We start from the raw sequence: 114,708 nt of genomic DNA on the forward strand, positions 1-114,708 counted from the left end.
CCCGCTTCCGCACGCCTGCTGACATCGCGGTCTTCCTCACTCCAGACCTCACCCAAACGGAGATCAAAGAGACGAGTTAATGATCTGCGAGCCCTAAGAGGTCATCTCATTTGGCTCGGTAGGCTGTCGGCCATGGCAGGGATCGTTGAACGGCTGGTGCCGGACGAGCTGTGGGAACTGTTCCAGCGGGTGGTGCCGGAGGCGCCTTCGCGGCCCCAGGGCGGCGGCCGGCGCCGGCACGGCGACCGTGAGGTGCTGGCCGCGATCGTGTTCGTGGCGACCTCGGGATGCACCTGGCAGCAGCTGCCCGCCGCGTCGTTCGGGCCGTCCGGGGCCACGGCCCACCGCCGGTTTGCCGAGTGGACCAAGGCCCGGGTGTGGGCCAAGCTGCACCGCCTGGTCCTCGACGAACTCGGAGCCCGCGGCGAGCTGGACTGGTCCCGTTGTGCGATCGACTCGGTGAACATGCGGGCCCTGAAAAGGGGGACCTGACGGGCCCGAATCCTGTCGACCGGGGCAAGTACGGGTCAAAGATCCACCTGATCACCGAGCGGACCGGTCTGCCCATCTCCGTCGGGATCTCCGGCGCCAACCTCCACGACAGCCAAGCCCTGATCCCGCTGGTCAAGGGCATCCCGCCCATCCGCTCCCGCCGCGGTCGACGCCGGCGCAGGCCCGGCAAGCTGCACGCCGACAAGGGCTACGACTACCGCCACCTGCGGCAATGGCTCTCCCGGCGCGGCATCCGACACCGCATCGCCCGCAGGGGCGTCGAGACCTCGCAGCGGCTCGGTCGGCACCGGTGGACCATCGAACGCACCATGGCCTGGCTCGCCGGCTGCCGCCGTCTCCACCGCCGCTACGAGCGCAAGGCCGACCACTTCCTGGCCTTCACCAGCATCGCCTGCACCTTGATCTGCTACCGCAGACTCACCAAATGAGATGGCTTCTAAGCGGTGACGGGCACCGTGTCGTCGGCTGCGGCGGAGTACGCGTCGTCGAGGATGCGGTTGAACGTTCGGTCGATGCCGTCCATGGCCTCTTCCTCGCGGAAGGCCCCGAAGCGTGCCCAGTACGCGCGGGTCTCGCCTCGCGCCATGATTGATCGGGCTTGCACACGCAGTGCGGCTCTGTCCAACAGGCCCACGCGGAACTTCACCGAGAGGAAACTGATCAGCCGGTTGCAGTGCACCGACTTGCCGTACGCCTCGAGGGAGAGGCCGTCAGTCGCCCAGGCCGCTCGTTGTTCCGGGTCGGTCGCGATGTCGGCCAACAGCCTTTGATGGATCTCCGCCGCGTCCAGGGCGAGCTGCTGCCGGTGTCGGCGTTCGGCGAGCCAGATTCCTGCGGCGCCCACTGCGGTAGCGACGAGGATGGCTTGGGGGGTTCTCATCGGTGACCCTTCGTCGTGGCGTGCTGTTCGCACGCTCATCAGGCGGGAAGTGCTGAGTAGCGGGTGGTGCGGTGGCCGCGTCATGCCGCACCGGCCAGGGAGGCGAGGGGGACGGTGTCATCGGGCCTCGCCGGGTGGGCTGGGGATGGCGGCCAAGCGCTCACGCACTCCTGGCGCAGGAGAGGGTTCTTGGGCCCGGTGGAGGTCATCAGCCGCCTCCTGCCGATACTGCGGCCGAGTTCGGACCGAGCAGGTCCCAGCTGTGTCCGAGCACCATCATGTGGGCCTCGTCGGTGGCGCCAGTGGTCGCGATGAGGGCATCGACGCTGGCGCGGACATCGGCCGACGCGATGCCCGCTGCCCGAGCGATGTTGGGGATGCCGGTGTTCGCAGCCACTGCGCGGAGGAGCAGCACTTGCTGTTCGTTCAGGAACGGTGCCGTCCGTTCAGGCGTCGACACGGTGATCTGCTCAGTGGTGATCAGGGCGTGCAGCAGGACAGGCATGGCGCAGCGCGGGGGAAGGTGCAGCTTGATGCGCAACCCTCCGGCATAACTCTTGACCGTGTGCAGCGACAGTTCCAGATCGTCTGCGATCTGCGCCAGAGACATGCCGCGACCGAGGCGCTCGGCAACGCGCCGCTCGGTCGGCGTGAGCGGGGTGATCGGGTCGTAGCCGTCATTGTGAGCTTCCTTGATTGCTGCCCAGGAGCGGACACCGCGGCTGCGGAGTTGTGTTGATCAGAGCCATGTACGGATTGCCGGCCGGCTCAGGAGTCGGCCGGTGAGCCCAGCCGAACGGGAATGGACTGGTGGCCGTTGCTGATCAGCGACTCCAGAGGGCGCAAGTGGGCGCTGGGGATGGCGAGTTGCATGTGCGGGAAGCGCGTGAAGAGCTGCCGGAGGACCTCGGCGACTTCGAGGCGGGCCAGGGGTGCTCCGAGGCAGAAGTGGGCGCCGTGGCCGAAGGCGAGGTGGTCCTTGGAGGGGCGGGTGACGTCGAAGTCGTCCGCGGTGTGGCCATGCCAGTCGGGATGGCGGTTGGCGGCGGCGTAGGAGGCGAGGATGGCGTCGCCCTTGGGTATGGTCCGCCCGTCGGGGAGAGGGATGTCCTGCACGGCGTATCGCAGGGGCAGGTGGGCGACGGCGGGTTCGAGCCGGAGGGTTTCCTCGACCACGTCCTCCCAGTTGTAGTCGCCGGCGAGGATCCGGTCGAGCTGGCGGGGGTGGGCGAGCAGGTGCACGGCGGCCTGGTCGATGACGTTGACGGTGGTCTCATATCCGGCGCTGACCATCAGCAGGAGGGTGTCGCGCAGTTCCTGGTGGGCCAGGCCCGTTCCGTCTTCCTCGTCCCGGGCTTTGATCAGCAGTGACGTCATGTCGTCGCCCGGGGCCCCGCGCTTGGTGGCGATGAGCTGGTCGAGCTGCTCGTACAGCCGCTCCGTGTTGGCCTGGGCCTCTGCCGGGGTCAGAGTGGTGTTGAAGACGCCGTCCACGACCGAGCGGAATGCGTCGCGCTGATCCTCGGGGACGCCCATGAGATGGCTGATCACGCCGATGGGCAGCGGGTAGGCCAGGTGTTCGCGCAGGTCCACATCCTGGCCCTGGGGCAGACCGGCCAGATTGTCGATCAGGCTGGTCACCATCGCGGCGATGTTGTTCTTCATGGCGGCGACACGGCGGGCGCTGAAGGCCGGCGCGACCAGGCGGCGCAGCCTGCGGTGATCGGCACCGTACGCGGTGAACATGTTCTCTACCGCGATCCACAGGGCGAGCGGCCAGGTGGCCACGGTCTCTTCGAAGGCCGGCCAGTGGGCGCGGCCGTCCTTCGATACGGCCGGGCTGGTCAGTAATTCCTCGAGGAGGGCGGGGTCGGTGATGGCCCACGTGTGAATGCCAAGGATGTCCACGTGGGCGGCCGGGCCCTGGGCGCGCAGGGCCGTGTGCTCGGCGTGGCGGTTGAAGCCGGTGGGGTCGAGGACGATGGGCTGTTGCTCGGGCACGGTGGTCTCCTTCAACGAGCGGGTGGGAAGAATGCGGGCAGGGTTTCCAGTGCGCGATGGAACGGGCCGGGCCGCCAGCGCAGTTCGGTGGCGGGGACGGCGAGGTCTATTTCGGGCAGGGCGTCGAGGAGGTAGCTGATCGCGGTCTCTGCGATGAGGTAGGCGTGGGGGCGGGCCGGGCAGGCGTGCGGTCCGTTGCTCCAGGACAGGTGGGCGCGGTTGCCGGAGAAGTCGCCCAAGGTGCCCCGCAGGGCGGGGTCGTTGTTGCAGGCGGCCATGCTGATGAGCACGGGCTGGTGGGCCGGGAGGAGCACACCGTCGATGTCTGTCGGGTAGGGCGGGTAGGTGATGCAGTAGTTCGCCAGTGGCGGGTCGGTGTAGAGGACGATGTCGAGGGCGTCGCGCACCGTGGACTGGCCCGCGTGTACAGCGGCGGCGAAGTCGGCGTCCGAGAGAATCTTCAGCAGGGTATTGGCGATGAGGTTGGTCAGGGGTTCGATGCCGGCGCCGTAGAGAGTGACGAGCTGGTGGGCCATCTCCTCGTCGCTCAGGTGGGCGGGGTGGGCGAGGAGGCGGGAGGTGATGTCGTCCGCAGGATGGCCCTGGCGCAGGGTGACGAGTTCCGCGACGGCTTGGGCGAGGATCTGGTTGCCGCGATCGGCATCGGTTGCGTTGAAGATGCGGGCCATGCCGTCGGCGATACGGGACCCGGTTTCGTCGGGGCAGCCGAGCAGGGCGCTGAGCACTCGGAAGGCGATCGGCCAGGCGTACTGGGTGAGCAGGTCGGCACGGCCTGCCGTGCGGAAGTCTGCGGTGGCATCGGAGGCGATCTTCTCCACGACGGTGAGCAGCTGGTGCTGGTCGACGGCGTTGATCGCGCTGGTGTTGGCGGCCCGGTAGCGGGCGTGTTCAGCGCCGCTGCTGCGAAGAGCGTTGGGTCGCCACTCCATCATCGGTCGCACGGGGCAGGAGGCGGGCACTTGCTGCTGCCAGGTCCGCGGGTCGGCGGGGAACCGCATGGGGTCGGCCAGGATGCGTCGGGCCTGGTAGTAGCCGATCACCAAGGTGGCCGGGATGCCGGGGGACAGCTTGACGGGGACCAGGGGGCCGTGGGTGGTCCGCATCCGCTCGTAGGCGGCGTGCGGATCGGAGGCAAAGCCCGGCTCGTACAGCGGAACGGGGCTGTTGGGGGTCATCGCGTGGGCTCCAGGGGGATGGCCGCGCGGCGCGCGACTAGGTATTCGGTGAGCGCGATCAGGGAGTACAGGCTGGAGGTGCGCTCGCGTGCGTCGCATGTGGTCAGTGGTGTTTGGGGATCCAAGGCGAGGGCCTGGCGCAGTTCGTCGGACGCGTAGCCGGGGGCGTCGGGGAAGGCGTTGATCGTGACGGCGTACGGGATGGCCTGGGTCTCCAGCAGGCTGAGCGCGTCGTGGCTGGCGTCGAGGTTGCGGGTGTCGGCCAGGACGAGGCAGCCCAGCGCCCCGTCGGCGAGTTCCTCCCACAGCGACTGGAAACGGGTCTGGCCGGGGAGGCCGAACAGGTACAGGGCGAGCGTGCCGTTGGCCAGGTGAATGCGGCCGAAGTCCATGCCGACGGTGGTTGTGGTCTTGTCCGGGGTGCCGCGCAGGTCGTCGATGCCGACGCTGCCTTCGGTGATCGGCTCCTCCATCCGCAGCGGCCTTACCTCCGACACGCTGCCGATGAACGTCGTCTTGCCCACCCCGAACCCGCCGGCGACCACGATCTTCGCGACCTCGGCCACCGTGTGGGGCAGATAGGTGACGGCCGGGTCAGAGGGCCAGTTGGCGGAGTTCATGGAGCACCTTCATCAGAACGTCGGATTCGGGCTGGTCGGCGACAGCGGTCACCGGGCTGGCCAGGTGGCCGCTGTCGATGAGCGTGGAGACGAGGATCCGGACAGTGGACGGCGGCAGTTGGAGGGCTGCGGCGATGTCCGCCACAGCCAGCCTGTCCCGGCCGTCCGGAGCGAACAAGCTCATCACCCGCCGAGCTTCGGGCCCCAGTTCGAGCAGAGGGCCGGTCGCGGCGATGACCACGCTCTCCAGGCGCACGGGTCGTTCTGGTCGGACCTGTCCACCGGTGCGGACGTAGGGCCTGACCATGTCCGGGTCATGCCGCGGCCCGGTCATGCCGCGGAGTCCCCGTCCGGCTGAGGCAGGCGCGCGCGTTCCTCGGTGCCGAGGTGCTCGCGCAGACGCATCACCAGCCGTTCCATCTGCTGGCTGACCAGGCCAGGGTCGGCCTCGGCACCCGTGGCCACCGAGAGAACCGTGTTCTTCCCGGCCGCGGTCGTCAGACCGAAACCGTTCGCGCTCTCGATCAGCAGCGCACGCACGCCGCCGCTGCCGGTCTCCTCGTCCCAGACCTTGGCCGTGGCCCGGAAGGTGGAACTGATCGCGGCGAGCTTCTCGGCGTCGTCCTGACCGATGGTCTCCGTCCGGGCCATCAGCAGACCGTCACCGCTCAGCAGTACGGCGTACCGGACGCCCGGCACACTGCCAAGGTGCTCGTCCAGCAGCCACCCGAGGTTCGCGCGTGTGTCGGTCGTCATGGTCAACGTCCTTCTTCGGTCGTGGTGGGGGTTTCGTCGCGTCGGCCGCGTCGGCTGCCCGCAGCCCAGGCGGCAGCTGCTGCGGGGCTGCCCGGCTGCACCGGCTCGGCTGCTGAGCGCGCGGGAGCAGCGGGGCGGGGCATTCGCCGGCGGACCGTGAGCCCGCCGACAGTGGTGGCTGGAGCCGTCGGGGCCTGACCTGCGGGTGGGACGGGAGCCAGCCAGGTCGTAGGCTGGGAGGGCGGTTCGGGCCGCGTCGGTGTGGTCAGCAGGGTCTGCGGCAACACGATGACCGCACGGTTGCCGCCGTACACGTTGGGTGTCGTGAGGTCGATTCGGAAGCCGTATTCGCCTGCGAGGAGGGCGGCGATGCGCAGTCCGGTCTGCGGGTGGGCGCCCAGCTGGGTGATGTCGTCGCGCTGCTTGCCGGCGAGCACTTCGCGTGCCCACCGCAGCTTCTCGTCCTCCATGGGCAGCCCGGAGTCGTCCACGATCAGCAGCACGCCAGTGGCGCTCTGCTCCACGGAGACGTACACCTTGGCACTCGGCGGGGAGTATTGCAGCGCGTTGTTCAGCAGGTCCGCCAGACAGTGCACGACCGCTGCCACGGCGCGGCTCTGAACCGCGTAGGAGTCCAACTCGGTGTGCTGAACGCGCTGATAGTGCTCGACCTGGCCCATGGCACTGCGTACGACGTCCGTCACCGTGGCCGCCGGCCAGTGGCGCGACAGCTTGCCGCCGGCCAGCACGGTGTACCCGGACGCGACCCGAAGCATCTGCTGGCCCAGGTGGTCGATCTCCAGCAGCGTCGCGTACGCCTCGTCGGTGACATGGCGGCGTACGCCGTCGCTGATCCTGCTGCTCAGCTTCGCGGCGTGCTGTACGACGCCGGCTGAGAAGGCCCGCACCGCGGCCCGAGTGACGTTCACCGACTCCTCGCGCGCCTCGGCGATTTGCCGTCCGGCTTCCACCTTGCTCTGTGTGATTCGCGCCTGGGCCGCATCCTGGATCGACCGCACGGTCTCGAAGAGGGCGGAGTCGATCTGGCCGGTAAGCACACGGAGGGCCCCAGCGATCGGTGTGTTGACCAGTTGCTGCGGCAGCGCCATATCCGGCTGATGGGGCCGTCCGGCCTGCGCCGCCGCCGAGGCAGCCGGGACGACGGAGGCCGCGACGTGCCGGACAAGCTGCTCGGCTGCCACCAGTTGCTCCTGGAGCTGCGTGACGCGCTGGTTCAATCGGTCAGCGCGACGCTTCTGGGAACGGGCTGCCCGGCGGTAGTACACGGCCGAGCCGGTGGCACCGGCGGCCAGCAGCGTGGCTGCGATGATCAGTATCGGTTCCATGGTCAGGCCCTCGCGAGCATCTCGGAGACGCTTCCGGCCGCGATGGCGCCGGCGCCGAGTCCGCCAGCGAGGGGGATGCGTCCGGTCGTGGTCTGAGGGAGTGACGAGCGGGCGATCCGCTGCAGCAGCAGGGCAGTCTCGATCAGGCCCATATGGCTGAATGCCTGCGGGAAATTGCCGAGTTGACGTCTGGTCACCGGGTCGTATTCCTCGGCGAGCAGGCCGAGGTCGCTGCGCAGAGCCAGCAGCCGTTCGAACAGGGACTGCGCCTCGCCGTATCGGCCAGTGAGGGCCAGGGCGTCGACGAGCCAGAACGAGCAGAGGAGGAAAACGCCTTCGTGTCCGGACAGACCGTCCACCGTGGTGTCGTAGCCAGTGGTCGGATATCGATGCACGAGGCCGTCAGGCGTAGCCAGTTCGCGCTTGACGGCGTCTACGGTCCCGATGACCCGGGGATCGTCCGGTGGCAGGAAGCCGACCCGGGGAATCAGTAGCAGGGCGGCGTCCAGTTCTTGGGAGCCGTAGGACTGGGTGAAGGCGCCGCGCTCCCGGTCGAAGCCCTTGGTGCACACATCACGGTGGATGGTCTCGCGCAGGTTCGAGAGGGCGAGCACGTCGGCGTCCAGGGCACCGGCCTCGGCCAGCCGGATCGTCCGGTCCACTGCCACCCAGGCCATCACCTTGGAGTGCACGAAGTGCCGGCGCGGTCCGCGGATCTCCCAGATGCCCTCGTCCGGCTCTCGCCAGCGCTCGGCCAGCTGCCGCACGAGCTGCTGGTGCAGGGCCGTCGTGTCGCCGCATGGGGCGACTCCATTCTGGTGCGCGAGGTAAAGGGTCTCGATCACCTCGCCGTACACGTCGAGCTGCAGCTGATCTGCCGCCCCGTTCCCGATTCTTACCGGGGCCGAGTCCTCGTACCCGGGCAGCCACGGCAGCTCGCGCTCGGCCAGGTCGCGCTCTCCGGCAATCCCGTACATGATCTGCAGGTTCTCCGGGTCGCCGGCCACCGCCCGCAACAGCCATCGACGCCATGCTTCGGCCTCCCACCGGTATCCGGTCCCCAGCAGGGCACCCAGAGTCGTGGAGGCATCGCGTAACCAGGTGTAGCGGTAGTCCCAGTTCCGGCCACCGCCGATCTCCTCAGGCAGCGACGTCGTCGGTGCCGCGACGATCCCGCCGCTGGGGGCGTAGGTCATCGCTTTCAGTGTGATCAGGGACCGGACGACGGCCTCCCGGTACGGCCCGGCGTAGGTGCACTGGCGAGACCAGTCCTGCCAGAACTCGAGCGTGGTGGCGAGCGCGGCGCGTGGGTCGGGAATCTCCGGCGGGGCGCCATGGGAGGGGCACCAACTCAACACGAACGTCACGTTCTCTCCGGCGCTGACGGTGAAGGAGCTGACGACCGCACCGTCCTTCTCCACCTGCTGGGTGGAGGTGTCGAGCCAGAGGGCGTCCGCACCGGCCTCGGAGACCATGCGTCCGCCCACCTCGTGGATCCAGGGACTGACGCGGCCGTATCCGGGCCGTGGACGGAGGATGGAGAACATCGGCACCTCGCCGGCCACGCCTTCGACGATGCGGATCACCTGGGGCGCCCCGTCACGGGGCGGCATGAAGTCGGTGACCCGGACGGTGCCCCTGGGCGTGCGCCACATCGATTCCAGGACGAGCGAGTCATCCCGGTAACGCCGCTCGGCTCTCATAGCTGGGCCGGGTGCGGCGGCGTCCGGGGCCGGAGCGATGCGCCAAGCGCCGTGCTTCTGCGTGCCGAGTAGGGCCGCGAAGACAGCGGCCGAGTCAAAACGGGGCAGGCACAGCCAGTCCAGCGAGCCGTCATCGCAGACATGCGCACTGGTCTGCATGTCGCCGATCAGGCCGTACTGCTCGATGTGATTCATCGTGTCTGTACTCCGTAGGGCCCGGGGCTTCCGGGGTCGGATGGCCGCCTCGGCGGCCTGCGGGTGGGAAAAAGGGGCGTTCACTGGTTGGGGTTTATGAGTCCGTCGGGTAGACGGCTGAGGATTCGTCGTCTTCGACGGCCGGTGCGGGTGGCTCAGGGGACTGGGGCGTTCCGAGGAGCACGAGCCCGGCCATCGCTCCGACGATCCCTGTGATCAGCGCGGCTCCTGTGGCAGTCACGTCTGCGGCTCCACGTCCTTTGCGGGCGAAAGCTTCAGAGGGCACTCGGGCATCACGTTCGGGGCAAGGAAGCGGCGAGGACCACGGTGATCAGCGCGACGGTCAAGACCAGCACCCGCCACGTGTTCCGACTGAGCCTCCTCGACCGTCTCCCGGACGGCGGGGTTGCGGGCAGCCCTGCGCGGTCGATTCGCTGGGCGGCACTGACGAGGCCGAGCGTGGCCTTGGCCAGCTGGACGAGGTGAACCCTGCTGGGCAGATAGCCGTCGGGCGGGTCGGCCGAGCTGAGCCGCTGTGCTCTGATCAAGGCGAGGTCGTCGGCCGGCACCACGACACCGAGCTGGCTGATGTGGCCACGCAAGCGTGCGACGAGACACTCCACGTCCTCAGGCGTCTCGGGGAGCGGCGAGTTGTCGTCGAGGACCAGGGCAACAGTCTCCCTCGCCGCTGTGGTGAGATGACGCGCTGTCCCGCCCGCCGAGCTCGCGAGGCGGGGCCGAGCTACACCGAAGGAAGCCCTCGGGAGGCGCGGAGCCGGCGAGGAAGGCATGACGGAACTCCTAGACGGAAGCAGCCAAGTTGTACGCGTAGCCGCGTGCTCAACGGGTGGTCGGAGTGCGAAGTGCGTGATGGAACAGCTACGTTGAGCGAACCGTGAATCTTCGTCGGGGGAAATCCCCGCACGGCCGGCAAGGCCGTCAAAGGCGTCAAAGATCATCCCGGAACCGAGGGGCAGATCATGGCCCGTGAACGCAACGCTGCCCTCGCCGCGCTCTTGAAGGAAGCAGGCTGGTCGCAACCTCAGGCAGCCGCCGCAGTTGCCCGCGTTGCCGCAGAGAGCGGGGTACGCGAGCTGCAGGCGATCTCCCGCTCGCACATCGCCATGTGGATCCAGGGCACACGCCCGAGCGGGCAGGCGCCCCATATCCTCTGCGAGACGCTGCCCCGCAGGCTCGGCCGACGCCTCACCATGGCCAAGATCGGGCTGGAAGGGGAACCAACGGGGCGAGACGACTCCGCTTCCCACTGGAGCGTCGCCCCTCTGACCGCGCTGGCCGAGCTGGGAAGCGACGATCTCGACATGCACCGACGTAAAATGCTGGTCACCGCCGCTTACTCCGCGGCCGGTCTCGCGCTGCCCGCCGCCTCGTGGTGGGTAGCCGCACCCGCCGAAGCGGCGAAACGGCCCGCGGTCTCCTTCCGACAGGTCACATCGACCGACATCGACGATGTCCGGGAGCTGACCAGGTTCTTCTCGGCCCGCGACCAGCAGCGCGGTGGAGCCTCGGGACGCTCGGCACTTGCCGGCCACCTTCGCGACGAAGCGGTGTCGCTGCTGGGCAGCAGGTTCGCCACCGAACGGATACGCCGGGACCTCTACTCCGCTGTAGCGGAAATGACCTACCTGGCCGGATGAATGGCCTTCGACGCCTCGCAACACCGCACCGCGCAGCGCTACCTCACCCTCGCGGCCAGGATCGCCGCCGAGGCAGGCGACGGACCACTCGGCGGCCACATTCTCCGGGCCCTGGCGCACCAGGCCGTAGACCTCGGACACCCTCGCAACGCACTCGACCTGGCGGGCGCCTCCATGTCCCGCGACCGCTACGGCCAGGCCGGCTACAGGGAAAAGGCCCTTCTCGCGATCGTCCACGCGCGAGCCCTGGCGGCAGGCGGTGACCGCGCCGGCACCCTGGCCGCCATCAGCCGCGCCGAACGGGACCTCGCCCACGGCGACAACGACGACGCCCCCAGCCGCGTGGGCTTCTTTCAGGAAGCCTCGCTCGCTCACGAGACAGCCTGCGCCTTGCGCGACCTCGGCCGGCCGCGCGACGCGGAGATCCACTTTCAACGCAGCGTCGCCACCCGCCGGCGCCAGCTCTACGCCCGCACCCACAGCGTGACCCTCGGATACCTCGGCGCTGTCAAAGTGCAGCAAGGTCGCCTCGACGAGGCATGCGCCACCTGGAACGAAGCCCTCGATGCGATGTCCGGCATCCAATCCGGCCGAGCCTGAGACGTCATCGTCCGTATGCAGACCGACCTCTCGTCCGTTCGCCACCGCGGCGGCCGACACGTCGTGGAGTTGGACCGCCGCGCACGCGACATGCTCCGCGCCATAGGCTGAACACCGAACAGGGCAGTGGTGCCCACACCCCCGGGGCGCCGCCCTACGCACCCTGCCGAGCGAGAGGAACGAACGGTGGTCTCCACGTACGAGGTCAGGCCGATCGCCACGGTTGTCGGGGGACACACCCGCGTCCTGGACGACTACCAGGGCGGAGTCCGGTCGATCATCCGTCTCCACGAGGAGTACCCACTCGAAACCCTGAAAGGGATCGAGGAGTTCTCGCACCTGACGGTGACGTGGCGTTTCCACCTGGCCCGCCCGGGGGATGTGCAGCTTCACGCCCGCAGCCCTCGAGGGAACACGCGCTGGCCGGCCACAGGAACCTTCGTGCACCGCAACCATCGCAGGCCGAACCAGCTCGCGATCAGCTATCCGCGCCTGCTCAATGTGGACGGCCACGACCTGCACGTCACCGACCTCGACGGAACCCCTGTGATCGACCTGGCGCCCTACTTCCAGCAGATGGGCCCCCGAGGAGGGGTGCGTCAGCCGGCCTGGCCCGGTGAGATGCTGGACGCCGAGCACTGGAGGGATGCAGCCGAACGCCCGTAATGCCGGAATCTGAAGGCGCCCGTGGCACTTGGCTTTGAGATTGCTTGTCATCAGCTGACCGCCAATGCCAGTTCGCACCACGTGCTGGCGCCGTCGTTGCTGATACCCCAGGCGCCCCGTCGGTCGTCTGCGACCGTTTGAACCAACAGCAAACCGCGGCCGTGCTCGTCTTCGTCGCAGGGGTTCTCTGGAGTGGGCCAACGGCTGGGGACTCCGTCATGGACGTTGATCCGTAAGTAGCCGTTGTGGAGAGTGAGCGTCAGGGTGACCTCGCGACCGTGGCTGTGCTGGACCGCGTTCGTCACCAGCTCGGAAACGACGAGCACGGCGTCGTCTGCGTAACAAGACAGTCCCTCTTCGACCAGGTGAGTCCGGGTCAGCCTGCGCATCTCTGCGACCTGCAATGCGTCAGTGCGTGCGAGGGGTTGACCTGGACTGCGCTCAGCGATCTGAAAGGAATGACTCAACAGGCCAGCATCGGCCTTGGGGGAGCGCAGCGGTCGTGCGCCATTCGTTGTCATCACGTCCTCTTGGGGGTGCGGAGAACCGACCGGGCGGTGGGGGTCGCCCTACGCAGGCAGGTCTGCTCCCTGCAGGGACGAAGACGGGGCAGACAGGGGCAGTGCAGAGTCGTTGTGATGCCGCGCACGTCCTTCCCCTCTCCGTAGCGGCAACGTGATCACCGCATCCGACCGAGTGGTCACTGCAGTGGGCATGAGTGTGGGACCAGGACGCCCTCGTGCTGATCTCTGCGGCGATATCTCTGTAGAGATATGGATCCCCGCATATCGTGTGGACGGTTGGGGAGTTCGACTCAGGGGGCTGCGCCATGAGACCGCCGAGCCGCGTATGCGAGCGGTGTGCCACCGAGCTGAGCCAGTACAACCCTGGCGCCTTGTGCGCCCTGTGTTCCAAGGCAGGAACGGCGCCGGGAGTTCCCGATCGAGCCTGGCGCGACGAAGCCGTTTACCGGGCCTTGACCGCATGGGACTTCGGTGAGTTGCTGCGCCTCGTGCGTAGGCGGGCCGGCTTGTCCCAGATGGCCGTACGCGAGTTGACGGCGTTACCTCAGTCCTTCATTTCCGGGCTCGAACGCGGTCAGAAACAGATCGGCAGCCCCGCCACCCTTCTCGACCTTCTCAACGGCCTCGGTCTGCCCTCCGACCTGCAGCCTTTGCTCCTGACACCCCTGCGCGGCGATGCGCCGAAGCCTGGCTGCAGCCGATCGACGGAGGTCGTACTGCCCTGGACGGCGGATCGTATGGTGACGTCACTTGAAGTGGCTATCGGAGGTACCGCCATGAAGCGCCGCCGCGTGCTGACCGCCCTGAGCGGAGCCGCACTTACTCAGTACGTCTTGCAGTCCGCCATCGCCCCCACAGAGGCCGTGGCCGCTTCTTCCGGTACCACGACCGTCACCGACGCCCTGATCGGCTCCCTCCAAAGCACCACCGACGCACTCCGCCAGGTTGACGCGACCAGCGGGAGCGGAAGCCTTGCCCACACGGCGAAGACTCATCTGCAGATGCTCCTGCACCTGCTCAAGCATGGTTCCTACAGCGAGCGTCATGGGCGTCGTCTGGCTGCCGTCGCCGCCGACACGGCAGCCCAGACCGGCTGGTACACCTTCGACGGCGGCGATCACGACGCCGCCCAACACCTCTTCCTCGGCGCTCTGCGCGCAGCCCACGCCTCAGGCGACTCCCGTCTGCGCGCCGGTGCTCTCGGTTTCCTCGCCATCCACGGCTACTCCGTGGGCGACCCGCGTGACGCCATCACCGCCGCCCGCACAGCGCGCCAGACGATCACGGAGCATGACGCCCCCGCCCTGAACGCCATGCTGCTCACCCGTCAGGCTCGCGGCCACGCCCGACTCCGTGAAGAGCATTACGCCCTGGCCGCGCTTGCTGAAGCCGAAGAACTCTGCGCCCGCGGCCGAGGCGAGGACGATCCTCACTGGCTGTACTGGGTCAATACGGGGGAGATCCTCGGACAGACCGGGAGTTGCTACCTCGACCTAGGTCAGCCGGACCGGGCAGCGCAATCATTCGCCGCAGCCCGCGATGTGCTCAGTCGAGATGAGGTCCGGACCACTGCCCAATTCCTCTCCCGAGCCGCCACCGCACAGATGCGCGCCGGCGACGCCGACGCCGGGTGCGCCACCGCTCATGACGTCCTGACCCTCGCCGAAGGCATTGCCTCCGCCCGCCTCGACGATCACCTGCGCAACATGCTCAACGAGGCGCGTTCCTACAGTGCTTCCTCGCCCACCAGGGACCTGTTGGAGCGCGGGGAAAGCATCATGCGTCAGCGAGCTACCGCATGATCCTCGTTCTCTGGGACGTCGACCGCACTCTTCTCTACGTCGGCGACATCGACAGGCGGGTCTATCGGGAGCTTTTCGAGGAGATAGTGGGCCAGCCTGCTCAGAGTTTGCCCGCTCGGGGGACCGGAGTGACGATGCCCCTCGCTGTACGGGAGCTGCTGAGGGTGAACGGAGTGGAGCCTGAACGAACCGAGGAGCTTGCGCAGCGCATCGTGCAGCGCATGCCCTCGCAGCTAGAGCGTCACCATGAGGAAATCCGTCGCACGGGGCAGGTCATGCCTGGTGCACCCGCCGCTCTTGCCGCCGTGCAGCAAGAGCCCGGGCTGGTTCCCACAGTGGTCACCGGCAATCTGCGAGGCAGCGCGGAGAGCAAACTCAAGGCTCTGGGCCTGGACGAGTATCTCGACCTCGGCATCGGCGGGTACGCCTCCGACGACTCCTACCGCCCTGCCCTCGTGCGTGTGGCGCAGCAGCGAGCCGGCGCATGCCACGGGCGTACCTTCACACGGGATACGACCGTCATCATCGGCGACTCGCTCGAAGACGTCCGCACTGGCCGAGAAGGCGGCGCCCAGGTGATCGGCGTCGCTTCCGGTACTACCTCAGCCGAGGCACTTGCTGCAGCCGGCGCTTGCCACGTTGTGCCGGATCTAACCGACGCACAACGCGTAATTCGACTGATCAACCAATGTGCAGTGTCGGACGTCGACCAGGCTGACCTGAATCACCGTCGTTGGTGAGTAGGTTCGGCGGACTGGGTGGAAGCCTGAGTCCCAAGTCGATCGTGCGTTGGGCAGGCCAGGTAGGAATTCTCCGGCCGGAGCGGTTTGATGTGCCCTGGGTTACTGGATTCTAGGTGATTGAGGTTGCTCTCAGTTCGAACTCGATGGGTGTGAGTATGCCGAGCGCGGAGTGCCGGCGCTGTCGGTTGTGGAAGATCTCGAGGACCTTGCGTCGGGACTCGGCCGGGTAACTGCGGGGCACTGAAGTCTCCTTGAAGGCTGTGGAGCATCATCTGTCCGGCAAGGTGACTCCATCAGGCCTAGAGCACATCAGAGCCTCCACCGATCCCAGAGCGGTTCAGTTCGCCGACGGCAGACTAATTCGGGGCGGATGGGGCTGGAACTGTCCGTTCGAGGCATGTCAACCTTGATCATGTTGTTCCGGTGGGCTGTTGGCCGCATGTAGGAGGGACTCGATATCTTCCGCGGTCATCCTGTGATGGGTCGTCATACCGCTTACCTGTGCTTCCTGAAGCCAGGCGGCTACTGCGTACCTGGCTTTTTTCGAGGGGGTGATTAGGGCTCGTCGTCGGCTTATAGCATGCAATCGCCGGTTGGCCAAACCGGCCATTCTCTCAATCATTGAATGCGTTCGTCGGTAGATCTGTCGCGAACGTCTTGTCGTACGGCAAGTGCCTTTCTAGTGAGAGGAGTTCCGGCCTGTGGCTGCTGCCATTGTCGATGAAACCTTGGTGAGTGGCGAGAGCCCGGCTCTCCATACACCTGGCCCCCGCAACTCACAGAGACCCTTTCGTGCCGTGCCTACACAACCACTACTTGCCGCATCCGTTGCTGTCTCATCTGAGCACGTCGCCCGCACAGCTTTCCTGACCGTCAAGGACGCCGCTGAGTACCTCGGCCTCTCGCCTCACACGCTCTACGTCTGGCGGCACCGACGGCAGGGGCCGCCCAGCTTCCGTATGGGATCTCGCGGTCGCGTCATGTACCGACGGGAAGCGCTTGATGCCTGGGTCCGTGAACAGGAGCAGGCCGACTCCCGCTCCAACCCGGCTTTGAGTCCCCTGGCCGTAGCCCCGCAGCACCGTTCCGAACGCATCTCCGACGCCTGATATGCCGCGCGTTGTAGGACGCCGTTCCCTCTCCCGCCGATAAGGAGAATCACCTGCCCGGCTACATAGAAGACCGCTGGATCAAGAAGAAAAAGGACCCGGTCACCGGGAAGAGAGAAAGAACCGCTCGCTACGGGAAGGGGAAGCGATACAAGGTCGCCGGCATCCCCGGGATCCGGGACCGCTCCTTCGAGACCCTGGAGGACGCCAAAGCGTGGCTTCGGCGGTCGGCCACGGACGAGGAGCGCGGGGAGTTCGTGGACCCGCGTGACGGATCCATCACGCTGGCCGACTACATCACGATGCATTGGGCCCCGGGCAGAGGAGGCGCTCCGAAGACTCAGCAGAACCAGGAGCGGAAAGCCCGGCTTCACATCGTTCCGCATCTGGGTCACCTCCCGCTCAGGAGCATCACGGCGGCAGAGCTGCGTGCGTACACCGCGAAGTTGGAGACCACCGTCTCCTCGGTCGACTACCGGCGCGGCATTCTGTCCGAGCTGTCCAGCATTCTGGAGGCGGCCGTCGACGACAAGCGTCTCGCCAGGAACCCGATGCGCGCGAAGTCCGTGCGCTGGCCCAAGGCATCGCGGGAACGTCGAGAGGCATGGTCGCTGAAGACGGCGCTGCGGATCCGTGACGTGATCAGCCCCCGGAACCGCATAGCCGTCGTGCTCGGTCTGGGGTGCGGGCTTCGGCAGGGCGAAGTGTTCGGGCTGAGTCCGGAGGACATCGACTACGCGAGGGGTGTGCTGCATGTCCGCCGCCAGGTCCAGGCGATCAGCGGGAAGCTGTACTTCACCCTGCCGAAGGGCGCGAAGACGCGTACCGTCGACATGCCCTCATCGGTGGCAGATGAACTGAAGCGTCATGCTGAGATGTTCCCACCGGTGGAGGTGGAGCTTCCATGGGAGAAGCCGGGGCCGGACAGACCGACAAGGAAGTTCTCCCTCGTGCTCACCACGCGCTTCAGCAACGCCATCGCCGTGAACACGTGGAACACCTACACCTGGAAGCCCGCGCTCGCCGAGGCCGGGATTATTCCACTGCGCGCCAAGGATGCGAAGCAGTGGCAGTGGGAGGCGGCGCCGAAGGACGGCTTCCACGTACTGCGGCACACCTATGCCTCGATCATGTTGGAGGCGGGGGAGTCCGTGGTGACGTTGGCGCGATGGCTAGGGCACTCCTCGCCGGCCATCACGCTCGGTTACTACGCTCACTTCATGCCGGAGGCCGGGAGCAAGGGGCGCACGATGATCGACGGACTGCTCGGGGAGCCGGGCGATTAGGGTCCGTCTTCAAAGAAGATCAGGTGTTGGATCATGGTGGGGTGATACGCCGTCATGAACTGACCGACCACGAGTGGGAGTTGCTTGCTCCGTCGATACCGCGGGCTGCCACGGGACGTCCGCGTGTGCCGGACCGGCAGGTCGTCAACGGGATGGTCTACAAGATCCGGACCGGGATCTCCTGGCGTGACCTGCCTGAACGCTACGGGCCGTGGCAGACGGTCTACACCCGCTTCCGCCGCTACGCGATCGACGGCGTGTTCGCTCGGGCTCTGCAGCAGATCCAGGCCCGCGCGGACGCTGCCGGGGACATCGACTGGCTGGTCCAGATCGACTCCACCATCGTCCGTGCCCACCAACACGCCGCCGCCACCGGCCGAAAAGGGGGACCCGCCGGCCGGACGAACCGGATGATCACGCCCTCGGCCGATCCCGAGGAGGGCTGACCACCAAAATCCACCTCGCCAGCGACGGCCGCGGCCGCCCCCTCGCCATCCTGCTGACACCCGGCCAACGCCACGACAGCATCTGCGCACGTCCCCTCCTCGAACGCATCCGCGTCCCACGCACCGGCCCTGGCCGGCCGCGCCGCAGGCCCGACCGGGTCATCGCCGACAAGGCCTACAGCTCCCGCGGGTTCCGCGCCTACCTGCGCAAACGCGGCATCGCCCACACCATCCCGGAGAAGGCCGACCAGCAGCGCCACCGGCTGAACCGGGGCCGCCGAGGCGGCCGACCACCCGGGTTCGACCGGGAGGCCTACCGCCGGCGCAACGTCGTCGAGCGCTGCTTCAACCGGCTCAAGGGCTTCCGCGGGATCGCCACCAGATACGAAAAGACCGCCACCTCATACGAGTCAGCGGTCAGTCTCGCGTCATTCCTGCTCTGGGCAAGATCCGTTTGAAGACGGACCCTAGTGCGCCGGCCGAAACTCCCCAGATTCTCCCCAGGGCTGATCGTGGCCGATTCTCCGGAACACGGGGGTCTTGGGAAGGTTATGGATTGCAAGGCCAAGGGATCGCGTAGCCTGGGGAAATGCTGACCGAGGTCACCGCTACCCGCTACCTCACACCCCTGCGGTCCGGCGGGTCCGTGCCCGGTGTGTTCGAGGCCGACGACCTGGGCACCTACGTCGTCAAGTTCACGGGGTCCGCGCAGGGGTGCAAGGCGCTGGTCGCCGAGGTGATCGTCGGGGAGCTGGCCCGTGCCCTGGGGCTGCGGTTCCCGGAGCTGGTCCTGGTGGACTTCGATCCCGCGATCGCCGGCAGCGAGCCGCATCAGGAGGTGCGCGAGCTGCACGCCGCCAGTGCCGGGATCAACCTCGGCATGGACTTCCTCCCGGGGGCGCGGGACTTCACGCCCGAGGTCGCCGAGGTCTTTCCCGTCGACCCGGTGGAGGCCGGGCGGATCGTCTGGCTCGACGCGCTCACGGTGAACGTGGACCGGACCGTCCACAGCTCCAATCTGATGGTCTGGCCGACGCTCGGCGTCGCGCCGCCCCGGCTGTGGCTCATCGACCACGGGGCCGCGCTCGTCTTCCACCACCGCTGGGACACGTCCGACCCGGCCAAGGCGTACGACTTCCGCCATCACGCCCTCGGCGGCCACGGCCCCGACGTCCGCGCCGCCGACGCCGAACTCGCGCCGAAGGTGACCGAGGAGCTGCTGCGGAGCATCACGGCCGAGGTGCCCGACGCATGGCTCGCCGGGGAGCCGGACTTCGCGACGCCCGACGCGGCCCGCGAGGCGTACGTGACGTATCTGTACGCGCGGGTGCGGGCCTCGGCCCAGTGGCTGCCGACCGACTTCCCCGACGCTGCGGAACTGGCCGCGGAGAACGCCCGCCGGGCGGCGCGGACCCGGCAGGGGCGCCCGGCCTGGCTCAAGAACGTTCCCGATCTGCACGGCAGGCCCGCGGCGGAGCAGGACTGGTCGGTGCACCTGGGGTGACCCGGGGCCGCAGGCCCGCCCCGCCGTGGCGGGCCTGCGGAGGCGGGCGTCAGCCCTCGAGCTGCTCGTAGGCCGGCAGGGTGAGGAAGTCGGCGTAGTCCTCGTCGAGGGCGACCGTCAGCAGCAGATCGTGGGCCTGCTGCCAGTGGCCCGCCGCGAAGGCCTCCTCGCCCAGCTCGCCGCGGATGTTCGACAGCTCCTCCGCGGCGACCCGCCGGGCCAGCTCCGCGGTGACCGGCTCGCCGTTGTCGAGGACGACGCCCGCGTTGATCCACTGCCAGATCTGGGAGCGGGAGATCTCGGCGGTGGCCGCATCCTCCATCAGGTTGAAGATGGCCACCGCGCCGAGGCCGCGCAGCCACGCCTCGATGTAGCGGATGCCCACCTGGACCGCGTTGACCAGGCCCGCGTACGTCGGAGTGGCCTCCAGGGAGTCGATCGCGAGCAGGTCGGCGGCACTGACGTCGACGTCCTCGCGCAGCCGGTCCTTCTGGTGCGGCCTGCCGCCGAGCACCCGGTCGAAGGATTCCATGGCGATCGGGACCAGGTCCGGGTGGGCGACCCAGGAACCGTCGAAACCGTCGTTCGCCTCACGGTCCTTGTCGGCGCGCACCTTCTCGAACGCGACCTTGTTGACCTCCGGGTCCCGGCGGGACGGGATGAAGGCCGCCATGCCGCCGATCGCGTGCGCGCCCCGCTTGTGGCAGGTGCGCACCAGGAGTTCGGTGTACGCGCGCATGAACGGAGCCGTCATCGTGACCGCGTTGCGGTCCGGCAGGACGAACTTCTCCCCGCCGTCACGGAAGTTCTTGACGATGGAGAACAGGTAGTCCCAGCGCCCGGCGTTCAGCCCCGAGGCGTGCTCGCGCAGTTCGTAGAGGATCTCCTCCATCTCGTACGCGGCGGTGATCGTCTCGATGAGGACGGTGGCGCGCACGGTGCCCCGGGGGATGCCCACATAGTCCTGGGCGAAGACGAACACGTCGTTCCACAGGCGGGCTTCGAGGTGGGACTCCGTCTTCGGGAGGTAGAAGTACGGACCCTTGCCGAGGTCCAGGAGACGCTGGGCGTTGTGGAAGAAGTACAGCCCGAAGTCGACCAGGGCGCCGGGCACCTGGGTGCCGTCGGCGTCGGTGAGGTGGCGCTCGTTCAGGTGCCAGCCGCGCGGGCGCGTGACGACCGTCGCCAGCTCCCCGTCCGGGCGCAGGGCGTACGACTTGCCGGACACCGGGTCGGTGAAGTCGATGGTCCGGGTGTAGGCGTTGATCAGGTTGAGCTGGCCGAGGACCACGTTCTCCCAGGTGGGCGCGGAGGCGTCCTCGAAGTCCGCGAGCCACACCTTCGCACCCGAGTTGAGGGCGTTGATGGTCATCTTGCGGTCGGTGGGGCCGGTGATCTCGACCCGGCGGTCGTTCAGGGCCTCGGGGGCCGGGGCCACCCGCCAGGAGTCGTCCGCGCGGACGGCGGCCGTCTCGGGAAGGAAGTCGAGCGTGGAGGTGCGGGCGATCTCGGCACGGCGCTCCGCGCGGCGGGCGAGGAGTTCGTCGCGGCGGGGCGTGAACCGCCGGTGCAGCTCGGCCACGAAGGCGAGGGCCGCCTCGGTGAGGACCTCCTCCTGCCGGGGCAGGGGCTCGGCGTCGACGATGGCCAGCGGGTGCGGCGCTGGTGCGGACATCAGCTGTCACTTCCTTCGGCGGGCACGGCACCGGGGGGCCGGTCGGCCCGGGGACGGCGGAGAGCGCCCGGGGCGGGCCGGAGGGGCGCTCCGGGCTGTGGATAGTAGTTTCCTTATCGTGGAAGTTCAATGGTCTGTTGATGTCGGGGCGCCTCGGGTCGGGCGGGGGGCGCCCGCTCACCCGAGGCGGCTCAGGTCCTCCTCGGTGTCGATGTCGTAGGCCTCGGCCACGTCCCCGCACTCGACGAGGGCGATGTCGTCCGCGTGCTCCTTCAGGTAGGCGCGTGCTCCCTGGTCGCCGGTCGCGGCCGCGGCGACACCGGCCCAGTGCGTGGCCCCGAACAGGACGGGGTGACCGCGTACGCCGGCGTAGGTGGCCGAGACGAGGAGGTCCTGCGCCTCCCCTCCCTCTCGCGCGTCCTGCGGGTACCCCGTCTCACGTGCCGCGTACGCGGCGAGTACCCGCGCGACCGCCCGCGGGCCGATTCCGGGCTGGTCGACCAGCAGGACCAGGGCGGCCCGCGCTTCCGTACCGGCCAGCGAGGCGAGCCCGGCCCGCAGGGACGAGCCCATGCCCCGCTCCCAGTCCGGGTTGTCGACGAGCACGCAGTCCGGCAGCTCGGCGCGCGCGCGGACGTCGTCCGCCCGCGCGCCGAGCACCACGTGCACGCGCGCGCAGCCGCCCGCGCGCAACGCCCCTACCGCGTGCTCCACCAGCGGTCGCCCCCGGTGGGTCAGCAGCGCCTTGGGCCGGCCGCCCAGCCGCCGTCCACCGCCCGCCGCGAGCAGCAGCCCCGCCACCTCTCCAGTGGCCCGTCCCGAGTCCGGGCCCGTCCGACGTGTCGTCATGCGTTCTGCATACCTCAATACCCCGCGGGCCGCCGGGCGCCGGAGGAACCCGGCGGGTGGCGCCGGGGTGGCGCGACGGATGACGGGACGGACGGCGCGGAAGGCGCGGAAGGGGCGGAAGGGGCGGGAACGGGCGGAGACAGGGAGCGCGAAGGGGCGCATCCGGCCTGCGATGTCACGCTGTGGAGCAAGCCGATAACGCAGCGGGCTGGCGCGGAGGGGGTGGGGTGGCGTTTACTGGCGCGCACCGGCCGACGGGGCGGCGGGGCCGGTGGGGAGGCGCACCACCGCGTGCGAGGGGGAGGACTGTGTTGCGGAGCGTAGAGCAGCGGCATGCGACCGGCAGTCGAGAGGGCGATCCACGGGTGACGGAGCTGCGCTCCGCCGTGGCCCGGCTGCGCCGTCAACTGGCGGCCCATCCCGCGGAGTTCCCCGATCGGGGCATCGCGGAGGACGAACTCGCCGCACTGGACGCCCACGCGGCCTGCGGCAATCCCGAGATTCCCCGGTTACGCCGTTCCCTGCTGCTGATCGCCGGCGCGATCGGCTCGGTGAGCGCACTGGGCCGGGGGCTGGGCGAAGTGCGGGACGCGGTGGATCTGTTCGGACCGTCACCGAGGGTTTGACGCACATCTGTTCGCACGCCTCTCGAAAGGGGGGCGTGCGCGGGCGCTGTGGCCGCGATGGGTGACCGGGATGAACCGGGCGGGCCGCGTCAGACCGTCGGGCCGCCGCCCGGGGTGGTGAGCACTTCGGAGAGTTCCGCCGCCACCTGCTGGAGCACCGGCACGATCCGCTCCGTCGCCGCCTCGGTGACCCGCCCCGCGGGGCCGGAGATGGAGAGGGCGGCCGGGGTGGGGGCGTCGGGCACGGGGACGGCGAGGCACCGCACGCCGATCTCCTGCTCGTTGTCGTCGATGGCGTAGCCCTGGCGGCGCACCTCGTCGAGCGCGGCCAGGAAACCCTCCGGCGTGGTGATGGTCCTGTCCGTCGCCGCGGGCATTCCGGTGCGGGCGAGCAGGGCCCGTACGTCCTGCGGGGGGAAGCCGGCCAGCAGGGCCTTGCCCACACCGGTGGAGTGCGGCAGGACCCGGCGGCCGACCTCGGTGAACATCCGCATGGAGTGCTTGGACGGCACCTGTGCGACGTACACGATCTCGTCCCCGTCGAGCAGTGCCATGTTGGCCGTCTCGCCGGTCTCCTCCACCAGGCGGGCCAGATACGGGCGCGCCCAGGTGCCCAGCAGCCGGGAGGAGGACTCGCCGAGCCGGATCAGGCGCGGGCCGAGCGCGTACCGGCGGTTGGGCTGCTGGCGTACGTAACCGCACGCGACCAGGGTGCGCATCAGGCGGTGGATCGTCGGCAGGGGCAGCCCGCTGCTCGCCGACAGTTCGCTGAGGCCGACCTCGCCGCCCGCGTCCGCCATTCGCTCGAGCAGGTCGAAGGCGCGCTCGAGGGACTGCACTCCGCCGCCCGGGGTGGATCGGACGGAGCCGTTGGTGCTGGCGCTGGACGTCGGCACGGCACGTTCCTTTCGGACTGGCGGGAAGGAGGAAGCCTACCCGGCGGCCGGGTCGACTGACTGTCTGCGCATTCACGCATTCTGCTTCCCGGAAGTTTAATTCCGCTTCATGGAATCGTCCAGGGATCGGCCGCCGGTGCCCGTGCGGGCAGGGTGCCTCTTGACGGCATCGGGGCGGGAGTGAAGACTCCTTCAACAGAACGTTGAAATCGGGTGAGGGGGGTGCGGGTGTCCGACGCCGAACTGGTGCTGCGCTCGACGCGCGTCATCACTCCCGAGGGGACACGCGCCGCGTCGGTCGCCGTCACCGACGGCACGATCACGGCCGTCCTGCCGCACGAGGCGCCGGTCCCCCGGACGGCCCGCCTGACGGACCTCGGCGACGACGTCCTGCTGCCCGGCCTGGTCGACACCCACGTGCACGTCAACGACCCGGGCCGCAGCGAGTGGGAGGGCTTCTGGACCGCCACCCGCGCGGCGGCGGCCGGCGGCATCACCACGCTCGTCGACATGCCGCTCAACTCCCTCCCGCCGACCACGACGACCGCCCACCTGCGCACCAAGCAGCGGGCCGCCGCCGGCCGGACCCATGTCGACGTCGGCTTCTGGGGCGGCGCACTGCCCGGAAACGCCGAGGACCTGCGACCGCTGCACGAGGCCGGAGTCTTCGGCTTCAAGGCATTCCTGTCGCCGTCCGGCGTCGACGAGTTCCCGCACCTCGGACAGGACCGGCTCGCCCGGACCCTGGAGGAGATCGCCGCCTTCGACGGGCTGCTGATCGTGCACGCCGAGGACCCGGACCGCCTCGCCGCCGCCCCGCAGCACGGCGGCCCCAGATACGCCGACTTCCTCGCCTCCCGCCCGCGCGACGCCGAGGACACCGCCGTCGCCCGGCTCCTCGCACAGGCGAAACGCCTCGACGCGCGCGTGCACATCCTGCACCTGTCCTCCAGCGACGCGCTGCCGCTGATCGCCGGGGCCAGGTCCGACGGGGTACGCGTCACCGTCGAGACCTGCCCCCACTACCTGACCCTCACCGCCGAGGAAGTCCCGGACGGCGCCAGCGAGTTCAAGTGCTGCCCGCCCATCCGTGAAGCCGCCAACCAGGGCCCGCTCTGGCAGGCGCTGGCGGACGGCGTCATCGACTGCGTGGTCACCGACCACTCCCCGTCCACCGCCGACCTCAAGACGGCCGACTTCGCCACCGCCTGGGGCGGCATCTCCGGCCTCCAGCTCAGCCTGCCCGCCGTCTGGACCGAGGCCCGCGAACGGGGACACGGCCTGGAGGACGTCGTGCGCTGGATGTCGGCGCGGACGGCGGAAATCGTCGGCCTCGACGACCGCAAGGGCGCCATCGCGCCCGGCCGGGACGCCGACTTCGCCGTCCTGGCCCCCGACGACACCTTCACCGTCGACCCGGCGGGGCTCCAGCACCGCAACCGTGTGACGGCGTACGCCGGCAGGACCCTGTACGGCGTCGTGAAGTCCACCTGGCTGCGCGGCCGGCGCATCATGGCCGACGGCGAGTTCACCGCACCACAGGGCCGGCTGCTGACCCGCGTCTCCTGACGGGGCGAGGAAGGAACAGCGGCAGACGTCCGGCGCCCGCCGGCCAGGAACGCGCCCGCCCACTGCCCCGACCACCGAAAGGCAGGACCGGATTCCCGTGACCGCGCAGCACGCCCACCCGGCGTCCCGCTTCACCGGCGCCGCGCGTCCCTACGGCGGCGGTGACCCGTACGCGGACTACCGCACCGCAGACTTCCCCTTCACCCGGCTCATCGACCTCGCCGACCGCCGGCTCGGCGCCGGTGTCGTCGCCGCCAACGACGAGTTCTTCGCCGAGCGCGAGAACCTGCTGCTGCCCGGTCGTGCCGTGTTCGACCCCGAGCGCTTCGGCCACAAGGGCAAGATCATGGACGGCTGGGAGACCCGGAGGCGCCGCGGCCCCTCCGCCGGGCACCCCTGGCCGACGGCGGAGGACCACGACTGGGCACTCATCCGCCTCGGCGTGCCCGGAGTCGTCCACGGCATCGTCGTCGACACCGCCCACTTCCGCGGCAACCACCCCCGGGCCGTGTCGGTCGAGGGCGCCTCGGTGCCCGGCTCCCCGGGGCCGGAGGAACTGCTGTCGGGCGAGGTGACGTGGACGACGCTGCTCCCGCGCACCCCGGTGGGCGGCCACGCGGCCAACGGCTTCGCCGTACCGGCCGACCGGCGCTTCACCCACCTGCGCCTGTCCCAGCACCCCGACGGAGGCATCGCGCGCCTGCGGGTGCACGGCGAGGTCGTCCCGGACCCGGTGTGGCTGGAGGCCCTGGGCACCTTCGACGTCGTCGCCCTGGAGAACGGCGGCCGGGTCGAGGACGCGTCCGACCGCTTCTACTCACCGCCCGCGAACACCATCCGGCCCGGCCGCTCCCGACAGATGGACGACGGCTGGGAGACCCGGCGCCGCCGTGACCAGGGGCACGACTGGATCCGCTACCGGCTCGCGGCCCAGGCGGAGATCCGCGCCCTCGAGATCGACACCGCGTACCTGAAGGGCAACAGCGCCGGCTGGGCCTCGGTGTCGGTGCGCGACGGCGAGGACGCGGGGACGGATGAGGGCGGGGGAGCCGGTGACTGGCGGGAGATCCTGCCGCGCACCCGTCTCCAGCCCGACACCAACCACCGTTTCGTCCTCCCCGCCCCGGCGGTCGGCACCCACGCGCGCGTGGACGTCTTCCCCGACGGCGGCATCTCCCGCCTGCGCCTGTTCGGCTCGCTCACCGAGCAGGGCTCGGCCGCCCTGGCCGCACGCCACCGGGAGCTGGGCGGCTGACCCGCCGACGACCCGTGCGGCGCACCGGTGCTGTGCGGCTGGTGCGCCGCGCGGGTCCCGGTGTCCTACGGCACGGTCACGCCGCGTGCCCCCCGTCCACCGCGAACTCCGCACCGGTGACATAGGAGGCGCCGGCCAGGTGGGCGATCGTGGCGGCCACCTCGTCGGCCGTGCCGAAGCGCCCCAGGGCGGTCATCGCCGCCTGACCGGGGCCGTGGGGGCCGTCCGCCGGATTCATGCCGGTGTCGATCGGGCCCGGGTGCACGACGTTCGCCGTGATGCCCCGCCCGCCCAGCTCCCTCGCCAGCGCCTTGGTCAGCCCGACCAGGGCCGCCTTGCTCATCGCGTAGAGCGTGCCGCCGGGCCCCGGGACGCGCTGGGTCATGCAGGTGCCGAGCGTGATGATCCGCCCTCCCGCCGTCATGTGCGCGGCGGCCGCGCGGGAGGCCAGGAAGACGCCGCGTACGTTCACGGCGAGGACCCGGTCGACGTCGGAGACGGTCAGGGTGTCCAGCGGGCCGAGTACACCGATGCCCGCGTTGTTCACCAGGACATCGAGGCGGCCCAGTGACCGCACCGCGGCGGCCACGGCCCCGGCGGCCTCGTCCGCGTCGGCGGCGTCGGCGCGCAGTGCCACCGCCCGGCGCCCCAGCGCCCGGACGGTCCGTACGACGTCCTCGGCGGCCTCCTTGCCGTTGACGTAGGTGACGGCCACGTCCGCGCCCTCGCGGGCCAGACGCAGGGCCGTCGCGGCACCGATGCCCCGGCTGCCGCCGGTGACCAGCGCCACCTTGCCGAGAAGGGCGCCTTCCGGGTGGGGAAGCGTGTTGTCGGAGGTGTGAGCCGTGCTGTCGGCGAGAGGAGAAGTCATGCGTCCATCCCAGCGGCCGGCGCGGGAAGGCGCTGGCGGCGAACGGACGTCGAGGTCGTCGGCCCAGTGCGGTCCGGCCGGCCTCGCCCCGCGGTGGAGTGGGGGTCCCGCGGGGCGAGGGGCTCCCTGGGGAGAGGCCCCGGACGCGCATTGCCGGTCAGGCTCCGGCAGGCGTACCGGACAGGCTCCGGCTGCCGTACGGACAGGCTCTAGCAGTCGTGGTCGACGAGGTCGAACGACGTGTAGTGGTCGGCCGTGTAGTAGTCCTCCTCGTACTCCTCACCGGTCACGACGCGGCGGGCACCGCGGGTGTCGGAGCCGGGAGTGATCACGGTGTACTCGTGGTAATAGCCGGTGGACTGGCCGGGCAGGAGGCCCTCGCGGTTCTGGAAGACGGTGCCGTCCTGCTCGAACGGGAAGGGGCCGCCCTGCTCGATCAGGTCCAGCGTGTCGTGGGCCTGGGAGGGCAGATCTCCGTAGCAGATGCTGCCGACCGCCGTGGGGGCGGCGCCCGCCGGGGCGGCGGAGACGGCGCCGCCGACGAGGAGGGCGGACAGCAGGGCGGCCGAGGTACCGACGCGTGTGATCCGTGGGGGGAATCTCATTCCCTCATGATGACGCGCGTAGAAGGTGGCATGTCAATGACAAGCTGGAGATTTTCCCGGCCGCGTGCGATCCGTTCCCGGAACCTTCACGGGTCGTCCTCAGCCGGACTTCGGGTTCTCCGCCGCGGCCAGCAGGGCGATGCCCAGGACGAGCAGACTGATACCGGCGTAGATCTCGAAGCCGTCCAGGAATCCCAGTCGCTGCACCACGCCCACCTTCCAGTCGGTGAACTCGTGCACCAGGCTCGCGACGCCCTGCAACAAGGCGATGAATCCGAGAATCTCCAGCAGCTTCTTCATGCGGAAGACGATGGCCGCGCGCCCCCGGGGCGTACATCGGCCGCCGGGCGGTTCTCCCGTGAGGAAAGTCTCCGTCCTCTCGGGGCGGGCACGCCGAAAGTCTGCGCTCCCACGACTTTGGTGGGCGATGCCGTCCGCCCCGCGGTGGGACGGGCGGGCCCTGCGTAGATTCGTCGACTGTGATGAGTAGTGACAAGGTGGCGCGGGCCGCCCCGGTGTTCCTGGGGCGCAGATGGTTCTTCCCGTCCGCCCTCGTCCAGGAACTCGACCCCGATGCCGCCCGGTTCGGGCGCCGGCCCCGGCGCACCGCGCGCGACTGGGTCGTCGACTTCACCTGTTTCATGCTGGCCGTCGGCGTGGGTCTGCTGGGCGCCGACACGGTCACCGCCAACCCCGCCGTCCCGCATTCGCTGGCCGTCGTCGACCAGGTGATCGGGGCGCTGTCCTGCGCCGCGATCTGGCTGCGCCGCCGCTGGCCGCTCGGACTGGCCGCGGTGATGACCCCCGTCAGTTTCGTCTCGGAGACCTCCGGCGGCGTGGCCGTGATCGCCCTGTTCTCCCTCGCCGTGCACCGTCCCTTCCGGTACGTGGCCTGGGTGGGAGGCGTGCACGCGCTGCTCGTCCCGCTGTACTTCTGGTGGCGGCCGGACCCCGAACTGCCCTATCTCGCCTCGCTCGTCCTGTTCACGGTGCTGATGGTCGCGGTCGTCGGCTGGGGCATGTTCGTCCGGTCCAAGCGGCAGCTGATGGCGCACGCGGCGGGCACCACCGCCGACGCGCGGCGCGCGAGCGCACGCGCGCGCCTGGCCGCCCTCAACGACCGTGAACGCGAGGTCGCCGTGGCGGTCGGCCGGGGGCACTCCAACGCCGGGATCGCCGCCGAGCTCTACCTGAGCGTGGCCACCGTCAAAACCCACGTCTCCCGCATCCTGGCCAAGCTGGACCTCAACAACCGCGTGCAGATCGCCCTGCTCGCCCACGACGCCGGGTTCCTGGACGGCACCGAGGAGCGTTAGCGTCGCCGGTGCCCGTCCGATCCGCCGCCCGAAGGAGCCCCGTCCCCATGACCGCGTCCCCCGGACTCGACCTGACCACGGCCCAGCAGGCGCTGGACAGCCAGCCCTTCAGCCGGCTGCTCGGCGCGCGCGTGACCGCCTTCGGGGAGGGCGCGGCCACCCTCGAGATCGACGTCCGCGCGGAACTCCACCAGCAGAACGGCTTCCTGCACGGCGGCGTCCTCTCCTACGCCGCCGACAACGCCCTCACCTTCGCGGGCGGCACCGCGCTCGGCCCGTACGTCCTCACCGGCGGCTTCTCCATCCAGTACCTCCGTCCGGCCACCGGGCGCACCCTGCGCGCCCGTGCCGAGGTCGTGCACGCCGGCCGCCGCCAGGCCGTCGTCCGCTGCGACCTGCACACCCTCGACGACGACGGCACCGCGACCCTGTGCGCGGTCGCCCAGGGCACGGTCCTGCCGGTCTCCGTGCCCTGAGCACCTGACGCCCGTCGCCCGAGCGCCCCGCGCCCGGGGGCGGCGCTCACCCGTAGGCCGCCACCGCCCCGCCCGCGATCTCCATCAGCCGTACCGGCCTGCGCTCCCGCCGGGACAGCTCGCACGCCTCCGCGACGCGCAGCGCCTGGAGGGCCTCGCGCCCGTCGCAGGGATTGGCCCGCTCGCCCCGCACCACCTCGACGAACCCGGTCAGTTCCGCCTCGTACGCGGGCCCGAAGCGCTCCAGGAAGCCCGTCCACGGCTTGTCCGCGGCCGGGGGCCCGGTCGGCTCGGTGGACGCGATCGGCGTACGGTCGTCCAGGCCGACCACGATCTGGTCCCGCTCCCCGGCGAGCTCCATCCGCACGTCGTAGCCCGCGCCGTTCATCCGCGTCGCGGTGAGGACGGCGAGCGTGCCGTCCTCGAGGGTGAGGAGCGCCGCGCCGGTGTCCACGTCGTCCGCCTCGCGGAACATCGCGGGCCCCGCGTCGGACCCGGCGGCGTAGACGTCCACGATCTCCCGGCCGGTCACCCAGCGCACGATGTCGAAGTCATGGATCAGCGTGTCCCGGTACAGCCCGCCGGACTGGGGCAGATATCCGGCCGGCGGCGGCTCGGGATCACTGCTCATGGCCCGTACGGTGTGCAGCCGGCCGAGCCGGCCCGAACGCACCGCCTCCCGCGCGCCGGTGTAGCCGGGGTCGAACCGGCGCTGGAAGCCCATCTGCAGGACGGTTCCGGCCGCCTCGACCTCCGAGACCGCCTGTAACGTGCCCGCGAGGTCGAGGGCGATGGGCTTCTCGCAGAACACCGGCAGCCCCGCACGGGCCGCCCGGCCGATGAGTTCGGCGTGGGCGGACGTGGCCGTGGTGATCACCAGGGCGTCCACCCCCCAGGTGTAGATCTCGTCCACCCCGGGCGCCGCCGTCTCACCGAGCCGGTGAGCGAGGGCCTGTGCCCTGGCAGGGTCGGCATCCGTGAGGATCAAGGATCCGACGTCGCGATGCCTGCTGAGTGTGTGGGCGTGAATGGTGCCGATACGGCCCGTACCGATGACCCCGATGCGCATGGGAACAAACTGCGGCCCGCGCCCCTCCCTGTCAATCCGTATGTCCGGACAATCGAACTACGCCACTTCCCGTCCACCGCGCACGGGACTACGCTCGGGCCGTGCCCAAACCAGGAGTGGACCCGACCGTGCAGCTGGAGCTGAGCGTGGACCGCGGCTCTCCCGTGCCGCTGTACTTCCAGCTGTCCCAGCAGTTGGAGGCGGCCATCGAGCACGGCAGGCTGACCCCCGGGAGCCTGCTGGGCAACGAGATCGAGCTGGCCGGGCGCCTCGGCCTGTCCCGGCCGACCGTCCGCCAGGCCATCCAGTCCCTCGTCGACAAAGGCCTGCTCGTGCGGCGGCGCGGAGTCGGCACCCAGGTGGTGCACAGCCAGGTCAAGCGGCCCCTGGAGCTCAGCAGCCTCTATGACGACCTGGAGTCCGCCGGTCATCGCCCCGCCACGAAAGTCCTGGTCAACACGGTCGTCCCGGTCTCTCCCGAGATCGCCGCCGCCCTCGGGGTGGCCGAGGGGAGCGACGTGCACCGCATCGAGCGGCTGCGGCTCGCGCACGGGGAGCCGATGGCGTACATGATCAACTACCTGCCCCTCGGGCTGCTCGACCTGGACACCCGGCAACTGGAGGCCACCGGCCTGTACCGGCTGATGCGGGCGGCCGGGATCACCCTGCACAGCGCCCGCCAGACCATCGGAGCCCGCGCCGCCGGGGCCGCCGAGGCCGAGCGGCTCGGCGAGGAGCGGGGCGCCCCGCTGCTCACCATGCAGCGCGTGACCTTCGACGACACCGGCCGCACCGTGGAGTTCGGCACCCACACCTACCGGCCCGACCGCTACTCGTTCGAGTTCCAGCTGCTCGTACGGTCGTGACGCCCCCGCACCCCGGCCTCCTTTCCCGGCCCTGAAGTCCCGGTGAACCCCAGGTGACCCGAGGCACTTGAGGCGGTCTCCGTCGCTTTGTCCGGACAATGTGACCAGATCGCGGGACGGAGTGCCGAAATGTCAGGGATGCCCCCTCGGGAGGAGTCGCACCGGAACGTACGGGGAAAACTGCCAGGAAGCCGTTCGAGAGCAACCGGGAAGCCGCCGGGAAGCGGCCGGAAGTGCCCCGGAGGCGTCACGCGTCACGTGCTCCCCTCGCTCCCGAGTACGCCACCCAGGGTCACCGTGAGGCAGAATCGGCGACGATGAGCACCTACCGCGACCTCACACTCCCCAGGGCGCTGAGTTCCGCCCGGGCGGGCGCCGCCCCCATCGGCTCCCGCCGTGCTCCCGTGCTCCGCACGGTCGGCACCCGGGAACGCCGCTCGCACCTGACGGCACCGCGCGTGCCGACCGTCGGCATCGACATCGGCGGCACGAAAGTGATGGCGGGCGTCGTCGACGCCGACGGCAACATCCTGGAACGGCTCCGCACGGAGACCCCGGACAAGTCCAAGAGCCCCAAAGTCGTCGAGGACACCATCGTCGAACTGGTGCTTGACCTGTCCGACCGGCACGACGTGCACGCGGTCGGCATCGGAGCGGCCGGCTGGGTCGACGCCGACCGCAACCGCGTGCTGTTCGCCCCCCACCTGTCGTGGCGCAACGAACCGCTGCGCGACCGGCTCGCCGGCCGGCTCGCCGTTCCCGTCCTGGTCGACAACGACGCCAACTCCGCCGCCTGGGCCGAGTGGCGCTTCGGCGCGGGACGCGGCGAGGACCACCTCGTCATGATCACGCTGGGCACCGGCATCGGCGGCGCGATCCTCGAGGACGGCCAGGTCAAGCGCGGCAAGTACGGCGTCGCCGGCGAGTTCGGCCACATGCAGGTCGTCCCCGGCGGCCACCGCTGCCCCTGCGGCAACCGCGGCTGCTGGGAGCAGTACAGCTCCGGCAACGCACTGGTCCGCGAGGCACGCGAACTGGCCGCCGCCGACTCGCCGGTCGCCTACGGGATCATCGAGCACGTCAAAGGGAACATCGCCGAGATCAGCGGCCCGATGATCACCGAGCTGGCCCGTGAGGGCGATGCCATGTGCATCGAGCTCCTCCAGGACATCGGCCAGTGGCTCGGCGTCGGCATCGCCAACCTCGCCGCCGCCCTCGACCCCTCCTGCTTCGTCATCGGCGGCGGGGTCTCGGCCGCCGACGACCTGCTGATCGGCCCCGCGCGGGACGCGTTCAAGCGGCACCTCACCGGCCGCGGCTACCGCCCCGAGGCCCACATCGTCCGCGCCCAGCTCGGCCCCGAGGCCGGCATGGTCGGCGCCGCCGACCTCGCCCGCCTGGTCGCCCGCCGCTTCCGCCGTGCCAAGCGCCGCCGGGTCGAGCGGTACGAGCGCTACGAGCGGTACGCGGAGGCCGGCCGAGCCACCCAGGAGACGCTGTGACGGGCGACGTCCCCCACCGGACCGGCCGTCCCGGCGGGCCCCGGCCGCCCGAGGGCCGCGGGCGCATGATCCGCCGCAGGGCGCTCACCCTGCTGATCATCGTGCTGCTCATCGGTGTCCCGGCCGGGTATCTGATGATCTCCGCCAACCAGAGCCGGGCCAGCGGCAAGGACAAGGAGGCCAGGTACTCGGCGAACAGCCTGACCCAGGGCTGGCCGTCGAAGGTGCAGCGCCGCCTCTACCAGGTGCCGATCCCGCACCCCGCCTGGTGGGTGGCCACCTACGAGACGAACAACTGGAAGACCAGCCGCCTCTACGTCGAGTTCGAGACCACCGACGCCGGCCTGAGCGCCTTTCTCACCAGCATGGGCGTGCAGCAGGACGACCTGAAGCGGGACGACATCACCATCAGTGAGCGCGACCGGGAAGTCACCGGCTGGAAGTTCGACCGGCCCGGCATCTGGTCCGGTCTCGTCAACGAACAGAAGAACCCCGCGCCCACCCACGACGTCGTCGTCAACGAGGGCAAGCCGGGCTTCCCCAGGGTGTACGTCGTCTCCCGGACGGTCCCCTGATCCGCACCGCCGCTCCCCGCCCGTGAACCGGGGGTGCCCGGTCCGCCCGGATCCGGGCGCGGAACCGGTTGTCAGTGCCCGCCCGTAGAGTCGAAGGCGAACGGTCCGACGACACGCGTGGGCATGCACGGGGACGGGCGGGAGGTGACAGGGCGCATGAGCGAGGGGACCGTGACGGCCGAACGGCACACGGCCGGTACGGGCACGGGGGAGACCGGCCCGGCGGATGCGGCGATCGCGGACGCCGCCGCGGAGATCCCCGTCGGTCTCGCCGCCGTCTTCCTGCCGTCGGCCCTGCCGCGCGACGGACGCATCGCCTTCTACGACCCCGGGAGCGGCCCCGCCGAAGCCGCGCCGGAGCACGCTCCGCGCACGCGGCTCACCGTCACCCGCCCGCACGGCGACGGGGTCCGGCGGCGGACGGTCACCGCGTTCTCCCTCCCTCTCGACGAGGCCCTGCCGCTGCTGGTCCGCGCCCGGCACGACCCCGCGGCGCACCCCGCCACCGCCTGCTGGGGCGCCGCCGCCCTGCACGCCCTGCGGCTCACGGCGCGCGGCCGGCTGCTGCCCGGCCTGACGGCCACCGGCCATGACGCCTGGCGGGCAGGGCCCCTCGACCCGGACGACGTGGCACACCTGCGCGCGGTGGCCGCGGCCCTGCCCTTCGAGGGGCACGCCGTCCCGCTGCCCGGCCCCGGCCCGCTCCGGCTGCCGCAGCCGGAAGCCCTGGTCCGCGCCTTCCTGGACGCGGTCGCGGACACCCTGCCCCGTACCCCGGCCGCGCCGTACGCCTCGGGGCCGGCGTTCGCCGCCCGCAAGGCCCAGCGGTTGCCCGGTGCCCAGGACTGGGCCGCCGAGGTCGCCGCCGGCATGGACGCCGGCGTGCGCGTCTCGCTCCGCCTCGACCTCTCCGCGTACGACCTGTTCGACGGCGCCGACGAGGGGGCGGGAGGCACCGGCGCGCGCGGTGCGGGTGCGGCGGTCGTCCAGGTGCACAGCCTCGCCGACCCCACCCTCGTCGCCGACGCGGCAGCCCTGTGGGCGGGGACGGCGGACCACGCGTTCGGCCCCCGCGCGCGCGTGGACGCCGCCCTCGCCGTCCGCCGGGCCGCCCGCGTCTGGCCCCCACTGGACCGGCTCTCCGACCAGGACGTACCCGACGTCCTGGCCCTGTCCGAGGACGAGCTGAACGACCTGCTCGGCGTCGCCGCCACCCGCCTCGCCGCGGCCGGTGTCGCCGTGCACTGGCCCCGGGACCTGGCCCAGGACCTGACCGCGACGGCGGTGGTCCGGCCGGCCCCCGGATCGGCGACCGACGGGAGCGGCTTCTTCGAGAGCGAGGACCTGCTGCGCTTCGGCTGGCAGATCGCGCTCGGCGGCGACCCGCTCACCGAGGCCGAGATGGACGCCCTGGCCGAGGCCCACCGCCCCGTCGTCCGGCTGCGCGACCAGTGGGTGCTGGTCGACCCGGCCCTCGTCCGCAAGGCCCGCAAACGGGAGCTGGGCCTGCTCGATCCCGTCGACGCGCTGTCCGTCGCCCTCACCGGTACCGCGGAGGCCGACGGCGAGACCGTCGAGGCGGTCCCCGTCGGCGCCCTCGCCGTCCTCCGGGACCGCCTCACCGCGGGCGTCCGGCCCGCCGACCCGCCGCCCGGACTCGACGCCACCCTGCGCGACTACCAACTGCGGGGCCTGGCCTGGCTCGACCTCATGACCTCCCTCGGCCTCGGCGGCTGCCTCGCCGACGACATGGGCCTCGGCAAGACGATCACCCTCATCGCGCTGCATCTGAAACGGGACCGCGCCGAGCCGACCCTGGTCGTCTGCCCCGCCTCCCTGCTCGGCAACTGGCAGCGGGAGATCACCCGGTTCGCCCCCGGCGTCCCCGTGCGCCGCTTCCACGGCCCGGACCGGACCCTGGAGGACCTGACCGGCGGCTTCGTCCTCACCACCTACGGCACCATGCGCTCGGCCGCCCCGACACTGGCCGCACAGCGCTGGGGCATGGTCGTCGCCGACGAGGCGCAGCACGTCAAGAACCCGCACTCGGCCACGGCGAAGGCACTGCGCACCATCCCGACCCCCGCGCGCGTGGCCCTCACCGGCACCCCCGTCGAGAACAACCTCTCCGAGCTGTGGGCCCTCCTCGACTGGACGACCCCCGGACTCCTCGGCCCCCTCACGTCCTTCCGCGCCCGGCACGCCCGCGCGGTGGAGGCCGGCGAGGACGACGAGGCCGTCGAACGGCTCTCCCGCCTGGTGCGGCCCTTCCTCCTGCGACGCAAGAAGTCCGACCCGGGCATCGTCCCCGAACTGCCGCCCAAGACCGAGACGGACCACCCCGTCCCGCTCACCCGCGAACAGGCCGCGCTCTACGAGGCGGTGGTGCGCGAGTCGATGCTCGCCATCGAGACAGCCCAGGGCATGGGCCGCCGGGGCCTGGTGCTGAAGCTGCTGACCGCGCTGAAACAGATCTGCGACCACCCGGCGCTCTACCTCAAGGACGAGCAGGCCCGGGCCGGCGGCGGCCGCCTCGCGGCCCGCTCGGGCAAACTCGCCCTGCTGGACGAACTGCTGGACACCCTCCTCGCCGAGGACGGATCGGCCCTGGTCTTCACGCAGTACGTCGGCATGGCCCGGCTGATCACCGCGCATCTGACCGAGCGCGCGGTGCCGGTCGACTTCCTCCACGGCGGTACGCCGGTACCGGAGCGGGAGCGCATGGTGGACCGCTTCCAGAGCGGCGCGACCCCCGTCCTGGTCCTGTCCCTGAAGGCGGCGGGCACCGGCCTGAACCTCACCCGCGCGGGCCATGTCGTCCACTTCGACCGCTGGTGGAACCCGGCGGTCGAGGAGCAGGCCACCGACCGCGCCTACCGCATCGGCCAGACCCAGCCGGTCCAGGTCCACCGCCTGATCACCGAGGGCACGATCGAGGACCGCATCGCCGAGATGCTCGAGGCCAAGCGGGCCCTCGCCGACGCGATCCTCGGCTCCGGCGAGTCGGCCCTCACGGAACTGACCGACCGCGAACTGTCCGACCTGGTCTCCCTGCGGAGGACGTCATGACCCCCCGCCCCTCCGACGAGGCCCGGGAAGCCCTGCGGGCGGCCCGCAGGCGTGCGGGCACCGATCCGGTGCCGGACGCGGGGGAGGACGGGAAACCCGCGGGGGCCCGGGAACAACGCCCCGGAGACGTGGCCCGCGACGCCCTGCGCAGGGCCGTACGGGCCCGGCGCGCGACGGACACGGGGAGCCCGGGGACGGAGGACGGAGAGGGCGACGGGGACGGGCACAGGGCTGCCGGGGACGTGAAGGCCGACCCGGGCCCGGAGACGGAGGGGGAGACGGCGACGGGTCACCAGGGCCCGGCGACCGCATCGGCGCACGGTGACGCCGCTGCCGGCACCGGGGTACAGGCGGAGCGGCGCGCAGGGGAGCCGGACGGCGCCGTCCCGCCGCCCGCCGCCGACGGCATCCGGAGCCGTGCGGACCACCCGGACCGACCGGACCCGGAGCCTCAGCCCGCCCGGCGTCCCGGAGACATCGCGCGGGAGGCCTTGCGCTCGGCCCGTCAGGAAGCGCTGCGCGCGCGAACGGAGACCGACGACCGGCCCTCCCCCGAGCGGCCCTCCCCCGAGGGGCCCTTCCCCGAGCGGTCCTCCGACGAGCGGTCCTCCCACGACCGGCCTTCCCCCGGCCGATCCTCCGCCGCCCGGGCAACCGGCGACTGGAGGAGCGACGACCGGGAGAGCACCGCCGGCCCACGCACCGGCCGTGTCCCGTCGGACACCGCCCCCCGCGTTCCTCGCCTTCCCCGCACCACCCGAGGCGACCGAGCCACCGGTGTCCGGGCCGCCGATGCCCGGTCGGGCGAGGAACAGGTCCCGGAGGCGGGAACACCCGCGGTACGGGACCTGCTCACCGGCGCCGTCCCCTCACTCCCGCTCCCGCCCGCGCCCTCCGACGCGGCCGAACCGTCCCCGAAGCCCGACGGCCCCCCTCACAAGCCGCCGACCGCCCACGAATCCTCGGAGCCCCCGACGCCCCTGGCCGCTCAGGGGCTCCCGTTCCCCGAGGCGCCCCCCGCCACTCCCCGGACGCCCCGCTCCATGGCCGCCCCCACCCGGGACGGCGAGCTGCGCCGTACCTTCCCCGCCTTCCCGCCCCGCACCGAGGGCGGCACGGGGTTCGCCGACACATGGTGGGGCGACGCGTGGGTCACGGCGCTGGAGGAGGGGGCGCTGGACGCCGCGCGGCTCGCGCGCGGACGCGGCTACGCGGAGCGGGGGCACGTCGACGCCATCACCGTCACCCCCGGCCTCGTCCTCGCCTACGTCCAGGGAAGCCGGCCCCGCCCGTACCGCGTGCAGGTACGGCTGCGCACCTTCGCGGACGCCGAGTGGGAGCGGTTCCTGGACGCGGCCGCCGACCGGCCCGGCCACATCGCGGCCCTGCTGGACAAGGAGATGCCCCAGTCCCTCGCCGACTGCGGGGCCCCGCTGCTGCCCGGCCCCGGCGACCTCGACCCGCGGTGCAGCTGCCCCGATTCCGGCCATCCCTGCAAGCACGCCGCCGCCCTCTGCTACCAGACCGCCCGGCTGCTCGACGCCGACCCGTTCGTGCTGCTCCTGCTGCGCGGCCGGGGCGAGCGCGACGTGATCGACGCCCTGTCCCGGCTCAGCGCCGCCCGCACGGCCCGTGCCGCCCGGGACAGGGAACCGGAGCCCCTCCCCGCAATGCGGGCGGGTGAGGCCGTCGCGCCGCGCGCCCTCCCGCCGCTTCCGGCACCGCTGCCCCCGCCCCCGCACCCGGAGCAGCCCCCGGCGTACCCGGCGGCCCCGGGCGGCCCCGACCCGTTCGCGCTCGACCAGCTCGCCACCGACGCCGCCGCCCGCGCGCACGCCCTGCTCACCACCGGCCGCGACCCCGTCGCCCGGCTCACGCTGTGGCAGGACGCCGTGCGGCTCGCCGCCGCCCGCCCCGGCTCCGGACTCACCGCCGCCACCCGCGCGCTGTACTCCTCCCTCGCCCGCGCGACCGGGCGCACCCCCGCCGAGCTGGCCCGCGCGGTCGCCGCCTGGCGCCAGGGCGGCCCGGCCGGGCTCGAGGCCCTGGAGGACCCCTGGGACCCGCCGGCCGGCCGTTTCGACCGCGCCCGCCCCCTCCTCCTCGCCGCGGACCTGCCCGCCTTCCGCCCCTGGCACAACCACCTCACCCACCCCCGGGGGCACCTCCAGCTCCGCCTCGGCCGCGACCACCTCTGGTACGCGTACGAGTCCGAGCCCGGCCAGGACGACTGGTGGCCCCGCGGCACCCCCGACCCGGACCCCGTCGGAGCCCTCACCGGCCTGGACACCCCGGGTACTCCGTGATGCGCCGGGTGCCCGGGGCGGCACACGAACGTGGTCCGTCGGTGGGTCTCAGGAACGACCTGCCGCAGATCCCGCGCCTCGTGGACGACTTCGACTTCGCCGTCAACGAGGAGTGCGCACAGTACGGCGAGTGCGCCGAGCTCACTCCGTTCATCGAGGCGGGCAGGGCGGCCTTTCACGTGGAGTACGCGGAGCCGACCGGAGAGTTCTGTGCCGAGTCCCGCGATCTGAGGCTGTCGTCCATGCGGAAGAAGCCGGAACTGGGGGTGCGGCGGCACCCGTGCCGGCCCGAGCGTGAGAGGTGAGAACGTGCAGAGCGTGAGTGAGACACCACCGAACACCTGCAATACCGCTGAGACGGGCCGGAGGAGGCCCCGGTCCTGATTCCGGGCCCCTCGCTCGGCACGACGTGGCACAGGTGGTAACGGCCGTCCGGGGGCGTCCAGTCGATCCACGACAGGTGCATAATGCCAGGTCGGAGAGTCGAGGCCCGGAGGCGTCCGCACAGTCGGTGAGACCTGTGCGAGAGCGTGTGGGACGACGGAGTCCCGCCGGGGCACTTCGGATCCGGTGGTCGTCGCGGCACCCCGCCCCAAGGGGCGGGACGGACTTCGGGATCCGCAGGGAGCGGAAGCCACGGAGGCCCGGGAAGCTCCGGCTCGTGCGGCAGGAATGCTTCCGGCTCGTGCGGACGGGACTGAACGGCCCGAGTGGCGAACGGCTGGGTCGTTGTTGCTGTGGCCGGATCGCACAGCGGAAAGCCGCAGGTGTGGTCGCAGGCGCTACAGCGGCCGGCCGTGAGGCCGGTGAGCCCGGGCATGTGCCTTTTCGCCGGGCCTGGTCGCGAGCCACACTCTGCTCCGCCGGAAGGTGTCGGAAGCAGCCATACCGGTCGGCTGTCGTGCGTCCTTAAGGTCGTCGCGTTGCGGGAAAGGCCATGGCGCACAGGTCGGACGATGTGCGCGCCTGGGCCGTTCGGGGCGTACACGCCCCTTGACGGAGAGGGGCAGTATGGGGCTGGACAAGACGGTCGACAGCATGGACGAGGCGGTGGCGGACATCCCCGAGGGGACGTCACTGGCCGTCGGCGGGTTCGGATTGTGCGGCATACCGAGTGCGTTGATCGCCGCGCTGCTGGAGCAGGGTGCGGGTGGTCTCAAGGTCGTCTCCAACAACTGCGGAGTGGACGACTGGGGGCTGGGGCTCCTGCTACGGGCCGGCCGGATCGCGCGCATGACCAGTTCGTACGTGGGTGAGAACAAGGAGTTCGCCCGCCAGTACCTGAGCGGCGAGCTGGAGGTGGAGCTGGTGCCGCAGGGGACGCTGGCGGAACGGCTGCGCGCCGGCGGGGCGGGCATCCCGGCGTTCTACACGCCGGCCGGGGCCGGGACGCAGATCGGAGACGGCGGGCTGCCCTGGCGGTACGCCCCGGACGGGCAGGTCGCGGTGGCGTCGCCGCCGAAGGAGACACGGACGTTCGACGGCCGTGAGTACCTGCTGGAGGAGGGCATCAGGACCGATTACGCCCTGGTGCGGGCCACCATCGGGGACCGTCACGGCAACCTGGTGTTCCGCTCCTCGGCCCGCAACTTCAACCCGCTGGCCGCGATGGCCGGTCGCGTCACCGTCGCCGAGGTCGAGCATCTGGTGGAGCCGGGTGAACTGGATCCGGACGAGGTGCACTTGCCGGGGGTGTTCGTACAGCGGGTGGTCCGGGTCCTTCCCGACGATCCGGCCGCCGAGCGGCGGATCGAACGACGGTGTGTGCGTGCCGAGCAGGAAGGCAGTGCCTGACATGGCGCTCACTCGCGAGCAGATGGCGGCCCGGGCCGCCCGCGAACTGGTGGACGGCACGTACGTCAACCTCGGCATCGGCCTGCCCACTCTCATCCCGAATCACCTGCCGCCGGGCGTCGAGGTGGTGTTGCAGTCCGAGAACGGCATCCTCGGCGTCGGCCCGTACCCGCTCGAGGAAGAGATCGACTCGGACCTGATCAACGCGGGCAAGGAGACGGTGACGGTGCTGCCCGGGGCATCCTTCTTCGACTCCGCGCTGTCCTTCGGCATGATCCGCGGCGGCCACATCGACACCGCCGTGCTGGGGGCCATGCAGGTGGCGTCCTCCGGGGATCTGGCGAACTGGATGATCCCGGGAAAGATGGTCAAGGGCATGGGCGGTGCCATGGACCTGGTCCACGGGGCCCGCCGGGTCATCGTGCTGATGGAGCACACCGCCAAGGACGGCAGCCCCAAGCTCGTCGCGAAGTGCGATCTGCCCCTGACCGGCACGGGTGTCGTGCAGCGCGTCATCACTGATCTCGCCGTCATCGACATCACCCCCGACGGGTTCTCACTGGCCGAACTCGCCCCCGGGGTCGGCGTCGGCGACGTGCGCACCGCGACAGGCGCCGACCTGCTCGTGCCCGCACATCTGGAAGCGCCTGCGGGTGTCTGACTAACAGATCCATGCCGGTGGCACAATCCCCGCGCGTTCCTGTCGTGGCAAGCGGGCTGTGGGGATCCCTGCCATACCGTGGCTCGTCAGCCACGCCCTACGGTGCCGGACACCGGGCCACTTCGGCTGAATCAAGCCAGGAGTGCGCCCGGTGTCCCCCCATGACACCGAGGGAGCCGCCATGCAGTCGCCGTTCCGGGGAACCACCGCCCCGCTGTCCCGTATCCCGTCCGTACCGCCCCCGGTTGCGTTGCCGCGCCCGTCGGGGCGTGGGCGGCGCGGATTGCTGTCCCGCCTCGTGGCAGTCATGGTCTTCGCCCTCGCCGCTGCCCTGGTCGGTCCGGCGCCTACGGCCCATGCCGCGGTCGGCCTGACCAAGGTCACCGACTTCGGCGCCAACCCGGGCCAGTTGAACATGTACGTCTACCGGCCCGCGTCCCTGCCCGACCAGCCGGCGGTGGTGTTCGCGCTGCACGGCTGCAGCCAGGACGCCCAGACGTACGCCGACAACTCCGGCCTGCCCGAACTCGCCGACCGGCACAAGTTCCTGGTGGTGTTCGCCGAGACCACCTTCGCGAACAACATGGGCAAGTGCTTCAACTGGTTCCAGCCCGCCGACAACCGCAGAGGCCAGGGCGAAGCCGCGTCGATCCGGCAGATGGCCGCGCACACGGTCTCCGCCTACGGCGCGGACGCCCGGCGGACCTACGTCACCGGTCTGTCCGCCGGCGGCGCCATGACGTCGGCGATGCTCGCCACGTATCCGGACGTCTTCCGGGCCGGCGCGGTCGTCGCGGGTCTGCCCTACGGCTGTGCCGACGACCTCATAACCGCAGGCACGTGCATGAGCCCCGGAACCGACCTGACCCCGGCCCAATGGGCACAGCGGGTTCGCGACGCCCATCCCTCGTGGTCCGGCCCCTGGCCCCGCGTGGCCGTCTGGCACGGTGACAAGGACACCAAGGTCGTCCCCCGCAACGCCGACGAACTGCGCGACCAGTGGACCGCACTGCACGGCCTGTCCCAGAAGCCGACCCGCACGTCCGTGATCGGCCCGAACTCCACCCGGCACGAGGAGTACGCCGCGGCGGACGGCTCGGTGGCCGTCGAGGTGAACCGCGTCCCGGACATCGGGCACGCCACGCCGGTCGATCCCGGTAGCGGGGCTCAGCAGTGCGGCAGCACCGGCACCGCCAACTTCCAGGACTCCATCTGCTCCAGCCACTGGATCAGCCAGTTCTTCGGCCTGTCGGAACCCTTCGAGGACAATGAACTGCCCGCCCCGACCGGTCTGACCGTGAGCGATGCCACCGACACCACCATCCGCCTGAGCTGGGACCCCGTCGACGGCGCCGACGGCTACCTCGTCCACCGCGACGGTGCCCTGCTCGCCACGGCAGACGCCACGTCCTACGCCGACACCGGCCTGGCCGCGGGCTCCTCCCACACCTACGCGGTCGCCGCCCGTGACGCCGACGGCGAGCCGGGACGGTTCTCCGGCGCGATCAGCGCGCGGACCACCGGCGGCGTGACCGCCTGCTGGACCGCCACCAACTACGCCCACGTTCAGGCAGGACGCGCCACAACCAGCGGCGGCCACACCTACGCCAAGGGCTCGGAACAGAACATGGGTCTGTACAACATATTCGTCACCCACACCCTGAAGGAGTCACCCGCCGGCCACTTCACCGTCGCGGACGGAACCTGTACCTGACCCGGGGCCGGTCATGGCCGTGGACGCCTCCCCACAGCACCCACGGCCCTGTGCCCGTCATGGTGGCGGTCCACCTGAGAGAAGCCGCCGTCATGGCGGGCACACACATGTTCCCGTGCCGGATGCGCCGCCTAGCCTCCAGCCCGTCCATCCACCGCCGTCCACTGGAGGCTCTCCATGGCTTTGCCCATCGGCGTCAGTTCGAGCCGGAGAGGGCGCACCGCACTCGGTGCTCTCGCCCTGGCCACTGCCGTAGCCCTGCTTCCCTCATCGGCCTCGGCCCGGCCGGCCCCCGACCGCGCCGCCGGCCACTGCGCCAACCAGTCCCATCTCCGCGTCCCGGGTGCCGCTCATCAGCAGGCCGACTGTCTGAACGAGCTGACCACGGCGGGAACCGTGGCATCCGGCCACACCGACCCGGCCGACTGGGCCGGCCTCACCCCGAAGGACCTCACCGTCCCCGAGGGTGTGCCGGGTATTCAGATCGACGGCTACTTCCCCGACTCCTCGACCACCAACACCAACCACGGTTGGAACCACGACTCGCAGTTCGTCATCCGGCTGCCCGACCGCTGGAACGGCGGGCTGATCGTGGCCGGCACCCCCGGCAACCGTGAGCAGTACGCCAACGACCGGGCCATCGCCGACTGGGTGCTCGCCCGCGGCTACGCCTACGCGGCCATCGACAAGGGCAACACCGGTATCACCTTCTACCGTGACGGCTCCCGGCCCGGAGACGCCGTCGCCGAATGGAACACCCGGCTCACCCAGCTGACCCGCGCCGCCCGCGCGGTGGTCGCCCAGCGGTACCACCGGCCGCCCGTGCGCACTCTGGCCACGGGAATGTCCAACGGAGGCTACCTCGTGCGGTGGCAGTTGGAGAACCACCCCGAGCTCTACGACGGCGGCGTCGACTGGGAAGGCGCCCTCTGGCACGCGAAGGGCCCCAACCTGTTCACCTTCCTGCCGCCCGCCCTGCGCCACTACCCCGCCTACGCGGCGGGCGGCCCCGGCGCCGAACCGGCACGCAAGGAACTGCACCGCGCGGGCTTCCCGGCCGGCTCGGAGTTCCTGTGGCCCTTCCACCACCAGGTCTACTGGGACCTGACCCAGCGCATCTACCGCGAGGAGTTCGACCCCTCCTTCGACGGTGCGACGGAAGCCGGCACACCGTACTGCGCCTCCAAGACACTCGGTTGCGACGCCGACTACGACTACGCCACCCGTCCGGCCAAGGTCCACAAGGCCGTGCAACGCGTCGCGCTGACCGGCCGCATCGGCAAGCCGCTGATCACCGTCCACGGCACGCTGGACGTCCTGCTGCCCAGCAGTGAGAACTCCGACGTCTACTCCCGCATGATCCGTGAATCGGGCCGCGGCCACCTGCACCGCTACTACCGCATCGAGGACGGCACGCACACCGATTCCCTCGTCGACAGCTTCCCCGACCGGCTCCGGCCCCTGCTGCCCTGCCACCGCTCGGCCTTCACCGCTCTGGAGAGCTGGCTCACCACCGGGCATCGTCCGCCCGCGAGCCACACCGTCGTCCGGCCCGAAGGCGCCGCCCCGGCGAGCCTGCTCACCAGCTGCCGTCTCGACGGGTGACCACCCGGCGGCCGCGGCCCTCCGCCACGGCCGCCGCATGCTCTGCCCGGCCGAACGCCTCGGTCTGTGGTGGTACCCGCTACAGACCGAGGTCTCATTGTGTCTGTCGAATACATAGGTGTGATGTGACGGTGTCCCTACTGTTTCCGGCCATGACAAGCGAATTCCGTCCACCCACCGTCCGCTCGGCGTCCACGGGTGCCGGCGTGGACCTGACGTCCCGGGCCGCCCTGGTCACCGGCGGCGGCAGCGGTATCGGCAAGGCGTGCGCCGCGGCGCTGGCAGCGGCGGGCGCCAGGGTGTACGTGGTCGACCGGGACACCGAGGCGGCCAAGGCGGTCGCCGCCGAGATCGGCGGCGAGGCGCACATCGCCGATCTGGCCGACCCGGCCGCGATCGACGCGCTGCCGGCCGAGGTCGACATCCTGGTCAACAACGCCGGCCTGCAGCACGTGGCGCCTGTGACGGAGTTCCCGCCGGAGCGGTTCGCCCTCATCCAGCAGGTCATGGTGACCGCCCCGTTCCTGCTGATGCGCCGCAGCCTGCCCCACATGTACGCGCAGGGCTGGGGACGGGTGGTCAACATCTCCAGCGTCCACGGACTGCGGGCCAGCGCCTACAAGTCGGCCTACGTCGCCGCCAAACACGCGTTGGAGGGCCTGAGCAAGGTGGTCGCGATCGAGGGCGCCCCCCACGGCGTGACCAGTAACTGCATCAACCCCGGCTACGTCCGCACCCCCCTGGTGGAGAACCAGATCCGCGACCAGGCCACTGCTCACGGGATCAGCCCCGAAGACGTCCTGACCGATGTGCTGCTCACCCGCTCACCCATCAAGCGCCTGCTGGAGGCGGAGGAGGTCGCCGCGGCCGCGCTGTGGCTGTGCGCCGACCACAGCAGCTACATCACCGGCACCTCACTACCCCTCGACGGCGGCTGGGGAGCCAACTGACCAGCCGCCTCGGGCGCCGCCCCTGCGCCGCCCCCGTCCCCACGACTGCCCCCCACGCCTGTCCCCGCACCCGCACCCGAGAATCGGTGAACCCATGACCGAGACCACAACCGCCAAGCCGGGCGAGCCCCGCTCCGGCGGCATCGCCCGTATCGTCGGTGCGAGCCTGATCGGCACCACCGTCGAGTGGTACGACTTCTTCCTCTACGGCTCCGCCGCCGCGCTGGTGTTCAACACCCTCTTCTTCCCCAGCAGTGACCCGCTGGTGGGCACGCTGCTCGCCTTCATGACCTACGCGATCGGGTTCCTGGCCCGGCCGATCGGCGGCATGGTCTTCGGACACTACGGCGACAAGATCGGCCGTAAGAAGCTGCTCGTGCTCAGCCTGCTGCTGATGGGCGGCGCCACCTTCGCCATGGGCCTGCTGCCCACCTACGGCACCATCGGCGTCGGCGCCCCGATCCTGCTCACCGTCCTGCGCCTGATCCAGGGCTTCGCCCTGGGCGGCGAATGGGGCGGCGCCGTGCTGATCGTCTCCGAGCACGGGGGCGAAAAGCACCGCGGCTTCTGGGCCTCCTGGCCGCAGTGCGGCGTCCCCGCCGGCAACCTGCTGGCCACCGCCGTCCTCGCGCTGCTGGCCTCCGTCCAGTCCGAAGCGGCATTCCTGTCCTGGGGCTGGCGCATCCCCTTCCTGCTCTCCGGCGTCCTGGTCGTGGTCGGACTGTGGATCCGCATCTCGGTAACCGAATCGCCGGTCTTCCTCGCCGCCCAGGCCAAGGCCGAAGCGGACGCCGCCAAGGGGGTCAAGGGCGAGGCGCCCGTCATCGAGGTCTTCCGCCGCAGCTGGCGTGAGGTGCTCGGGGCCATCGGCGTCCGGTTCGGCGAGAACATCTCCTACTACGTCGTGACCTCCTTCCTGCTGGTCTATGTCACCACCCACCTGGAACTGCCGAAGAGCACCGCGCTGAACGCCGTCCTGATCGCCTCCGCCGTCCACTTCGTCACCATCCCGCTGTGGGGAGCACTCTCCGACCGCATCGGCCGCAGGCCCGTGACGCTGATCGGCGCCATCGGCATGGCAGTCTGGGCGTTCTTCTTCTTCTCCCTGGTCGACACGGAGTCCTTCACCGTGATCACCCTGTCGGTCACCGCGGGCCTGCTGCTCCACGGAGCGATGTACGGTCCCCAGGCCGCCTTCATCTCCGAGATGTTCGACACCAAGGTCCGCTACTCCGGGGCCTCCGTGGGCTCACAGCTCGCGTCCATCGTCGCCGGCGCCCTCGCCCCCCTCATCGCCGTCGAGCTCCTCAGGCGTTACGGATCGTCGACTCCCATCGCCGTGTACCTCTCTGCCGCCGCGGTGATCACCGCCATCACCGTCCTCGTCATCAAGGAGACCCGTGGCCGTGACCTGACCGTCTCGACCACGGAGGCGCCGCCGAAGCAGCAGCAGGAGGCACCGGTAGCCAGTACCGACCGGGTCTGAGAAATCACTGTGCCGCGGTCCGCTCGGTCAAGGAGGAAAGGGGCGGACCGCGGCACGTCCGCTTCGGGCGCAGCGCCCTTCGGACCAGCCACCACAGCCCATCCACGCACCAGCCGCGGCGCCGGAGGGAAGACTGCCGTCATGACCACCAAGAACGACGCCTCCACCGCGGCGACGGCAGCACTCCGGCAGTTGCTCGCCCTGCTCGCCGCGGACGCTCCGGCCGAGCAACTGGCCCAGCCCGCGGCACGGGCACGCGCCGCCGGTGCCGACCCGCACGACCAGGACGTCATCGACGAGGCCACCCGGACCGCGCTGGACATCCACCGGACCCTGGCCCAGCGCCGGCGACGGGAGGCCGAGCTCGCCGCCCTGTTCGACACCGCGGGCGACTTGGCGGCGCTGCGCGACCTGGACTCCGTACTGCGCGCCATCGTGCACCGGGCGCGCACCCTGCTGGGCACCGACGTCGCCTACCTCACCCTGAACGACCCCGCCGCGGGCGACACGTTCATGCGGGTGACCGCCGGCTCGGTCTCCGCCAAGTTCCAGCAACTGCGCCTCGGCATGGGAGAAGGGCTCGGCGGTCTGGTCGCGCAGACCGCCCGCCCCTACGCGAGCCCCGACTACCGCACCGACCACCGCTTCAAGCACACCGGAGCCATTGACGAAGGAGTCGACGAAGAGGGCCTGCGCGGCATCCTCGGCGTGCCGCTGCGCGTCGGCCGACGTGTGATCGGCGTCCTGTTCGCCGCGGACCGCACTCCGCGCGACTTCACCCCCGAGGCCATCGCCCTGCTCTCCTCCCTGGCCGACCACGCCGCCGTGGCCATCGACAGCGCACGTCTGCTGGAAGAGACCCGCTCCGCTCTTGTCGAACTGAACGCCGCCAACGGAACGGCCCGCGCCCACAGCGACGCCCTGCACCGGGCGGCCGACGCCCACGACCGGCTCACCGACCTGGTCCTCAGAGGCGGCGACGTCGACGACGTCGCCCGTGAGATCGCGGCCCTCCTCGGCGGAGGCCTGGCCGTCCACGACGCGGACGGCACCGAACTCGCCCGCCTGAAGACCGGTCCCGTCATCCTGCCCCAGCAGGGAATCGAAGCTTCCCGCAGAGGCGGGCGGGCCGTCCCCGTCGACGGCAGCTGGGTGTGCGCCGTCCTGGCGGGCCCGGAACTCCTCGGCAGTCTCGTCCTCACCGGCCGGGCCGATCTCACGGACGCCGACCGGCGCCTGTTCGAACGAGCCGGTCTGGTCGCCGCCCTGCTGCTCCTCCTGCGCCGGTCGGTGGCCGAAGCGGAGGACCGTGTCCGTGGTGAACTCCTCGACGACCTGCTCACCGCCCAACCACCGGGCGGCCATCGCAACACGGGCAGCCTGACGCTGCGCGCCAGAAAGCTGGACATCAATCTCGCCCGGCCCCACGCGGTCCTCGTCCTCACCTGTGACCCGGCCCTGCGCTCACGCCTGCTGACCGAGGCCGCGCGCCGTGCACGCGCGCTCGGCGGCCTGGCCGGCACCCGCAGCGGGCACACCATCCTGCTCGCACCCACCTCGCATCCGGGCGCACTCGCCCAGGAACTCGCCCACGAACTGACCCGCGGCCTCGGCACCCCCATCACGATCGGAGCCGCAGGCCCCGCCACGGGCCCAGAACACCTTCCCCACACCCACGACGAGGCACACCGCTGCCTCCAGGCACTCGAAACACTCGGCCGCACCGGCGACGGCGCCGCCCTGACCGACCTCGGCTTCCTCGGGGTCCTCCTCGGCGACCGGACGGACATCACCGGGTACGTGGACCGCGTCCTCGGCCCCGTTCTCACCTACGACACCCAGCGCGGCACGGAACTCGCCCGCACCCTCACCGCCTACTTCAACCACGGTGCCAGCCTCGCCCGGGCCAAGGACGCCCTCCACGTCCACGTCAACACCGTGGTCCAGCGTCTCGACCGCGTCGCACAACTCCTCGGCCCCGACTGGAACACCCCCGGCAAAGCCCTCGAAATCCAAGTCGCCCTGCGGCTGTACCGCCTCGCCCAACAAGGCAGGGTCGGCTCCGTCCCGTAATCGGCGGTAGCGCCGTGTGGTGATCACCGGAGGGGGACGCGGTGGCGGAGCAGGGGAACCCGGCCCGGCCGTACATCTGCCTCATGGTTCTCCCGGTTCGCGTGCTGACGCCTTCCGGCGCCCTCACCGGCCCGGACACCCCGGACGCCCTGTGACACCCCGCGCCCGCGTGACGTTCGTGGCCGAAAACCGGGCTGGTCCACGAGACTCACGGACAGGACGCGCCGGGACCCGCAGAATATGACCCGCAGACAGTAACGGCCGCGCGTGCGCAGGACACCGCGGCCAGGCGGGAACGGACACCGGGCAGGGGCCATGGAACGCTGGGATCGCTGTGATGTGAAGCCGGACGCCGCGGATCTCCGCGAAGTCAGCACAATGTGCGGAGCTCCGCAAGGCCGCCGGACCCCTTCATGTGAGAAATCGTGAGATGTGAGAACGTGGCCCGCGTGAGTGACGCGACGACCCCGACCCTGCAGTACCGCTGTGACGGGCCAGAAGAAGCGCCCGTGCTGATCCTGGGCCCCTCGCTCGGCACGACATGGCACATGTGGGACCGACAGATCCCCGAACTGACGAAGCAATGGCGTGTGTTCCGGTTCGACCTGCCCGGACACGGAGGCGCCCCCGCGTACCCGGGGGGCTCGGTCGGCGATCTCACCGTACGGCTGCTCGCCACCCTCGAAGGCATCGGCGTGCAGCGCTTCGGCTACGCGGGCTGCGCGCTCGGCGGCGCGATCGGCCTCGAACTGGCCCTGCGCCACCCCGAACGCCTCGCCTCCCTCGCCCTGATCGCCGCCTCGCCCCGGTTCGGCACCGCCGACGAGTTCCGCCAGCGCGGGGTGATCGTCCGCACGAACGGGCTCGACCCGATCGCCCGCACCGCGCCCGACCGCTGGTTCACCAGTGGTTTCGCGGCCGCGCAGCCCGCGATCACCGAGTGGGCCGTGCAGATGGTGCGCACCACCGACCCGGGCTGCTACATCGCCGCCTGCGAGGCCCTCGCCTCGTTCGACGTACGGGCCGACCTCGGCAGCGTCGGTGTGCCGACGCTGGTGCTGGTCGGCTCGGACGACCAGGTCACCGGCCCCGCCGAGGCCCGCACGCTGGTCGCCGGAGTGCCGGACGCCCGGCTGGCCGTCGTGCCCGGCGCCTCCCACCTCGTACCGGTGGAGCAGCCCGCCGCCGTCACCGACCTTCTGGTCCGGCACTTCTCCACCGCCTGGCAGCCCGCCTTCGAGGCCGCCACCGGACACATCGCCCTGCCCGCCGTCCAGGTCCAGGCGGGGCAGGTGGTCGTACCGCAGCAGACCGGGCCCGTCGCCGAGATCGCCGCCGCTGTCCCGCCGCAGTCCCAGGGGAGCGGCCCCGACCCGTACGAGGCCGGGATCAAGGTCCGCCGTGAGGTGCTGGGCGACGCGCACGTCGACCAGGTGCTGGCGCAGACCGACGACTTCTCGGGCGACTTCCAGGAGTACGTCACCCGGTCCGTCTGGGGCGGGGTCTGGGACCGGCCCGGCCTGGACCGGCGCACCCGCAGCTGCGTCACCCTCACCGCCCTGGTCGCCGGCGGCCACCTGGAGGACCTCGCCGTCCACACCCGGGCCGCCCTGCGCAACGGCCTCACTCCCGGGGAGATCAAGGAGGTCCTGCTCCAGGCGGCCGCCTACTGCGGTGTCCCCGCGGCGAACAAAGCGTTCCGGGTGGCCCAGCAGGTGGTCCGCGAGGAGACCACACCTCAGGAGTGAGGCCCGGAGCGAGGCCCGGGAACGAGTCCTGAGAGGCAGGATGGACGTATGAGGCTCACGAAGAAGTCGCACTCCTGCGTCCGCCTGGAGAAGGACGGCCGCACCCTCGTCGTCGACCCCGGAGGGTTCAGCGAGGAGGACGCCGCGCTCGGCGCGGACGCCATCCTCGTCACGCACGAACACCCGGACCACTTCGACGAGGGGAGGCTCAGGGCCGCGCTGGACGCCGACCCGGCCACCGGGATCTGGACCCTGAAGTCCGTCGCGGACCAGCTCTCGGCCGCGTTCCCGGGCCGGGTGCACACCGTCGGCCACGGCGACACGTTCACCGCCGCGGGCTTCGAGGTGCAGGTGCACGGCGAACTGCACGCCGTGATCCACCCGGACATCCCGCGGGTCACCAACGTCGGCTACCTCGTCGACGACGGCGCCCTCTTCCACCCCGGCGACGCCCTCACCGTCCCCGGCCACCCGGTCCGGACGCTGATGCTCCCCGTCATGGCCCCCTGGAACAAGATCTCGGAGGTCATCGACTACGTCCGCGAGGTCCGGCCGGAGCGCGCCTACGACATCCACGACGCCCTGCTCACCGATCTGGCCCGCCCGATCTACGACCGCCAGATCGGGGCCCTCGGCGGCGCCGAGCACCTGCGACTGGCCCCGGGGGCGACGGCCGAGCTGTGAGTCAGGCCTTTGGCCCCCGGCGGCCGGGCATTGTCACAGGCGCCGGGTAGGTTGTGGGACATGCGCATCGCGACCTGGAACGTGAACTCGATCACCGCCCGCCTGCCGAGGCTCCTGGCCTGGCTGGAGAGCAGCGGCACGGACGTGCTCTGCCTCCAGGAGGCCAAGGTCGCCGAGGAGCAGTTCCCGGTGGAGCAACTGCGCGAACTGGGCTACGAGTCGGCGGTGCACGCCACCGGCCGGTGGAACGGCGTGGCGGTGCTCTCCCGCGTGGGCCTCCAGGACGTCGCCAAGGGCCTGCCCGGCGACCCGGGCTACGACGGTTCGCTGGAACCCCGGGCCGTCTCCGCGACCTGCGGTCCGGTCCGCGTCTGGTCGGTGTACGTGCCCAACGGGCGTGAGGTGGACCACGCGCACTACGCGTACAAGCTCCAGTGGTTCGAGGCGCTGAAGGCCGCCGTGGCCGGCGACGCGGCGGGCAGCCGCCCGTTCGCGGTCCTCGGCGACTACAACGTGGCGCCGACCGACGACGACGTGCACGACATCACCCTCTTCGAGGGCTCCACCCATGTCACCCCGGCCGAGCGCGCCGCCCTCGCCGCCCTGCGCGAGACCGGTCTGACCGACGTCGTCCCGCGCCCGCTGAAGTACGACCACCCGTTCACGTACTGGGACTACCGCCAGCTCGGCTTCCCCAAGAACCGCGGCATGCGCATCGACCTGGTGTACGGCAACGAGCCGTTCGCCAAGGCCGTTTCCGACGCCTACGTCGACCGCGAGGAGCGCAAGGGCAAGGGCGCCTCCGACCACGCGCCGGTCGTGGTCGACCTGGACGTGTGATCACCGGCCACCGGTGATCAGTAACCGGCCACCCGACGGCAGTTGTCCGCGCGCCCTGTGGTGCGGACGGCGGTACGAATGTCACGCTGGAGGGATGAACATCCCTTTCCTGGGCAACCGGCGCCAGAAGCCCGGAGTCCGCGATCCCGAAGGCCTCGCGGAACTCCTCGCCGAGTGCGAGCTGCTGCGCTCCCAGGCGTCCCGGGCCGGTGTCCGACTGGACGACTCCCCGGCCTCGTTGGAAGCGCTGGACCAGATGGTCCCGGGAAGCTGGCGGGACGACGAGGACACCCTGACCTGGCTGGGCAACGACGCCGGGCTGTATCTGGGCACGGTCATCGTGCGCACCGTGCCGGGAGCCGTATGGGAGATCCGCTCCGACGGGCAGCCCGTCGTACGGCTCGCCTCCGGGCGGGAGTTCGACGTCGTGGAATCCGGGCACGCCTGGGCCGCCGGCGGCGTGCCCGAACTGTCCCAGCTGTACGCCGAGGTCGCGGAGGCGTGAGGCGCCGGAGGCGCCGGACGGCGCTCCGGTCTCGCCCGGCCCGCGCCCCGGGGCCGGGCGGCTCGGTCCTGTACCGGGCGGGCAACCGGCCGGAGACCCTCGGAGCCGGCATGGTCGACGAGGTCCCGGACGTCATGCGGCACCTGGCCGAAGCGGACCTGACCGTGATCATCGTCACGTACGGGAGGGCTTCGCCCGCTCTGCCGTCGGCCGGTCGTCTTCACGGTCCGCGGCTTCATGGTCAACGGCCTTGTCACCGAGGGCTGTAGGCCGGCGGATTCCTCACGGACCCGAACGGGAACCGGGCCGAGAACTTCGTCTTCGGGACCCTCGAACAGCGAGCGGGGGTGACGCGGGGACGTCCGCCCCGCCCGGCCTCGACTACGATGTTTTCTCCGTCCCGGTGGGGAGGGGGACTTCGCGGTCGGAGCGGGGGACGCCGCCGCCGGGAGGGGCCCACCGCCCCGCATCCGCGGGGGCGGCGGTTCACATCGGCCAGTCCCGTCCGGCGGCAGTCGGAGATCACTGTCCGCGCGGCGAAGACGGCCCGTACCACGGGCTGTTCGCCGGCGAGCAGAAGGTCAGCTGCGCGTCGGGCGGGTTGTGCCCGGTCGCCCGCCCGTGCACTTCCCCGGGCGGTTCAGGACTTCTGCTGCCTCTTGCGTGAGGCGGGCGCCGGAGCGGGTGCCGGGACGGCGGGGGATTCGGCGGCGGGGGCCGGCAGGGGGGTCTGCGCGGCGCGCGTCACGTCCCCGACCACCTCGACGACATCGGGGCCGTACGCCTGCGAGTTGACGACCTTCAGCAGCAGGACGAAGGAATGGGAACCGTGCTTGCGGGCCAGACGCTCGTGATGGCGGGCGAGATAGCGGGTGGCTGCCTGGTTGGTGATCGCGCGCTGGCCGCAGAACAGGAACACCGGCCGGGTGTCGCGCTGTTCACCGGCGGTGAGCCGGGCGAGCAGGACGTACTCCGTGACACCCGGCTCCATCCGGTAGAGCTCGGTACCGATCCGGAAGGCGCCCCGGTCCGGGCCCGGCTCCGGATCTATGTTGACGCGCACCCCGGGCAGCATCGCCGCCATGTGGGCCACCATCCGCCGGTTCGACGCGGGTCCCCCCACGCAGAACTCCGTGCGCTCACCGAAACCCTGGTGGGCCGCGTCCTGCGTGACCACCTGGACGTGCGCCCCGCAGTCCTTGATCAGTGCCGAGAGCTCGAGCAGCGAGAACACATCGAAACGATGCACGGCCGGTTCCGCCGTGGCAGGATCGCGGTTGACGACGAGGAGCGACTCGGAGTTGTCCGGCAGTCCGAAGAAGGCCTGCTTGCGTCTGAGCTTGCGCTTCCACAGGTAGGTACGGGCGATCCAGCCCAGCGCGGCGAAGAGGCCGGAGGCGACCACACCCAGAACAATGTTGCGTACGTCGTCACTCATGGGCGCGCATGCTAGCGGGCTTGAGCAAACCCGTGTTCGAGACGTCCGGGAAAAGGGCGTCCGGGAGGCCGCGACGGCACGCCCCGCGAGGTTCCTGACGCGAGCATGGCAATGAACTAGGCTGCGTGAACGGCCCTTCAACGGAGGTGCGGATGCGTCATCGTGTCGGACGGAAGCTGACGGTTCTGGCGGTCACCGCCGTCGTGGTCTCCTCGGGAGCGGCAGCGCCGTCATCGGCCGCCATGCCACAGGGCGGCGGGCCGCAGGGCGGCGGACCCGGCCGGGCCCCCGCCAAGACCCCGGTGGCCGTCGGCCACGGCGGAGCGGTCTCCAGCGTCGACGCCGACGCCTCCGCCGCCGGCATCGAGGTCCTCAGGAACGGCGGCAACGCCGTCGACGCGGCCGTCGCCACCGCCGCCGCGCTCGGCGTCACCGAGCCCTACTCGGCCGGCATCGGCGGAGGCGGTTACTTCGTCCACTACGACGCCGGGTCCCGCACCGTGCAGACGATCGACGGACGCGAGACCGCCCCGCTGACCGCCGACTCCGGCCTCTTCCTGGAGAACGGCACCCCCGTCCCCTTCGCCGAAGCCGTCAGCAGCGGCCTCGCCGTCGGTACCCCGGGCACGCCGGCCACCTGGCAGCGGGCGCTCGACAAGTGGGGCAGCAAGTCCCTGCGGACGGTCCTGAGACCCGCCGAGAAGCTCGCCCGCGACGGATTCACCGTCGACAGCACCTTCCGCGACCAGACCGCCGCCAACGAGACCCGCTTCCGCCACTTCCCCGACACCGCCGAGCTGTTCCTGCCGGGCGGTGAACTCCCGGCCGTCGGCACCACCTTCAAGAACCCCGATCTCGCCCGCACCTACGCGGAGCTGAGCAGGAAGGGCGTCGACGCGCTGTACCGGGGCGGCATCGGCCGGGACATCGTGAACACGGTCAACGAACCGCCCGTGGACCCGGACTCCGGCTGGAACGCCCGCCCCGGCGAGCTGTCCACCCGGGACCTCACGGCGTACCGGGCCAAGCTCCAGGCGCCCACCAGGACGTCGTACCGCGGCCTCGACGTCTACGCCATGGCGCCCTCCTCCTCGGGCGGCACCACCGTGGGCGAGGCCCTCAACATCCTGGAGCGGACCGACCTCTCCCGGGCCGACGACACCCGCTACCTGCACCGCCTCATCGAAGCCAGCCGCATCGCGTTCGCCGACCGGGGCCGCTGGCTCGGGGACCCCGCCTTCGAGGACGTACCGACGAAGGAACTGCTCTCCCAGCGGTACGCCGACTCCCGTGAGTGCCTCATCCAGGACGACGCCGTCCTCACCAGCCCGCTCGCCCCCGGTGACCCGCGCGACCCCGCGGCCTGCGCGACCGGCGGCACCGCGGCCCCGACGACGTACGAGGGCGAGAGCACCACGCACCTCACCACCGCCGACCGGTGGGGCAACGTGGTCTCCTACACCCTCACCATCGAGCAGACCGGCGGCAGCGGCATCACCGTGCCGGGCCGCGGGTTCCTGCTCAACAACGAGCTGACGGACTTCTCCTTCGCCCCGGCGAACCCGGCCGTGCACGACCCGAACCTGCCGGGCCCCGGCAAGCGGCCCCGGTCCTCGATGGCCCCGACGATCGTGCTCGACCGGCACGACCGGCCGGTGGTGGCACTCGGTTCGCCCGGCGGTTCGACCATCATCACCACCGTGCTGCAGACCCTCACCGGTTTCCTCGACCGCGGTCTGCCGCTGGTCGACGCGATCGCCGCGCCGCGTGCCAGCCAGCGCAACACGGCCCGCACGGACCTCGAACCCGGCCTGTACGACAGCGCGACGCGGCAGAAGCTGGAGGCCATCGGGCACTCCTTCCAGGCCAACCCGGAGATCGGCGCCACCACCGCCGTACAGCGGCTGCCGGACGGCCGATGGGTCGCCGCGGCGGAGAAGACCCGCCGGGGCGGCGGCTCGGCGATGGTGGTGCGCCCGGCGGGGTAGGCCCGTTCGGCGGGAAGGCGCCCGTGCCCCTCGGCGGGAACGGGCGCCCGCCCGTTCACCGCCCGGGCGGTTCGGGCGCCGGAGGCTCCTCGCGGCCGGTGGCTGAGGCGGTGCCGGGGTCGTCGGCGCCGGCCGTCGGACCGTCACCGGCGCCGGTCCCGGCCGTTGAGCCGGTCCTGGCCCCTGCACTGGTCCGGAACGTGAGGCTCCCGTCCGCCGCGTCCACCGTCACCTGGTCACCGCTGCGGACACTGCCGTCCAGCAGCAGCCGGGAGAGCTGGTTGTCGACCTCCCGCTGGATGGTGCGGCGCAGCGGCCGTGCCCCGTACTCGGGCTCATGCCCGCGCCGTGCCAGCCAGTCCACGGCCGCCTCGGTGAACTCGACCGTGACGCCCTGCCCCCGCAGCCCGCGCCGCGTCGCCTCCAGCAGCAGACCGGTGATCTGCCGCAGCTCCTGGGCGGTCAGCTGACGGAACACCACCACCTCGTCGATCCGGTTGAGGAACTCGGGCCGGAAGTGCTCCCGCAGCGGCCGCAGGATCTGCTCCCGCCGTGCCTCCTCGTCCGCCTCCGCGCCGCCCGTCGCGAAGCCCAGCGTCCCGCCGCGCCGGGTGATGGCCTCCGAACCGAGGTTGCTCGTCATCACGATCACGGTGTTGCTGAAGTCCACCGTCCGGCCCTGGGAGTCGGTCAGCCGGCCGTCGTCGAGGACCTGGAGCAGGATGTTGAAGACGTCCGGATGCGCCTTCTCCACCTCGTCGAGCAGGAGCAGCGAGTACGGATGCCTGCGTACCACCTCGGTCAGCTGCCCCGCCTCCTCGTGGCCGACGTACCCGGGCGGGGCGCCGACCAGCCGGCTGACGGTGTGCCGCTCCTGGTACTCGCTCATGTCGAGGCGGACCATGCGCTCCTCGCTGCCGAACAGGGCCTCGGCCAGCGCCCGCGCCAGCTCCGTCTTGCCGACGCCGGTCGGCCCGAGGAACAGGAAACTGCCGATCGGCCGGTCGGGACTGGCGAGCCCGGCCCGGGAGCGCAGCACCGCGTCCGCGACCACCCGCACCGCCTCGTCCTGACCGACGACACGCTGGTGCAGATGCTCCTCGAGGCCCAGCAGCCGGTCCTTCTCCTCCTCGGTGAGACGGCTGACCGGGATGCCGGTCTGCCGGGACACCACCTCCGCGATCGCCTCGGCGTCCACCACCAGACTCTGGCCCTCGTCGACCCGGCCCTCGCCACCGACCTCGGCGATACGTTCCTTCAGCTCGCCGATGCGGTCCCGCAGCCGGCTCGCCTGCTCGTACCTCTCGTCGGCGACCGCCTGGTCCTTGTCACAGGTCAGCTGCTCCAGCTCCTGCTCCAGGGCGCGTACGTCCGTGCCCTTGGTCCGGGACCTCAGCCGCACCCGGGCGCCGGCCTGGTCGATCAGGTCGATCGCCTTGTCCGGCAGATGGCGGTCGCTGAGATAGCGGTCGGACAGCTCCACGGCCGCCACCAGCGCCTCGTCGGTGTAGCGGACCTGGTGGTGGGCCTCGTACCGGTCCCGCAGACCGCGCAGGATCTCGATCGCGTCGAACGGTGTGGGCTCCGGAACCATGATCGGCTGGAAGCGGCGGGCCAGCGCCGCGTCCTTCTCGATCCGGCGGTACTCCTCCAGCGTGGTCGCGCCCACGATGTGCAGCTCGCCGCGGGCCAGCGCCGGCTTGAGGATGTTGCCGGCGTCCATCGAACCGCCCTCGCCGCCGCCCCCGGCGCCCACGACGGTGTGCAGCTCGTCGATGAAGACGATCAGCCGGTCCGAGTGGGCGCGGATCTCGTCGACGATGGTGGTCATCCGCTCCTCGAAGTCGCCCCGGTAGCGGGTCCCGGCGACCACGGCCGTCAGGTCCAGCGCGACCACCCGCCGGGCCATCAGCACGTCGGGCACGTCCCCGTCGACGATCTGCTGTGCCAGCCCCTCCACCACGGCGGTCTTGCCGACGCCCGCGTCACCGATCAGCACCGGGTTGTTCTTGCCGCGCCGGGAGAGCACCTCGACGGTCTGCTCGATCTCCTTCTCCCGCCCGATCACCGGGTCGACGCGGCCCTCGCGGGCCAGCTCGGTGAGGTCACGGCCGTACTTGTCCAGCGTCGGCGTGCCCGTCGCGGTGCGGGGCCGCTCGGTGCGGGGCTGCGCGGAGTCCGGTGCGTCGGACGGCATTCCTGCGGCGGCGTACCGGGCCGCGTCCAGGATGTGCCCGGCGGCCGAGTCGGGGTTGGCGGCCAGGGCACTGAGCACATGCTCCGGACCGATGTATCCGGCCCCGGTCGACCGGGCCATCTCGTGCGCGTCCAGCAGGGCCCGCTTCACGGCGGGGGTGAGGGAGAGCGCCGTCGGCGGCGGGGCGTCGTCCGGCCCGTACTGGACGGGCCCGGACCGTTCGTCGATCTCCGACGCCATCGAGTCGGGGTCCGCGCCCGCCCGGCTGAGCAGGCCACGGGTCGGCTCGGTGGCCAGCGCGGCGCGCAGCAGGTGCTGGGTGTCCAGGTCCCGGCTGCCGTGCTCGGCGGCGTACTGCGCGGCACCGCGCACCAGCTCCCTGGCCGGCTGGCTCAGCAGCCGGCCGATGTCGACCTGCCGGGGGCGTGGCCCGCCGAAGAAACGTGCGAAGAACTCTTCGAAGGGGTCCGAGCCGTAGCCCTCCGGACCCGTGAACCCGCTGCTCATGGACATCCGTTCCGGCGCCCCCGCGGGGTCCCCCTGGGCCGGGCGGAACCGGGAACCTGAAGGAGGCCCGGGGCGCACTCACTGCTCGACGTACGGTCCGGACGCGGGTGCCCGGCCGTTTCCCGGTTACACACATGCGTGTCCCCGCGGTGCGGGTGCCGCCTGCGGCGCGATCGAGAACACCCTCGCACGATCGCCCCGGGGCAGCACCTCGGAACCGCGCCACCGGGCGGGGCGCGTTCAGCGGGCGGTGAGGATGCGCGGGCCCGCGGTGGTGATGGCCACGGTGTGTTCGGCGTGGGCGGCCCGGGAGCCGTCGTCGGTGCGCAGGGTCCAGCCGTCGGAGGCGGCGTGGAAGCCGTCCGTGCCACCGCCCACGAGCATGGGTTCGATCGCGAGGACCATGCCGTGCCGCAAGGGCATGCCCCGGCCCGGCCGGCCCTCGTTCGGGACCGACGGGTCCTCGTGCATACGGCGGCCGATGCCGTGGCCGCCGAAGCCGTCCGGGATGCCGTACCCCGCCGCGCGGCACACCGTGCCGATCGCGTGGGCGATGTCCCCGATGCGGTTGCCGACCACGGCGGCCCCGATGCCCGCCGCCAGGGCCCGCTCGGCGGTCTCGACCAGCCGCACGTCGTCCGCTCGGGGCGTGCCCACGATGAAACTGATCGCCGAGTCACCGGCCCAGCCGCCCAGCTCCGCACCGAAGTCCACGGAGACCAGGTCACCGTCGCGCAGCCGGTAACCGTCGGGGATGCCGTGCACGATCGCGTCGTTGACCGACGCGCAGATGACGGCGGGGAACGGGGTCGGCGCGAAGGAGGGCAGGTAGCCCAGGAAGGGTGAGGTCGCGCCCGCCCCGCGCAGTACCTCCCGGGCCACCTCGTCCAGCTCCAGCAGGGACACGCCCACCCCGGCGGCCTTCCGCACGGCCTTCAGGGCCTCCGCGACGACCTGGCCCGTCTCGTACATCGCGTCGATCGCCGTGTCGTTCTTCAGTTCCACCATGCCAATTACTATACCGGTATTAGAATGGCGACATGGTGCGCACCCCTCTCACCCCCGAAGAGCGCGAACGCGGCGAGCGGCTCGGCCGGCTGCTGCGCGAGGCGCGCGGCGACCGCAGCATGACGCGGATCGCGGCGAGCGCCGGCATTTCCCCGGAGACCCTCCGCAAGATCGAGACCGGACGGGCACCCACCCCGGCGTTCTTCACGGTGGCCGCCCTCGCCCGCGCGCTCGACCTGTCGATGGACGAACTGGTGGGCCGCTGCGCGCCGGCCGTGCCACCGCTCGTACCACCGGTCGCACCGGTCGCCGCCTGAGCCGAAGACCCCGGGCCGGGCGCCTTCCGGGCGCCGCCGCGCCCGGCGGGCGCACCTTGCCCGCCGCCGGAAAACTCCCCGTAGCGCCCCCGTAACACGACGGGTGTTGCCTACGGGACGGAGTGCTCCGGTTGTGGCGGGAGTTGGCGCGATGGCAGTGGAGATGCACCCGGTCCGGATCCGGGAGTTCACGGACTACCTGCACGGGCTGCTGGCCCGGCTGGACCCGTCCGGAGGCTGGTGCGCGGTGTTCTGGCACCGGGACCCCGACGGTATGCGGGCCTGTCTCGACGGGCGTGAGGTGCCGCCCTGGGACGTGATGGAAGCGCTGCTCCAGGACCTGCGTACCGTCCACGGCCCCGGGGCCGACGAGTCCGAGACGCCGAAGGCCCGTGGCCTGCACGCCGCCGCCCTCGCCGCCCACGACGCCCGGCCCGGCGCCCGGGAGGATCTCGCCGACCGGCTCTACGTGATGCTCCGCGAACAGAAGTACGCGGCGGAGCGGCACGCGCACCTGAGCGAGGCCCTCGCCCGCGCCACCGGCCGGGCGGAGGCCGACGCGCTCGGCGTCGACCTCGCCTGGGCCCGCGACGACCACGGCCGGGCCGCCGCGCGGTGTGCGGAACTCCGTGACCGCGCGGACGCCCTGGACCGACGGGCACGGCGGACGACGGCCCCCGCTCCGGCACCCGTACCGGGCACGGTGCCCGGACCCGCCACGGTGCCCGGATCCGCCCCGGCGCCCGGACCCGACGCGGTGCCCGACCGGGAGGCCGTCCGCCGCGACGCTCCCGCCGGCCGGCCCGCCCCCGTGCCCAAGCAGCGCACACGGCGCCGTGGCAGCGCCCGCTTCGCCGGCGTGACGGACGAGGCGGCGGCCCCCGTCGTCGTACCGCCCGCCGCCGTCACCTCGCCCGGGTCCTTACCCGCGCCCGCACCCGGGCCCGGTTCCGGCCCTGCCCCTTCCCCGGCGGCCGTCCCCGTCACCCGCACCGCCCGCACCCCGCGCGGCGCGCGCTTCGCAGGGGCCGTCGACGGCGCGGGGGAGGGACGGGTGGGGCCGGGTTCCGGCGCGCACGGCGAGTCGTGGGCGGCCGGAGAGCCCGTCGGCGCGGCGGAGCGGCAGGAGGTCGCCCGGCTCGTCGGCACCCTCGCGCGGCTGCGCCGCGACGGGCGCAGCGGCGAGGCGCACGCCCTGCTCGCCGAGGCCGCGTCATGGCCCGTCGCCCGGCTCCCGCTGCTCGCGGACGGGATGCGGAGCGCGGGACTGGGCGCCGACTGGACGACGCTCCTGTGGGAGGCCGCCTCCCTTCCCGCGGATCGGCTCGTCGCCGCGGCCGACGCGCTGACCGCGGCGGGGCAGACGGGCGACGCCGAGCAGATCCTGCGCCAGGGCGTCGTACGGCCCGCCGAGGAAACCGGCCGGGCGGTCCTCGCACTGGCGGCCGAGGACCGCCACCGCGAGGTGCGCACGCTGCTCGACGCCTACGTGAGGACGCGCACCCCCGAGGAGGCGGCCCGCAGCGCCGCCCCCGGCCCCGAACGGCTCGTCCCGCTGCTGCTCGGAGCCGCCCGGGGAGTCTCCGAGGAGCGCTACTGGGACCTGCTGCACGCCCTGCGCGTCGCGGGATTCACCGCCTGAACGGGCCCCGCCGGAGAGGTCCTGACCGGCGGGGCCCGGAACTCACCCACCGGAGTGCGAAACACGATCGACTCCGCGGCTTCACGACGATGGTCTTGGCAAGGCCGCCCGAGAGGCTTACGTTCGTCCCTCTACGACCGCTTCTACGGGCGTAGAGGCGCTGACGTCGCGTCGAAGGAGCAGCTCATGGCCAACGTCGTACGTGCCGCCCTGGTCCAGGCCACCTGGACCGGCGACACCGAGTCCATGCTGGCGAAACACGAGGAGCACGCGCGCGAGGCGGCCCGGCGGGGCGCGAAGATCATCGGGTTCCAGGAGGTCTTCAACTCGCCCTACTTCTGTCAGGTGCAGGACGCCGAGCACTACCGCTGGGCCGAGCCCGTGCCCGACGGGGCGACCGTCACCCGGATGCGGGAACTGGCCCGGGAGACCGGCATGGTGATCGTCGTGCCGGTGTTCGAGGTCGAGCAGTCGGGGTTCTACTACAACACCGCGGCCGTGATCGACGCCGACGGCACCGTCCTCGGCAAGTACCGCAAGCACCACATCCCGCAGGTCAAGGGCTTCTGGGAGAAGTTCTACTTCAAGCCCGGCAACCTCGGCTGGCCCGTCTTCGACACCGCCGTCGGCAAGGTCGGCGTCTACATCTGCTACGACCGCCACTTCCCGGAGGGGTGGCGCCAGCTCGGACTCAACGGAGCCCAGCTGGTCTACAACCCGTCCGCCACGCACCGCGGCCTCTCGTCCCACCTGTGGCAGCTGGAACAGCCGGCCGCGGCCGTCGCGAACGAGTACTTCGTCGCCGCGATCAACCGCGTGGGCCAGGAGGAGTACGGGGACAACGACTTCTACGGCACCTCGTACTTCGTCGACCCCCGCGGACAGTTCGTCGGCGACGTCGCCAGCGACAGCAAGGAGGAGCTCGTGGTCCGGGACCTCGACCTCGGCCTCATCGAGGAAGTGCGGCAGCAGTGGGCGTTCTACCGCGACCGCCGCCCCGACGCCTACGAAGGGCTGGTGCGGCCGTGACCGACGACCTCCTGGGCCGCCACCGTTCCGTGCTGCCCGACTGGCTCGCCCTCTACTACGAGGAACCCCTCGAGATCACCCACGGCGAGGGCCGCCACGTCTGGGACTCCGAGGGCAACCGGTACCTCGACTTCTTCGGCGGCATCCTCACCACCATGACCGCCCACGCCCTGCCCGAGGTGACCAAGGCGGTCGCCGAGCAGGCCGGGCGGATCATCCACTCCTCCACCCTCTACCTCAACCGGCAGATGGTGGAACTCGCCACCCGTATCGCCCAGTTGAGCGGCATCCCGGACGCCCGGGTCTTCTTCACCACGTCCGGCACCGAGGCCAACGACACCGCCCTGCTGCTCGCCACCACCCACCGGCGCAGCAACACGGTCCTGGCGATGCGCAACAGCTACCACGGACGCTCCTTCGGCGCCGTCGGCATCACCGGCAACCGCGGCTGGTCCCCGACCTCGCTGTCCCCGCTGCAGACCCTGTACGTGCACGGCGGCGTGCGCACCCGCGGCCCGTACGCCCCGCTCGGCGACGCCGAGTTCATCGCGGCCTGCGTCGACGACCTCAAGGACCTGCTCGGCCACACGCGCCCGCCCGCGGCGCTGATCGCCGAGCCGATCCAGGGCGTCGGCGGCTTCACCTCACCGCCCGACGGACTGTACGCGGCGTTCCGCGAAGTCCTGAACGCCCACGGCGTCCTGTGGATCTCCGACGAGGTGCAGACCGGCTGGGGCCGCACCGGCGACCACTTCTGGGGCTGGCAGGCGCACGGCCGAGGCGGACCGCCCGACATCGTGACCTTCGCCAAGGGCATCGGCAACGGCATGTCCATCGGCGGCGTCGTCGCCCGTGCCGAGATCATGAACTGCCTGGACTCCCACAGCATTTCGACGTTCGGCGGCACCCAGGTCACCATGGCCGCCGGCCTGGCCAACCTCACCTACCTCCTCGAACACGACCTCCAGGGCAACGCCCGGCGGGTCGGCGGCCTGCTCATCGAACGCCTGCGGGCCGTCGCCGCCCAGGTGCCCGCCGTACGGGAGGTCCGCGGGCGCGGACTGATGATCGGCATCGAGCTGACGAAGCCGGGCACCGACGAGGCCGATCCGCAGGCCGCCTCCGCCGTACTGGAGGCGGCCCGCCGGGGCGGACTGCTCATCGGCAAGGGCGGCGGCCACAACACCAGTGCCCTGCGCATCGCCCCGCCCCTGTCCCTCACCGTCGCGGAGGCCGAGGAGGGCGCAGCCATCCTCGAACAGGCTCTGCAAAGCCTCCGGTAGCGGCCCGGCGCCCACCCCCGGTCGCCCGCGTCCCCGTGCGGGGCGAAGCCCTCGAGGGGCGCGGGGACCATGCGGCCGGCCACCAACGACCCGCACCTTTCGACCACGACCCAGCGGAGCGTGCACGCATGATCCGTACCGTCATCCGGGGTGGCCTCGTCATCACCGCCTCCGACGAACTCCACGCCGACGTCCTGATCGAGGACGGCCGCGTCGCCGCCCTCGCCGCCTCGGGCACCCCGGCCGCCCGGGCGTTCACCGCCGACCGGACCATCGACGCCACCGGGAAGTACGTCCTGCCGGGCGGCGTCGACGCGCACACCCACATGGAGCTGCCGTTCGGCGGCACCTTCGCCTCCGACACCTTCGAGACCGGCACCCGGGCCGCCGCCTGGGGCGGCACGACGACGGTCGTCGACTTCGCCGTGCAGAGCGTCGGCCACTCCCTGCGCGAGGGACTGGACACCTGGCACGCCAAGGCCGAGGGCAACTGCGCCATCGACTACGGCTTCCACATGATCGTCTCCGACGTGAACCCGGACACCCTCAAGGAGATGGACCTGCTGGTCGAGGAGGGCGTCACCTCCTTCAAGCAGTTCATGGCCTACCCCGGCGTCTTCTACAGCGACGACGGACAGATCCTGCGCGCCATGCAGCGCTCCGCCGAGAACGGCGGCCTGATCATGATGCACGCCGAGAACGGCATCGCGATCGACGTGCTCGTCGAACAGGCCCTGGCCCGCGGCGAGACCGACCCCCGCTACCACGGCGAGGTCCGCAAGGCCCTGCTCGAGGCCGAGGCCACCCACCGCGCCATCCGCCTCGCGCAGGTCGCCGGTGCCCCGCTGTACGTCGTCCACGTCTCCGCGACGGAGGCGGTCGCCGAACTGGCACGGGCCCGCGACGAGGGACTGAACGTCTTCGGCGAAACCTGCCCGCAGTACCTGTTCCTGTCCGCCGACAACCTCGCCGAGCCGGACTTCGAGGGCGCCAAGTACGTGTGCAGCACGCCCCTGAGGCCGAAGGAGCACCAGGCCGCGCTGTGGCGGGGCCTGCGCACCAACGACCTCCAGGTGGTCTCCACCGACCACTGCCCGTTCTGCTTCACCGGCCAGAAGGACCTCGGCCGCGGCGACTTCTCGAAGATCCCCAACGGTCTGCCGGGCGTCGAGAACCGCATGGACCTGCTCCACCAGGCAGTCGTCGACGGGCACCTCACCCGCCGCCGCTGGATCGAGATCGCCTGCGCCACCCCGGCCCGCATGTTCGGCCTGTACCCGAAGAAGGGCACGCTCGCGCCGGGCGCCGACGCCGACGTCGTGATCTACGACCCGCACGCCGAGCAGGTCATCTCCGCCAGGACCCACCACATGAACGTCGACTACTCGGCCTACGAGGGCAAGCGCGTCACCGGCCGCGTCGAGACCGTCCTCTCGCGCGGCGAACCCGTCATCACCGAGCGGGAGTACACCGGACGCGCCGGACACGGCGTCTACACCCCGCGGTCCACCTGTCAGTACCTCACCTAGGAGCGGTGCGCATGGACTTCGGACTCGTTCTGCAGACCGACCCGCCGGCCTCGCGGGTCGTCGGCCTGATGAAGCGCGCCGAACAGGCCGGCTTCACCCACGGCTGGACCTTCGACTCCGCCGTGCTCTGGCAGGAACCGTTCGTCATCCACAGCCAGATCCTGGCCCACACGACGACGCTGACCGTCGGCCCGATGGTCACCAACCCGGGCACCCGCACCTGGGAGGTCACCGCCTCCACCTTCGCCACCCTCAACGACATGTTCGGCAACCGCACCGTCTGCGGCATCGGCCGGGGCGACTCCGCGATGCGGGTCGCCGGCCGTGCCCCCAACACCCTGGCCCGCATGAGCGAGGCCATGAAGGTCATCCGTACCCTCGCCGAGGGCGGGGAGGCCGACCTCGGCGGCGGCACCGTCGTCCGCTTCCCCTGGATCAAGGAGGACTCCCGGCTCCCCGTGTGGATGGCCGCGTACGGGCCGAAGGCACTGCGGATGGCGGGGGAGGAGGCCGACGGCTTCATCCTCCAGCTCGCCGACCCCTACCTCACCGAGACCATGGTCAAGGCGGTCAAGGACGCCGCCGTCGCCGCCGGGCGCGACCCCGCCGAGGTGACCGTCTGCGTCGCCGCCCCGGCCTACGTCACCGAGGACGACTCACCGGAAGCACTCGCCCACGCGCGCGAACAGTGCCGCTGGTTCGGCGGGATGGTCGGCAACCACGTCGCCGACCTGGTGGCCCGGTACGGCGCCGAGAGCGGCGTCGTACCGCACGAACTGACCGACTACATCGCCTCCCGCCAGGACTACGACTACGCCCACCACGGCCGCAGCGGCAACCCCGACACCGCGTTCGTGCCCGACCGGATCGTCGACCGGTTCTGCCTGATCGGCACGGCGGAGCAGCACGTCGGGAAACTGAAGGCGCTCCGCGCGCTGGGCGTCGACCAGTTCGCCGTCTACGACATGCACGACGCCCCGGAGACCGTGATCGACGTGTACGGGACGCACGTGATCCCGGCGGTCAACGGCTGACCCGCGCCCCCAAGGCCGGTGTCCCGGCTGCCGAGGCGCACCCCCTGCCCCGGTCCGTCGTACCCGCCGGACTCAGGCCTTGCCCGCCAGCAGGGCCGCCACCGCTTCCTTGGCGGCCTTGATGGCGCCCTTGTTGATCTCGTCCGTGGAGGGGGCCTTCTTCGACTCGAAGTCGCTGCCGTTGTACGTCACGACCACCAGCGCGTTGGAGGCGCGGGCCACCACCACGCCCTCCCGGGTCTGCTGCTTGTCCTCGGTGGCGAGGTCCACGACCGAGTACGCGGCGTCACCGAGCCCGGGGACCGCGCCCCCGCCGCTCCTGTCCTTCAGTCGCCCCTGGTACGACTTCTCGGCCGCGTCGTCCGACTGCAGGACCTCGAAGGACACGTCGAGCCAGCGGTACTCGTAGCCGTCGAGCGCGTTCCACGAACAGGTCCGGCGCAGCTCGGAGTCGGTGGACTTGATCTCCTTGCCGGCCGCCTTCGCCCCGGGCACAAGGGACTTGACGGTCTTCTCGGCGATGCTGCCGCAGGGCGCGGGAGCGGCGGTGTACGTCTTCGGCACGGCCGTCGTCGACGGGGCGGAGGCGGACTGCGACGCCGTCGTCTCCGGCGGCTTCTTCTCGGCGGCCTGCGGCTCGGAGGAGGACCCGGACGACAGTGCCCAGCCCGCCGCGGCGAGGACGACCACCGGGGACAGGCGCGCGGTCAGGGCTATCGGCAGAGGAAAGGAACGCACGGCGCACTTCTCGTGGGGGTCGGTGCGGAAGGGTGCCCGCACTGCGGACGGGACGCCAGTCTCACACGCTTCCCGGTGGGGCGGAAGTGCGAACTCGCTCCGTAGGCGCGGGGTGACGGGGGAGCAACACGAGGGGGCGGTGCTTTGCCGTACTTCCCCTGGATTCAGGCGATTTGAGACGTCGTGACGGCGTCGCGGAGGCATCACGACGCCGGTCGACGGGTGGGCGCGGAGCGGGCCGGCGGGCGGGCCACCCGGTGGGTCAGGGCACGCGCGCGGTCCACTGAGGGGTCGTGAACTTGGTCCGTGCCAACTCCCGGGCGCGGGCCAGCTCCTCGTCGGTCACCTTGCCGCCGGACACGCCGTACCGGGCGCGGAAGGAGCCGATCATGTTCTCGATGACCGTCTCGCGGGGCAGGCCCGTCTGCCGGCGGAGCGGGTCGACGCGCTTCTTGGCGCTCCTGGTGCCCTTGTCGGACATCTTCTCCTTGCCGATGCGCAGCACCTCGAGCATCTTGCCGGCGTCGATGTCGTACGCCATCGTCACGTGGTGCAGTACCGCACCCGGACCGCCGTCCGGGCCCACCATCCGCTTCTGGGCGGCGCCGGCGATCTTGCCCTGGTCGGTGGTGATGTCGTTCAGCGGCTGGTACCAGGCCCTGATCCCCATGTCACCGAGGGCGCCGAGCACCCAGTCGTCGAGGTAGGCGTAACTGTCCTGGAAGGACAGCCCCTGCACCAGGGACTCCGGCACGGACAGCGAGTACGTGATGGTGTTGCCGGGTTCGACGAACATCGCGCCGCCGCCGGAGATGCGGCGCACCACCTCGATGCCGTGCCGCTCGGCCCCCTCCGGGTCGACCTCGTTGCGCAGCGACTGGAAACTGCCGATGATCACCGCGGGACCGCCCCACTCCCACACCCGCAGCGTCGGCGGACGGCGTCCCGCGGCGACCTCCGCCGTCAGCACCTCGTCCAGCGCCATGTGCAGCGCCGGGGGCTGCGGACCCTCGTGGATCAGCTGCCAGTCGTAGTCCGACCAGTCGGTGGCGCGGGCGACCGCGCGGCGCACCGCGACGGCGACGCCCGCCGAGGTCAGCCCGTACATCACGGTCCCCTCGGGAAGCGCGGCGTCGATCCGCGCGGCGAGCCCGGCCGCGTCCAGGTCCGCCGGGGCACCGTCCAGAGCGTGGTTCACGGCGTCCAGCGCCTCGTCCGGTTCGAGGAAGAAATCGCCCGCGACCCGCGTGTTCCGCAGTACGCCGTCCGTCACCTCGACGTCCACGACGACCAGCTTGCCGCCGGGAACCTTGTACTCACCGTGCACCGTCTCCGCCTTTCGTCCCGTCGCACGGGATCAACACCGGAGGCGGTCGCGGTGTTCCCGCCGGCACGCGGGCGGGCCGGCGGGGACGCGCGGGGCCAGGTCCGGGCCACGGGCCGCAGAAGCCCGTGGCCCGTCAGGGCGTCACGGCTTGCGGGCGAGACCGCCGTGCTCGGCGATGACCGGCGCGTCGGACGCGTCGGCGTCCGGGCGCCACCGGGTGACCGAGACCACGCCGGGCTCCAGGAGCTCCAGGCCGTCGAAGAACGAGGTGATCTCCTCGACGGTACGCAGGTTGTACGGGACGGCACCGCTCTTGTTGTAGCCGTCCTGGGCCTGCTCGAACCCCGGGTCGAAGCCCCGGGAACCGTCGTTGACGGACAGGTAGCTGCCGGACGGCAGCGCGTCCATCAGCCGCGTCACGATGGAACGCGCCTCGTCGTAGTCGGAGATGTGGCCCAGGATGTTGCTGAGGATGAGGGCGGTGGGGCGGGAGAAGTCCAGGGTCTCGGCGGCGGCGGCCAGGACACGCTCCGGGTTCAGCACGTTCGAGTCGACGTAGGCGGTCGCTCCCTCGGAGGTGGAGTAGAGCAGGGCGCGGGCGTGCGCCAGGACCATCGGGTCGTTGTCGACGTAGACGATCCTGCTCTCCGGGGCGATGCGCTGGGCGACCTCGTGGGTGTTGTCGGCGGTCGGCAGGCCCGTCCCGATGTCCAGGAACTGCCGGATGCCGGCCTCGGACACCAGATACGTGATGTTGCGCCGCAGGAAGGCCCGGCTGCTGCGGGCGATGGTCACGATGCCGGGGAAGACACCGGTGTACGCGTCGCCGGCCTCCTCGTCGACCGGGTAGTTGTCCTTGCCGCCCAGCCAGTAGTTCCAGATCCGGGCCGAATGCGGCACCGAGGTGTCGATCTTCTGGTGTGCGGCGGTTCCGGGCGTCGTCTCGGGGTCGCTCATGGGTACGGTCCGTCTCTCAGCCGAGGCAGGCGTGTTCAGCCAGCGGGTGTGTTGCCCCACAACTTACGTCTCAACAGTGTTGTTGCGCACTTCAGTTCGTCACTCCCGCGGGGCATGGACGGATTCCGCTTGACGCCGTCGGTGGCGCCGGTCGGTGGCACCGACGGACGGTGCGCGGTCGACCGCGCACCGTCCGTCGGCTGTTACGTGGCGCTTGCCGCGTTTTCCGGCAGGGACGCCGCGGCGGCGTCCGCACCGGGGGTCTGCGGGTGTACGCAGTGCCACCGGTGGCCGTCGGGCGTGTCGGCCACCGTGGGGAAGGTGGTGGCGCACGCGTCGTCCGCCTTCCAGCAGCGGGTGCGGAACGGGCAGCCGGACGGCGGGTTGGTCGCCGAGGGAACCGGTCCGTGCAGGACGATGCGCTCGGGGCGCTCCAGCAGACTCGGCGTGGCGGAGAGCAGGGCCTCGGTGTACGGGTGGCGTGAGGCGCCGGAGACCTGTGCGGCCCCGCCCTCCTCCACCACGCGGCCCAGGTACAGCACCGCGATGCGGTCCGCCAGATAGCGCACCGTCTGCACGTCGTGGGAGATGAACACCATGCCGAGGCCGAGACGGGCCCGCAGATCGACCAGCAGATTGAGGATCTGGGCGCGCACCGACACGTCCAGGGCGCTGGTGGGCTCGTCGGCGACGATCAGCTCCGGTTCCAGGGCCAGCGCGCGGGCGATGGCCACACGCTGGCGCTGGCCGCCGGACAACTGGCCGGGCAGCGCCTCCAGGGTGTGGCCGGGCAGGCCGACCAGGTCGAGGAGTTCCTCGACCCGCCGTTCCCGCTCCACGCCCGTACCGCGCTTGTGCACGTCCAGCGGATCGCGCAGGATCCGGCGCACGGGAAGCCGCGGGTTCAGCGCGGTGGAGGCGTCCTGGAAGACCACGCCGACGGCGGAACCGAACGTGTTGCGGCGCTCGGCGGCGCTCATCGTCCACAGGTCCTGGCCCCGGAAGTAGACCTGTCCCTCGGTGGGACGCTGCAGTCCGGTGACCACGCGGGCCAGGGTGGACTTGCCGCAGCCCGACTCGCCGACCAGGCCGAGGATCTCGCCGCGCCGGACCTCCAGGGAGGCGTCGGTCAGGGCGTGCACCGAGTCCCGGCGCAGGATGCCCCCGCTGCGGGCCCTGTGCCGTACGTGGATGTGGTCGAGCCGGATGAGAGGGTCCATGGCGGTGTCCTTCGGGGCGGTCATCGGGCGCTCTCCAGCGACTTCGCCGACCGGTTCGCGGGTGCGGGGTGGTGGCAGGCGAAGAGATGGTCCCCCCGGGCCTCGCGGTCGGCGGCGGGCGGCGGGGTGGTGGCGCACAGGTCGGTGGCGGCGGGACAGCGGGACGCGAACCGGCAGCCGGCTCCGAACGCCTTAGGGGCCGGCACGACACCGCGGATCTGGTGCAGCCGCTGCGCCCCCGACTCCAGCGAGACGACCGAGCCGAGCAGCCCCCGGCTGTAGTGGTGCGCCGGGTCGGTCAGCAGCGAGCGGGTGTCGCCGGCCTCGGCGACCTGACCGGCGTACATCACCGCGACCCGGTGGGCGAGGTCGCCGACCAGGGCCAGGTCGTGCGAGACGAGGACCATCGCGAAGCCGAGCTCGTCACGCAGCTCGATCAGCAGTTCGACGACCTGGGCCTGCACGGTGACGTCGAGCGCGGTGGTCGGTTCGTCGGCGATGAGCAGCCGCGGACTGCGGGAGAGCGCCATGGCGATCAGCACGCGCTGGCGCTGGCCGCCGGAGAGTTCGTGGGGGTAGCTGCGCAGCGTGCGTTCGGGGGACAGGCCGACCAGTTCGAGCAGTTCGGTGGGGGTGCGGGTGCCGCCGCGGGAGGTGAGCCACCCCAGCTGGGTGCCGATCAGCACGGACGGGTTCAGGGACGACATGGCGTCCTGGTAGACCATGGCGATCTCCGGGCCCATGAGCGCCCGGCGCTCCTTCGGCGACAGCGTCAGCAGGTCGCGGCCGCGGTACAGGATCTCGCCCTCGGCCTCGGCGTTGCGGGCCAGCAGCCCCATGATCGCGAGGCTGGTGATCGACTTGCCGCAGCCGGACTCGCCGACCAGTCCGAGGGTCTCGCCCTCGCGGACGGTGAAGGAGATGCCGTCGACGACGCGGGTGTCGCCGTAGCGGTCGGGGAACCGGATGGACAGGTCGCGTACGACGAGCAGTTCGGGCGCGTCCTCGCGCAGCGGCGGAACAGCGGGCTCCATGGCCGCGAGCCGGGTCGCGAGTTCGGCGAGCGCGGCGTCCACCGTCTTCTCGTCGGCCGCGGGTGCGGCGGCCGCGGCGAGGTTCTCGTCGGAGTCGCCGCCACCGGTGCGGGCCTTGTCCGGCGAGGCGGCGGCGTCCGTCATGCCCTCGGACAGCACGTTCAGCGCGAGCACCGTGACCAGCACGCACAGGCCGGGGAAGAGGGTCGCCCACCAGCCGCCCGACAGCAGGATCTGCCGGCCGTAGGCCAGGACGCTGCCCCAGCTGGGGTCCGGGTCCTGCACGCCGGCGCCGATGAAGGACAGGCTCGCCTCGAAGATGATGGAGTCGGCCACCATGACGGTCGCGAACACCATGACCGGCGCAGCACAGTTGATGGCGACGTGCCGGGCCACGATGTAGCCGCGGCGGGCGCCGATGACCTGCTCCGCGGCGACGTAGTCCTCGCCGTACTGCTCCAGCACGTTGGCCCGCACCACCCGGGCGAGCGAGGGCGAGTAGACGAAGGCGATGGTGAAGATGATGACCGGGACGCTGGGCCCGAAGACGGCGACGAGCACGGCGGCCAGCGCGATCGGCGGGAACGACATCACGACGTCGAGCGTGCGCATCACCGACTCGTCGGCGAACTTGCGCGAGGTGGCCGCCAGGGCGCCCAGGGCCGAACCGATGACCAGGGCGAGGAAGGTCGCGCCGAGACCGATGACGAGAGAGTAGCGCGCACCGTGCACCACCCGGGCGAACACGTCCCGGCCGGCCCGGTCGGTGCCGAACCAGTGGTCGGCGCCCGGCGCCTGGGCGGGGATGCCGGTGGCCAGGGGGTCCTGCGTGAGCAGCGGGGCGAACACCGCGCCCAGCACCACCACCAGCAGGACTCCGAGGGCGATCCGGGAGGGCACGGGCAGGCGGCGCAGGCGGGCGCCGGGGGCCAGCCGCTCGGCGAGGGAGCGTGGAGCGAACATCACACCGTCCTGATGCGCGGGTTGACGAGCAGGTAGAGCAGGTCGACGACGACGTTGACCACGAGGAAGGCGACCGCGATGGTGAGCACGGTGCCCTGGACCAGGCCGACGTCGCCTCCGTTGACGCCCTCGAGGATCAGCTTGCCCATGCCGGGCAGGTCGAAGATCGCCTCGATGACGACGGCGCCGCTGAGCATGTAGCCGACCTTGACGCCGAGCACGGTCAGCGGGGTGACCAGGGCGTTGCGGAGCACCGAGCGGATGATCAGGAAGGGCGGCAGGCCGCTGCCCCGGGCGGTGCGCACGTAGTCGCGGTCGAGTTCGGAGACCATCGAGGTGCGCACCAGGCGGGCCAGCGACGAGGCGACGGGCACCGCGAGGGACAGCGCGGGCAGCGTCATGCTCTCGAGCCATCCGGAGAACGAGTCGGCCGGATTGACGTAGCCGCCCGTCGGGAAGAGCGGCATGTTCAGCGAGAACTGCTGGATGAGCAGCACACCGAGCCAGAACGAGGGCAGGGCGATCCCGGCCATCGACAGCACCCGGAAGACCTGGTCCGGCCAGCGGTCCCGGTAGACGGCGCTGGTGACGCCGAAGACCAGCGCCAGCACGACGGCCAGCGTGAGGCCGAGCAGGGTCAGCTGCAGCGTGAGCGGGAACGCGTTGGCGATCCGGTCGATGATGGGCTGGCTGGGGGACATGGTGACACCCAGGTCCCCCTGCAGCAGATCGCCCAGGAAGGCGAAGTAGCGCACCGGCAAGGGGTCGTTCAGTCCGTTGGCCTCGGCGAACGCGGCCCGTGCCTCGGGGCTCGCCGAGTCGCCGAGCGCGTTGTAGGCGGGGTCGGCCGGCGAGAACTGCAGGACGACGAAGACCAGCAGCGCGATGCCGAGGACCATCACCGGCATCATCGCGACGCGGCGCAGCGCGAGCCGGAGAAATGCAACCATCGTGAGGTTCCTAGAGATTGGGGGCCGGGCCGCCGCCCCCGTGGCGTTGCGGCGGCCCGGCGGTCCGGACGGACGAGGCTCAGGCGCGGCCGACGTCGATGAACGACAGCCCGGTGGTGGGCAGCGGCTTGAACCCCGTCAGCGTTCCCTCCCGCCATGCGGTGGGCAGCTTGCGGTGCAGCACCGGATACAGGGCCGCCTCCTCGGCGACCAGGTCGGTGACCTGGCCCCACAGCTCCTTGCGCTTGGCCTCGTCGGCCTCCGTCGCGGCCTTGTCGAGCAGCGACTTGGTCTTCTTGTAGGCCGCGGAGCCCTTCCATCCGTAGCGGTTCTCCGGCCAGAAGCCGTAGTAGAACCAGCGCAGCAGCAGGTCGGCGTCGTTGCCGAAGACGGACGGGTCGCCCGGGGCGGCCAGGGCTTCGAAGTCACCCTTGTCGATCTTGGCGTACTGGGCCGGGGACTGCTGGATGTCGAGCTTGACCTCGACACCGACGGCCGCCCAGCTCTCCTTGATCAGGGGCGCGATGTCCTTGACCCAGCCGTTGTCGGTGAGCAGCAGGGTGAAGGAGAGCTTGCCCGCGCCCGCCTCGGCGAGCAGCTTCTTCGCCTTGGCCGGGTCGTGGCGGTAGACGGTGGCGGCCTTGTGGTACTCGGGGTGCGTGGCCGGCACGTAACCGGTGGCGGCCTCGGCGTTGCCCAGCAGCGCCGTCGAGATGATCTTCTCGGTGTCGAGCGCGTAGTGCAGGGCCTGCCGCACCCGCTTGTCCTCGAAACGCTTGTCGGCGCAGTTGAACATGAGGAAGAGCAGTCCGAAGGACTGGACCGACTCCACCTTGTCCTTGCCGGTAAAGCCCTTGACGTCGATGTAGGGCACGTCCTCGATGGCCTGGACCCGTCCGGACTTGAGCGCGCTGACCCGCGCGGACGGGTCGGACATGAGGCGCCAGACCATCTTCTTGGCCTTGGCCGGGTGCGGGCCGTTGTACTTGTCGTACGCCTCCATGACGATCTTGTCCTCGCGGACCGCCGACACGAAACGGTACGGGCCCGAGCCGACGGGCTTGGCGTCGAAGGCCTTGGGGTCGGCGCCGGCGATCTTCTTCGGCACGATGCGCACCACGGATATGCGGGACGGGAAGAGCGCGAAGGCGTACTTCAGCTTGAACTCGACCGTCGACGCGTCGACGGCGGTGACCTTGTCGATGAACGGGACGAACTGCGCCATCAGGGAGGCGTTCTTCTCGTCCAGGACACGCTCGAAGCTGAACACCACGTCGTCCGCGGTGACCGCGGAACCGTCGTGGAAGGTCGCGCCTTTGCGCAGGGTGGCCCGGTAGGTGGTCGCGTTGACCTTCTTGGGCATCTCGGTGGCCAGCGCCGGACGCGCCGCGAGGGTGGCCGGGTCGAGGTCCACCAGGCCCTCGAAGATGTGCATGTTGGCGGCGTACGGGGTCGCACCCGAGGTGATCATCGGGTCGAAGCCCGTCGAGAGCGGGTAGGAGAGACCGGCTTCGATGGTGTCGCTGCCGCTGCCCGAGTCGCCGGTACCGTCTCCGCTGGAGGCCGGGCCTCCGCAGGCCGTCAGGCCCGCGGTGACCGCGGTCGCCACACCGATGGCACTGGTGTATCTCATGAAGGTGCGGCGATCGACGCCGGCTGTACTGCGCGCGGACAAGGGGTCCTCCATGCGGGAGATGGGAGAGGGCGAGCTGAAAGGGGGCGGATGTGGTCGGAACCTCACCGACTGCGCATCAGACGTCTGATGTCTGATGCTTGATAACGTGGGAACGTAGCCGGGCAAGGGAGAGGGGTCAAGAGGTGGCGGTGGGGAAAGGGGCGATTCGGCACACGGTGCCGGAGCCCAAGACGGTACGACAGCCGTTGAGACAGGAGGTCGTCGACGGCATCAAGTCCTATATTCTGCGCAACGCGCTGCGTCCGGGAGATCCTTTGCCGACCGAGCCCGCCCTGTGCGAGGCGCTCGGCGCGAGCCGGTCCAGTGTGCGGGAGGCCATCAGGATCCTGACCGCGCTCGACATCGTCGAGGTGCGGCACGGGCACGGCACCTATGTCGGACGGCTGAGCCTGTCCGCCCTGGTGGAGAGCCTGACCTTCCGCGGCCTGCTCAGTCCCGACGACGACTTCCAGGTGCTGAGCGACCTCATCGAGGTGCGCGAACTGTTCGAACGGGGTATGGCCGACCGGCTCGTCACCTCCCTCCGTGACGAGCAGATCGACCGTCTCGACGGCCTCGTCGACGAGATGCGCAAGGCCGGCGCGGGGGAGGGGCACGGCTTCGTCGAGGCCGACCGGGCCTTCCACACCCTCCTCCTCGCCCCGCTGGGCAACGACCTCGTCGGCCAGCTGTCCACGGCGTTCTGGGACGTCTACGTCATCGTCGCGCCGCACCTCGACGTCTTCACGCACGAGCACGAGGCCGCCACCATCGCCAACCACCAGCGCATCGTGGACGCCGTCCGGGATCGCGACCCCGCCGAGTTCGCGGCGGCGCTGACCGAACACTACGCGCCGGTACGGCGGCGGATCGCGGAGGCCCGCGCCCGCCGCTGACCGGTCTGCGGCGACGACGGAGGCGTCCCTTCCGCAGGGGCGCCTCCGTCGTGTCGTGCGGGCGAGGGGGCCCCGGAGCGCGAGGCCGGCGCACTTGACGGCCGTCGCCCGGGTCTCTAGGGTCCCAGGACAACAGACATCAGACGTCTGCTCTTGATGCGGGGGCCGGCCCGGCCGGTTCCCTTCCGTACCTCCGCGCTGCGCCGCGCGCACGCCTCACCCACCGGGGCCCCCTCATGCCACTGACGGACCTCACCCTCGCCCAGTGCCTGACGCTGCGGCCCGACCTCGACGAACCCGCCGACCTCGACGCCTTCTGGGACCGGACCCTCGCTCAGGCCCGGGCGGCCGGCGGACCCGCCCGCTTCGTGCCCGTGGAGACCGGGCTGACCCAGGTGACGACCTGCGACGTGACGGTGCCGGGCTTCGCCGGCGAGCCGGTCCGCGGCTGGCTGCACCTGCCCGTCGGGGCCGAGGGCCCGCTGGGCTGCGTGGTGGAGTTCCTCGGCTACGGACGCGGACGCGGACTGGCGCACGAGCAGGTGCTCTGGGCGAACGCCGGCTACGCGCACTTCATCATGGACACCCGCGGCCAGGGCTGGTCCACCGCCGGCGGCGACACCCCCGACACCGCGGACGTGGGCGGTACCGTGCCCGGGTTCCTCACCCGCGGCGTCGAAAGCCCCCACGACCACTACTACCGCCGTGTGTTCACCGACGCCGTCCGCTTCGTCGAGGCGGCCCGCGCGCACCCGGCCGTCGACCCCGCCCGGACCGTCGTGACCGGCATCAGCCAGGGCGGCGGCATCGCGCTCGCGGCGGCCGCCCTCGTGCCGGGTCTCGCCGGCGTGATGCCCGACGTCCCGTTCCTGTGCGACATCCGGCGCGGGGCGAACATCGCGGCCCAACCGCCCTACACCGAGGTCGCGGAGTACCTGCGCCTGCACCGCGAGCGCACCGAGACCGTCTTCACCACCCTGTCCTACGTCGACGCGGCACTGCTCGCCTCGCGCGCGACGGCACCGGCCCTCTTCTCCATCGCCATGATGGACGAGATCTGCCCGCCCTCCACCTGCTTCGCCGCCTACCACCGCTACGGCGGCGACAAGGACCTGCGCGTCTACGAGTTCAACGGCCACGAGGGCGGCGGCGGCCACCACCGGCGCGAACAGCTCGCCTGGCTGCGGGAACGGCTCGCCCCGCCCCGCCCCAAGAACCCGGTGGACTCCGCGGACCCCGTGGGCTCCACCGTTCTCTCCGCACTGCACGATCCCCAACTCGCCTGACCCCTCACCAGAGAAGAGGCCTGTCCATGCAGCGAAGAGTCCCCCTCGGCATCACCGCCACCGCCGCCGCGGCACTGACGGTCCTGGCCGTCACCACCCCCACCGCCCACGCCGCGGACCAGCCCGCCCCCGCAGCCGCAGCCGCCGGCACCTTCACCTCGCAGAACATCGCGACCGCGGGCACGGGTTCCCCCTACTACCGCATCCCCGCCCTGACCCGCACCACCAAGGGCACCCTGATCGCCTCGTACGACGCCCGCCCCACGCTGGCCGACCTGCCCGGCAACCTCGGCGTCGTGCTCCGCCGCAGCACCGACGGCGGCGCCACCTGGCAGACGCAGCAGGTCGTGCGCAAGGAAGCCGCCCCCAAGGGCTACGGGGACCCCAGCCTCCTGGTCGACCGGGAGACCGGACGGATCTTCGTCTTCTACGCCGCCTCCGTGAACCAGGGCTTCTTCGGCTCCGGGACCGGCAACGACGAGAGCGACCCCAACGTCCTGCAGGCCGACTACAGTTACTCCGACGACGACGGCCTGACCTGGAAGCACGAGCGGATCACCGCGGAGATCAAGAACCCGGCCTGGGCCGGCATGTTCGCCGCCTCCGGCGAGGGCATCCAGCTGCGGCACGGCACCCACAAGGGCCGCCTGATCCAGCAGTACGCCATCCGCAACAACGGCGCCAACTACGCGGTCAGCGCCTACAGCGACGACCACGGCGCCACCTGGAAGATGGGCACCCCCGTCGGGCCGGGCGGCGACGAGAACAAGACCGTGGAGCTGTCCGACGGCCGCGTCATGCTCAACAACCGCTCCGCGCCCTACCGCACGGTCGCCTACTCCTCCGACGGCGGTGTCACCTACACCCCCTTCCAGCAGGACACCGAACTGCCCGACCCCGCCAACAACGGCTCCATCGCCCGCTTCGCGCCGGGCGTCGCCGCCTCCCACCCGCGGGCCTCCTGGCTGCTGTTCAGCAACACGGCGACCACCAACAGCCGCAGCAACCTCACCGTCCGCCTGTCCTGCGACAACGGGCAGAACTGGCCGATCCGCAAGACCGCCGAGGCCGGCTCGGCCGCCTACTCGACGCTCACCCCACTGGACGACGGCACGGGCTCCAACTCCCGCGTGGGCATGCTCTGGGAACGCAACAACTACCAGCACATCACCTACTCCTCCTTCGACCTCAAGTGGCTCGGCGGTGTCTGCGCACCGGTCACCGTCACCCCGCCCGCCTCCCTGCCCGCCGGGAAGACCACCGAGGTCACCGTCCGGGTCGTCAGCCAGAACGACGTCCTCCTCCCGGCCGGCAAGGTCTCCCTCAAGCTGCCGGCGGGCTACAGCGCCCCGGCCGTGGACATGCCCGCGCTCAACCCGGGCCAGGGAGCGAACGTCAAGATCCCCGTCACCGTGCCGGCGAACGCCACGGCGGGCACCGTGCAGGCCACCGCCACCTACACGGTCCGCGGCAGCCAGAATTCCTACGGAGACAGCAAGTTCACCGTCACGGCCCCCTGAGGTCCGCCCGGCCGATCACGCCGGGTTCTCGCGGGGCAGCGCCTGATCCATGACGACAGGCACTCCCCGTTCCACCCGGGCCGCCCGCCCACCACCCATCGGCGGGCGGCCCGTTTCCTTCCGTACCACCACCGCACAACCCAGGAGCACTCTCATGTCCCCGTCCCAGCCGCTGCGCGGCGTCGTGCCGCCCGTCTGCACCCCCCTGGACGCTTCGGGCGAGGTCGACACCGCCTCACTCACCCGGCACGTCGAGCACCTCGTGAGCGGGGGAGTGCACGGCCTGTTCGCGCTCGGTTCCAGCAGTGAGGTCGCCTTCCTCACCGACCGGCAGCGTGCGGTGGCGCTGCGGACCGTCGTGGACGCCGTCGCCGGACGCGTCCCCGTGCTCGCCGGCGTCATCGACACGACCACCCCCCGGGTGATCGACCACGCGGAGGCCGCGCGCGAGGCGGGCGCCGACGCCCTGGTCGCGACCGCGCCCTTCTACACCCGGACCCACCCCCGGGAGATCGCCCACCACTTCCGCACCCTCCGCGCCCGCGTCGACCTGCCCCTGTACGCCTACGACCTGCCGGTCTCCGTGCACAGCAAGCTCTCCACCTCCCTGGTACGCGAACTCGCCGAGGACGGCACGCTCGCCGGCCTCAAGGACAGCAGCGGCGACGAGGGCGGCCTGCGCCGGCTCATCGTCCAGCTCGGCGGGCGGCACGGCCGCGCCGACGGCCCGGCCCCCTCCTTCAGCATCCTCACCGGCTCCGAACTGACCGTGGACGCCGCCCTGCTGGCGGGTGCCGACGGCGTCGTCCCCGGCCTGGGCAACGTGGACCCCGCCGGATACGTGCGCCTCTACGACGCCGTGCGCGGCGGCGACCTGGACAGCGCCGTCAAGGAACAGGAGCGGCTCGTCGAGCTGTTCGGCATGGTCGACGCCGGGCCGGGGGACGAGATGGGCCCCAACTCCTCCGCCATCGGCGCCTTCAAGCACGCGCTGCGGCTGCTCGGGGTGTTCACGCACGGCACCACCGCGACCCCGCAGATCCAGCTGGGCGAGGCGTCGATCGCCTTCGTCGAGCAGCGGCTGCGCGGCGCCGGACTGCTTCCGGTCCGATGACGACGCAGCAACCGGACGCGAGCGTCATCGGCCTCGACCTGGGCGGTACGAAGATCGCCGCCGCCCTGGTCGGGGCCGACGGCGCCGTCCTGGACCGGCATTCCCTGCCCACACCGGCGACCGAGGGGGCCGAGGCGGTGCTCGACGCGCTGGCCGAGGCCGCCCGCGCGGTCCGGGCACCGGGCACGAGGGCGATCGGCGTCGCGGCCGCCGGAGTGATCGACCCCGCCACCGGAACCGTCACCAGCGCGACCGACACGATCCGCGGCTGGGCCGGCACCGCCCTGGCCACCGGCCTCGCCACCCGCACCGGGCTCCCGGTGGCCTGCGACAACGACGTACGCGCCGCTGCGGCCACGGAACTGGCCGCCCTCCAGAAGGGCGGCACCGGCCGCGGGAACGGCGCCGCGCACGGCGACGGCGGCACGGACGGCCCACGGCCCACGCTGATCTACGCGGCCGTCGGCACCGGCGTCGGCGGCGCCGTCGCCGCCGAGGGACGCATGCTGCACGGTGCGGCCGGCATCGCCGGACATCTCGGCCACCTGCCGAGTCCCGAGGCCGAGGGGCTGCCCTGCACCTGCGGCGCCACCGGCCATCTCGAGGCGATCGCGGCGGGCCCCGGCATCACCGCCCACTACACGCGGATGAGCGGAGTCCCGGCCGACCGCTTGGAGACCGTGGCCGCCCGCGCGGCCCAGGGTGACCCGCACGCCACCGCGGCCATCGTCCTGGGCGCCGAGGCCGTCGGCCGCGCCCTGGGCGGCCTCGCCAACACGCTGGGGGCCGACCACGTCGTCGTCGGCGGTGGCGTGCCCCGCATCGGAGCGCTGTACACGGACGCCCTGAGCGCCGCCTTCGCCGCCGAACTCATGCCCCCGCTGCGGGGCCTGCGCCCCGCCCCGCCGGGCGGCGGATCCGACGCCGCGGTGCACGGCGCCGCGGCGCTGACCCGCACCCTGCCCCTGCACAGTCCTCGAGCCACCGGAGTTCCTCGATGACCCTGACCCTGGCCGACGCCCTGAAGGGCCGACTGATCGTGTCCTGCCAGGCCCCGCCCGGCGACCCGATGCGCCAGACCGACACGCTGGTACGCCTGGCCCGCGCGGCCGAGGCCGGCGGCGCGGCGGCCGTGCGCGTCAACGAGCCGGAGGTCGTCGCGGCCACCGTCGCCGCCGTCGGCCTGCCCGTGATCGGGCTGTGGAAGGACGGCGACACCGGCGTCTACATCACCCCGACCGTGCGCCACGCCCTCGCCCTCGTCGAGGCCGGAGCCGCGGTCGTCGCCGCCGACGCCACCGCGCGCCCGCGGCCCGACGGCAGCACCTTCGCGGACCTGGTCGAGGCCGTTCACGCGGCGGGCGCCCTGGTCATGGCCGACGTGTCGACCTTCGACGAGGGCCGCGCAGCCGCCGCCCGGGGCGCCGACTTCGTGGGGACGACGCTGTCCGGGTACGTGCCGGGCACGCCCCGCCAGACCGCCCCCGACCTGGCCCTCGTCGCCGACCTCGCTGCCGCGGTCCCCGTCCCGGTGATCGCCGAGGGCCGGATCGCGACCCCGGAGCAGGCCGCCGAGGCCCTGTCGGTGGGCGCGCTGAGCGTCGTCGTGGGCACCGCCATCACCGCACCGACCGCGCTGACCCGCACCTTCGTGGCCGGACTCACCCCCTGAGCGTGCCGGCGGAACGCCGGGTCGTCGTCCGGCGACCGGGGTGACCCGGTCGCCGGCCTCCCCCTCCGCGAGGGACTCCACGCGACGAGGAACCGTCCGCTCCCGCCGGTGACGGCCGAGCAGGGGGCGCACGGGCGCAGCGGCCCTTCACAGGAGTGAGGACCGCTGCGCGGGGGAGAGGGGACGCCCGCCCCGCCGACGCGGATCACCGTGCCCCACCCTCCTGCCCGCACCGTGTCCTGCGGGTCGGGTGCGACGATCGTCGTCGGAGAGGTTCCCTGTCCGGGGACGCCGTGCCCGCCGACGGCCCGGCCTCCGTCACCGGCCGTGATGATGTCCGTCGAGGGAGAGCACGTGGAAGACCCGACGCAGCAGGAGGAACTGGCGAGCGCCGAGGTGCGGGAGCGGGTCCGGGACAGTTTCGACCGCCAGGGGCTGATGGCCCACCTCGGCGCGCGGGTCACCCACATCGGACCCGGCCGCGTGCACATCGAACTCCCGCGCCGGCCCGAAGTGACCCAGCAGCACGGTTACTTCCACGCCGGCGCCACCAGTGCCGTCGCGGACAGCGCCGGCGGCTACGCCGCCTTGACGCTGTTTCCCGAGAACACCGAAGTGCTCACCGTCGAGTACAAGATCAACCTCCTCGCGCCCGCCGTCGGCAGCCGCGTCGAGGCGATCGGGACGGTCCTGAAGTCCGGCCGTACCCTGACCGTGTGCCGGCTGGAGGTGTTCGGCGTCCGGGACGACGGTGAGCGGAAGCTCGTCGCCCACGGGCAGCAGACGCTGATCCGGGTGGACCGCCCCGAGGCGTGAGACCGGAGGCGTGAGCCCGCGGGACCGGTCCGCGGGAGCGGTCCGCGCGGCCGGCGCAGGTCTCACACCGGTTGCCACAGGTGGGCGAGTGCCGTCGGGGTGAGGAGCCGGTCCGGCGGTCCCTGGCCGGCCAGGCGGCCGTCGCGCAGCAGCAGGCACGTGTCCGCCGAGCGTGCCGCGTCCAGGTCGTGTGTGGCGTGGACGAGGGTCACCCCGTCGGCGACCAGCTCCGTCAGCAGCGTCGCCATGCGCTCCCTGCCCTCGGGGTCGAGGCCGGTGGCCGGCTCGTCCAGCAGGAGCAGGTCCGACTCCTGGGCGAGGCCCTGTGCCATGAGCGTGCGCTGCCTCTGCCCGCCGGAGAGCTCGCCGAGCTGACGGGCGGCGAGCGCAGCGATGCCGAGGCGCTCCATGACCTCGTCCACCACCGTCCGGTCGCGCCGCGTGAGCCGGCGCCATGGTCCCCGCTCGCCCCAGCGCCCCATCTCCACGGTCTGCCGGACCGTCAGGGGAAGCGCGTCACCGACGGCCCCGCGCTGCGGGACGAACGCCGGCGGCCGGGCTCCGTCGTGCCGGACCTCGCCCGCGGTGGGGCGGATCACGCCGGCCAGAACCCCGAGCAGCGTGGACTTCCCGCTGCCGTTCGGGCCGATCAGCGCTGTCACGGCCAACGCCGGTATCTCGCCGTCGAGTCGATCGAGCACGGGGCGGCCGGGGTGGCCCGCGGAGAGCCCGGTGAAGCGGACGCGGGGCGGCATCCGGTCCCCGGCGGCAGAGGAGGGGGTTTTATTGAACATGATTGTCATTGTAGTGTGCTCGCATGGAATGGTTGACAGGCCCTTTCGAGGTGACCTTCGTGCAAAGGGCCCTGTGGGGCGGGATGTTGGTGTCGGCGATCTGCGCCCTGGCGGGCACCTGGGTGGTGCTGAGGGGAATGGCCTTCCTCGGTGACGCCATGTCGCACGGACTGCTGCCCGGCGTCGCGCTCGCCGCGCTTCTGGGGGGCAACCTGCTGGCGGGAGCGCTGCTGAGCGCGGCCGTGATGACGGCCGGGGTCACCGCCCTCGGGCGTACCCCGAGGCTGTCCCAGGACACCGGGATCGGCCTGCTCTTCGTCGGGATGCTGTCCCTCGGCGTCATCATCGTCTCGCGCTCGCAGTCCTTCGCGGTCGACCTGACCGGGTTCCTCTTCGGCGACGTCCTCGCCGTCCGGGAACAGGACCTGCTCCTGCTGGGCGCGGCCCTGCTGCTGGCGCTGACCGTCTCGGTCCTCGGCCACCGCGCCTTCCTCGCCCTGGCGTTCGACCCGCGCAAGGCCCGCACCCTCGGTCTGCGTCCGCGCGTCGCCCACGCCGTCCTGCTGGGCCTGCTGACACTGGCCATCGTCGCCTCCTTCCACATCGTGGGGACGCTGCTGGTCCTGGGCCTGCTCATCGCCCCGCCGGCGGCCGCGCTGCCGTGGGCGCGCAGCGTGCGGACGGTGATGGCGATCGCGGCGCTGCTCGGCGCGGCCGCCACCTTCTTCGGCCTGCTGCTCTCCTGGCACCTGAGCACCGCCGCCGGCGCGACCGTCTCGGCCCTCGCGGTGGGCCTGTTCTTCCTCTCCCACCTGGCATCGGGCGTCCGCCACCGCCGCCGCGAGCGCCGGGAGGCCGGCCGCGCCGTGGCGACCGCCTGACGGGACCCGGCCGAAGAGGCCCGGCCCGAGAACCCGATCCCGATTCACGACCTGATCCAGAAACCTGATGGAGGCGATCCCCTTGCCCGTCCGAGGAAACGTCACTGCCGGGGCGCCCGCGCTCCTGGCCCTCGCGCTGCTCGCCACGGGCTGCGCGGACGGCCGGGACGACGCCGCCTCCACCCCGCCGGCGAGCCCGTCGGCCGCCGCCCCGCACGGATACGTCGAAGGGGCGCAGGAGAAGGCCGAGCAGCAGTCCAGGCTGCTCCTCAACGACCCGAGGACCGGAGACACCCGCGTCCTCGACCTGATCACCGGAGAGGCGCACGAGGTCTCCCGGACACCGGGCACCTCGGCCCTCACCACGGACGGCCGGTTCGGCTACCTCCACGGCGCGGACGGCACGCGCGTCCTCGACACCGGCGCCTGGACGGTGGACCACGGCGACCACGTGCACTACTACCGGGCGGCGATACGCGACGTGGGCCGCCTCTCCGACGGCTCCGGCGCCCCCGGCGACCCCGACGGCACCGGTACGCGCGTCCGCGGCGACGCCGCGGTGACCGTCGTGACCCACGGCGACGGACGGGCCGAGATCCACCGCCGGGCCGACCTGGAGGCAGGGGACCTCGGCACTCCCCGCCCGCTGCCCGGGACGCACGCGAGCGCCGTCGTGCCGTACGCGGAGCACCTGCTGACCCTCACCGACGACACGAAGGGCACCCCGAAGGCCGCGGTGTACGACCGCGAGGGCGAGCGCGTCCCGGCGCCGGACGCCGTGTGCGAGGAACCGCGGGGCGACGCCGTCACCCGGCGGGGAGTCGTCCTCGGCTGCGCCGACGGTGCCCTGCTGATCCGCGCGGAAGGCGGCACGTTCACCGCCGAGAAGATCCCGTACGGCACGCGCGTCCCCGAGGCGGAACGGGCCACGGACTTCCGCCACCGGGCCGGCAGCGACACGCTCACGGCGCCGGCCGGAGACCGGGCCGTATGGGTCCTGGACGTCACCGAACGCACCTGGACACGGGTGGAGACCGGCCCCGCCGTCACCGCCAACACCGCGGGCGAGGGCTCGCCCCTGCTCGTCCTTCGCACCGACGGGACCCTGCACGGCTACGACATCGCCACCGGTGAGCGGGTGGCCCGGACGAAGCCGCTGCTGAAGGACGTACCCGGCACCGGGCCGGACGCGACGGCGCCCCGGCCCGTCATCGAGGTCGACCGCAGCCGCGCCTACCTCAACGACCCGGCGGGCGAGCGCGTGCACGAGATCGACTACAACGACGGCCTGCGCGTCGCGCGCACCTTCGACCTCGGCATCGAGCCGGCCCTGATGGCGGAGACAGGCCGGTGACGACGACACCGAAGCGCGCCGTGCTGCGGCTGCGCCGCCTGCTCCTCACCCTGATCGCCTTCGCCCTCGCCGGCACCGCCACCGCGTGCGCGACCGGTGACGACCGGCCCCGGGTCGTGGTGACGACGAACATCCTCGGCGACATCACCGGGGAGATCGTCGGCGACGAGGCCGACGTCACGGTGCTGATGAAACCGAACGCCGACCCGCACTCCTTCGGCCTGTCGGCCGTCCAGGCCGCCGAGCTGGAGCGGGCCGACCTCGTGATCGTCAACGGGCTGGGCCTGGAGGAGAACGTGCTGCGGCACGTGGAGGCCGCCCGGGAGGCCGGGACCGCCACGCTCGAGGTCGGCAGGGCGGTGGATCCACTCGTCTTCCGGGCACCCGCCGACGGAGGCCCCGAGGCGGAGGCCGGACAGCCCGACCCGCACTTCTGGACCGACCCCGACCGGGTGCGCACGGCCGCCCGCCTCATCGCCGACCGGGTCGTCGAGCACGTGGACGGCGTGGACGAGAAGGCGATCCGCGCCAACACCGACCGCTACGACGGACGACTCGCCGACCTGACCACCTGGATGGAACGCTCCTTCGACCGCATACCCGAGCAGCGACGCGCCCTGGTGACCAACCACCACGTCTTCGGCTACCTCGCCGAACGCTTCGGCCTCCGGACGGTCGGCGCGGTCGTCCCGAGCGGGACGACACTGGCCTCACCCAGCTCCTCGGACCTGCGCTCGCTCACCGGGGCCATGCGCGAGGCGGGGGTACGGACCGTCTTCGCGGACTCCTCCCAGCCCACCCGGCTGGCCGAGGTCCTGCGCACGGAACTGGGCGGCCGGGTACGGGTCGTCGCGCTGTACTCCGAGTCCCTGACCGAGCAGGGCGAGGGGGCCGGCACCTACCTGCAGATGATGCGCGCCAACACCACCGCCATGACGGACGGCCTGACCGGCGACTGAACCCCGAGCGCCGGCCCTCATTTTCGAACACCCCCTCCCGGAGCCGCGCCCGCGCGGCAGAAAAGGAACACGCACAGTGAACACGTCGATACGCAGCAGAGCCCTCACCGGTACGGCCCTCGCCCTGGCGGCCTCCGCCGTCCTGACCGCCTGCGGAGGGGGAGGCGGCACCTCCTCGTCCTCCTCGTCCGACGCGAAGGCGCAGAAGGAGCAGAAGGCGGCGAAGGGCACGCAGGACACCGGGACCACCGCGGTCGCGGAGCCGCTGGTCGCCACCTTCGACGGCGGCCTGTACATCCTGGACGGCAAGACCCTGAAGCTCGCCGGGACGATCGAGCTGCCCGGCTTCAACCGCGTCAACCCCGCCGGCGACGACGCCCACGTCTTCGTCTCCACCGACTCGGGCTTCCGGGTCCTCGACGCCGCGAGGCGGACCCTCACCGGCATCACGTACGAAGGAGCCAAGCCGGGGCACGTCGTACGGCACGCCGGCAGGACCGTCCTGTTCACCGACGGCACCGGCGAGGTCAACGTCCTCGACCCCGCCGCCCTCGCCGACGGCGAGAAGCCCGAGGGCCGTACCTACACCTCCGCCGAACCCCACCACGGCGTCGCCATCGAGCTGAGCAACGGTGAACTCCTCAGCACCGTGGGCACCGAGGAGAAGCGCACCGGCGCCCTCGTCCTCGACAGGAACGACAAGGAGATCGCACGCAACGAGAACTGCCCCGGAGTCCACGGCGAGGCCGCCGCCCGGGGCGAGGCCGTCGCCGTCGGCTGCGAGGACGGCATCCTGATCTACAAGGACGGCGAGTTCACCAAGGTCGACGCCCCCGACGACTACGGCCGCATCGGGAACCAGGCCGGCAGCGACGCGTCCCCGGTCCTCCTGGGCGACTACAAGACGGACCCGGACGCCGAGTTGGAGCGGCCGACGCGCGTGTCCCTGATCGACACCGAAACGGCGAAGCTGCGCCTGGTCGACCTCGGCACCAGCTACTCCTTCCGCTCACTGGGCCGCGGACCCCACGGCGAGGCACTCGTCCTCGGCACGGACGGCGCCCTGCGCGTCATCGACCCGGAGACGGGCAGGACCGAGAAGAAGATCCCCGTCGTGGACAAGTGGCAGGAGCCGCTCGACTGGCAGCAGCCCAGGCCCACCCTCTTCGTCCGCGACCACACCGCGTACGTCTCCGAACCGGGCACGCGCGAACTGCACGCCGTGGACATCGAATCGGGGGAAAAGGTCACGTCCGTGACCCTGCCGAAGAGCACCAACGAACTCTCCGGCGTCGTCGCGGGCCACTGACACACACCCCCGCCCGGGCCAGCGCTGCGCCGGCCCGGGCGGGGGTGAGCCCCGCGCGGGCACCGCCGGGAGGACACCGGCCGCTACGCCCCCGAACCCAGGGTCCCGGGGTCTTCCTCGGCGGAACCGGCGGAACCGGCGGAACCGGCGGACGGGGCGGACCGAGCGGACGGGGGAGCCTGCTGCGGCGTCGTCAGGTACTCGTAGGTACCGGTGATCCGGAGCAGACGCTCCAACCGCGGGCCCATGGTGTCCAGGTGGAAACCGGTCCCGTCCCCGGAGGTGTGGCGGTGGATCTGCAGCAGGACGGCCAGGCCCGCGGAGTCGACCGTTCCGAGACCCCGGCAGTCCAGACGGAGGTCCCGCACGTCCTCGCCCCCGCGCAGAGCGTGCAGGACCTGGTGGAGAACCTCGTCGCCGACTTCGTGGTCCAGGTCACCGACGAGGGCCAGGCACACGGTGTGCGGGGCGTCGGCGGCGAGGGGCAGGACGGGCGGTGCGAAGGGGAAGGCAGCCACAAATGATTCCAGCGTCTTGGGGTCGGGAGTGCCAGGCCGGGGCCTGTCGTTCGGATCAGGGGGCGGGGGCGGGGACGGGCCGGGTTCGGACGAAGGGCCCCAACGCCTCGCGCCCGTCGGCGATCAGGCCGCGGGCCCGCGGGAAGCCGCGCAGTTGCCCGTCCAGCAGGTCCAGGCCCGGCAGCACGGCGTGAGCCGGGACGCCGCGCGCGGTGAGGACCTCGGCGGTCCAGGCAAGGAAGTCCGTGAAGACGTCCGCGTCGTCCACGTAGAGGGCGGCGGCCAGGAACTCGACGATCTGGCCGAGGTCTTCGGCAGTGCGTCCCCGCTGTTCGTCGGTGTAGTCGCGCAGGGTGGGAAGGCGCTGCTCGAGGTCCTGGAAGGTCCGGCGTACCAGGCCGCGGGCCCAGCGGGTGACCATGGTGTATTCCCGGTCGGCCAGGTGAGGCAGGTCGTCGACGGCCTGGTGGGGCGGCCGCGGCACGGGCAGCGGGCCGGCGGCCAGCCGGTCCGCCGCGCCGCGCGCGTCGGACGCCCAGGCGTCGGCACCGAGCAGCCGGGCGTGGCGGCCGTCGACGCCGAAAGCGCGGCCGCCGACCATGACCGGTACGCCGGTGGCCTGGACGGCGGTGATGGCGGCGTGGGCCACGGGCAGCCGAGTGGACAGCGAGCCGGACAGGCAGACGACCGTCGACCCGGCGCGGTGGATCTGGCCGACCAGGTGAACGGTGGGGACCTGCGCTCCGAGGTAGTCCACCTGCCAGCCGCGCAGCCGCAGCACTTCGGCCAGAAGCCGTGCGGGCAGGGCGTGCCACTCCTTGTCCACGCACGCGACCGTCACCCTGCCGCGCGCGGGCGTGGGACGGTGGGCGGACAGAGTGGCGATGGCGCGGTCGTTGACGGCCGTGGCGGCGTGCTCGTCGGCCACGCTCATGCGGTTGGCCGCCCACTCGACGCCCACCTTGCGCTGGACGGCGCCGATGACGTCCAGCAGTACCGTCTCCGCGTCCAGCCCGGCCCGGAGCGCGTTGGTGACGAGGTCCGCGGCCGAGTACACGTCCGCGGCCCGGACCGCCGTCCAGAGTTTGTCCGCGTGTTCCCGGGCCCGGCCGTCGCCGTGCGGGGAGGCGGGACGGACACGGACGAGGAGGCGGCCGCGCCCGTGCTCGCGGTCCGGAGCGGGGACGGCCGTCACGCGGTGTACCTGCCTCGGGTGGTGCCGTCCACAGCGCTGAGGTGCGCACCGCGGGGTGCGGTGATGACCAGCACGGCGATGTCGTCGTGGACTCCTTCGCCGATCCACTCGTCGGCGAGCATCTGGACACGCTCGACGACCGCGGATGCGGGAAGGCCGGCACACTCCGCCAGGGCTCGCTTGAGGCGCTGCTCCCCGAACATGGTGTCGCCCATCGGCCCGCCCTTGGCCTCGGTGACGCCGTCGGTGTACAGCAGGCACGACTCACCCGGCGACAGCCGTACCAGGGCGGTGCGGGAACTGATCGTCGGCAGGACACCGACCAGGGAGCCGCCGGTGTCGGCTTCCTCCACGGTGCCGTCGCCGCGCACGATCAGCGGCGGGGGGTGCCCCGCGGAGGTCAGCCGCAGCACGACGTCGCGGTCCTCACGGCCGGCGGACACCAGCACCAGGGTGGCGAAGCGGGTGCTGTGGCTGTTGCGCATGGCGTTGTTCAGCAGCCGCAGCATTCTGCCGTGGTCGTCCGCCATCGGCAGCAGGGCGTGCAGCGTGTTGCGGATCTTGCCGGTGAGTACTGCGGCCTCCAGTCCCTTGCCGGCCACGTCCCCCAGGACGGCGAAGGTGTCGGGGGAGTCCTCGCCCGGCGGGTGGACGTCGTAGAAGTCCCCGCCGATGCGGTCGGTGTCGACGCTGGGCCGGTAGCCGCCGGCGAACTCCACCCCTTCCACCTGCTGAAGAGCGGGCGGAAGAAGTGCTCGCATGAGAATGTCGGAGACCGTGTTCTGCTCGGCGTAGAGACGCGCGGCGGACATCGCCGCCCCCGCACGGGCGGCGAACAGCCCGGCGAAGGCCTCCTCGGACTCACTGAAAGCGGTCTTCTGCGCCCGCCGGAACAGGATCAGCGCCCCGGCCGGCACGCCGTGGCCCGGAAGCGGGGTGATCACCAGCGAACCGACCTCACCGAAGCCCTCGGGAACCAGCCAGTCAGGAGCGGTGGCGGGGTCGATCCACCGGGACGGCACCGGTGGGAAGCCCCGCAGTGCCTCCGCCAGTCCGGGCACCGTCTCCGGCTCGCTGGAGACGGTGGCCCGGGTGAGGTGCCCCTGCCGGTCGCACATGACCACCGGCAGTTTCCGGGCCGTGGTGGGTGCGATGACCGCCGCCGCGTCGGCCAGGTACTCGGCGGCCAGACGCGCGGTGACCTCCATGCACCGTTCCAGGTTCAGCGACGAGAGCAGGGCGCTGGAGGCTTCGGAGAGGAACCGCGTGCGCTCGCGCTCCCCCTCCAGTTCCTTCAGTACGGAACGGTAGGCGGTCTCTTCCACCAGCCACCATGCCGCCCTGCCGCCGGGAAGAGGGGACGGGCGCGCCGAGAAGAAGCGATCGCCCACCGTGCCGGTCGCCGTGGTGGCGCCGGGGTCGCGCTGCGCGGCGGTGAGCCACTCCGGGGCCGGCAGGGGCCGCCCGGCGAGGGCGGACGGAAAGAGAGCGGTGGCCGGGTCATTGAGCTCCACGACACGCCCTTCCACGTCCACGATCACCACCGGGTAGGGGGCTGCGGCAGCACTCACCACACTGGTGGGGCCAGGACGGAGGCCGTCCGGGGAATACGTCATATGTCGGAGCCCTTGTGCTCGGGCTCTCACCTCAGATCAGACGACGAAACACTTGTCAGTCGACAACTGTCCCGTAATCGGGTCGCGTCTGCAACCGCCCCTCGCGCCGCGGGTGTCCGGCCTGACTGCTGAGCCGCGCTCTTCGCCGGGTGCCCCCATGAGTGAAGCGGATGTGTGGAGTTGGTGCGGGACCCCCGCCTCACCGGCGCGGATGCGCCGGACCGGCCGGTCCCCGGCCGCTGACCGGACGGCAGGAGCCGGCCCGTGTCGCACGCGGCGGCGGCCCGCCGCGCGGGGGCCGCCGGGTTCAGAAGGGCAGGCGGCCACGAGTGCGACGACCGGCGGAACCGCTGCGCCCCACGGCCTTCGAACTGCTGCGGAACGGCTTGCTGAACAGGCGCCCCAGGGGGCCGGGCGCCTTTCCTCCCGCGCGGGAGCCGAGACCCAGGGCCCGCTGAGTCCCACGTTCGGGTCCGTGGGACAAACGGGGCACGAGGAATGCCAGGACGGCGAGAACGACACAAAGGGCGACAATGCCGACGATGACCACGAATACCTCCAAGGACTGTGACGTAGCTGTCGTTTGCCCTCGCCCGCGGGGGTTAAAAGCGGTCCAGGGACCCGCTCGGCGAGCGGAAGGCCTGCCCGCTGACCGTCGTCCGGGCCGTGCCGTCCGCCGCCGTCGCCCCGCTGCGCCGACCTCCGCCGGACGAGGACGGGCAGTGCGGACTGCCTCGCGTGCCGGCCGGAGCATGGATGAACCTCGAGAACACGCCACAGCGCACCCAGTCCTCCCCGTCCGCCGACCGGTCCGCCGGTGAACGCGTGCTGCGGATGCGCCGCAGGCTGGAGCGGCTGATCGGCATCGCCGCGACCGAGGGGAACGCGCTGGTCGCCCTGCGCAACGGCGACGAGATCTTCCCCGCGATGCTGGAGAGCGTCCGGTCCGCCGAGCACACGGTGGACATGATGACGTTCGTGTACTGGAGGGGCGACATCGCCCGGGAGTTCGCCCGGGCCCTGGCGGAGCGGGCCCGCGCCGGCGTGCGGGTCCGACTGCTGCTGGACGGGTTCGGCAGCCGCACGATCGAGAAGGACCTGTTGGCGGACATGCGGGAGGCCGGCGTGCGCGTGGCCTGGTTCCGGCAGCCGGTGGCGCTCTCGCCGCTCAAGCAGAACCACCGCTGCCATCGCAAGGCGCTGCTGGTGGACGAGCGCGTGGCGTTCACCGGCGGAGTGGGCATAGCCGAGGAATGGTGCGGCGACGCCCGCGACGAGCACGAGTGGCGCGACACGCATGTCGAGGTACGCGGTCCGGCGGTGGACGGGATCGCCGCGGCGTTCGCGCAGAACTGGGCCGAGTGCTGCGGCGAACTCGTCGACGAGCGCGACCGCTTCGTCGAGCACCGGCCCGAGGGGGACGCGGTGGTGCAGGTGGTGCGCGGGTCGGCCAGCTTCGGCTGGCAGGACATGCAGACCCTGATCCAGGTGATGATCGAGTCGGCCGAGGAGCGGTTCCGGCTCACGACCGCCTACTTCTCCCCGGACGCCTACTTCGTCGAGCTCCTGTGCGAGGCGTCGCGACGCGGTGTGGAGGTGGAGATCCTCCTGCCGGGGCCGTACACCGACCAGCGGGTCTGCCAGCTGGCCGGACAGCATTTCTACGAGGACCTGCTGGCCTGCGGCGTGAAGATCTACCAGTACCAGCCGACGATGATGCACGCGAAGATCATCACGGTGGACGCGACGGCCGCGCTCATCGGATCGACCAACTTCAACCGCCGTTCCCTCGAGCACGACGAGGAGATCATGCTGGCCGTCCTCGACGAGGAGTTCACCGCCGTCCTCGACGCCCACTTCGACGAGGACGTGGCGGTCAGCGAACGGATCCGGGAAGGGCGGTGGGGGAGACGGTCGCTGCTGCAGCGGGCGCGCGAGACGGCCGTCCTGCCCATACGCCGTTTCCTGTGACGTCCGTGCGAGCGCGCCAGGGGCGGTGGGGCGCCAGGGGGGCCATGGTCCGGAGGCCGCCGGCGCCCGCTGCTCCCGGGACCGGCGAGCGGGGCCGCCGGGGGGATACTGTTGACCCGTGCCCCCGCGTTCCGGCGCCCCCGGCGCTGCGCCACGGATGAGTGGGAAGCGCCGAAGCGGGGACGGGACGCAACAGACGGAACCCGGAGAGCGGGCGAGGTCCAGCCTGTTCAACCCGTGACACGGGGACGACCATCCCATCGGAGTGCCGGAGTGCCCCACGTCGTGAACGCGCAGACCGCACCCCCCTCGTCCCGGCCCGTGCGAGCGGCCGAAGCGGCGTGCGAGGTCGTCGAACTCCTCGAGGTGCTGTGGGACCGGGGTCGCGACGCGGCCCCGGTCGCCCCCGTCTCCGCCTCGCAGTTGCGTGTGCTCTACAGCCTCGAACGGGAACAGGGGATCAACCTGCGCACGCTGGGTGAGATCCTCGGATCCTCCCCGCCCTCCGTCAGCCGCCTCTGCGACCGGCTCGAGGCGCTCGGCTTCGTGGAGCGGACCCCGAGTCCCGTCAGCAGGCGGGAACTGATGCTCAACCTGACCAGGAGCGGGGCGGCATATCTGGGTGAACTCCGGGTGCAGCGCGAGGAGGTGCTCCGCTCGGTGATCGAGAACATGCCCCCTGAATCCCGCGCGGCCCTGCGCGACGGGCTGGCCGCCTTCCGCGACGCGGTGGAACGGAACGCGCTGAGCCCCGGGACCCGGCGGGCGGACAGAACGGCCTGAGGGCGCCCGGGACGTACCCGGGCGCGGGCACCCGCTCCGCCGGGGGCCGGACGACGGAACCGTTTCACGAACCGGGTCGCGGTCCGTCCCCGGTACGCCCGTACCAGTCGAGGCAGACCACGAGGGCGTCGTCGTCGACCGGGGTCTCCCCCCGGTACGTCGCGAGCTCACGCAGCACCGCGCCCGGCACCTGCGCCGGCGGCAGCAGCCGGGTGGCCGTGAGCGACCGGGCGAGTGCCCGGTCGCTGTACTTCTCCCCGGTCGAGGAAGCCGCGTCGTAGACGCCGTCACTGCCGATCAGGAAGCGGTCGCCGGGACGCGCCTGGAAGTACTCGGACGTGTACGGGGTGTCCTCGAACATGCCGAGCGGCAGTTGGGCGTCGAAGGGCAGGGCGTCCACGTTCTTCCCGCGCAGCCGCCACATCCGCGGGGACCCCGCGTCCACGGCCTCGACCTCGCCGGTCGCGAGGTCGAACCGCAGCAGCAGGACCGAGACGTGGACGCTGCCGCGGTACTGCGCGTACACCGCCTGGTCGGCGAGGCGCGCCTGGTCGGACAGGCCGAGACCGGCGCGCCGGGCGTTGCGCATCGCGCTGACGGCGAGGTTGGTGAGCAGAGCGGCCTCGATGCCCTCCCCCATGCCGTTGGTGACGGTCAGTGTGAGGTGGTCCTCGGACACCGACCAGTCGAAGTTGTCCCCGAAGATCGTGTAAGCGGGTTCGAGATGCCCACCGAGGGAGAACTCGGGACGGGTGCAGGCCCGGCCCGGCAGCAACTGCCACTGCATCTCGGCCGCCAGGGTCAGGCGCGAGGCGCGGCGCGCCAGGACGTACAGGTCCGTGTCGCGTTCGGCCACGAGGATCTCGTGGCCGAGGACCTCGCAGATGTGCTGCATCTCGGGAAGGAGTGCCTGCGTGTAGCGGTCCTCCGGCACCGTGACGGACAGCACGCCTGTCCGGTCACCGCGAACGGTGACCGGGAGATGAATGTCCACCGCGTGCCCGTGAGGATCGGGAGCCACGTACGGTTCCTGGGATCCGAAGGCGCGGCCCTGAGGGCTGTCGTGGATCATGACCGGTTCCGTCGTGAACGGAACGGGTTCGACGGCCTGCAGTGACCTCATCGCGTAATCGGCCATGCGGAGTTCGACGCGTGTCGCGCCGTACTCCTCCGCGAGGGCCGCTGTGACGATGTCCAGCAGCGCGTGCGGTGACGCCTCCCGCAGGGCGCGCTCAACGGCGGCAAGTCTGTTCACGTCATTCCGCTTCCCTGCGTCCCGGACCCGGCCATGTGGCGACGGCTGTGGGCCGATGGGTTCGCTCAGCGGTGGACACGCTGCCCCGTGGGCCGACCTCAGTCTAACCCGACCGAAATATCGTCACGATTCCGGCCCGGATTCCATACGTCTTCCTGACTTACTCCCCCTATACCGCTAATTTTTCTGTGTGGTGGCGTACTCCGTCCTGCCGGATGCGCCGCGCAGCGAGCCGCGCGGACTCCGGCGTCCAGCCGAGCCGTGTCCCGCGACCACCGAGGACACCGGGAGCGAAGGGCTGAGCGGGGAAGGGGTGAGGGGGCCACGGGAGCCCGTGACCAGGCCTTTCTCGCCGCGGAGGCCCGCAGGCTCTTCCACCGACGGCGCCGGGGCCGGCCGCACATCGTCCGCGGCCGGATTCTCCCCGGCGTGGGCGGGGAGGATGGGCGAGGTCGTCGGCACGCGCACACACCGAGGTGAGAGATGCAGTTCACCACCCGTCCCACCCTTCAGGGCACCTTCGGCATGGTGTCGTCCACGCACTGGCTGGCGTCCCAGTCGGCCATGGCCGTCCTGGAGGGCGGAGGCAACGCGTACGACGCGGCCGTGGCGGGCGCCTTCGTGCTGCACGTCGTCGAGCCGCACCTCAACGGGCCGGCCGGCGAGGTGCCCATCCTGCTGGCGCCCGCCGGCGGCGAGGTGCGGGTGCTGTGCGGGCAGGGCGTCGCACCGGCCGGAGCGAGCGCCGCCCACTACCGGGCGCTCGGCCTGGACCTCGTCCCGGGCACCGGACCGCTCGCCGCCGCCGTGCCCGGCGCCTTCGACGCCTGGATGCTCCTGCTGCGCGACCACGGCACCCGCTCCCTCGCCGACGTCCTCCAGTACGCCGTCGGATACGCCGAGCACGGGCACGCGCCCGTGGAGAACGTCGGCGGGACCGTCGAGACCGTGCGGGAGCTGTTCGAGACGGAGTGGACCTCCTCGGCGCAGGTGTACCTGCCCGGCGGCAGGGCGCCCCGCCCCGGCGAGCTGCTGCGCAACCCCGCCCTCGCCGCCACCTGGCGACGGCTGCTGGACGAGGTCGCCGGCGCGGGCGGCCGGGAGGCGCAGATCGACGCCGCGCGGGAGGTGTGGCGCACCGGCTTCATCGCCGAGGCACTGGTCCGGCAGGCCGGGCGGCCCACCCTGGACACCAGTGGCGAGCACCGCACCGGCACGCTGACGGCCGCCGACCTCGCCGGCTGGTCGGCGACGTACGAGACCCCGGCGACGTACGACTGGAACGGCTGGACCGTGTGCAAGGCGGGCCCCTGGAGCCAGGGCCCCGTCCTGCTCCAGCAGCTCGCCCTGCTCCCGCCGGAACTGCCCCCGTACGGCTCCGCCGACTGCATGCACCTGCTGATCGAGGGCAGCAAGCTGGCCATGGCCGACCGGGAGGCCTGGTACGGGGACGCGGCCGAGGTGCCGCTGGACGACCTGCTGTCGGCGGAGTACAACGCCGAGCGGCGCACCCGGGTGGGGCTCCGGGCCTCACACGTGCTGCGGCCCGGCAGTCCCGGCGGGCGCACCCCGCGGCTGAGCGTGCGGGCACGCGCGGCGGCCGCCGGCACGGGCGGCCCGCACGAGGCGGGATTCCGGGGGAGGGGCACCGTCGTGCCGGGCGTCGGCGAGCCGACGGTCGCCAAGCACCCCACGTCCCCCGTGCCGGGCGAACCGGAGGTCTCCGGCGACGGGGCCACCCGGGGCGACACCTGCCACCTGGACATCGTCGACCGCTGGGGCAACATGGTCGCGGCCACCCCGAGCGGCGGCTGGCTCCAGTCCAACCCGGTGGTGCCCGAACTCGGCTTCCCCCTCGGCACCCGGCTCCAGATGACCTGGCTGGAGGACGGACTGCCCAACACGCTTACGCCGGGACGCCGCCCCCGGACCACCCTCACCCCGTCCGTCGCCCTGCGCGACGGGGTGCCGGTGATGGCGTTCGGCACGCCCGGCGGGGACCAGCAGGACCAGTGGCAGCTGCACTTCTTCCTCGCCGTCGCGCTGCGCGGCCCGGTACGCGGCGGGCTCGACCTGCAGGGTGCGATCGACGCCCCGAACTGGCACCACGACAGCTTCCCCGGCTCCTTCTACCCGCGGGGCACGCGCCCCGGCAGCGTTACCGTGGAGTCCCGGACGGACCCGGCGGTGGTGCGGGAGCTGCGGCGCCGGGGCCATGAGGTGACGGTCGGCGAGGCCTGGTCGGAGGGCAGGCTGTGCGCGGTCGCCCGGGACCCGGCCACGGGAGTGCTCTCGGCGGCGGCGAACCCGCGCGGCATGCAGGGCTACGCGGTGGGCCGCTGAGCCCATACCCGATCGGACCGAGGACCCATATTCATGCGGATACCACCTGGAGTGCACCGAACGGGTGGGGTTTGTCAGTGGGGCATGTTCTCATGGGAGGCATGATCAAGGACAACGAAACCATCGAAGAGTTTCTCGCACAGCACGCCGTCGACGTGGAGGACGCCGTCCGCAAGGCCGCCGCGCAGGAAATCATGCCGCGCTGGCGGCGGCTCGCCGACCACGAGGTCGACCGCAAGTCCGGCCCGCACGACCTGGTGACCGACGCCGACCGGCAGGCCGAGCTGTACCTCACCGAGGCGCTGCTCGCCCTGCTGCCCGGCTCGGTCGTGGTGGGCGAGGAGGCGGTGCACGCCAACCCCGCGTCGTACGAGGGGATACGCGGCGAGGCGCCGGTGTGGATCGTCGACCCGGTCGACGGCACCCGGCAGTTCGTGCACGGCGACACCGGATTCTGCACCCTGGTCGCCCTCGCGCTCGGCGGAGTCGTCCACGCCTCGTGGACGTTCGCCCCGGTCCGCGAAGAACTCGCCACCGCCGTACGGGGACAGGGCGCCTTCCTCGACGGGGTGCGGCTGCACGCCGGTTCCCCGGACCCCGGCCGCGACCTGCGCGTGGCCACCTCCCACCCGGACTTCACGACCGACGACCAGAAGCGCTCCCTCCTCGGCCTGTGGACGGACGGCGTGGCGCCCCGCTCCTGCGGTTCGGCCGGACTGGAGTACCTGGCCGTCGCCCGCGGTGAGTCGGACGCCACCGCCTTCTGCTGGGAAGCCGCCTGGGACCACGCGGCGGGCCTGCTCCTCGTCGAGGAGGCGGGCGGCGCCCACCTGACCCGTGCCGGCGAGCCCTTCCGCATCACGGGCGGCAACGACCTCCCGTTCACCGCGGCCCGCGACGAGGCCACGGCCCGCCGGGTGGCGGGACTGCTGTCGGCCGGAGTCTGACCTCCAGGTCCGCCGCGTCGGCCGAGGTGTCGATGCGCGCAGGCCGACGACCTCGAACCCGGTGACGGTGCCGACCGGCGGCCAGTCCCGCGGTCGGGCGGGCAGGCGGGCGAAGTCCACGAAGCCGCGGCCGGGCCCGCCGAAGTCCACGGCGAGACCGGTGCGCCCGGCTCCCCAGGGCAGTGCGACGACCGTGCCGGTGACGACCGCACCTTCCGGCAGGGGTCCGGTGCGGCACCGGGTGAAGTGCCGGTGCAGCCTCGCCGAGTCCCACGCCCGCGCGAACTCGGCCCCGGTGACGTCCTCGGCGTGCGCCGGCACCCGGACGGCGCCCTCGGTGAGCACCCCGTACACGGCCTCGTGGACCAGCACACCGGCCTGGCCGAAACTCCTTCGCACCCGCGCGAGACCGGCCCGGCAGGCGGCGACCGAGGCGCCGCCGTCCGGGGAACCGGCCACGTCCCGCAGCGGGCTTTTGGCCCGCGGCACCGGCAGCGACCGGTCGAAGACCGCCTGCCGCAGGGCACGCCCCTCGTCGTCGAGTTCGTACCAGTACCGGGCGCCCGTACCGGACGGGGAAAACCTCAGCCACCGAGTCACGCGGCGGAGGCTACCCGGGACCGGGAGGGTGTCGGCGCCCCCGGCATATCCTGGGTCTCCCGATCGCCCCCGGCCGCCTCCGGGTGCCGTCGGCCGACGAAGGAGTTCCGAAGGTGGTGCCGATGCTCGATGTGGTCGTGGTGGGAGCGGGGCCGAACGGACTGACCGCCGCCGTGGAACTGGCCCGGCGCGGTTTCTCCGTCGCGTTGTTCGAGGCGAGGGGCACCGTCGGGGGCGGCGCCCGCACCGAGGAACTGACCCTGCCCGGCTTCCGGCACGACCCGTGCTCCGCGGCCCACCCGCTGGGCATCAACTCGCCCGCCTTCCGGGCCCTCCCGCTGGAGCGTTACGGCCTGGAGTGGCTGCACGCGGACCTGCCCATGGCCCACCCCTTCCCCGACGGCACGGCGGCCGTGCTGTCCCGGTCGGTCGGCGAGACGGCCGCCTCCTTCGGCCCGCGCGACGCCGGAGCGTACCGACGGCTGGTCCAGCCCTTCCTGCCCCGGTGGGACACCCTGGCCCGCGACTTCATGTCCCTGCCGCTCACCGCGCTGCCCCGCGACCCGCTCGGCCTCGCCCGCTTCGGCCTCGCCGGACTCCAGCCCTCCACCTGGCTGATGCGCCGCTTCCGCGACGAGCGGGCCAAGGCCCTGTTCGCCGGACTCGTCGCCCATGTGATGGCGCCCCTCGGCGGCTTCGCCACCGGCGCCATCGGCCTGGTCTTCGCCCTCGCCGCGCACGCCCGCGGCTGGCCCGTCGCCCGCGGCGGTTCCCAGGCCATCTCGGATGCCCTCGCCGCCTACCTGAAGGAACTCGGCGGCGCCGTCCACACCGACTACGAGGTCAAGCGCCTCGACGACCTGCCGCCGGCCCGCGCGTACGTCTTCGACACCTCGCCCACCGCCCTCGCCCGCATCGCCGGCTTCGGCGACCACTACGCGAACTACCGCTACGGCCCCGGCGTATTCAAGATCGACTACGCGCTGGACGGCCCGGTGCCGTGGACCGCGCCGGAGGCCCGCAGGGCCTCCACCGTGCAGATCGGCGCGGACAGCGCCGAGATCGGCGCCGCCCTGCGCGCCGCGTCCCGGGAAGGCCGCGCCCCCGACCCGCCGTTCCTCATCACCGTGCAGCCCGGCGTCGCCGACCCCACCCGGGCACCGGCCGGCAAGCAGGTCTTCTGGGCCTACGGCCATGTCCCGAACGGCTGGACCGGCGACCTGACCGACGCCGTGGAACGCCAACTGGAGCGCTTCGCCCCGGGATTCCGCGACCGCGTCCTGGCCCGCGCCACCGCGGGCCCGCCCGAACTCGCCGCCCGCAACGCCAACTACGTCGGCGGCGACATCGGCTCCGGCGCCGCCAGCGGCCTCCAGCTCCTGCTGCGCCCCAAGCTCTCCCTGTTCCCGTACTCCACCCCGCACCCCGCCGTGTTCATCTGCTCGTCGGCCACCCCGCCCGGTCCCGGCGTCCACGGCATGTCCGGGCACAACGCGGCGAAGGCCGTCTGGAGGAGACTGCGGCAGACATGACCGCCCCGCCCCGCCTCCACCCCCGGCCCGGGGCGGCATCACCCGCGAGCACGCCGACGAGGGCACACCGCCGCCCGCGGCAGCCGTGGCCGGGCCGTCCGGACGCCGCTCACGGGGCCGGCCGGGGCGCCCGTCGCGCCCCGATCCGCCGGAACCGCGGGGGCCCCGCTCCCCTGACCGGCACGCTGCGCGAGTTGCCGTATACGCGTGGTCACCCACACCATGGAGGTCTCGTCCGGAGGCCGACCCGTCCGGCCTCGTCGCCGGGGACGGAAGGGGTGCCCCACATGACCAGGTACTTCGAGAACGGCACCGGTGAACTCGTCCCCGACGCGCTGTCCGGATTCGCCCGCGCACACGCGGACCTCGTGGAGTACGACCCCGCGGACGGATACATCACCGCCCGGCACACCGCACCGGCACGGACCGTGGGTCTCCTCTCCGGTGGCGGTTCGGGACACGAACCCCTGCACGCCGGATACGTCGGTGCGGGCATGCTCGATGCCGCCTGCCCCGGGAGGGTCTTCGCCTCTCCGCACAACCGGCAGATCTTCCGGGCCTCCCGCGCGGTGGCGGGGCCGAACGGCGTGCTGCACATCGTGAAGAACTACACGGGGGACCGGATCAACTTCGGTATCGCGGCCGAGCGGCTCGCCGATGCGGGGATCGCCTGCGGGCGGGTCCTCGTCGACGACGACCTCGCCTCCGACTCCGAGGAGATCGCCGCCGGACGCCGCGGCACGGGTGCCACGGTCCTGGTGGAGAAGGTCCTGGGCGGTGCCGCGGACACCGGAATGGGACTCGACGGACTGGTGGAGCTCGGCACCACCGTGGCGAACCGGTGCCGGACGCTCGCCGTCGCGTCCGCCGCCCACCACGCTCCGGTCACCGGCGAGCGGGCCTTCACGCTGCCGTCCGGGGAACTGGAGTACGGCGTCGGTATCCACGGCGAACGCGCCGACCGCACTCGGAGCCAGAAACAAGCGGGCGTGCTGGTGGAGGACATGGCGGGCGCGTTGCTGGACGCCCTGCGCCCCGGACCCGACGATCCTCTCGTCGCCCTGGTCAACGGCCTGGGCTCGGTCACGTCGCTCGAGCTGTACGGCATCTTCGGGGAACTGGGCCGGGTCCTCGACGCCCGGCGGGTGCGGCTCGCCCGGCACCTCGTCGGCGACTACGTCACGGCACTCGACATGCGGGGCTTCTCCCTGACTCTCATGGTCGCCGACCGTACGGTGCTGGACTTCTACGATGCGCCGGTCCACACCCCGGCGTGGCGATGGTGAGCGGCCGGCCGTCGGACCGGCCGACCGGCCGACCGGAGCAGGAGGGCGGCACCATGACGACCGCCGTTTTCGACAGCGCGCAGACCCGTGACTGGACGCGTCGCTTCGCCGAATCCGTGTACGCCACCGAGGCCGAGCTGACCGCGCTCGACCAGCAGGTGGGAGACGGCGACTTCGGGACCAATCTCGCCGCCGGAGTCCGGGCCGCCGGACTCCGGCTCGACCGGACGGGAGATCCGGCCGGCTCCGCGGAGACGCTGGGGGCCGTGGCCACCGCCTTCCTCGACGAGATCGGCGGGACCAGCGGCCCGCTGTTCGGTCTGCTGTTCCAGGCGCTGAGCAGGGCCGCCGCCGATTCCGGTGCCGATTCAGGCGCCGGCCTGACGACGGGCGCGCTCGCCGAAGGCACCGCCGAGGGCCTGGCCGCCATCCGCCGTGTGGGTGATGCCGCGCCCGGGGACAAGACACTGGTCGACGCGCTGGCCCCTGCCGCCGCCGCGCTGCGGGCGGCGGAGGGCAGGCCTCCCGCGGCGGCGCTGGCCGCGGCAGCGGACGGCGCATGGCAGGGGGTGCGGGACACCGCGCGCCTGACGGCGCGCAGGGGCCGGGCGAGCTACCTGGGCGAACGGGTGACAGGCATCCCCGATCCCGGAGCGGTGGGCGTCGCCCTGTTCTTCGCCTCCGCCGCCGCGACCGTGCGCACCCTGGCGCCTCACCTGTCCACCGGCTGATCCTCCTCCCCCCGGGCCGAACGCCGTTCCCTGCCCGTCTCCCCGGGCGGGGGAGGCCGCCTCCCGAACCCAGGAGGCACTGGAACTCAGGGGGCACCGGAACCCGAGGGGCACCGGCCCTGTGTGCCGGGTCCCGGCGCCCCCCTACGCACCGATCCGGCTTCGGGCCCATGTGAGCAGTTCGCTGTCGGCGAGGCTCGCGACCCACAGGTCGGCTTTCTCCGCCTCTCGACTCGGCGGGCGGGGCCCGATGCCGAGGACGCGCAGGCCCGCCCGGCGGGCCGACTCCATGCCGGTCAAGGAGTCCTCCACGGCCAGCGCCTGCTCGGGCGGCACGCCGCAGAGGCGGGCGGCCACCTGGTAGACGTCGGGCTGCGGCTTCGGCCGTACGTCCTCGTCGGCGACCACGACGTGGCCGAAGCAGCCGAGGAGCCCGGCCCGGTCGAGGCACGACTCCACCACCTCGCGGGGGCAGTTGCTCGCCACGGCGAGAGGGAGGTGGCGGGCGGCCAGCCGGACCAGCGCGGCAGCGCCCGGCATGGTGACGGGGTCCTGGTGGACCAGCGTGGTGAAGGTGCCGAGGAGCGTCTCGGTCAGGTCCTCCACGAGGTCCGGTTTCCCGGTCTCCTCGGCCATGAGCGCGCCGCACTCGGTGTAGTGCATGCCCTTCGCCCGGTCGGCGAACCCGGCCGGCGGTTTGAGGCCGAACGACCGGAAGGTGATGCTCCGGGCTTCCTGCCAGTGCTGTTCCGTGTCCATCAGAGTTCCGTCACAGTCGAAGACGATGGCGGTGGGTGACCAGGAAAGGATGCGATGAGCTGTCATGCAAGTGCCGTTCTCGGAGGCCGCGTCGACCGGTTCGGTGCCGGGGCGCAGGCGTGTCTGGATGAAAGTGATCCACTCGCGGACATGAGTGGGGCGGGTGATGCCGTACGGCTGCCGCAGTAGTGCGGGCGTGCCCGAGAGCGTCGTGGTGGACGCGGGGCGTTGTATCGGGAGAACCCCGAAAACATCGTGACCATTACGTTAATTTCGCTCCTGCGATGTCCGCAATCACCAATTCGGGTGTATCGGAATGTCCCGTCCGAAGGTCGTTGGCCTCCCGGGCGAGGAACGGAGAATGGGGCCGGCGCGCTGGAAATATGGCCGGAGCGCCTGGTGGGAGCTGCTTCCGGGGCGCCGTGGAGGCGGTCGGGGCGGAGGGTTTCAGGCTCAGGAGAAACGATTCTTCCCGACAGTGCGACGCGGGGTGCGTTGCGGCCCGTACCCACGCATGGCCCAAGAATAATAAGATCTTCGCGCGCTGCGTGTGTGCCTCAATGGGGGGTGCCCGAATTTTTCCGGCGTAGCGTTGGCGCGTTTGAGCGAAGGTGGAACTGGAGTGCAGGACAGGGCGCGTACAACCCGCAAAGTGCTGTTGGAATCGGCGGCACATCTATTCGTCGAGCGGGGATATGCGGGAACGAGTGTCAATGACATAAGCGATCACTCGGGAAGAACCAGCGGGGCGATCTATTTCCATTACTCCAGCAAGGAGAAGCTGGCGCTGGCCGTGGTCCGCGAGCAGTTCGCCACCTGGCCGCAGCTCGCCGCCGCCTACGCCAGGCCGGGCATCCCTCCGCTGGAGAAGCTGGTCGGGCTCAGCTTCCGTGTCGCGGAGTCCCTCAGCGAGGACGTCGTGGCGCGTGCCGGTGCACGGCTGTGGGCGGAACGCCGCACCATCGAGGCCGACGTGCCCACACCGTTCGACGCCTGGTCGGTGGCCGTCACCCGGCTTCTCGCCCAGGCCCGCACCAGGGGCGAGCTCGCTGAAGGAGTCGAGCCGTCGGCCGCGGCCGTGACGCTCGTGTGCGCGTTCTTCGGGCTCTGCACCCTGACGGACGAGATGCCGGGCGGGCGGAACTGGCGGGAGCGGCTGGACCAGTGGTGGATGCTGGTACTGCGGTTCCTGCAGGCGAATCCCGACCCGGCCGCTCTGCTCGCCCGCGCGCGGGTGCGGATCGCCGCGCGCCCGGAGGACCCGGCCTTGTCCCGGACCTGACGGAGCACTTGCCCGGGGCGACGGGCGCGCCGGGCGGGCGGGGATCGGACGGTGGACCCCGGAGGCGGGTTCGAGGGTGTGGCGCAGCGATACGCGGGTCGGAGCCCTGGCCGACCTCTCGTTCGGCTGCGGACCGGAGCGCCGCTCCGCGGCGTGCGGTGGCCCGTGGGCTCAGTCGGTGAGGCCCAGCGCGCCGGCCGCCTGGATGGCCAGCCAGACCTCCGTGAGCGCGCCGGTCGAGGAGAGGTCGCGGCCGGAGAGGGCGCCGAAGCGGCGCAGCCGGTAGGCGAGGGTGTTGGGGTGGATGTGCAGCGCCGCGGCGGCGGTCTCGGTGCGGCGGTCGCGTTCCATCCAGGTGCGGGCGGAGACCAGCAGCTGGGAGTCGTGCTCCGCGTCGTAGCGCAGCACCTCGCCGAGCACGTGGTCGACCAGTGCGGTCAGGACCGCGGGGTCGTCCGGCAGCCAGCGCCCCGTCGCGTCGGCGCCGTAGCGGACCAGCGAGCGGCCCGACTCGCCCGCCTTGGAGACCGCCCACAGGGCCTCGCGCTGGGCGACCTTCAGGGCCGCGCCCGGCCGGAAGGGGCGGCTCATCCCGGCCGTCACGGCCGGCAGCGCGCCGATGGCGTCGGCCAGTTCCGGCGCCCCGAGAACGTACCGGTCCTCGCCCCAGGTCAGCAGCAGATGGGGGTGGTCCTCGAGGCAGGCCAGCAGCGCCTCGTCGGGGGTGTGCCGGACCACGATCAGGACGGTGTCGCCCTCGATGGAGTGCCGGGCCAGCCTGCGGCGTGCGGCCTCCGGGTCGAGCACCTCCTGGAGCAGCTCGGCCAGCGTCTCGGCGCCCTCGCGGCGCAGCGTCTCGCGTTCGCTGCGCACCGTCGCCACCCGCAGCGCCGCCACCGTCGCGATGTGCTGGACGACCGCGAGGCCGGCCGGCTGGGCGCCCTGCCGCTCGTACGCCACCAGGAAGCCCGCCGGACCGCCGGGCGCCGGCACCGGCAGGACGAAACCGCCGGGGACGGTCGGTGCGGCGTCCACCGAGGCGGGCAGCACCCCCGGATCGGGGGTCGGCACCCCGGGCAGCAGCGGACGGCCCTGCGGGGTGCAGAGATACACGTCGTACCCGGACAGGCGTTCGAGTCGGCGCAGGAGGGTCGGGGTGTCGAGGTCCTCGGCGACCATCCAGCGCAGCGCGCCGAAGACCTGCAGCTGCGCCCCCAGCCGGTGCCGGGCGTCCTCCTGCACCGCGGCCGCGACCTCCTGGGAGACCGCGATGAACGGGACGGCGAGCGGCACCTCCAGCACCGGGAAGCCCCGCTCCTCCGCCGCCCGGAAGAACGCGTCGTGCAGCGGGGGCACACGCAGCTGGGCCGACAGGGCCAGTGCGGAGACCCCGGCGTCGTCCAGGCGCTCCAGATAGCGGCGCTGACCGGCCGCCGTGCGGGGTATCGCGAGCCCCGTGGTCATGAGGATCTCGGCCCCCAGCAGCCAGGGGGTCGGGTCGTCCAACTCGCTTGCGTGCGCCCAGGAAACGGAGCGGCCGAGGCCGCCGCTGCCCGCCTTCACCGACAGCTGGAGGGCGGGGAAGGAGAGCAGATCCTCGACGGTCAGTTTGTTGTCGGCCACAGGAGACAGGCTATCTCTCTGTGACTGGCACAATTGTGGATGGCCGGGGACGGACCCAGACTGTGGAACCGTCCCCGGTATGAACGGCAGGTGAGAGCCCATGGCGACCTCGGTCACCGACATCGAGACTCATGGTGTCGAGCAGATCCCGGACGAGGACCGCACGGCCCGTCCGCTCGACCTGTTCCGGCTCGCCTTCGGCGGTGCCAACACCTTCGCGACCTGTGTGCTGGGTGCCTTCCCGATCCTGTTCGGCCTCTCCTTCTGGCAAGGGCTCGCGGCGACCGCGCTCGGCCTGGTCGCGGGCGCCCTGCTGCTCGCGCCGATGGCGCTCTTCGGCCCCACCAACGGCACCAGCAACTCCGTCTCCTCCTCCGCCCACCTGGGGGTGCACGGCAGGGTCGTCGGCTCGTTCCTCTCGCTGCTGACCGCGATCGCCTTCTTCTCGATCTCGGTGTGGTCCTCGGGTGACGCCCTCGTCGGCGGCGCGCACCGGCTGGTGGGGCTCCCCGAGTCGACCCTGACGTACAGCGTGGCGTACGCGATCTTCGCCGCTCTCGTGCTCGTGGTCTGCATCTACGGCTTCCGCTTCATGCTGCTGGTGAACAAGATCGCCGTGGTGGCGGCATCCGCCCTGTTCGTGCTGGGCGCCTTCGCCTTCGCCGGCGACTTCGACCCCGGCTACGCGGGCAGTTTCGCCTCGAGTGCCGACCCGCTCTTCTGGCCGTCCTTCATCGGCTCCGCGCTGATCGTGCTCTCCAACCCGGTCTCCTTCGGCGCGTTCCTCGGCGACTGGTCCCGCTACATCCCGGCCGCGACGCCCCGCCGCCGGGTGATGGGCGCGGCGTTCCTGGCCCAGGTCGCCACCCTGCTGCCGTTCGTCTTCGGTCTCGCCACCGCGTCGATCATCGCGACCCGGGCCGCGAAGTACGTCGACCCGGCCGCGCCCAACTACGTCGGCGGCCTGCTCGCGATCTCCCCCGGCTGGTACTTCCTGCCGCTCTGCCTCATCGCGCTGATCGGCGGCCTGTCCACCGGCACGACCGCCCTGTACGGCACCGGGCTGGACCTCTGCAGCGTCTTCACCCGCTTCAGCCGCGTCCAGGCGACGGTCCTCATCGGCGCGCTGTCCATCGTGTTCATCTTCATCGGCCGCTTCGCGCTGAACCTCACCCAGTCGATCTCCACCTTCGCCACCCTGATCATCACCTGCACCGCCCCGTGGATGGTCGTGATGATCCTCGGCTACGTCACCCGCCGGGGCTGGTACGACGCACAGGCGCTCCAGGTCTTCAACCAGCGCCGCACCGGGGGCCGCTACTGGTTCACCCACGGCTGGAACTGGCGCGGCCTGGCCACCTGGCTGCTCTCCGCCGCCGTGGCACTGCTGTTCACCAACCTCCCCGGCCAGTTCGTCGGACCGCTCGGAAACCTGGCCGACGGCATGGACATCTCGCTGCCGGTCGGCCTCGTCCTCGCGGCGGTGCTCTACCTCGCCCTGCTCGCGCTGTTCCCCGAGCCGCGCGGAGTGTACGGGCCGGCGGGCCCCCGCTTCGTCCGGGCCTCCGACGCCGAGGTCCTGCCGATCAGCGGCCCGCAGGAGGCCGCCCCCGCGGAGCCGGTCACGGTCGGCTGACCCGTTCGACGGCCTCTCGACGGCCTCCCGACGGCCTCTCGCTGATCCGTCCGACCGGCTGAGACCTCGCGTCGTGCATCACGGGGCGGGCCCGCGCAACCGCGGGCCCGCCCCGTCGGCGTTCCCCGACAGCCGGCGCCCGCACCCGGGAGGAGTACGGGCTTTCCGCGAACCGCGCCTCCGCGCACACCTGCCGGCCGCGCCCGCGGGCCGGCGTGGACGGGGCGACGGCTCTGTCAATCGGCCGCGTCGGTGATCCCGAGCCGCAGATGCTCCACGTGGTACACGGCCTGGTCCAGCAGCCCGGCGACATGGTGGTCGTGCAGCGCGTAGACGACGGAACGGCCCCGGCGTTCGCCCACCACCAGGCCCAGGTTGCGCAGCAGCCGCAGCTGGTGCGAGCAGGCCGACTGCTCCATGCCCACCTCCGCCGCCAACTCCGTCGCGGGCAGGGGGCCTTCGCGCAGGCGGGCGAGGATCAGCAGCCGGGACGGGGTGGACAGGGCCTGGAGCGTGGTGGCGACCTTCGCGACGTTGTCCGCGTCGAGGCGGACGCGCTCGGCGTCGTCCTGTGCGGGGATGACGGCTCCATGACCCATGCGGACATCCTACGCACCGGTCACGATCACCTGAACGAATGAACAGATGAATGAGTCTTCATGTGTTCCTGTATGGTGACGTCCCGTGTCCATGACTCTCGCTCCCGCGCCCCCGCCGTCCACCGGTGCCCCGGTGGGACGCCGCCGCACCCGCGTGCTCGCCCTCCCGGAAGCGCGATGGGCGCTCGCCTCGCTCGTCGCCTTCCTCGTCGGTCTCGCACTGGAACTCGGTGGTGCGCCGGGCTGGGCGAGCGGAGTCCCGTTCGCGGTCGCCTACGTGTGCGGCGGCTGGGAACCGGCTCTCGAAGGGCTCCGCGCGCTCCGCGGGAAGACCCTCGACGTCGACCTGCTGATGATCGTCGCCGCACTCGGCGCCGCCGCCATCGGCCAGGTGCTCGACGGCGCCCTGCTCATCGTCATCTTCGCCACCTCCGGTGCCCTGGAGGCCCTGGCCACCGCCCGCACCGCCGACTCCGTACGCGGACTGCTCGACCTCGCGCCCGCCACGGCGACCCGGCTGACCGGCACCGGCGAGGAGTCCGTACCCACCGCCGCCCTCGTCCTCGGCGACATCCTGCTGGTCCGCCCCGGTGAGCGCATCGGCGCCGACGGCACGGTCCTGGACGGCGTCAGCGAGGCCGACCAGGCCACCATCACCGGCGAGTCGCTGCCGGCCGTCAAACGCCCCGGCGACGAGGTCTTCGCCGGCACCCTCAACGGCACCGGCGTCCTGCGGGTACGGGTCGGACGCGACCCGGCCGACTCGGTGATCGCCCGTATCGTCGCCCTGGTCGAGGAGGCCTCCCGGACCAAGGCGCCGACCCAGCTGTTCATCGAGAAGATCGAGCAGCGGTACGCGGTCGGCGTGGTGGCCGCCACGCTCGCGGTGTTCGGCATCCCGCTCGCCTTCGGCGAGAACCTCACCGACGCCCTGCTGCGGGCGATGACCTTCATGATCGTCGCTTCGCCGTGCGCGATCGTGCTCGCCACGATGCCGCCCCTGCTGTCCGCCATCGCCAACGCCGGGCGGCACGGCGTCCTGGTCAAGTCGGCGGTCGCGATGGAACGCCTCGGCGGGATCGACGCGACGGCCCTCGACAAGACCGGCACCCTCACCGAGGGCACCCCCGAGGTGACCGCCGTACGTCCGTTGCCCGGCTCCGGCCTCGACGAGGACGCCCTGGTCGCCCTGGCCGCGTCGGCCGAGCACCCCAGCGAGCACCCGCTGGCCCGCGCCGTGGTGGCCGCCGCCCGCACCCGCGCCCTGCCGCTCCTCCCCGCCACGGACTTCACGGCCACCCCCGGCCGCGGCGTCACCGCCACCGTCGCCGGGCACGTGGTGACCGTCGGCCGCGCGGGGCCGGCCCCCGGCACAGGCCACGGAGCCCTCGAAGCGAACCGGAGGACCGGCGAACCGGACGGCGACGAGACCCTCGTGCACGTCGTCCGCGACGGCGTCCCCGTCGGCACCCTCGCCCTCACCGACCGCCTCCGCCACGACGCCCCCGGGGCGACCGCCGCGCTGACCGCCCTCACCGGCACCGCGCCCGTCCTGCTGACCGGCGACAACGCGCGCGCCGCCGCCCGCGTGGCCGCCGGGACAGGCCTCACGGACGTCCGCGCAGGCCTCCTGCCCGAGGACAAGGTGCACGCCGTGCGAGACCTTCAGGACGCCGGCCGCAAGGTCCTCTTCGTCGGCGACGGCGTCAACGACGCGCCCGCCCTCGCCGCCGCCCACGCGGGCGTCGCCATGGGCCGCGCGGGCTCGGACCTGGCCCTGGAGACAGCGGACGCCGTCGTCGTACGGGACGAACTCGCCGCCGTGCCCGCGGTCGTACGGCTGTCCCGGACCGCCCGCCGTCTGGTCGTACAGAACCTCGTCATCGCCGGGACGGCCATCACCGTGCTGGTCCTGTGGGACCTGATCGGCCACCTCCCGCTCCCGCTCGGCGTCGCCGGCCACGAGGGCTCGACCGTGCTGGTCGGTCTCAACGGGCTGCGACTGCTGCGCGAGTCGGCATGGCGAACCGGGGCGGCGCAGGCCGGCTGAGGATCATGTCGGATTTCCGCGAGACCGGGCCCCTCCCGTCCCCGATGCTGGACCCATGCAGAAGGGGATGCACACCGAAACCGAACGCTGCGTGCGTGCCGTCCGGTCCAAGGACGCGCGGTTCGACGGCTGGTTCTTCACCGCCGTCCTCACCACCGGCATCTACTGTCGGCCCAGCTGTCCGGTGGTACCGCCCAAACCCGAGAACATGGTCTTCCACCCGAGCGCGGCGGCCTGCCAGCAGGCGGGGTTCCGGGCCTGCAAGCGGTGCCGCCCCGACACCAGCCCCGGCTCACCGGAATGGAACCAGCGGGCCGACGCCGTGGCCCGCGCCATGCGGCTGATCGCCGACGGGATCGTGGACCGGGAGGGCGTGCCCGGCCTCGCCGCCCGCCTCGGCTACAGCACCCGGCAGGTGGAACGCCAGCTGCTCGCCGAGCTGGGCGCGGGGCCCCTCGCCCTCGCACGGGCCCAGCGCGCGCAGACCGCGCGGCTGCTCATCGAGACAACCACCCTGCCGATGGCGGAGATCGCCTTCGCCGCCGGCTTCTCCTCCGTCCGCACCTTCAACGACACCGTGCGCGAGGTCTTCGCCCTGGCCCCGAGCGACCTGCGCGCCCGCGCGCCGAAACGGGCCCCCGGCCCCGCCAAAACCACCGGCACCCCCGCCGCGCTGTCGCTGCGCCTGCCGTTCCGGGCCCCGCTCAACCCCGACAACCTCTTCGGCCACCTCGCCGCCACCGCCGTCCCCGGCGTGGAGGAATGGCTGCACGGTGCCTACCGGCGCACCCTGCGGCTGCCGCACGGGCACGGCTTCGTGGCCCTGGCCCCGCGACCCGACCACATCGCCTGCCGCCTCACCCTCACCGACCCGCGCGACCTCACCGTCGCCATCAGCCGTTGCCGCCGCCTGCTCGACCTGGACGCCGACCCGGTGGCCGTCGACGACCGGCTGCGCGCCGACCCGCTCCTCGCACCCCTGGTGGACAAGGCGCCCGGACGCCGGGTCCCGCGTACGGTCGACGAGGCGGAGTTCGCGGTCCGGGCCGTGCTCGGGCAGCAGGTCTCCACCGCGGCCGCCCGCACCCACGCGGCCCGCCTGGTCACCGCGCACGGCGAACCGGTGGACGACCCGGACCCGGAGGGCGGACTCACCCACCTCTTCCCGTCGCCCGAGGCGCTCGCGGACCTGGACCCCGAGACCCTGGCCCTGCCCCGCGCACGCCGCACCACCTTCACCACCCTGGTGCGCGCACTCGTGGACGGCGACCTGCGCCTGGGTGTGGAGAGCGACTGGCCCGAGGCCCGCGCGAAGCTCCTCGCCCTCCCGGGCTTCGGCCCCTGGACCGCCGACGTCATCGCCATGCGCGCCCTCGGCGACCCCGACGCCTTCCTCCCCACCGACCTCGGCATCCGCCGCGCCGCCCGGGAACTCGGCCTGCCCTCCACCCCCGCCGCGCTCACCGCACGCGCGGCGGCCTGGCGGCCCTGGCGGGCGTACGCGGTGCAGTACCTGTGGGCGACGGACAGCCACCCGATCAACGTCCTGCCGGCGTGAGGACGTACGAGCGCCGATGCACACACACGAAAATCCGGAGCCCGGAAGCGGATGGAACCGAGGAAACCGATGAAGCAGCACACCGTGATCGACAGTCCGTACGGACCGCTGACGCTCGTCGCCGACGACGGCGTCCTGTGCGGCCTCTACATGACCGACCAGCGTCACCGCCCGCCGGAGGAGACCTTCGGCGACCGCGTCGATCCCGGCTCCGCCGCCCCCGCCGCGAGGGCCTTCGCCGACGCCGAGGAACAGCTGGAGGCCTACTTCGCGGGCGGGCTGAAGGAGTTCGCCCTGGAACTGCGTCCGCAGGGCACCCCGTTCCAGCGCCGCGTCTGGGATCTGCTGACGGACATCCCCTACGGCGAGACCCGCACCTACGGCGAACTCGCCGGGGCCCTCGGCAATCCGAAGGCGTCCAGGGCCGTCGGACTGGCCAACGGCCGCAACCCGGTCGGCATCGTCATCCCCTGCCACCGGGTCATCGGCGCGAGCGGCGGCCTCACCGGGTACGGGGGAGGCCTGGAGCGCAAGCAGCGACTGCTGGACTTCGAGCGGGGCCGGCCGGCCCTGTTCGGGCAGGCGCCGTCCTCCGGCTCCGTCAGGAACCCTCGTACCGGTGCGACACGGGCGACGGAGACCGCTCGGGGGTGAGGCCGCGCGTCGCAGGATCAGTTCGCCCGGTGCCCGTCCTCCAGCTCCGCGGTGCCCGAGCCGTCGGCGAGGACGTCCAGGGCGGTCAGCACGCGGCGACCGAGGGAGCCGGGGAGGTATTCGGCCAGCTCCGCGCGCGGCACGAGTCGCCAGGACAGCAGCTCCTCCTCCTGCAGGCGGATCGCCGCGAGATCGTCCGCGCCGAGCACTCCGCCGTCGTACAGGTACGCCACCACCGGCGGCCGTCCGGCCCCGCGCACCCAGTCCACGACCAGCAGCCGTCCGAGCTCACGGTCCAGCCCGATCTCCTCGGCCGTCTCGCGCCGCGCCCCCTGCCGAGGGGTCTCCCCGTCGTCCGACTCGATCGTGCCACCGGGCAGCGCCCACCCCTCGCGGTAGTTCGGCTCGACGAGCAGCACGCGGCCCTCGCCGTCCCGGAAGAGGGCTGCGGCGCCGGCGAGGACACGGGGGAGCGAGGCGATATAGGTGGCGTAATCCTGGACATCCTGAGCAGTGGTCATGCGGGAAGGGTAGTGGCGGCGAACGGCCGCACCGCGGCCGAGAGGCCCGGCCGGCCAGGGCGCACGACAGCACACGCCGGTCCCGCGGCCGGCACCGGACGGCGCACGCGCCGGGGGCACGGCGGCCCCGGCCGGAACCCTGCTCACGCCCGGCACGGCCGGCCCCGCCCGCGCTCGGCCTCCCTCCCGGCCTCCGCACGCCCGACGCCGTTCCACGGGCTGGGCAGGGACATGACGGTCCGGGGAGCCGAAGGCTAGGGTCGGCGGTGGCGCGACCGACCCGGCATACGTACGGGCCCGGAGAGCAAGGGATGGCGGAAGTGGCGGACGCTGCAGTGAGCGGTACTCGGTCAGCACGGTCAGCACGGTCGGAAGCGCCGGCACGGCGGGTGCTCGTCGCCGCGGACAAGTTCAAGGGATCGCTGACGGCCGTGGAGGTCGCCGAACGGGTGACCGCCGGGCTGCGGCGGGCGGTGCCCGGCCTCGAGGTCGAGGCGCTTCCCGTGGCCGACGGCGGCGACGGCACGGTGGCCGCGGCGGTCGCGGCCGGGTTCGGCCGGCGGGAGGTACGGGTCACCGGCCCCCTCGGCGACGAGGTCACCGCGGCGTTCGCGCTGCGCGGCGACACCGCCGTGGTGGAGATGGCGGAGGCCAGCGGCCTCCAGCGGCTGCCGGGCGG

Annotated in this window: 99 protein-coding genes and 3 pseudogenes (1 of these 102 only partly in view); 63 read left to right on the forward strand and 39 right to left on the reverse strand. The window is 71.9% G+C overall.

Features of this window, described 5'->3' with window-relative positions; genetic code table 11:
* The first annotated feature begins 132 nt into the window (after nt 1-132).
* Nucleotides 133-941 (forward strand): IS5 family transposase gene (locus tag ACIF80_RS26825; RefSeq protein ID WP_399809429.1). Its coding sequence is split into 2 segments (ribosomal slippage): nt 133-477 and nt 480-941, totalling 807 coding nucleotides; the frame shifts between segments, so codons are not numbered across the junction.
* A gap of 8 nt (nt 942-949) precedes the next feature.
* On the opposite strand, the gene ACIF80_RS26830 is transcribed toward ACIF80_RS26825, so the two are convergent.
* The 10 genes from ACIF80_RS26830 to ACIF80_RS26875 form a co-directional block, all read right to left on the reverse strand.
* A complete protein-coding gene (locus tag ACIF80_RS26830) occupies nt 950-1,393 on the reverse strand; it encodes a DUF6082 family protein (RefSeq protein WP_399809431.1) in 444 nt (147 codons plus the stop codon).
* Nucleotides 1,394-1,601: 208 nt separating this feature from the next.
* Nucleotides 1,602-2,090 carry a helix-turn-helix transcriptional regulator gene (locus ACIF80_RS26835; RefSeq protein WP_399809712.1) on the reverse strand — a complete coding sequence of 163 codons (489 nt, stop codon included), beginning with the start codon at nt 2,088-2,090 and terminating at the stop codon, nt 1,602-1,604.
* A 71-nt stretch (nt 2,091-2,161) separates the two neighbouring features.
* Nucleotides 2,162-3,394, reverse strand: coding sequence for a cytochrome P450 (locus tag ACIF80_RS26840; RefSeq protein WP_399809432.1), 1,233 nt, complete (start codon nt 3,392-3,394; stop codon nt 2,162-2,164).
* An 11-nt stretch (nt 3,395-3,405) separates the two neighbouring features.
* Nucleotides 3,406-4,590 (reverse strand): cytochrome P450, encoded by a 1,185-nt coding sequence (locus ACIF80_RS26845; RefSeq protein WP_399809434.1) that lies wholly within the window; start codon nt 4,588-4,590, stop codon nt 3,406-3,408.
* Nucleotides 4,587-5,210, reverse strand: coding sequence for a GTP-binding protein (locus ACIF80_RS26850; protein ID WP_399809436.1), 624 nt, complete (start codon nt 5,208-5,210; stop codon nt 4,587-4,589). The genes ACIF80_RS26845 and ACIF80_RS26850 overlap by 4 nt, the downstream gene beginning before the upstream one ends.
* Nucleotides 5,185-5,517: a DUF742 domain-containing protein gene (locus ACIF80_RS26855; RefSeq protein WP_399809437.1), complete on the reverse strand. Its 333-nt coding sequence runs from the start codon at nt 5,515-5,517 to the stop codon at nt 5,185-5,187. The genes ACIF80_RS26850 and ACIF80_RS26855 overlap by 26 nt, the downstream gene beginning before the upstream one ends.
* Nucleotides 5,518-5,540: 23 nt before the next feature.
* Nucleotides 5,541-5,966, reverse strand: coding sequence for a roadblock/LC7 domain-containing protein (locus tag ACIF80_RS26860; RefSeq protein ID WP_399809439.1), 426 nt, complete (start codon nt 5,964-5,966; stop codon nt 5,541-5,543).
* 2 nt (nt 5,967-5,968) lie between these two features.
* The gene (locus ACIF80_RS26865) at nt 5,969-7,312 is read right to left on the reverse strand and encodes an ATP-binding protein (protein ID WP_399809441.1); all 1,344 of its coding nucleotides are present in this window, start codon (nt 7,310-7,312) and stop codon (nt 5,969-5,971) included.
* A 2-nt stretch (nt 7,313-7,314) separates the two neighbouring features.
* A complete protein-coding gene (locus ACIF80_RS26870) occupies nt 7,315-9,210 on the reverse strand; it encodes a glycoside hydrolase family 15 protein (RefSeq protein WP_399809442.1) in 1,896 nt (631 codons plus the stop codon).
* Between the two features lie 293 nt (nt 9,211-9,503).
* A complete protein-coding gene (locus tag ACIF80_RS26875; RefSeq protein WP_399809444.1) occupies nt 9,504-10,169 on the reverse strand; it encodes a DUF6415 family natural product biosynthesis protein in 666 nt (221 codons plus the stop codon).
* Nucleotides 10,170-10,190: 21 nt separating this feature from the next.
* On the opposite strand from ACIF80_RS26875, the pseudogene ACIF80_RS26880 reads away from it, so the two are divergent.
* Nucleotides 10,191-11,579: pseudogene (locus tag ACIF80_RS26880) on the forward strand (Tat pathway signal protein).
* A gap of 75 nt (nt 11,580-11,654) precedes the next feature.
* Nucleotides 11,655-12,134: a TrmO family methyltransferase gene (locus ACIF80_RS26885; RefSeq protein ID WP_399809446.1), complete on the forward strand. Its 480-nt coding sequence runs from the start codon at nt 11,655-11,657 to the stop codon at nt 12,132-12,134.
* A gap of 50 nt (nt 12,135-12,184) precedes the next feature.
* On the opposite strand, the gene ACIF80_RS26890 is transcribed toward ACIF80_RS26885, so the two are convergent.
* A complete protein-coding gene (locus tag ACIF80_RS26890) occupies nt 12,185-12,538 on the reverse strand; it encodes an ATP-binding protein (protein WP_399809714.1) in 354 nt (117 codons plus the stop codon).
* 425 nt (nt 12,539-12,963) lie between these two features.
* Here ACIF80_RS26890 and ACIF80_RS26895 point away from each other — a divergent pair, with 425 nt between their 5' ends.
* The gene (locus ACIF80_RS26895; protein ID WP_399809448.1) at nt 12,964-14,460 is read left to right on the forward strand and encodes a helix-turn-helix domain-containing protein; all 1,497 of its coding nucleotides are present in this window, start codon (nt 12,964-12,966) and stop codon (nt 14,458-14,460) included.
* Nucleotides 14,457-15,200: an HAD family hydrolase gene (locus ACIF80_RS26900; RefSeq protein WP_399809450.1), complete on the forward strand. Its 744-nt coding sequence runs from the start codon at nt 14,457-14,459 to the stop codon at nt 15,198-15,200. Before ACIF80_RS26895 ends, ACIF80_RS26900 begins: the two co-directional genes overlap by 4 nt.
* A gap of 112 nt (nt 15,201-15,312) precedes the next feature.
* Here ACIF80_RS26900 and ACIF80_RS26905 read toward each other — a convergent pair whose 3' ends face one another.
* Complete coding sequence (locus tag ACIF80_RS26905; RefSeq protein ID WP_399809452.1) at nt 15,313-15,444, reverse strand: hypothetical protein; 132 nt, start codon at nt 15,442-15,444, stop codon at nt 15,313-15,315.
* Nucleotides 15,445-16,000: 556 nt separating this feature from the next.
* Here ACIF80_RS26905 and ACIF80_RS26910 point away from each other — a divergent pair.
* The 4 genes from ACIF80_RS26910 to ACIF80_RS26925 all read left to right on the forward strand — a co-directional run bounded on the left by ACIF80_RS26910 (nt 16,001) and on the right by ACIF80_RS26925 (nt 19,548).
* The gene (locus ACIF80_RS26910; RefSeq protein ID WP_399809716.1) at nt 16,001-16,312 is read left to right on the forward strand and encodes a helix-turn-helix transcriptional regulator; all 312 of its coding nucleotides are present in this window, start codon (nt 16,001-16,003) and stop codon (nt 16,310-16,312) included.
* A gap of 173 nt (nt 16,313-16,485) precedes the next feature.
* The gene (locus ACIF80_RS26915; RefSeq protein WP_399809718.1) at nt 16,486-17,598 is read left to right on the forward strand and encodes a tyrosine-type recombinase/integrase; all 1,113 of its coding nucleotides are present in this window, start codon (nt 16,486-16,488) and stop codon (nt 17,596-17,598) included.
* 44 nt (nt 17,599-17,642) lie between these two features.
* Nucleotides 17,643-18,502 (forward strand): IS5 family transposase gene (locus ACIF80_RS26920; RefSeq protein WP_399809719.1). Its coding sequence is split into 2 segments (ribosomal slippage): nt 17,643-17,996 and nt 17,999-18,502, totalling 858 coding nucleotides; the frame shifts between segments, so codons are not numbered across the junction.
* A 131-nt stretch (nt 18,503-18,633) separates the two neighbouring features.
* Nucleotides 18,634-19,548: a HipA family kinase gene (locus ACIF80_RS26925; RefSeq protein WP_399809453.1), complete on the forward strand. Its 915-nt coding sequence runs from the start codon at nt 18,634-18,636 to the stop codon at nt 19,546-19,548.
* A 49-nt stretch (nt 19,549-19,597) separates the two neighbouring features.
* Here the strand turns inward: ACIF80_RS26925 and aceB are convergent, their stop codons facing one another.
* Nucleotides 19,598-21,223: a malate synthase A gene (gene aceB / locus ACIF80_RS26930; RefSeq protein WP_399809454.1), complete on the reverse strand. Its 1,626-nt coding sequence runs from the start codon at nt 21,221-21,223 to the stop codon at nt 19,598-19,600.
* Between the two features lie 177 nt (nt 21,224-21,400).
* A complete protein-coding gene (locus tag ACIF80_RS26935) occupies nt 21,401-22,072 on the reverse strand; it encodes an NTP transferase domain-containing protein (protein WP_399809456.1) in 672 nt (223 codons plus the stop codon).
* Between the two features lie 308 nt (nt 22,073-22,380).
* Between ACIF80_RS26935 and ACIF80_RS26940 the strand changes: the two genes are divergently transcribed.
* Complete coding sequence (locus ACIF80_RS26940) at nt 22,381-22,698, forward strand: DUF5955 family protein (RefSeq protein WP_399809458.1); 318 nt, start codon at nt 22,381-22,383, stop codon at nt 22,696-22,698.
* Between the two features lie 89 nt (nt 22,699-22,787).
* Here ACIF80_RS26940 and ACIF80_RS26945 read toward each other — a convergent pair whose 3' ends face one another.
* Nucleotides 22,788-23,594 carry an IclR family transcriptional regulator gene (locus ACIF80_RS26945; RefSeq protein ID WP_399809460.1) on the reverse strand — a complete coding sequence of 269 codons (807 nt, stop codon included), beginning with the start codon at nt 23,592-23,594 and terminating at the stop codon, nt 22,788-22,790.
* 228 nt (nt 23,595-23,822) lie between these two features.
* On the opposite strand from ACIF80_RS26945, the gene allB reads away from it, so the two are divergent.
* Both allB and alc read left to right on the forward strand, forming a co-directional pair.
* Nucleotides 23,823-25,163: an allantoinase AllB gene (allB, locus tag ACIF80_RS26950; RefSeq protein ID WP_399809462.1), complete on the forward strand. Its 1,341-nt coding sequence runs from the start codon at nt 23,823-23,825 to the stop codon at nt 25,161-25,163.
* Between the two features lie 97 nt (nt 25,164-25,260).
* On the forward strand, nt 25,261-26,418 hold the full coding sequence (gene alc, locus ACIF80_RS26955; protein WP_399809463.1) for an allantoicase: 1,158 nt from the start codon (nt 25,261-25,263) through the stop codon (nt 26,416-26,418).
* Nucleotides 26,419-26,494: 76 nt separating this feature from the next.
* Here alc and ACIF80_RS26960 read toward each other — a convergent pair whose 3' ends face one another.
* The 3 genes from ACIF80_RS26960 to ACIF80_RS26970 form a co-directional block, all read right to left on the reverse strand.
* Nucleotides 26,495-27,289, reverse strand: coding sequence for an SDR family oxidoreductase (locus ACIF80_RS26960; protein ID WP_399809465.1), 795 nt, complete (start codon nt 27,287-27,289; stop codon nt 26,495-26,497).
* Between the two features lie 209 nt (nt 27,290-27,498).
* Nucleotides 27,499-27,894 carry a ribonuclease domain-containing protein gene (locus ACIF80_RS26965; RefSeq protein WP_399809467.1) on the reverse strand — a complete coding sequence of 132 codons (396 nt, stop codon included), beginning with the start codon at nt 27,892-27,894 and terminating at the stop codon, nt 27,499-27,501.
* A gap of 99 nt (nt 27,895-27,993) precedes the next feature.
* Nucleotides 27,994-28,194: a hypothetical protein gene (locus ACIF80_RS26970; RefSeq protein ID WP_399809469.1), complete on the reverse strand. Its 201-nt coding sequence runs from the start codon at nt 28,192-28,194 to the stop codon at nt 27,994-27,996.
* Between the two features lie 182 nt (nt 28,195-28,376).
* Here ACIF80_RS26970 and ACIF80_RS26975 point away from each other — a divergent pair, with 182 nt between their 5' ends.
* Together ACIF80_RS26975 and ACIF80_RS26980 are read left to right on the forward strand one after the other, a co-directional pair.
* Nucleotides 28,377-29,210 carry a response regulator transcription factor gene (locus ACIF80_RS26975; RefSeq protein ID WP_399809471.1) on the forward strand — a complete coding sequence of 278 codons (834 nt, stop codon included), beginning with the start codon at nt 28,377-28,379 and terminating at the stop codon, nt 29,208-29,210.
* A gap of 47 nt (nt 29,211-29,257) precedes the next feature.
* A complete protein-coding gene (locus ACIF80_RS26980; RefSeq protein ID WP_399809473.1) occupies nt 29,258-29,686 on the forward strand; it encodes a PaaI family thioesterase in 429 nt (142 codons plus the stop codon).
* 46 nt (nt 29,687-29,732) lie between these two features.
* Here the strand turns inward: ACIF80_RS26980 and ACIF80_RS26985 are convergent, their stop codons facing one another.
* A complete protein-coding gene (locus ACIF80_RS26985) occupies nt 29,733-30,755 on the reverse strand; it encodes a Gfo/Idh/MocA family oxidoreductase (protein WP_399809474.1) in 1,023 nt (340 codons plus the stop codon).
* 128 nt (nt 30,756-30,883) lie between these two features.
* Here ACIF80_RS26985 and ACIF80_RS26990 point away from each other — a divergent pair, with 128 nt between their 5' ends.
* The 18 genes and pseudogenes from ACIF80_RS26990 to ACIF80_RS27075 all read left to right on the forward strand — a co-directional run bounded on the left by ACIF80_RS26990 (nt 30,884) and on the right by ACIF80_RS27075 (nt 53,133).
* Nucleotides 30,884-31,621, forward strand: a complete 738-nt coding sequence (locus tag ACIF80_RS26990) for a GntR family transcriptional regulator (protein WP_399809721.1) — start codon at nt 30,884-30,886, stop codon at nt 31,619-31,621.
* A gap of 317 nt (nt 31,622-31,938) precedes the next feature.
* The gene (locus ACIF80_RS26995; protein ID WP_399809476.1) at nt 31,939-33,123 is read left to right on the forward strand and encodes an ROK family glucokinase; all 1,185 of its coding nucleotides are present in this window, start codon (nt 31,939-31,941) and stop codon (nt 33,121-33,123) included.
* The gene (locus ACIF80_RS27000) at nt 33,120-33,698 is read left to right on the forward strand and encodes a sugar kinase (RefSeq protein WP_399809478.1); all 579 of its coding nucleotides are present in this window, start codon (nt 33,120-33,122) and stop codon (nt 33,696-33,698) included. Before ACIF80_RS26995 ends, ACIF80_RS27000 begins: the two co-directional genes overlap by 4 nt.
* Before the next feature lie 156 nt (nt 33,699-33,854).
* Entirely contained in the window at nt 33,855-36,767 is a 2,913-nt protein-coding gene (locus tag ACIF80_RS27005) for a DEAD/DEAH box helicase (RefSeq protein ID WP_399809479.1), read from the forward strand.
* Complete coding sequence (locus ACIF80_RS27010; RefSeq protein ID WP_399809481.1) at nt 36,764-39,073, forward strand: SWIM zinc finger family protein; 2,310 nt, start codon at nt 36,764-36,766, stop codon at nt 39,071-39,073. The genes ACIF80_RS27005 and ACIF80_RS27010 overlap by 4 nt, the downstream gene beginning before the upstream one ends.
* 2 nt (nt 39,074-39,075) lie before the next feature.
* Nucleotides 39,076-39,378: pseudogene (locus ACIF80_RS27015) on the forward strand (endo alpha-1,4 polygalactosaminidase); the annotation flags it as partial.
* Between the two features lie 13 nt (nt 39,379-39,391).
* Nucleotides 39,392-39,495 (forward strand): annotated as a pseudogene (locus ACIF80_RS27020) (3-oxoadipate enol-lactone hydrolase); the annotation flags it as partial.
* A gap of 589 nt (nt 39,496-40,084) precedes the next feature.
* On the forward strand, nt 40,085-40,867 hold the full coding sequence (locus ACIF80_RS27025) for a CoA transferase subunit A (RefSeq protein ID WP_399809483.1): 783 nt from the start codon (nt 40,085-40,087) through the stop codon (nt 40,865-40,867).
* Between the two features lies 1 nt (nt 40,868).
* A complete protein-coding gene (locus ACIF80_RS27030; protein ID WP_399809485.1) occupies nt 40,869-41,528 on the forward strand; it encodes a CoA transferase subunit B in 660 nt (219 codons plus the stop codon).
* A 307-nt stretch (nt 41,529-41,835) separates the two neighbouring features.
* The gene (locus ACIF80_RS27035) at nt 41,836-43,242 is read left to right on the forward strand and encodes a PHB depolymerase family esterase (protein ID WP_399809723.1); all 1,407 of its coding nucleotides are present in this window, start codon (nt 41,836-41,838) and stop codon (nt 43,240-43,242) included.
* Between the two features lie 177 nt (nt 43,243-43,419).
* Nucleotides 43,420-44,847 carry a tannase/feruloyl esterase family alpha/beta hydrolase gene (locus ACIF80_RS27040; protein ID WP_399809487.1) on the forward strand — a complete coding sequence of 476 codons (1,428 nt, stop codon included), beginning with the start codon at nt 43,420-43,422 and terminating at the stop codon, nt 44,845-44,847.
* Nucleotides 44,848-44,999: 152 nt separating this feature from the next.
* The gene (locus ACIF80_RS27045) at nt 45,000-45,797 is read left to right on the forward strand and encodes a 3-hydroxybutyrate dehydrogenase (protein WP_399809489.1); all 798 of its coding nucleotides are present in this window, start codon (nt 45,000-45,002) and stop codon (nt 45,795-45,797) included.
* 94 nt (nt 45,798-45,891) lie between these two features.
* Entirely contained in the window at nt 45,892-47,283 is a 1,392-nt protein-coding gene (locus ACIF80_RS27050) for an MFS transporter (protein ID WP_399809491.1), read from the forward strand.
* 141 nt (nt 47,284-47,424) lie between these two features.
* The gene (locus ACIF80_RS27055) at nt 47,425-49,356 is read left to right on the forward strand and encodes a GAF domain-containing protein (protein WP_399809492.1); all 1,932 of its coding nucleotides are present in this window, start codon (nt 47,425-47,427) and stop codon (nt 49,354-49,356) included.
* Between the two features lie 449 nt (nt 49,357-49,805).
* The gene (locus ACIF80_RS27060; RefSeq protein WP_399809493.1) at nt 49,806-51,104 is read left to right on the forward strand and encodes an alpha/beta fold hydrolase; all 1,299 of its coding nucleotides are present in this window, start codon (nt 49,806-49,808) and stop codon (nt 51,102-51,104) included.
* 48 nt (nt 51,105-51,152) lie between these two features.
* Nucleotides 51,153-51,788, forward strand: a complete 636-nt coding sequence (locus tag ACIF80_RS27065) for an MBL fold metallo-hydrolase (protein ID WP_399809494.1) — start codon at nt 51,153-51,155, stop codon at nt 51,786-51,788.
* A 60-nt stretch (nt 51,789-51,848) separates the two neighbouring features.
* Nucleotides 51,849-52,628 carry an exodeoxyribonuclease III gene (locus ACIF80_RS27070; RefSeq protein WP_399809495.1) on the forward strand — a complete coding sequence of 260 codons (780 nt, stop codon included), beginning with the start codon at nt 51,849-51,851 and terminating at the stop codon, nt 52,626-52,628.
* Between the two features lie 94 nt (nt 52,629-52,722).
* The gene (locus tag ACIF80_RS27075) at nt 52,723-53,133 is read left to right on the forward strand and encodes a DUF6278 family protein (protein WP_399809496.1); all 411 of its coding nucleotides are present in this window, start codon (nt 52,723-52,725) and stop codon (nt 53,131-53,133) included.
* Nucleotides 53,134-53,773: 640 nt separating this feature from the next.
* Here the strand turns inward: ACIF80_RS27075 and ACIF80_RS27080 are convergent.
* Nucleotides 53,774-54,571 carry a hypothetical protein gene (locus ACIF80_RS27080; protein ID WP_399809498.1) on the reverse strand — a complete coding sequence of 266 codons (798 nt, stop codon included), beginning with the start codon at nt 54,569-54,571 and terminating at the stop codon, nt 53,774-53,776.
* A gap of 152 nt (nt 54,572-54,723) precedes the next feature.
* Between ACIF80_RS27080 and ggt the strand changes: the two genes are divergently transcribed.
* On the forward strand, nt 54,724-56,559 hold the full coding sequence (gene ggt, locus ACIF80_RS27085; protein WP_399809499.1) for a gamma-glutamyltransferase: 1,836 nt from the start codon (nt 54,724-54,726) through the stop codon (nt 56,557-56,559).
* Between the two features lie 55 nt (nt 56,560-56,614).
* Here the strand turns inward: ggt and ACIF80_RS27090 are convergent, their stop codons facing one another.
* Entirely contained in the window at nt 56,615-59,263 is a 2,649-nt protein-coding gene (locus ACIF80_RS27090) for an ATP-dependent Clp protease ATP-binding subunit (RefSeq protein ID WP_399809501.1), read from the reverse strand.
* Nucleotides 59,264-59,503: 240 nt separating this feature from the next.
* On the reverse strand, nt 59,504-60,271 hold the full coding sequence (gene map / locus ACIF80_RS27095) for a type I methionyl aminopeptidase (RefSeq protein ID WP_399809503.1): 768 nt from the start codon (nt 60,269-60,271) through the stop codon (nt 59,504-59,506).
* Between the two features lie 32 nt (nt 60,272-60,303).
* Between map and ACIF80_RS27100 the strand changes: the two genes are divergently transcribed.
* The 6 genes from ACIF80_RS27100 to ACIF80_RS27125 all read left to right on the forward strand — a co-directional run bounded on the left by ACIF80_RS27100 (nt 60,304) and on the right by ACIF80_RS27125 (nt 67,105).
* Nucleotides 60,304-60,588, forward strand: coding sequence for a helix-turn-helix domain-containing protein (locus ACIF80_RS27100; RefSeq protein ID WP_399809505.1), 285 nt, complete (start codon nt 60,304-60,306; stop codon nt 60,586-60,588).
* 151 nt (nt 60,589-60,739) lie between these two features.
* Nucleotides 60,740-62,230: a hypothetical protein gene (locus tag ACIF80_RS27105; RefSeq protein ID WP_399809507.1), complete on the forward strand. Its 1,491-nt coding sequence runs from the start codon at nt 60,740-60,742 to the stop codon at nt 62,228-62,230.
* 186 nt (nt 62,231-62,416) lie between these two features.
* Nucleotides 62,417-63,259, forward strand: coding sequence for a nitrilase-related carbon-nitrogen hydrolase (locus tag ACIF80_RS27110; protein WP_399809508.1), 843 nt, complete (start codon nt 62,417-62,419; stop codon nt 63,257-63,259).
* Complete coding sequence (locus ACIF80_RS27115) at nt 63,256-64,542, forward strand: aspartate aminotransferase family protein (protein ID WP_399809509.1); 1,287 nt, start codon at nt 63,256-63,258, stop codon at nt 64,540-64,542. The genes ACIF80_RS27110 and ACIF80_RS27115 overlap by 4 nt, the downstream gene beginning before the upstream one ends.
* Nucleotides 64,543-64,670: 128 nt before the next feature.
* Nucleotides 64,671-66,071 (forward strand): dihydropyrimidinase, encoded by a 1,401-nt coding sequence (gene hydA, locus ACIF80_RS27120; RefSeq protein WP_399809511.1) that lies wholly within the window; start codon nt 64,671-64,673, stop codon nt 66,069-66,071.
* An 11-nt stretch (nt 66,072-66,082) separates the two neighbouring features.
* Entirely contained in the window at nt 66,083-67,105 is a 1,023-nt protein-coding gene (locus tag ACIF80_RS27125) for a TIGR03842 family LLM class F420-dependent oxidoreductase (RefSeq protein ID WP_399809513.1), read from the forward strand.
* 72 nt (nt 67,106-67,177) lie between these two features.
* Here ACIF80_RS27125 and ACIF80_RS27130 read toward each other — a convergent pair whose 3' ends face one another.
* The 7 genes from ACIF80_RS27130 to ACIF80_RS27160 all read right to left on the reverse strand — a co-directional run bounded on the left by ACIF80_RS27130 (nt 67,178) and on the right by ACIF80_RS27160 (nt 75,927).
* Nucleotides 67,178-67,843, reverse strand: coding sequence for a hypothetical protein (locus ACIF80_RS27130; protein ID WP_399809515.1), 666 nt, complete (start codon nt 67,841-67,843; stop codon nt 67,178-67,180).
* 262 nt (nt 67,844-68,105) lie between these two features.
* The gene (locus tag ACIF80_RS27135; RefSeq protein WP_399809516.1) at nt 68,106-69,170 is read right to left on the reverse strand and encodes a biotin/lipoate A/B protein ligase family protein; all 1,065 of its coding nucleotides are present in this window, start codon (nt 69,168-69,170) and stop codon (nt 68,106-68,108) included.
* A gap of 141 nt (nt 69,171-69,311) precedes the next feature.
* Nucleotides 69,312-70,127, reverse strand: a complete 816-nt coding sequence (locus ACIF80_RS27140) for an SAM-dependent methyltransferase (protein ID WP_399809518.1) — start codon at nt 70,125-70,127, stop codon at nt 69,312-69,314.
* 203 nt (nt 70,128-70,330) lie between these two features.
* Nucleotides 70,331-71,371, reverse strand: a complete 1,041-nt coding sequence (locus tag ACIF80_RS27145) for an oligopeptide/dipeptide ABC transporter ATP-binding protein (RefSeq protein WP_399809520.1) — start codon at nt 71,369-71,371, stop codon at nt 70,331-70,333.
* Nucleotides 71,368-73,344, reverse strand: a complete 1,977-nt coding sequence (locus ACIF80_RS27150; protein ID WP_399809521.1) for a dipeptide/oligopeptide/nickel ABC transporter permease/ATP-binding protein — start codon at nt 73,342-73,344, stop codon at nt 71,368-71,370. The genes ACIF80_RS27145 and ACIF80_RS27150 overlap by 4 nt, the downstream gene beginning before the upstream one ends.
* On the reverse strand, nt 73,344-74,294 hold the full coding sequence (locus ACIF80_RS27155; RefSeq protein ID WP_399809522.1) for an ABC transporter permease: 951 nt from the start codon (nt 74,292-74,294) through the stop codon (nt 73,344-73,346). The genes ACIF80_RS27150 and ACIF80_RS27155 overlap by 1 nt, the downstream gene beginning before the upstream one ends.
* Nucleotides 74,295-74,373: 79 nt before the next feature.
* Nucleotides 74,374-75,927, reverse strand: a complete 1,554-nt coding sequence (locus ACIF80_RS27160; protein WP_399809524.1) for an ABC transporter substrate-binding protein — start codon at nt 75,925-75,927, stop codon at nt 74,374-74,376.
* Between the two features lie 185 nt (nt 75,928-76,112).
* Between ACIF80_RS27160 and ACIF80_RS27165 the strand changes: the two genes are divergently transcribed.
* The 7 genes from ACIF80_RS27165 to ACIF80_RS27195 all read left to right on the forward strand — a co-directional run bounded on the left by ACIF80_RS27165 (nt 76,113) and on the right by ACIF80_RS27195 (nt 83,273).
* The gene (locus ACIF80_RS27165) at nt 76,113-76,865 is read left to right on the forward strand and encodes a FadR/GntR family transcriptional regulator (RefSeq protein WP_399809526.1); all 753 of its coding nucleotides are present in this window, start codon (nt 76,113-76,115) and stop codon (nt 76,863-76,865) included.
* A 236-nt stretch (nt 76,866-77,101) separates the two neighbouring features.
* Entirely contained in the window at nt 77,102-78,151 is a 1,050-nt protein-coding gene (locus ACIF80_RS27170) for an acetylxylan esterase (RefSeq protein ID WP_399809527.1), read from the forward strand.
* A gap of 26 nt (nt 78,152-78,177) precedes the next feature.
* Nucleotides 78,178-79,671, forward strand: a complete 1,494-nt coding sequence (locus tag ACIF80_RS27175; RefSeq protein WP_399809528.1) for an exo-alpha-sialidase — start codon at nt 78,178-78,180, stop codon at nt 79,669-79,671.
* Nucleotides 79,672-79,825: 154 nt separating this feature from the next.
* Nucleotides 79,826-80,785 (forward strand): dihydrodipicolinate synthase family protein, encoded by a 960-nt coding sequence (locus ACIF80_RS27180; RefSeq protein WP_399809529.1) that lies wholly within the window; start codon nt 79,826-79,828, stop codon nt 80,783-80,785.
* Nucleotides 80,782-81,786, forward strand: coding sequence for an ROK family protein (locus ACIF80_RS27185; protein WP_399809530.1), 1,005 nt, complete (start codon nt 80,782-80,784; stop codon nt 81,784-81,786). The genes ACIF80_RS27180 and ACIF80_RS27185 overlap by 4 nt, the downstream gene beginning before the upstream one ends.
* The gene (locus ACIF80_RS27190) at nt 81,783-82,457 is read left to right on the forward strand and encodes an N-acetylmannosamine-6-phosphate 2-epimerase (RefSeq protein ID WP_399809531.1); all 675 of its coding nucleotides are present in this window, start codon (nt 81,783-81,785) and stop codon (nt 82,455-82,457) included. The genes ACIF80_RS27185 and ACIF80_RS27190 overlap by 4 nt, the downstream gene beginning before the upstream one ends.
* Before the next feature lie 333 nt (nt 82,458-82,790).
* Nucleotides 82,791-83,273, forward strand: coding sequence for a PaaI family thioesterase (locus ACIF80_RS27195; RefSeq protein WP_399809724.1), 483 nt, complete (start codon nt 82,791-82,793; stop codon nt 83,271-83,273).
* Between the two features lie 62 nt (nt 83,274-83,335).
* Here the strand turns inward: ACIF80_RS27195 and aztA are convergent, their stop codons facing one another.
* Nucleotides 83,336-84,076 (reverse strand): zinc ABC transporter ATP-binding protein AztA, encoded by a 741-nt coding sequence (aztA, locus tag ACIF80_RS27200; protein ID WP_399809533.1) that lies wholly within the window; start codon nt 84,074-84,076, stop codon nt 83,336-83,338.
* Nucleotides 84,077-84,090: 14 nt separating this feature from the next.
* Here aztA and aztB point away from each other — a divergent pair, with 14 nt between their 5' ends.
* The 4 genes from aztB (at nt 84,091) to aztD (ending at nt 88,570) form a co-directional block, all read left to right on the forward strand.
* Nucleotides 84,091-84,948: a zinc ABC transporter permease AztB gene (aztB, locus tag ACIF80_RS27205; protein ID WP_399809534.1), complete on the forward strand. Its 858-nt coding sequence runs from the start codon at nt 84,091-84,093 to the stop codon at nt 84,946-84,948.
* An 82-nt stretch (nt 84,949-85,030) separates the two neighbouring features.
* On the forward strand, nt 85,031-86,302 hold the full coding sequence (locus tag ACIF80_RS27210; RefSeq protein ID WP_399809535.1) for a hypothetical protein: 1,272 nt from the start codon (nt 85,031-85,033) through the stop codon (nt 86,300-86,302).
* A complete protein-coding gene (aztC, locus tag ACIF80_RS27215) occupies nt 86,299-87,261 on the forward strand; it encodes a zinc ABC transporter substrate-binding protein AztC (RefSeq protein ID WP_399809536.1) in 963 nt (320 codons plus the stop codon). Before ACIF80_RS27210 ends, aztC begins: the two co-directional genes overlap by 4 nt.
* A gap of 76 nt (nt 87,262-87,337) precedes the next feature.
* Nucleotides 87,338-88,570 (forward strand): zinc metallochaperone AztD, encoded by a 1,233-nt coding sequence (aztD, locus tag ACIF80_RS27220; protein WP_399809538.1) that lies wholly within the window; start codon nt 87,338-87,340, stop codon nt 88,568-88,570.
* A gap of 83 nt (nt 88,571-88,653) precedes the next feature.
* Here the strand turns inward: aztD and ACIF80_RS27225 are convergent, their stop codons facing one another.
* The 4 genes from ACIF80_RS27225 to ACIF80_RS27240 form a co-directional block, all read right to left on the reverse strand.
* Nucleotides 88,654-89,088 (reverse strand): STAS domain-containing protein, encoded by a 435-nt coding sequence (locus tag ACIF80_RS27225; RefSeq protein ID WP_399809539.1) that lies wholly within the window; start codon nt 89,086-89,088, stop codon nt 88,654-88,656.
* Nucleotides 89,089-89,143: 55 nt separating this feature from the next.
* Complete coding sequence (locus ACIF80_RS27230; protein WP_399809541.1) at nt 89,144-90,283, reverse strand: B12-binding domain-containing protein; 1,140 nt, start codon at nt 90,281-90,283, stop codon at nt 89,144-89,146.
* Nucleotides 90,280-91,827: a PP2C family protein-serine/threonine phosphatase gene (locus tag ACIF80_RS27235; RefSeq protein ID WP_399809725.1), complete on the reverse strand. Its 1,548-nt coding sequence runs from the start codon at nt 91,825-91,827 to the stop codon at nt 90,280-90,282. Before ACIF80_RS27235 ends, ACIF80_RS27230 begins: the two co-directional genes overlap by 4 nt.
* Nucleotides 91,828-92,206: 379 nt before the next feature.
* On the reverse strand, nt 92,207-92,449 hold the full coding sequence (locus ACIF80_RS27240; RefSeq protein ID WP_055605859.1) for a DUF6411 family protein: 243 nt from the start codon (nt 92,447-92,449) through the stop codon (nt 92,207-92,209).
* A 284-nt stretch (nt 92,450-92,733) separates the two neighbouring features.
* On the opposite strand from ACIF80_RS27240, the gene ACIF80_RS27245 reads away from it, so the two are divergent.
* Both ACIF80_RS27245 and ACIF80_RS27250 read left to right on the forward strand, forming a co-directional pair.
* Nucleotides 92,734-93,870: a phosphatidylserine/phosphatidylglycerophosphate/cardiolipin synthase family protein gene (locus ACIF80_RS27245; RefSeq protein WP_399809727.1), complete on the forward strand. Its 1,137-nt coding sequence runs from the start codon at nt 92,734-92,736 to the stop codon at nt 93,868-93,870.
* Nucleotides 93,871-94,155: 285 nt separating this feature from the next.
* Entirely contained in the window at nt 94,156-94,653 is a 498-nt protein-coding gene (locus tag ACIF80_RS27250; protein WP_399809544.1) for a MarR family winged helix-turn-helix transcriptional regulator, read from the forward strand.
* A gap of 64 nt (nt 94,654-94,717) precedes the next feature.
* Here the strand turns inward: ACIF80_RS27250 and ACIF80_RS27255 are convergent, their stop codons facing one another.
* Nucleotides 94,718-95,908 (reverse strand): PP2C family protein-serine/threonine phosphatase, encoded by a 1,191-nt coding sequence (locus tag ACIF80_RS27255; RefSeq protein WP_399809546.1) that lies wholly within the window; start codon nt 95,906-95,908, stop codon nt 94,718-94,720.
* A 483-nt stretch (nt 95,909-96,391) separates the two neighbouring features.
* On the opposite strand from ACIF80_RS27255, the gene ACIF80_RS27260 reads away from it, so the two are divergent.
* From ACIF80_RS27260 to dhaL, 5 genes are all read left to right on the forward strand, one after another.
* Nucleotides 96,392-98,251 carry a gamma-glutamyltransferase family protein gene (locus ACIF80_RS27260; protein ID WP_399809548.1) on the forward strand — a complete coding sequence of 620 codons (1,860 nt, stop codon included), beginning with the start codon at nt 96,392-96,394 and terminating at the stop codon, nt 98,249-98,251.
* Nucleotides 98,252-98,352: 101 nt separating this feature from the next.
* The gene (locus ACIF80_RS27265; protein ID WP_399809550.1) at nt 98,353-99,198 is read left to right on the forward strand and encodes an inositol monophosphatase family protein; all 846 of its coding nucleotides are present in this window, start codon (nt 98,353-98,355) and stop codon (nt 99,196-99,198) included.
* 722 nt (nt 99,199-99,920) lie between these two features.
* Nucleotides 99,921-101,330 carry a phytoene desaturase family protein gene (locus tag ACIF80_RS27270; RefSeq protein ID WP_399809552.1) on the forward strand — a complete coding sequence of 470 codons (1,410 nt, stop codon included), beginning with the start codon at nt 99,921-99,923 and terminating at the stop codon, nt 101,328-101,330.
* Between the two features lie 287 nt (nt 101,331-101,617).
* The gene (locus tag ACIF80_RS27275) at nt 101,618-102,616 is read left to right on the forward strand and encodes a dihydroxyacetone kinase subunit DhaK (RefSeq protein WP_399809554.1); all 999 of its coding nucleotides are present in this window, start codon (nt 101,618-101,620) and stop codon (nt 102,614-102,616) included.
* 53 nt (nt 102,617-102,669) lie between these two features.
* Entirely contained in the window at nt 102,670-103,347 is a 678-nt protein-coding gene (gene dhaL / locus ACIF80_RS27280; RefSeq protein WP_399809555.1) for a dihydroxyacetone kinase subunit DhaL, read from the forward strand.
* 144 nt (nt 103,348-103,491) lie between these two features.
* On the opposite strand, the gene ACIF80_RS27285 is transcribed toward dhaL, so the two are convergent.
* A complete protein-coding gene (locus tag ACIF80_RS27285; RefSeq protein WP_399809557.1) occupies nt 103,492-104,172 on the reverse strand; it encodes an HAD family hydrolase in 681 nt (226 codons plus the stop codon).
* Nucleotides 104,173-104,728: 556 nt separating this feature from the next.
* On the opposite strand from ACIF80_RS27285, the gene ACIF80_RS27290 reads away from it, so the two are divergent.
* Nucleotides 104,729-105,388 (forward strand): ScbR family autoregulator-binding transcription factor, encoded by a 660-nt coding sequence (locus ACIF80_RS27290; RefSeq protein WP_399809559.1) that lies wholly within the window; start codon nt 104,729-104,731, stop codon nt 105,386-105,388.
* Between the two features lie 171 nt (nt 105,389-105,559).
* On the opposite strand, the gene ACIF80_RS27295 is transcribed toward ACIF80_RS27290, so the two are convergent.
* Nucleotides 105,560-107,011 carry a PucR family transcriptional regulator gene (locus ACIF80_RS27295; protein ID WP_399809561.1) on the reverse strand — a complete coding sequence of 484 codons (1,452 nt, stop codon included), beginning with the start codon at nt 107,009-107,011 and terminating at the stop codon, nt 105,560-105,562.
* A 100-nt stretch (nt 107,012-107,111) separates the two neighbouring features.
* Between ACIF80_RS27295 and ACIF80_RS27300 the strand changes: the two genes are divergently transcribed.
* The gene (locus tag ACIF80_RS27300) at nt 107,112-108,647 is read left to right on the forward strand and encodes a purine-cytosine permease family protein (protein WP_399809563.1); all 1,536 of its coding nucleotides are present in this window, start codon (nt 107,112-107,114) and stop codon (nt 108,645-108,647) included.
* A gap of 236 nt (nt 108,648-108,883) precedes the next feature.
* Here the strand turns inward: ACIF80_RS27300 and ACIF80_RS27305 are convergent, their stop codons facing one another.
* Nucleotides 108,884-109,246 carry an ArsR/SmtB family transcription factor gene (locus ACIF80_RS27305; protein ID WP_399809565.1) on the reverse strand — a complete coding sequence of 121 codons (363 nt, stop codon included), beginning with the start codon at nt 109,244-109,246 and terminating at the stop codon, nt 108,884-108,886.
* Between the two features lie 85 nt (nt 109,247-109,331).
* Between ACIF80_RS27305 and ACIF80_RS27310 the strand changes: the two genes are divergently transcribed.
* The 3 genes from ACIF80_RS27310 to ACIF80_RS27320 all read left to right on the forward strand — a co-directional run bounded on the left by ACIF80_RS27310 (nt 109,332) and on the right by ACIF80_RS27320 (nt 113,508).
* Nucleotides 109,332-111,296, forward strand: coding sequence for a heavy metal translocating P-type ATPase (locus tag ACIF80_RS27310; protein ID WP_399809567.1), 1,965 nt, complete (start codon nt 109,332-109,334; stop codon nt 111,294-111,296).
* Nucleotides 111,297-111,351: 55 nt separating this feature from the next.
* A complete protein-coding gene (locus ACIF80_RS27315; RefSeq protein WP_399809568.1) occupies nt 111,352-112,854 on the forward strand; it encodes an AlkA N-terminal domain-containing protein in 1,503 nt (500 codons plus the stop codon).
* 69 nt (nt 112,855-112,923) lie between these two features.
* Complete coding sequence (locus ACIF80_RS27320) at nt 112,924-113,508, forward strand: methylated-DNA--[protein]-cysteine S-methyltransferase (RefSeq protein WP_399809570.1); 585 nt, start codon at nt 112,924-112,926, stop codon at nt 113,506-113,508.
* 17 nt (nt 113,509-113,525) lie between these two features.
* Here the strand turns inward: ACIF80_RS27320 and ACIF80_RS27325 are convergent, their stop codons facing one another.
* Nucleotides 113,526-114,029: an NUDIX domain-containing protein gene (locus ACIF80_RS27325; RefSeq protein ID WP_399809572.1), complete on the reverse strand. Its 504-nt coding sequence runs from the start codon at nt 114,027-114,029 to the stop codon at nt 113,526-113,528.
* Nucleotides 114,030-114,349: 320 nt separating this feature from the next.
* Between ACIF80_RS27325 and ACIF80_RS27330 the strand changes: the two genes are divergently transcribed.
* Nucleotides 114,350-114,708: the start of a glycerate kinase gene (locus ACIF80_RS27330; RefSeq protein ID WP_399809573.1), read on the forward strand. Its footprint extends 829 nt past the window's final position; the window shows 359 of its 1,188 coding nt (coding positions 1-359); the start codon lies at nt 114,350-114,352; the stop codon falls past the right edge of the window.

The organism is Streptomyces sp. NPDC085927, from assembly GCF_044540975.1.
In the GTDB taxonomy this organism is placed as follows: domain Bacteria; phylum Actinomycetota; class Actinomycetes; order Streptomycetales; family Streptomycetaceae; genus Streptomyces; species Streptomyces hirsutus.

Excerpts from the sequence above, each read along its gene's own strand:
- ACIF80_RS26830 (WP_399809431.1), bottom strand. The coding sequence starts at position 1,393 with ATGAGAACCCCCCAAGCCATCCTCGTCGCTACCGCAGTGGGCGCCGCA.
- ACIF80_RS26845 (WP_399809434.1), bottom strand. The coding sequence starts at position 4,590 with ATGACCCCCAACAGCCCCGTTCCGCTGTACGAGCCGGGCTTTGCCTCC.
- ACIF80_RS26850 (WP_399809436.1), bottom strand. The coding sequence starts at position 5,210 with ATGAACTCCGCCAACTGGCCCTCTGACCCGGCCGTCACCTATCTGCCC.
- ACIF80_RS26855 (WP_399809437.1), bottom strand. The coding sequence starts at position 5,517 with ATGGTCAGGCCCTACGTCCGCACCGGTGGACAGGTCCGACCAGAACGA.
- ACIF80_RS26860 (WP_399809439.1), bottom strand. The coding sequence starts at position 5,966 with ATGACGACCGACACACGCGCGAACCTCGGGTGGCTGCTGGACGAGCAC.
- ACIF80_RS26865 (WP_399809441.1), bottom strand. The coding sequence starts at position 7,312 with ATGGAACCGATACTGATCATCGCAGCCACGCTGCTGGCCGCCGGTGCC.
- ACIF80_RS26870 (WP_399809442.1), bottom strand. The coding sequence starts at position 9,210 with ATGAATCACATCGAGCAGTACGGCCTGATCGGCGACATGCAGACCAGT.
- ACIF80_RS26875 (WP_399809444.1), bottom strand. The coding sequence starts at position 10,169 with ATGATCTTTGACGCCTTTGACGGCCTTGCCGGCCGTGCGGGGATTTCC.
- ACIF80_RS26895 (WP_399809448.1), top strand. The coding sequence starts at position 12,964 with ATGAGACCGCCGAGCCGCGTATGCGAGCGGTGTGCCACCGAGCTGAGC.
- ACIF80_RS26900 (WP_399809450.1), top strand. The coding sequence starts at position 14,457 with ATGATCCTCGTTCTCTGGGACGTCGACCGCACTCTTCTCTACGTCGGC.
- ACIF80_RS26925 (WP_399809453.1), top strand. The coding sequence starts at position 18,634 with ATGCTGACCGAGGTCACCGCTACCCGCTACCTCACACCCCTGCGGTCC.
- aceB (WP_399809454.1), bottom strand. The coding sequence starts at position 21,223 with ATGTCCGCACCAGCGCCGCACCCGCTGGCCATCGTCGACGCCGAGCCC.
- ACIF80_RS26935 (WP_399809456.1), bottom strand. The coding sequence starts at position 22,072 with ATGACGACACGTCGGACGGGCCCGGACTCGGGACGGGCCACTGGAGAG.
- ACIF80_RS26960 (WP_399809465.1), bottom strand. The coding sequence starts at position 27,289 with ATGACTTCTCCTCTCGCCGACAGCACGGCTCACACCTCCGACAACACG.
- ACIF80_RS26965 (WP_399809467.1), bottom strand. The coding sequence starts at position 27,894 with ATGAGATTCCCCCCACGGATCACACGCGTCGGTACCTCGGCCGCCCTG.
- ACIF80_RS26970 (WP_399809469.1), bottom strand. The coding sequence starts at position 28,194 with ATGAAGAAGCTGCTGGAGATTCTCGGATTCATCGCCTTGTTGCAGGGC.
- ACIF80_RS26975 (WP_399809471.1), top strand. The coding sequence starts at position 28,377 with ATGAGTAGTGACAAGGTGGCGCGGGCCGCCCCGGTGTTCCTGGGGCGC.
- ACIF80_RS26980 (WP_399809473.1), top strand. The coding sequence starts at position 29,258 with ATGACCGCGTCCCCCGGACTCGACCTGACCACGGCCCAGCAGGCGCTG.
- ACIF80_RS26985 (WP_399809474.1), bottom strand. The coding sequence starts at position 30,755 with ATGCGCATCGGGGTCATCGGTACGGGCCGTATCGGCACCATTCACGCC.
- ACIF80_RS26995 (WP_399809476.1), top strand. The coding sequence starts at position 31,939 with ATGAGCACCTACCGCGACCTCACACTCCCCAGGGCGCTGAGTTCCGCC.
- ACIF80_RS27005 (WP_399809479.1), top strand. The coding sequence starts at position 33,855 with ATGAGCGAGGGGACCGTGACGGCCGAACGGCACACGGCCGGTACGGGC.
- ACIF80_RS27010 (WP_399809481.1), top strand. The coding sequence starts at position 36,764 with ATGACCCCCCGCCCCTCCGACGAGGCCCGGGAAGCCCTGCGGGCGGCC.
- ACIF80_RS27025 (WP_399809483.1), top strand. The coding sequence starts at position 40,085 with ATGGGGCTGGACAAGACGGTCGACAGCATGGACGAGGCGGTGGCGGAC.
- ACIF80_RS27030 (WP_399809485.1), top strand. The coding sequence starts at position 40,869 with ATGGCGCTCACTCGCGAGCAGATGGCGGCCCGGGCCGCCCGCGAACTG.
- ACIF80_RS27035 (WP_399809723.1), top strand. The coding sequence starts at position 41,836 with ATGGTCTTCGCCCTCGCCGCTGCCCTGGTCGGTCCGGCGCCTACGGCC.
- ACIF80_RS27040 (WP_399809487.1), top strand. The coding sequence starts at position 43,420 with ATGGCTTTGCCCATCGGCGTCAGTTCGAGCCGGAGAGGGCGCACCGCA.
- ACIF80_RS27045 (WP_399809489.1), top strand. The coding sequence starts at position 45,000 with ATGACAAGCGAATTCCGTCCACCCACCGTCCGCTCGGCGTCCACGGGT.
- ACIF80_RS27050 (WP_399809491.1), top strand. The coding sequence starts at position 45,892 with ATGACCGAGACCACAACCGCCAAGCCGGGCGAGCCCCGCTCCGGCGGC.
- ACIF80_RS27055 (WP_399809492.1), top strand. The coding sequence starts at position 47,425 with ATGACCACCAAGAACGACGCCTCCACCGCGGCGACGGCAGCACTCCGG.
- ACIF80_RS27065 (WP_399809494.1), top strand. The coding sequence starts at position 51,153 with ATGAGGCTCACGAAGAAGTCGCACTCCTGCGTCCGCCTGGAGAAGGAC.
- ACIF80_RS27070 (WP_399809495.1), top strand. The coding sequence starts at position 51,849 with ATGCGCATCGCGACCTGGAACGTGAACTCGATCACCGCCCGCCTGCCG.
- ACIF80_RS27075 (WP_399809496.1), top strand. The coding sequence starts at position 52,723 with ATGAACATCCCTTTCCTGGGCAACCGGCGCCAGAAGCCCGGAGTCCGC.
- ACIF80_RS27080 (WP_399809498.1), bottom strand. The coding sequence starts at position 54,571 with ATGAGTGACGACGTACGCAACATTGTTCTGGGTGTGGTCGCCTCCGGC.
- ggt (WP_399809499.1), top strand. The coding sequence starts at position 54,724 with ATGCGTCATCGTGTCGGACGGAAGCTGACGGTTCTGGCGGTCACCGCC.
- ACIF80_RS27090 (WP_399809501.1), bottom strand. The coding sequence starts at position 59,263 with ATGAGCAGCGGGTTCACGGGTCCGGAGGGCTACGGCTCGGACCCCTTC.
- map (WP_399809503.1), bottom strand. The coding sequence starts at position 60,271 with ATGGTGGAACTGAAGAACGACACGGCGATCGACGCGATGTACGAGACG.
- ACIF80_RS27100 (WP_399809505.1), top strand. The coding sequence starts at position 60,304 with ATGGTGCGCACCCCTCTCACCCCCGAAGAGCGCGAACGCGGCGAGCGG.
- ACIF80_RS27105 (WP_399809507.1), top strand. The coding sequence starts at position 60,740 with ATGGCAGTGGAGATGCACCCGGTCCGGATCCGGGAGTTCACGGACTAC.
- ACIF80_RS27110 (WP_399809508.1), top strand. The coding sequence starts at position 62,417 with ATGGCCAACGTCGTACGTGCCGCCCTGGTCCAGGCCACCTGGACCGGC.
- hydA (WP_399809511.1), top strand. The coding sequence starts at position 64,671 with ATGATCCGTACCGTCATCCGGGGTGGCCTCGTCATCACCGCCTCCGAC.
- ACIF80_RS27125 (WP_399809513.1), top strand. The coding sequence starts at position 66,083 with ATGGACTTCGGACTCGTTCTGCAGACCGACCCGCCGGCCTCGCGGGTC.
- ACIF80_RS27140 (WP_399809518.1), bottom strand. The coding sequence starts at position 70,127 with ATGAGCGACCCCGAGACGACGCCCGGAACCGCCGCACACCAGAAGATC.
- ACIF80_RS27145 (WP_399809520.1), bottom strand. The coding sequence starts at position 71,371 with ATGACCGCCCCGAAGGACACCGCCATGGACCCTCTCATCCGGCTCGAC.
- ACIF80_RS27150 (WP_399809521.1), bottom strand. The coding sequence starts at position 73,344 with ATGTTCGCTCCACGCTCCCTCGCCGAGCGGCTGGCCCCCGGCGCCCGC.
- ACIF80_RS27155 (WP_399809522.1), bottom strand. The coding sequence starts at position 74,294 with ATGGTTGCATTTCTCCGGCTCGCGCTGCGCCGCGTCGCGATGATGCCG.
- ACIF80_RS27160 (WP_399809524.1), bottom strand. The coding sequence starts at position 75,927 with ATGAGATACACCAGTGCCATCGGTGTGGCGACCGCGGTCACCGCGGGC.
- ACIF80_RS27170 (WP_399809527.1), top strand. The coding sequence starts at position 77,102 with ATGCCACTGACGGACCTCACCCTCGCCCAGTGCCTGACGCTGCGGCCC.
- ACIF80_RS27175 (WP_399809528.1), top strand. The coding sequence starts at position 78,178 with ATGCAGCGAAGAGTCCCCCTCGGCATCACCGCCACCGCCGCCGCGGCA.
- ACIF80_RS27180 (WP_399809529.1), top strand. The coding sequence starts at position 79,826 with ATGTCCCCGTCCCAGCCGCTGCGCGGCGTCGTGCCGCCCGTCTGCACC.
- ACIF80_RS27185 (WP_399809530.1), top strand. The coding sequence starts at position 80,782 with ATGACGACGCAGCAACCGGACGCGAGCGTCATCGGCCTCGACCTGGGC.
- ACIF80_RS27190 (WP_399809531.1), top strand. The coding sequence starts at position 81,783 with ATGACCCTGACCCTGGCCGACGCCCTGAAGGGCCGACTGATCGTGTCC.
- ACIF80_RS27195 (WP_399809724.1), top strand. The coding sequence starts at position 82,791 with ATGTCCGTCGAGGGAGAGCACGTGGAAGACCCGACGCAGCAGGAGGAA.
- aztA (WP_399809533.1), bottom strand. The coding sequence starts at position 84,076 with ATGACAATCATGTTCAATAAAACCCCCTCCTCTGCCGCCGGGGACCGG.
- aztB (WP_399809534.1), top strand. The coding sequence starts at position 84,091 with ATGGAATGGTTGACAGGCCCTTTCGAGGTGACCTTCGTGCAAAGGGCC.
- ACIF80_RS27245 (WP_399809727.1), top strand. The coding sequence starts at position 92,734 with ATGCGCCGCAGGCTGGAGCGGCTGATCGGCATCGCCGCGACCGAGGGG.
- ACIF80_RS27260 (WP_399809548.1), top strand. The coding sequence starts at position 96,392 with ATGCAGTTCACCACCCGTCCCACCCTTCAGGGCACCTTCGGCATGGTG.
- ACIF80_RS27265 (WP_399809550.1), top strand. The coding sequence starts at position 98,353 with ATGATCAAGGACAACGAAACCATCGAAGAGTTTCTCGCACAGCACGCC.
- ACIF80_RS27270 (WP_399809552.1), top strand. The coding sequence starts at position 99,921 with ATGCTCGATGTGGTCGTGGTGGGAGCGGGGCCGAACGGACTGACCGCC.
- ACIF80_RS27275 (WP_399809554.1), top strand. The coding sequence starts at position 101,618 with ATGACCAGGTACTTCGAGAACGGCACCGGTGAACTCGTCCCCGACGCG.
- dhaL (WP_399809555.1), top strand. The coding sequence starts at position 102,670 with ATGACGACCGCCGTTTTCGACAGCGCGCAGACCCGTGACTGGACGCGT.
- ACIF80_RS27285 (WP_399809557.1), bottom strand. The coding sequence starts at position 104,172 with ATGACAGCTCATCGCATCCTTTCCTGGTCACCCACCGCCATCGTCTTC.
- ACIF80_RS27300 (WP_399809563.1), top strand. The coding sequence starts at position 107,112 with ATGGCGACCTCGGTCACCGACATCGAGACTCATGGTGTCGAGCAGATC.
- ACIF80_RS27305 (WP_399809565.1), bottom strand. The coding sequence starts at position 109,246 with ATGGGTCATGGAGCCGTCATCCCCGCACAGGACGACGCCGAGCGCGTC.
- ACIF80_RS27315 (WP_399809568.1), top strand. The coding sequence starts at position 111,352 with ATGCAGAAGGGGATGCACACCGAAACCGAACGCTGCGTGCGTGCCGTC.
- ACIF80_RS27320 (WP_399809570.1), top strand. The coding sequence starts at position 112,924 with ATGAAGCAGCACACCGTGATCGACAGTCCGTACGGACCGCTGACGCTC.
- ACIF80_RS27325 (WP_399809572.1), bottom strand. The coding sequence starts at position 114,029 with ATGACCACTGCTCAGGATGTCCAGGATTACGCCACCTATATCGCCTCG.